The sequence below is a fragment of the Streptomyces sp. NBC_00510 genome (assembly GCA_036013505.1).
Taxonomy (GTDB): domain Bacteria; phylum Actinomycetota; class Actinomycetes; order Streptomycetales; family Streptomycetaceae; genus Actinacidiphila.
In genome coordinates this window covers 2,008,037-2,123,001 of sequence record CP107851.1, presented here as the reverse complement: position 1 = coordinate 2,123,001, position 114,965 = coordinate 2,008,037, and the positions used below count along the sequence as shown (strand labels likewise).

The 114,965-nt window shown below is 74.2% G+C and carries 98 protein-coding genes and 1 pseudogene (2 of these 99 running past the window's edge); 57 read left to right on the top strand and 42 right to left on the bottom strand.

Going from position 1 to position 114,965, the window contains the following annotated elements:
- Both OG937_09450 and ddaH read right to left on the bottom strand, forming a co-directional pair.
- Positions 1 to 814, bottom strand: the 5' portion of a protein-coding gene (locus tag OG937_09450; protein WUD71905.1) for an acyl-ACP desaturase. It extends 152 nt beyond the left edge of the window; only the first 814 of its 966 coding nucleotides appear in the window; the start codon lies at positions 812 to 814; the stop codon falls past the left edge of the window.
- 88 nt (positions 815 to 902) lie between these two features.
- Positions 903 to 1,679, bottom strand: a complete 777-nt coding sequence (gene ddaH, locus OG937_09445; protein ID WUD71904.1) for a N(G),N(G)-dimethylarginine dimethylaminohydrolase — start codon at positions 1,677 to 1,679, stop codon at positions 903 to 905.
- A 102-nt stretch (positions 1,680 to 1,781) separates the two neighbouring features.
- Here ddaH and OG937_09440 point away from each other — a divergent pair, with 102 nt between their 5' ends.
- The 5 genes from OG937_09440 (at position 1,782) to OG937_09420 (ending at position 7,891) form a co-directional block, all read left to right on the top strand.
- Positions 1,782 to 3,422: an ATP-binding cassette domain-containing protein gene (locus OG937_09440; protein ID WUD71903.1), complete on the top strand. Its 1,641-nt coding sequence runs from the start codon at positions 1,782 to 1,784 to the stop codon at positions 3,420 to 3,422.
- 112 nt (positions 3,423 to 3,534) lie between these two features.
- Positions 3,535 to 4,023 (top strand): glutathione peroxidase, encoded by a 489-nt coding sequence (locus tag OG937_09435; protein ID WUD71902.1) that lies wholly within the window; start codon positions 3,535 to 3,537, stop codon positions 4,021 to 4,023.
- A 23-nt stretch (positions 4,024 to 4,046) separates the two neighbouring features.
- Positions 4,047 to 4,733, top strand: a complete 687-nt coding sequence (locus OG937_09430) for a L,D-transpeptidase family protein (protein ID WUD78686.1) — start codon at positions 4,047 to 4,049, stop codon at positions 4,731 to 4,733.
- 111 nt (positions 4,734 to 4,844) lie between these two features.
- Positions 4,845 to 6,929 (top strand): FUSC family protein, encoded by a 2,085-nt coding sequence (locus OG937_09425; protein ID WUD78685.1) that lies wholly within the window; start codon positions 4,845 to 4,847, stop codon positions 6,927 to 6,929.
- Between the two features lie 44 nt (positions 6,930 to 6,973).
- Entirely contained in the window at positions 6,974 to 7,891 is a 918-nt protein-coding gene (locus OG937_09420) for a DMT family transporter (GenBank protein ID WUD71901.1), read from the top strand.
- Between the two features lie 42 nt (positions 7,892 to 7,933).
- Here OG937_09420 and OG937_09415 read toward each other — a convergent pair whose 3' ends face one another.
- The gene (locus OG937_09415) at positions 7,934 to 8,854 is read right to left on the bottom strand and encodes a LysR family transcriptional regulator (protein ID WUD71900.1); all 921 of its coding nucleotides are present in this window, start codon (positions 8,852 to 8,854) and stop codon (positions 7,934 to 7,936) included.
- A 73-nt stretch (positions 8,855 to 8,927) separates the two neighbouring features.
- Here OG937_09415 and OG937_09410 point away from each other — a divergent pair, with 73 nt between their 5' ends.
- A complete protein-coding gene (locus tag OG937_09410) occupies positions 8,928 to 9,878 on the top strand; it encodes an EamA family transporter (protein ID WUD71899.1) in 951 nt (316 codons plus the stop codon).
- Between the two features lie 71 nt (positions 9,879 to 9,949).
- Here the strand turns inward: OG937_09410 and OG937_09405 are convergent, their stop codons facing one another.
- The gene (locus tag OG937_09405) at positions 9,950 to 10,831 is read right to left on the bottom strand and encodes a hypothetical protein (protein ID WUD71898.1); all 882 of its coding nucleotides are present in this window, start codon (positions 10,829 to 10,831) and stop codon (positions 9,950 to 9,952) included.
- A gap of 169 nt (positions 10,832 to 11,000) precedes the next feature.
- On the opposite strand from OG937_09405, the gene OG937_09400 reads away from it, so the two are divergent.
- Positions 11,001 to 11,684: a pyridoxamine 5'-phosphate oxidase family protein gene (locus tag OG937_09400; GenBank protein WUD71897.1), complete on the top strand. Its 684-nt coding sequence runs from the start codon at positions 11,001 to 11,003 to the stop codon at positions 11,682 to 11,684.
- On the opposite strand, the gene OG937_09395 is transcribed toward OG937_09400, so the two are convergent.
- Positions 11,662 to 12,438 (bottom strand): enoyl-CoA hydratase-related protein, encoded by a 777-nt coding sequence (locus OG937_09395; protein ID WUD71896.1) that lies wholly within the window; start codon positions 12,436 to 12,438, stop codon positions 11,662 to 11,664. The two genes, OG937_09400 and OG937_09395, sit on opposite strands and share 23 nt — an antisense overlap.
- A 150-nt stretch (positions 12,439 to 12,588) precedes the next feature.
- On the opposite strand from OG937_09395, the gene OG937_09390 reads away from it, so the two are divergent.
- Together OG937_09390 and OG937_09385 are read left to right on the top strand one after the other, a co-directional pair.
- Positions 12,589 to 13,197, top strand: a complete 609-nt coding sequence (locus OG937_09390) for a DUF308 domain-containing protein (GenBank protein ID WUD78684.1) — start codon at positions 12,589 to 12,591, stop codon at positions 13,195 to 13,197.
- Positions 13,198 to 13,454: 257 nt separating this feature from the next.
- The gene (locus tag OG937_09385; GenBank protein WUD71895.1) at positions 13,455 to 13,901 is read left to right on the top strand and encodes an ATP-binding protein; all 447 of its coding nucleotides are present in this window, start codon (positions 13,455 to 13,457) and stop codon (positions 13,899 to 13,901) included.
- A 34-nt stretch (positions 13,902 to 13,935) separates the two neighbouring features.
- On the opposite strand, the gene idi is transcribed toward OG937_09385, so the two are convergent.
- From idi to galE, 3 genes are all read right to left on the bottom strand, one after another.
- Complete coding sequence (idi, locus tag OG937_09380; GenBank protein WUD71894.1) at positions 13,936 to 14,544, bottom strand: isopentenyl-diphosphate Delta-isomerase; 609 nt, start codon at positions 14,542 to 14,544, stop codon at positions 13,936 to 13,938.
- Positions 14,545 to 14,656: 112 nt separating this feature from the next.
- Positions 14,657 to 15,607, bottom strand: a complete 951-nt coding sequence (locus tag OG937_09375) for a cation diffusion facilitator family transporter (GenBank protein ID WUD71893.1) — start codon at positions 15,605 to 15,607, stop codon at positions 14,657 to 14,659.
- A 183-nt stretch (positions 15,608 to 15,790) separates the two neighbouring features.
- Positions 15,791 to 16,777 carry a UDP-glucose 4-epimerase GalE gene (gene galE / locus OG937_09370; GenBank protein WUD71892.1) on the bottom strand — a complete coding sequence of 329 codons (987 nt, stop codon included), beginning with the start codon at positions 16,775 to 16,777 and terminating at the stop codon, positions 15,791 to 15,793.
- 493 nt (positions 16,778 to 17,270) lie between these two features.
- Between galE and OG937_09365 the strand changes: the two genes are divergently transcribed.
- The 19 genes from OG937_09365 to OG937_09275 all read left to right on the top strand — a co-directional run bounded on the left by OG937_09365 (position 17,271) and on the right by OG937_09275 (position 38,600).
- Positions 17,271 to 19,052, top strand: coding sequence for a CDP-alcohol phosphatidyltransferase family protein (locus OG937_09365; GenBank protein WUD78683.1), 1,782 nt, complete (start codon positions 17,271 to 17,273; stop codon positions 19,050 to 19,052).
- A complete protein-coding gene (locus tag OG937_09360) occupies positions 19,049 to 19,798 on the top strand; it encodes a phosphocholine cytidylyltransferase family protein (protein WUD71891.1) in 750 nt (249 codons plus the stop codon). Before OG937_09365 ends, OG937_09360 begins: the two co-directional genes overlap by 4 nt.
- Positions 19,786 to 20,847, top strand: coding sequence for an iron-containing alcohol dehydrogenase family protein (locus tag OG937_09355; protein ID WUD71890.1), 1,062 nt, complete (start codon positions 19,786 to 19,788; stop codon positions 20,845 to 20,847). Before OG937_09360 ends, OG937_09355 begins: the two co-directional genes overlap by 13 nt.
- On the top strand, positions 20,825 to 21,610 hold the full coding sequence (locus OG937_09350; GenBank protein ID WUD71889.1) for a CDP-alcohol phosphatidyltransferase family protein: 786 nt from the start codon (positions 20,825 to 20,827) through the stop codon (positions 21,608 to 21,610). Before OG937_09355 ends, OG937_09350 begins: the two co-directional genes overlap by 23 nt.
- A gap of 53 nt (positions 21,611 to 21,663) precedes the next feature.
- A complete protein-coding gene (locus tag OG937_09345) occupies positions 21,664 to 22,509 on the top strand; it encodes a glycosyltransferase (protein WUD78682.1) in 846 nt (281 codons plus the stop codon).
- Between the two features lie 72 nt (positions 22,510 to 22,581).
- Positions 22,582 to 23,505, top strand: coding sequence for an ABC transporter permease (locus OG937_09340; protein WUD71888.1), 924 nt, complete (start codon positions 22,582 to 22,584; stop codon positions 23,503 to 23,505).
- Positions 23,498 to 24,289, top strand: coding sequence for an ABC transporter ATP-binding protein (locus OG937_09335; GenBank protein ID WUD71887.1), 792 nt, complete (start codon positions 23,498 to 23,500; stop codon positions 24,287 to 24,289). The genes OG937_09340 and OG937_09335 overlap by 8 nt, the downstream gene beginning before the upstream one ends.
- Before the next feature lie 572 nt (positions 24,290 to 24,861).
- Positions 24,862 to 25,791, top strand: a complete 930-nt coding sequence (hpnC, locus tag OG937_09330) for a squalene synthase HpnC (protein WUD71886.1) — start codon at positions 24,862 to 24,864, stop codon at positions 25,789 to 25,791.
- 26 nt (positions 25,792 to 25,817) lie between these two features.
- Positions 25,818 to 26,726, top strand: coding sequence for a presqualene diphosphate synthase HpnD (gene hpnD, locus OG937_09325; GenBank protein ID WUD78681.1), 909 nt, complete (start codon positions 25,818 to 25,820; stop codon positions 26,724 to 26,726).
- 186 nt (positions 26,727 to 26,912) lie between these two features.
- Complete coding sequence (gene hpnE / locus OG937_09320) at positions 26,913 to 28,358, top strand: hydroxysqualene dehydroxylase HpnE (GenBank protein WUD71885.1); 1,446 nt, start codon at positions 26,913 to 26,915, stop codon at positions 28,356 to 28,358.
- Positions 28,355 to 29,476, top strand: coding sequence for a polyprenyl synthetase family protein (locus OG937_09315; GenBank protein WUD71884.1), 1,122 nt, complete (start codon positions 28,355 to 28,357; stop codon positions 29,474 to 29,476). The genes hpnE and OG937_09315 overlap by 4 nt, the downstream gene beginning before the upstream one ends.
- Before the next feature lie 98 nt (positions 29,477 to 29,574).
- Entirely contained in the window at positions 29,575 to 31,602 is a 2,028-nt protein-coding gene (gene shc / locus OG937_09310) for a squalene--hopene cyclase (protein ID WUD71883.1), read from the top strand.
- Positions 31,602 to 32,204 (top strand): 1-hydroxy-2-methyl-2-butenyl 4-diphosphate reductase, encoded by a 603-nt coding sequence (locus OG937_09305; protein ID WUD71882.1) that lies wholly within the window; start codon positions 31,602 to 31,604, stop codon positions 32,202 to 32,204. Before shc ends, OG937_09305 begins: the two co-directional genes overlap by 1 nt.
- A 5-nt stretch (positions 32,205 to 32,209) precedes the next feature.
- Positions 32,210 to 33,238, top strand: coding sequence for an adenosyl-hopene transferase HpnH (hpnH, locus tag OG937_09300; GenBank protein WUD71881.1), 1,029 nt, complete (start codon positions 32,210 to 32,212; stop codon positions 33,236 to 33,238).
- 7 nt (positions 33,239 to 33,245) lie between these two features.
- Positions 33,246 to 34,412 (top strand): flavodoxin-dependent (E)-4-hydroxy-3-methylbut-2-enyl-diphosphate synthase, encoded by a 1,167-nt coding sequence (gene ispG / locus OG937_09295; protein WUD71880.1) that lies wholly within the window; start codon positions 33,246 to 33,248, stop codon positions 34,410 to 34,412.
- Positions 34,413 to 34,449: 37 nt separating this feature from the next.
- Positions 34,450 to 36,375 carry a 1-deoxy-D-xylulose-5-phosphate synthase gene (gene dxs / locus OG937_09290; protein ID WUD71879.1) on the top strand — a complete coding sequence of 642 codons (1,926 nt, stop codon included), beginning with the start codon at positions 34,450 to 34,452 and terminating at the stop codon, positions 36,373 to 36,375.
- A complete protein-coding gene (locus tag OG937_09285; GenBank protein WUD71878.1) occupies positions 36,356 to 37,759 on the top strand; it encodes an aspartate aminotransferase family protein in 1,404 nt (467 codons plus the stop codon). The genes dxs and OG937_09285 overlap by 20 nt, the downstream gene beginning before the upstream one ends.
- Before the next feature lie 83 nt (positions 37,760 to 37,842).
- Positions 37,843 to 38,460, top strand: a complete 618-nt coding sequence (locus OG937_09280; GenBank protein WUD71877.1) for an XRE family transcriptional regulator — start codon at positions 37,843 to 37,845, stop codon at positions 38,458 to 38,460.
- A gap of 14 nt (positions 38,461 to 38,474) precedes the next feature.
- Positions 38,475 to 38,600, top strand: a complete 126-nt coding sequence (locus tag OG937_09275; GenBank protein WUD71876.1) for a DUF6126 family protein — start codon at positions 38,475 to 38,477, stop codon at positions 38,598 to 38,600.
- A gap of 17 nt (positions 38,601 to 38,617) precedes the next feature.
- On the opposite strand, the gene OG937_09270 is transcribed toward OG937_09275, so the two are convergent.
- A complete protein-coding gene (locus OG937_09270) occupies positions 38,618 to 39,442 on the bottom strand; it encodes a tyrosine-protein phosphatase (protein WUD71875.1) in 825 nt (274 codons plus the stop codon).
- Between the two features lie 245 nt (positions 39,443 to 39,687).
- Between OG937_09270 and OG937_09265 the strand changes: the two genes are divergently transcribed.
- Positions 39,688 to 40,479: an SGNH/GDSL hydrolase family protein gene (locus OG937_09265; protein WUD71874.1), complete on the top strand. Its 792-nt coding sequence runs from the start codon at positions 39,688 to 39,690 to the stop codon at positions 40,477 to 40,479.
- A 37-nt stretch (positions 40,480 to 40,516) separates the two neighbouring features.
- On the opposite strand, the gene OG937_09260 is transcribed toward OG937_09265, so the two are convergent.
- On the bottom strand, positions 40,517 to 40,897 hold the full coding sequence (locus OG937_09260; protein ID WUD78680.1) for an ATP-binding protein: 381 nt from the start codon (positions 40,895 to 40,897) through the stop codon (positions 40,517 to 40,519).
- 214 nt (positions 40,898 to 41,111) lie between these two features.
- On the opposite strand from OG937_09260, the gene OG937_09255 reads away from it, so the two are divergent.
- Together OG937_09255 and OG937_09250 are read left to right on the top strand one after the other, a co-directional pair.
- Positions 41,112 to 42,011, top strand: coding sequence for a helix-turn-helix domain-containing protein (locus OG937_09255; protein ID WUD71873.1), 900 nt, complete (start codon positions 41,112 to 41,114; stop codon positions 42,009 to 42,011).
- Between the two features lie 52 nt (positions 42,012 to 42,063).
- A complete protein-coding gene (locus OG937_09250) occupies positions 42,064 to 42,870 on the top strand; it encodes an SAM-dependent methyltransferase (GenBank protein WUD71872.1) in 807 nt (268 codons plus the stop codon).
- A gap of 21 nt (positions 42,871 to 42,891) precedes the next feature.
- Here OG937_09250 and OG937_09245 read toward each other — a convergent pair whose 3' ends face one another.
- Genes OG937_09245 through OG937_09220 form a run of 6 tightly spaced genes read right to left on the bottom strand, consistent with a single transcriptional unit; the run spans position 42,892 to position 49,051 of the window.
- A complete protein-coding gene (locus OG937_09245) occupies positions 42,892 to 43,785 on the bottom strand; it encodes an STM4011 family radical SAM protein (protein ID WUD71871.1) in 894 nt (297 codons plus the stop codon).
- 11 nt (positions 43,786 to 43,796) lie between these two features.
- Positions 43,797 to 45,176: an STM4012 family radical SAM protein gene (locus OG937_09240; GenBank protein ID WUD71870.1), complete on the bottom strand. Its 1,380-nt coding sequence runs from the start codon at positions 45,174 to 45,176 to the stop codon at positions 43,797 to 43,799.
- Complete coding sequence (locus OG937_09235; protein ID WUD78679.1) at positions 45,173 to 45,982, bottom strand: STM4013/SEN3800 family hydrolase; 810 nt, start codon at positions 45,980 to 45,982, stop codon at positions 45,173 to 45,175. The genes OG937_09240 and OG937_09235 overlap by 4 nt, the downstream gene beginning before the upstream one ends.
- Position 45,983: 1 nt before the next feature.
- Complete coding sequence (locus OG937_09230) at positions 45,984 to 47,141, bottom strand: STM4014 family protein (protein WUD71869.1); 1,158 nt, start codon at positions 47,139 to 47,141, stop codon at positions 45,984 to 45,986.
- Positions 47,122 to 48,087 (bottom strand): STM4015 family protein, encoded by a 966-nt coding sequence (locus OG937_09225; GenBank protein WUD71868.1) that lies wholly within the window; start codon positions 48,085 to 48,087, stop codon positions 47,122 to 47,124. The genes OG937_09230 and OG937_09225 overlap by 20 nt, the downstream gene beginning before the upstream one ends.
- Positions 48,088 to 48,094: 7 nt before the next feature.
- On the bottom strand, positions 48,095 to 49,051 hold the full coding sequence (locus OG937_09220; GenBank protein WUD71867.1) for an STM4015 family protein: 957 nt from the start codon (positions 49,049 to 49,051) through the stop codon (positions 48,095 to 48,097).
- 205 nt (positions 49,052 to 49,256) lie between these two features.
- Between OG937_09220 and OG937_09215 the strand changes: the two genes are divergently transcribed.
- Positions 49,257 to 49,583, top strand: a complete 327-nt coding sequence (locus OG937_09215; GenBank protein WUD71866.1) for a hypothetical protein — start codon at positions 49,257 to 49,259, stop codon at positions 49,581 to 49,583.
- Positions 49,584 to 49,604: 21 nt separating this feature from the next.
- Positions 49,605 to 50,693 (top strand): hypothetical protein, encoded by a 1,089-nt coding sequence (locus OG937_09210; protein ID WUD71865.1) that lies wholly within the window; start codon positions 49,605 to 49,607, stop codon positions 50,691 to 50,693.
- On the opposite strand, the gene OG937_09205 is transcribed toward OG937_09210, so the two are convergent.
- The 5 genes from OG937_09205 to wecB form a co-directional block, all read right to left on the bottom strand.
- The gene (locus OG937_09205) at positions 50,669 to 51,592 is read right to left on the bottom strand and encodes a carbohydrate kinase family protein (protein WUD71864.1); all 924 of its coding nucleotides are present in this window, start codon (positions 51,590 to 51,592) and stop codon (positions 50,669 to 50,671) included. The genes OG937_09210 and OG937_09205 overlap by 25 nt on opposite strands.
- Before the next feature lie 256 nt (positions 51,593 to 51,848).
- Positions 51,849 to 54,011 (bottom strand): glycosyltransferase family 1 protein, encoded by a 2,163-nt coding sequence (locus OG937_09200; protein WUD71863.1) that lies wholly within the window; start codon positions 54,009 to 54,011, stop codon positions 51,849 to 51,851.
- Entirely contained in the window at positions 54,008 to 55,825 is a 1,818-nt protein-coding gene (locus OG937_09195; protein WUD71862.1) for a hypothetical protein, read from the bottom strand. Before OG937_09195 ends, OG937_09200 begins: the two co-directional genes overlap by 4 nt.
- Complete coding sequence (locus tag OG937_09190) at positions 55,825 to 56,466, bottom strand: methyltransferase domain-containing protein (GenBank protein ID WUD71861.1); 642 nt, start codon at positions 56,464 to 56,466, stop codon at positions 55,825 to 55,827. The genes OG937_09195 and OG937_09190 overlap by 1 nt, the downstream gene beginning before the upstream one ends.
- Positions 56,459 to 57,544 carry a UDP-N-acetylglucosamine 2-epimerase (non-hydrolyzing) gene (gene wecB / locus OG937_09185; protein ID WUD71860.1) on the bottom strand — a complete coding sequence of 362 codons (1,086 nt, stop codon included), beginning with the start codon at positions 57,542 to 57,544 and terminating at the stop codon, positions 56,459 to 56,461. The genes OG937_09190 and wecB overlap by 8 nt, the downstream gene beginning before the upstream one ends.
- Before the next feature lie 62 nt (positions 57,545 to 57,606).
- Between wecB and OG937_09180 the strand changes: the two genes are divergently transcribed.
- The 3 genes from OG937_09180 to OG937_09170 are packed head-to-tail and all read left to right on the top strand — an operon-like array spanning position 57,607 to position 61,466.
- Positions 57,607 to 59,037 (top strand): glycosyltransferase family 4 protein, encoded by a 1,431-nt coding sequence (locus OG937_09180; protein WUD71859.1) that lies wholly within the window; start codon positions 57,607 to 57,609, stop codon positions 59,035 to 59,037.
- 18 nt (positions 59,038 to 59,055) lie between these two features.
- A complete protein-coding gene (locus OG937_09175; protein WUD71858.1) occupies positions 59,056 to 60,315 on the top strand; it encodes a nucleotide sugar dehydrogenase in 1,260 nt (419 codons plus the stop codon).
- Positions 60,315 to 61,466, top strand: coding sequence for a glycosyltransferase (locus OG937_09170; protein ID WUD71857.1), 1,152 nt, complete (start codon positions 60,315 to 60,317; stop codon positions 61,464 to 61,466). The genes OG937_09175 and OG937_09170 overlap by 1 nt, the downstream gene beginning before the upstream one ends.
- A 319-nt stretch (positions 61,467 to 61,785) precedes the next feature.
- Here OG937_09170 and OG937_09165 read toward each other — a convergent pair whose 3' ends face one another.
- A complete protein-coding gene (locus OG937_09165; protein WUD71856.1) occupies positions 61,786 to 62,817 on the bottom strand; it encodes a saccharopine dehydrogenase NADP-binding domain-containing protein in 1,032 nt (343 codons plus the stop codon).
- Between the two features lie 228 nt (positions 62,818 to 63,045).
- Between OG937_09165 and OG937_09160 the strand changes: the two genes are divergently transcribed.
- Positions 63,046 to 63,957, top strand: a complete 912-nt coding sequence (locus OG937_09160) for an esterase family protein (protein WUD71855.1) — start codon at positions 63,046 to 63,048, stop codon at positions 63,955 to 63,957.
- Positions 63,958 to 64,277: 320 nt separating this feature from the next.
- On the opposite strand, the gene OG937_09155 is transcribed toward OG937_09160, so the two are convergent.
- On the bottom strand, positions 64,278 to 64,733 hold the full coding sequence (locus OG937_09155) for a hypothetical protein (GenBank protein WUD71854.1): 456 nt from the start codon (positions 64,731 to 64,733) through the stop codon (positions 64,278 to 64,280).
- Between the two features lie 49 nt (positions 64,734 to 64,782).
- Here OG937_09155 and OG937_09150 point away from each other — a divergent pair, with 49 nt between their 5' ends.
- On the top strand, positions 64,783 to 64,974 hold the full coding sequence (locus tag OG937_09150) for a hypothetical protein (GenBank protein WUD71853.1): 192 nt from the start codon (positions 64,783 to 64,785) through the stop codon (positions 64,972 to 64,974).
- Between the two features lie 297 nt (positions 64,975 to 65,271).
- Here the strand turns inward: OG937_09150 and OG937_09145 are convergent, their stop codons facing one another.
- From OG937_09145 to OG937_09135, 3 genes are read right to left on the bottom strand one after another with little or no spacing between them, the layout of a single operon-like run.
- Positions 65,272 to 66,339 (bottom strand): maleylacetate reductase, encoded by a 1,068-nt coding sequence (locus OG937_09145; GenBank protein ID WUD71852.1) that lies wholly within the window; start codon positions 66,337 to 66,339, stop codon positions 65,272 to 65,274.
- Positions 66,336 to 67,202: a 6-chlorohydroxyquinol-1,2-dioxygenase gene (locus OG937_09140; protein WUD71851.1), complete on the bottom strand. Its 867-nt coding sequence runs from the start codon at positions 67,200 to 67,202 to the stop codon at positions 66,336 to 66,338. The genes OG937_09145 and OG937_09140 overlap by 4 nt, the downstream gene beginning before the upstream one ends.
- A gap of 12 nt (positions 67,203 to 67,214) precedes the next feature.
- A complete protein-coding gene (locus OG937_09135; protein WUD71850.1) occupies positions 67,215 to 68,975 on the bottom strand; it encodes an FAD-dependent monooxygenase in 1,761 nt (586 codons plus the stop codon).
- Positions 68,976 to 69,041: 66 nt separating this feature from the next.
- Between OG937_09135 and OG937_09130 the strand changes: the two genes are divergently transcribed.
- The 3 genes from OG937_09130 to aroQ are packed head-to-tail and all read left to right on the top strand — an operon-like array spanning position 69,042 to position 71,499.
- Positions 69,042 to 70,187 carry a hypothetical protein gene (locus OG937_09130; protein ID WUD71849.1) on the top strand — a complete coding sequence of 382 codons (1,146 nt, stop codon included), beginning with the start codon at positions 69,042 to 69,044 and terminating at the stop codon, positions 70,185 to 70,187.
- A gap of 60 nt (positions 70,188 to 70,247) precedes the next feature.
- Entirely contained in the window at positions 70,248 to 71,009 is a 762-nt protein-coding gene (locus OG937_09125) for a pirin family protein (protein ID WUD71848.1), read from the top strand.
- A 22-nt stretch (positions 71,010 to 71,031) separates the two neighbouring features.
- On the top strand, positions 71,032 to 71,499 hold the full coding sequence (aroQ, locus tag OG937_09120) for a type II 3-dehydroquinate dehydratase (protein ID WUD71847.1): 468 nt from the start codon (positions 71,032 to 71,034) through the stop codon (positions 71,497 to 71,499).
- A 298-nt stretch (positions 71,500 to 71,797) separates the two neighbouring features.
- Here the strand turns inward: aroQ and grpE are convergent.
- Both grpE and dnaK read right to left on the bottom strand, forming a co-directional pair.
- Positions 71,798 to 72,205 (bottom strand): annotated as a pseudogene (grpE, locus tag OG937_09115) (nucleotide exchange factor GrpE).
- A gap of 29 nt (positions 72,206 to 72,234) precedes the next feature.
- A complete protein-coding gene (dnaK, locus tag OG937_09110; protein ID WUD71846.1) occupies positions 72,235 to 74,103 on the bottom strand; it encodes a molecular chaperone DnaK in 1,869 nt (622 codons plus the stop codon).
- Positions 74,104 to 74,245: 142 nt separating this feature from the next.
- On the opposite strand from dnaK, the gene OG937_09105 reads away from it, so the two are divergent.
- The 3 genes from OG937_09105 to OG937_09095 all read left to right on the top strand — a co-directional run bounded on the left by OG937_09105 (position 74,246) and on the right by OG937_09095 (position 76,249).
- Positions 74,246 to 75,091 carry an NUDIX hydrolase gene (locus OG937_09105; GenBank protein WUD71845.1) on the top strand — a complete coding sequence of 282 codons (846 nt, stop codon included), beginning with the start codon at positions 74,246 to 74,248 and terminating at the stop codon, positions 75,089 to 75,091.
- Positions 75,092 to 75,144: 53 nt separating this feature from the next.
- Positions 75,145 to 75,675, top strand: coding sequence for an O-acetyl-ADP-ribose deacetylase (locus tag OG937_09100; GenBank protein ID WUD71844.1), 531 nt, complete (start codon positions 75,145 to 75,147; stop codon positions 75,673 to 75,675).
- Positions 75,676 to 75,970: 295 nt separating this feature from the next.
- Positions 75,971 to 76,249: a hypothetical protein gene (locus OG937_09095; protein ID WUD71843.1), complete on the top strand. Its 279-nt coding sequence runs from the start codon at positions 75,971 to 75,973 to the stop codon at positions 76,247 to 76,249.
- A gap of 117 nt (positions 76,250 to 76,366) precedes the next feature.
- On the opposite strand, the gene OG937_09090 is transcribed toward OG937_09095, so the two are convergent.
- The 3 genes from OG937_09090 to OG937_09080 are packed head-to-tail and all read right to left on the bottom strand — an operon-like array spanning position 76,367 to position 80,048.
- Positions 76,367 to 77,902: an ATP-dependent DNA ligase gene (locus OG937_09090; GenBank protein WUD71842.1), complete on the bottom strand. Its 1,536-nt coding sequence runs from the start codon at positions 77,900 to 77,902 to the stop codon at positions 76,367 to 76,369.
- 47 nt (positions 77,903 to 77,949) lie between these two features.
- Positions 77,950 to 79,086 carry a site-2 protease family protein gene (locus OG937_09085; GenBank protein ID WUD71841.1) on the bottom strand — a complete coding sequence of 379 codons (1,137 nt, stop codon included), beginning with the start codon at positions 79,084 to 79,086 and terminating at the stop codon, positions 77,950 to 77,952.
- A gap of 17 nt (positions 79,087 to 79,103) precedes the next feature.
- Entirely contained in the window at positions 79,104 to 80,048 is a 945-nt protein-coding gene (locus OG937_09080) for an AraC family transcriptional regulator (GenBank protein ID WUD71840.1), read from the bottom strand.
- 267 nt (positions 80,049 to 80,315) lie between these two features.
- On the opposite strand from OG937_09080, the gene OG937_09075 reads away from it, so the two are divergent.
- The gene (locus OG937_09075) at positions 80,316 to 80,966 is read left to right on the top strand and encodes a DUF4360 domain-containing protein (GenBank protein WUD71839.1); all 651 of its coding nucleotides are present in this window, start codon (positions 80,316 to 80,318) and stop codon (positions 80,964 to 80,966) included.
- A 69-nt stretch (positions 80,967 to 81,035) separates the two neighbouring features.
- Here the strand turns inward: OG937_09075 and OG937_09070 are convergent, their stop codons facing one another.
- The gene (locus OG937_09070) at positions 81,036 to 81,920 is read right to left on the bottom strand and encodes an alpha/beta hydrolase (GenBank protein ID WUD71838.1); all 885 of its coding nucleotides are present in this window, start codon (positions 81,918 to 81,920) and stop codon (positions 81,036 to 81,038) included.
- 68 nt (positions 81,921 to 81,988) lie between these two features.
- Between OG937_09070 and OG937_09065 the strand changes: the two genes are divergently transcribed.
- The 5 genes from OG937_09065 to OG937_09045 all read left to right on the top strand — a co-directional run bounded on the left by OG937_09065 (position 81,989) and on the right by OG937_09045 (position 86,953).
- The gene (locus OG937_09065; GenBank protein WUD71837.1) at positions 81,989 to 82,618 is read left to right on the top strand and encodes a GNAT family N-acetyltransferase; all 630 of its coding nucleotides are present in this window, start codon (positions 81,989 to 81,991) and stop codon (positions 82,616 to 82,618) included.
- A gap of 39 nt (positions 82,619 to 82,657) precedes the next feature.
- On the top strand, positions 82,658 to 83,059 hold the full coding sequence (locus OG937_09060) for a hypothetical protein (GenBank protein ID WUD71836.1): 402 nt from the start codon (positions 82,658 to 82,660) through the stop codon (positions 83,057 to 83,059).
- A gap of 133 nt (positions 83,060 to 83,192) precedes the next feature.
- A complete protein-coding gene (locus tag OG937_09055; protein WUD71835.1) occupies positions 83,193 to 85,040 on the top strand; it encodes a DUF2264 domain-containing protein in 1,848 nt (615 codons plus the stop codon).
- Positions 85,041 to 85,047: 7 nt separating this feature from the next.
- Positions 85,048 to 85,476: a PPOX class F420-dependent oxidoreductase gene (locus OG937_09050; GenBank protein WUD71834.1), complete on the top strand. Its 429-nt coding sequence runs from the start codon at positions 85,048 to 85,050 to the stop codon at positions 85,474 to 85,476.
- A 310-nt stretch (positions 85,477 to 85,786) separates the two neighbouring features.
- Complete coding sequence (locus OG937_09045) at positions 85,787 to 86,953, top strand: MBL fold metallo-hydrolase (GenBank protein ID WUD71833.1); 1,167 nt, start codon at positions 85,787 to 85,789, stop codon at positions 86,951 to 86,953.
- A 73-nt stretch (positions 86,954 to 87,026) separates the two neighbouring features.
- On the opposite strand, the gene OG937_09040 is transcribed toward OG937_09045, so the two are convergent.
- The 3 genes from OG937_09040 to OG937_09030 form a co-directional block, all read right to left on the bottom strand.
- Entirely contained in the window at positions 87,027 to 88,193 is a 1,167-nt protein-coding gene (locus OG937_09040) for an MFS transporter (GenBank protein ID WUD71832.1), read from the bottom strand.
- Positions 88,190 to 91,150, bottom strand: a complete 2,961-nt coding sequence (locus OG937_09035) for a DUF4981 domain-containing protein (GenBank protein WUD71831.1) — start codon at positions 91,148 to 91,150, stop codon at positions 88,190 to 88,192. The genes OG937_09040 and OG937_09035 overlap by 4 nt, the downstream gene beginning before the upstream one ends.
- A gap of 313 nt (positions 91,151 to 91,463) precedes the next feature.
- Positions 91,464 to 91,685 (bottom strand): hypothetical protein, encoded by a 222-nt coding sequence (locus tag OG937_09030; protein ID WUD71830.1) that lies wholly within the window; start codon positions 91,683 to 91,685, stop codon positions 91,464 to 91,466.
- 278 nt (positions 91,686 to 91,963) lie between these two features.
- Between OG937_09030 and OG937_09025 the strand changes: the two genes are divergently transcribed.
- Complete coding sequence (locus tag OG937_09025; GenBank protein WUD71829.1) at positions 91,964 to 93,208, top strand: transposase; 1,245 nt, start codon at positions 91,964 to 91,966, stop codon at positions 93,206 to 93,208.
- Between the two features lie 188 nt (positions 93,209 to 93,396).
- Here the strand turns inward: OG937_09025 and OG937_09020 are convergent, their stop codons facing one another.
- A complete protein-coding gene (locus OG937_09020; GenBank protein WUD71828.1) occupies positions 93,397 to 95,277 on the bottom strand; it encodes a hypothetical protein in 1,881 nt (626 codons plus the stop codon).
- 163 nt (positions 95,278 to 95,440) lie between these two features.
- Positions 95,441 to 96,163, bottom strand: coding sequence for a transporter substrate-binding domain-containing protein (locus tag OG937_09015; GenBank protein ID WUD71827.1), 723 nt, complete (start codon positions 96,161 to 96,163; stop codon positions 95,441 to 95,443).
- Positions 96,164 to 96,336: 173 nt separating this feature from the next.
- Here OG937_09015 and OG937_09010 point away from each other — a divergent pair, with 173 nt between their 5' ends.
- From OG937_09010 to OG937_08990, 5 genes are read left to right on the top strand one after another with little or no spacing between them, the layout of a single operon-like run.
- Positions 96,337 to 97,191 carry a DUF4132 domain-containing protein gene (locus tag OG937_09010; protein WUD71826.1) on the top strand — a complete coding sequence of 285 codons (855 nt, stop codon included), beginning with the start codon at positions 96,337 to 96,339 and terminating at the stop codon, positions 97,189 to 97,191.
- Complete coding sequence (locus OG937_09005) at positions 97,188 to 102,167, top strand: hypothetical protein (GenBank protein WUD71825.1); 4,980 nt, start codon at positions 97,188 to 97,190, stop codon at positions 102,165 to 102,167. The genes OG937_09010 and OG937_09005 overlap by 4 nt, the downstream gene beginning before the upstream one ends.
- Complete coding sequence (locus OG937_09000) at positions 102,164 to 103,333, top strand: AAA family ATPase (protein ID WUD71824.1); 1,170 nt, start codon at positions 102,164 to 102,166, stop codon at positions 103,331 to 103,333. The genes OG937_09005 and OG937_09000 overlap by 4 nt, the downstream gene beginning before the upstream one ends.
- Positions 103,334 to 103,337: 4 nt before the next feature.
- Positions 103,338 to 107,114: a DUF5682 family protein gene (locus OG937_08995; GenBank protein WUD71823.1), complete on the top strand. Its 3,777-nt coding sequence runs from the start codon at positions 103,338 to 103,340 to the stop codon at positions 107,112 to 107,114.
- Positions 107,111 to 108,913, top strand: a complete 1,803-nt coding sequence (locus OG937_08990; GenBank protein ID WUD71822.1) for an SWIM zinc finger family protein — start codon at positions 107,111 to 107,113, stop codon at positions 108,911 to 108,913. The genes OG937_08995 and OG937_08990 overlap by 4 nt, the downstream gene beginning before the upstream one ends.
- Positions 108,914 to 108,917: 4 nt before the next feature.
- Here the strand turns inward: OG937_08990 and OG937_08985 are convergent, their stop codons facing one another.
- Genes OG937_08985 through OG937_08975 form a run of 3 tightly spaced genes read right to left on the bottom strand, consistent with a single transcriptional unit; the run spans position 108,918 to position 112,818 of the window.
- Positions 108,918 to 109,259: a ribosomal protein L7/L12 gene (locus OG937_08985; protein ID WUD71821.1), complete on the bottom strand. Its 342-nt coding sequence runs from the start codon at positions 109,257 to 109,259 to the stop codon at positions 108,918 to 108,920.
- 32 nt (positions 109,260 to 109,291) lie between these two features.
- On the bottom strand, positions 109,292 to 110,146 hold the full coding sequence (locus OG937_08980) for an ABC transporter permease (protein WUD71820.1): 855 nt from the start codon (positions 110,144 to 110,146) through the stop codon (positions 109,292 to 109,294).
- Complete coding sequence (locus tag OG937_08975; protein ID WUD71819.1) at positions 110,143 to 112,818, bottom strand: alpha/beta fold hydrolase; 2,676 nt, start codon at positions 112,816 to 112,818, stop codon at positions 110,143 to 110,145. Before OG937_08975 ends, OG937_08980 begins: the two co-directional genes overlap by 4 nt.
- A gap of 119 nt (positions 112,819 to 112,937) precedes the next feature.
- Between OG937_08975 and OG937_08970 the strand changes: the two genes are divergently transcribed.
- The gene (locus OG937_08970; protein ID WUD71818.1) at positions 112,938 to 113,903 is read left to right on the top strand and encodes an aldo/keto reductase; all 966 of its coding nucleotides are present in this window, start codon (positions 112,938 to 112,940) and stop codon (positions 113,901 to 113,903) included.
- Here OG937_08970 and OG937_08965 read toward each other — a convergent pair.
- Positions 113,900 to 114,841 (bottom strand): transketolase, encoded by a 942-nt coding sequence (locus OG937_08965; protein ID WUD71817.1) that lies wholly within the window; start codon positions 114,839 to 114,841, stop codon positions 113,900 to 113,902. The genes OG937_08970 and OG937_08965 overlap by 4 nt on opposite strands.
- Before the next feature lie 29 nt (positions 114,842 to 114,870).
- A protein-coding gene (locus tag OG937_08960) for a transketolase (protein WUD71816.1) crosses the window boundary here: on the bottom strand, positions 114,871 to 114,965 show its end. Its footprint extends 607 nt past the window's final position; only the last 95 of its 702 coding nucleotides appear in the window; its start codon lies off the right edge, out of view — the gene reads right to left on this strand; its stop codon occupies positions 114,871 to 114,873.

Here is a 114,965-nt window from a genome sequence, read left to right as displayed (position 1 = left end):
GCCGCAGTACGGGCTGGAGCACGTCGTCGTGGTGGATGCGGAGGTTGTAGATGCCGCCGATGGCGATCCGCGCCGCGGAGCGTTCGAAGCCGGGCATCCCGTGCCCCGGCATCCGGAAGCCGACGACCACGTCACGGATCGCCTGCATCGCCTGGTCGGGCGCCAGTTGCAGTGCTGCCGCCAGCAGGCTGCGGTAGAAGACCATGTGCAGGTTCTCGTCGGTCGCGATGCGCGCCAGCATGCGCTCGCACAGCGGGTCGCCCGACTCGCGGCCCGTGTTGCGGTGCGAGATGCGGGTGGCCAGTTCCTGGAACGCCACGTACGCCACCGAGTGCAGCATGCTGTGCGCGTTGTCGGACTCGAAGCCCTCCGACATGTGGTGCATGCGCAGCCGCTCCAGCTCCACCGGGTCCACGGCACGGGTGGTCAGCAGGTAGTCCCGCATCACTATGGCGTGCCGGCCCTCCTCCGCGGTCCAGCGGTGGACCCAGGTGCCCCAGGCGCCGTCACGGCCGAACATCGTGGCGATCTCGTGGTGGTAGCTGGGGAGGTTGTCCTCCGTGAGTAGATTGACCACCAGCGATATCCGGCCGATCTCGGTGACCTTGGACTGCTCGGGCGCCCAGGCCTCGCCGCCCATCACCCCGTCGAAGTCACGGCCTTGGCTCCACGGCACGTACTCGTGGGGCATCCACTCCTTGGCCGCCTTCAGGTGGCGGTTGAGCTCGGTCTCGACGACCTCCTCCAGGGCATACAGCAGCCTGGTGTCGCTCCATGCTTCCGTTCCGGTGTTCTGGGGCGGGGCAATGGTCACGCTGGGCTCCTGCCGGCTCGCTGAGAGTGCTTACGGAATCGTAAGTTACGAAACCGTAGGTTAGGTACACTGAAAAGGCAACCCGCCGTCAGGCGTACAACTCCCTCAGGCGGACGGACATACAGGTCACACAGCCCTCGAGTTTCTCGAACTCGCTGATGTCCACCGATACAGTTGCATATCCGAGATCATCCAGCACCTCGGCGGTCCTCGGCGCGCTCGCCGCCATCAGCAGCCGCCCGCCGCCGAGCAGCACCACATGCGCCCCCGGCTCCTCCGGTACCGGAAGGAAGCGCTGGAAGATTGACGGGTCGTCAACCAGCGGCGGATACCCGATCACCGTGCCGTCGGGCAGCGCCGTCACCGCCGACTTCAGATGGAGCACCTTGGTGACGGGCACCGCGACCACACGTGCCCCGAGCGGCTCGAACGCGGCCCGCAGCTGCCGGACGCCGTCGGCGTTGGTGCGGCCGCCCCGGCCCACGTACACGGTGTCCCCGACCTTCAGGATGTCGCCGCCCTCCAGGGTGCCCGGCTCACGGACCCGGTTGACCGACAGCCCCAACGCGGTGACCGCCTCCTCGGCCCCGGCCGTCTCCGGGCGCCGGGACGTGGCACCGGGCCGGGAGAGCAGCGCGACGTTGCGGAAGACGACCATGGTGTCCTCCACGAAGACGCCGTCCGGGCAGTCGTCGGCCGGCGGCACCTCGACCGTCTCCCAGCCGTGCGCGTGCAGGGCCGCCACGTACCCCTCCCATTGCCGCGAGGCGAGCGCGGCGTCGACGGGCGAGCGTTCGATGTGGGTCACCAGCCCCTCGGCGAGGCGCGGACCCGGACGGCGGACGAGGGCTTTCTTGCTCGGCACGGCAGGTTCCCTCCCTGGATCGGGGACGGCCGGCGGCCGTCCCGGGCGCCCGCGCACGGGCCGCGGGGCGCGGGCCGGCGGGGCGATAGCATCGGCAGCCTGATGAGTGCCACTCTTGTCGTCAAGGATCTCGCCGCCGGCCACGGGGACCGCGTCCTCTTCGCCGGCCTCGACCTCGTCGTCGCCCCCGGCGACGTCATCGGCCTGGTCGGTGCCAACGGTGCCGGGAAGTCGACGCTGCTGCGCCTTCTCGCGGGCCTCAGCGCGCCCGAACAGGGGCAGCTGCGGCTCAGCCCGCCCACCGCGACCGTCGGCCACCTCCCGCAGGAGCCCGAACGCCGCCCGGACGAGACCGTACGGGCCTTCCTGGCCCGGCGCACCGGGGTCGCCGCCGCCCAGGCCGAGCTCGACGCCGCCACGCAGGCCCTGGTCGACGGGGCGCCCGGCGCGGACGACGCCTACAACGACGGCCTGGAGCGCTGGCTCGCCCTCGGCGGCGCGGACCTCGAGGAGCGCGCCGAGGAGGTCACCGACTCGCTCGGCCTGACCGTCGGCCTCGACCTCCCGATGACCGCCCTGTCCGGCGGCCAGGCCGCCCGCGCCGGCCTGGCGTCCCTGCTGCTGAGCCGCTACGACGTCTTCCTGCTCGACGAGCCCACCAACGACCTCGACCTCGACGGCCTGGAGCGGCTGGAGGCCTTCGTCAGGGGCCTGAAGGCGGGCACCGTCCTCGTCAGCCACGACCGCGAGTTCCTCACCCGCACCGTGACCAGGGTCGTCGAACTCGACCTCGCCCAGCAGCAGGTCAACACCTACGGCGGTGGCTACGCCGCCTACCTGGAGGAGCGGGAGACCGCCCGCCGGCACGCCCGCGAGGAGTTCGAGGAGTACGCCGACACCAAGGCCGCCCTGGAGTCCCGCGCCCGGATGCAGCGCAACTGGATGGAGCACGGCGTCCGCAACGCCCGCCGCAAGGCGAGCGACAACGACAAGATCGGTCGCAAGCTGCGCTCCGAGTCCACCGAGAAGCAGGCCGCCAAGGCCCGGCAGACCCAGCGCATGATCGAACGCCTCGACGTCGTCGATGAGCCCCGCAAGGAGTGGGAGCTGCGCATGGAGATCGCCGCCGCGCCCCGCGCGGGCGCGGTCGTCGCCACGCTGCGCGGCGCCGAGGTCCACCGCGGCTCCGGGTTCACCCTGGGGCCCGTCGACCTGCAGATCGACTGGGCCGACCGGGTCGCCATCACCGGCGCCAACGGCTCGGGCAAGTCCACCCTCCTGGCCGCGCTCCTCGGCCGCGTCCGGCTGGACGCCGGCGCCGCCCACCTCGGACCCGGGGTGGTCGTCGGCGAGGTCGACCAGGCACGCAGGCTCTTCCTCGGCGGCGAGTCGCTGCTCGACGCCTTCTGCGCGGAGGTCCCCGACGCGGCCCCCGCCGACGTCCGCACCCTGCTGGCCAAGTTCGGCCTCAAGGCCGCCCACGTGCTGCGCCCCGCCGCCACCCTCTCCCCGGGCGAGCGCACCCGGGCCGCCCTCGCCCTCCTGCAGGGCCGCGGCGTCAACCTCCTCGTCCTCGACGAGCCCACCAACCACCTCGACCTGCCCGCCATCGAGCAGCTCGAGTCCGCCCTCGACTCCTACGACGGCACCCTGCTGCTGGTCACCCACGACCGCCGCATGTTGGAGGCCGTCCACACCACCCGCCGCATCCGGGTCGACTCCGGGCGCGTCACCGAGCACTGACGTCACGCCGCGGTCGTGCCGCGGGCCACCTCCCATGGGAAGATCGGCACCGTGACCGGGGTTGAATGGACGACCTGTGGTCCGTCCGCGCCCCAAACGAGGAGATCCGAACGTGAGCATCTACGACATCCCGCTGCGCACCCTCACCGGTGAGCCCGCCTCCCTCGCCGACCACCGGGGCAAGGCCCTGCTGATCGTCAACGTGGCCTCCAAGTGCGGTCTGACCCCGCAGTACGAAGGCCTGGAGCGGCTGCAGAAGCGGTATGCCGACCGTGGGTTCACCGTGCTGGGCTTCCCCAGCAACCAGTTCGCGGGCCAGGAGCCGGGCACGGCCGAGGAGATCGCGACCTTCTGCTCCGCGACCTACGGCGTGAGCTTCCCGCTCTACGAGAAGGCCGACGTCAACGGTGAGCAGCGGCACCCGCTGTACGCCGCGCTGACCGGGACCGCCGACGCCGAGGGCCAGGCGGGCGACGTCCAGTGGAACTTCGAGAAGTTCCTCGTCGGCGGCGACGGCCAGGTCGTCGGCCGCTTCCGCCCCCGCACCGAGCCCGAGGCCGACGAGATCGTCGCCGCCATCGAGGCGCAGCTCCCCGCTTGAGCCTGCGCGCGGCACTGACGCGCATCGCCGTGCCGGCCGTCGTGGCCGGCACGGCGGCCGCGGTCCCCTGGGCGCCGACCGCGCTGCCGGACCGCATGGCGGACACCGGCGGCGGCACCCAGCTGATCACCGCGGTCGCCGCCTCCCCGGAGTCCACCACCGGGACGCTGACCTGGTGGGACCGCCGCGACGGCCGCTGGGTCGCCGCGGGCTCCGCGGCCGCCCGCTTCGGCGGCGGCGGCCTCGTCGAGGGCGGGACCCGCGTGCAGGACACCTCGACCACCCCGACCGGGCTGTACGACCTCCCGTTCGCGTTCGGCACCAAGGCGCCGCCCCCCGGCACGACGACGCGGTACCTGCCGGTCACCGAGGACTCCTGGTGGTGCCAGGACAACGCCTCGGACTCCTACAACCGCTGGGTCGAACCGCTGCCCGAGGACTGCGCCCCCGGGGAGTCCGAGCACCTCGCCGACTTCGGGCGGCAGTACGCGCACGCCCTCGTCATCGGCTTCAACTACCGCCACCCGGTCCGCGAACGCGGCGCCGGGATCTTCCTCCACGTGAACGGCCGCGCCGCCACGGCGGGTTGCGTCTCGGTCCCGGCCGGCGCCATGCGCCGCATCCTGGCCTGGGCCGACCCCGGCCGTGACCCCCACATCGCGATCGGCACGGAGCCGGGCCGCGGCGGGACCGCGGTCACGCGGTACTAGGCCGGTGCCGGGTCTCCCGCGGCCGATAGGCTGAGGTGGGGGAGACGAAGGCCCGGAACCCCGCTGGCCTGCGTCTTTTCCCGACGCCGAGATCGTTCTCGTCCCGTGAGGATGCCCGTGCTGCCCCGTGGCCCCGGCCGCCGACCGCTCGCCCTGCCGACCTGGCTGGCCCATCCGCTGCGCTGGCAGCGAGGGCCGGTGCCCTGGCCGGCCGTGCTGCGCGGGGCGCTGGCGGCCGGGCCCCTGCTCGCGCTGGGGATCGCGCTGGGACGCGTCGAGATCGGGGTGCTGGCCGGGCTCGGGGCCCTGTTCGCGGGCTTCAACGACCTTCCCGGCACCCGCAGGACGGGCGTCGTCCACATCGGGCTGCCCGCGCTCGTCGCCGCGCTCGGCGTGCTGGTGGGTGCCGCGACGCAGGACGCCCTGAGCGGGTGGTGGGGGCTGCCGGTGCTCTTCGCGGTGGGCGCGGTGTCGGGCGCGGTCAGCGTGATCGGCCCGGTCTGCTCGCGGGCCGGGATGCAGGGGCTGGCCGCCATGGTGATCGGGATGGGCCTGCCGTTGCCCGGCGGGCCCTGGCACAAGGCGCTGTGGTTCCTCGCCGGGGCGGGCTGCCTGCTCCTGCTGCGGCTCGTGCTGCGGCCGCCGCGCCCGTCCGGCGGGGCGCTGGAGGGCGAGCGCGCCTCGCTGGCCCGGATCTTCGACGCCCTCGCCGACGCTCTCGACGCCGTCGGCGGACCCGGGGCGGAGGCGGCGCGGCGGAGGCTCAGCGCCGCCCTGGACCGCGGTGACGAGGCGGTCCGGCTGCGCCGGCTCAGCCGGCGGCTGCTGCGTACCCGCGTACGCCGCGACGAACTGCTGCTCGCCGAGCGCTTCGGCGTGGCCACCGAGCTGACCGACGCCGCCGCGGCCCTGCTCTGGGAGGCCCGTCCCCTGCCGCCCGGGACCGGCGACGGCCCGCGGCGGCTCGCGGGGGCCCTGCGGACCGGAACGCCGCCCGGCCCCCTCCCGGCGCCCGGGCCGGCCACCCCCGCCCGCGCCGCCTTCGACGCGATGATGCTGCACGCCGCCGTCGTCTTCGCCCGCACGGTCCCGGACACGGACCGGCCCGAGGAGGCCGCGCCGCTCCCCGCCCGCCGCCCGGCGCCGCTGCTGCGCCGCCGCGTCCTCGGTCCCGTGGGCCGTGAGTACGGACTGAAGGTCGCGGTGTGCGTCACCGCCAGCGCGGCCGTGGCCCTGGCCCTGCGGGCGGACCACTGGTACTGGCTGCCGCTCACGGCGGCGTTCCTGGTGAAGCCGGACATCGGCCCGCTGTTCTCCCGGGTCGTCAACCGCTGCTTCGGTACGGCGCTCGGCGTGCTGGTCTTCGCCGCGGTGGCCGCGGTCCTCGGGGGCGGGATCTGGTGGACCGCGGTCTGCGCCTCCGTGGCGGGCGCGCTGCTGCCGTTCGCGGCCCGCCACTTCGCGCTGCAGACCTCCGCCGTCACGATCATGGTGCTGGCGTTCGTCTGGGCCGGCGGCGACACCCAGGCCGCCCTGTCCCGCCTGCTGGACACCGCGATCGCCTGCGCGATCGTCGTCGTCGTGGGCCACCTCCCGCGGCTCGCCGACCCCACCGCACGGGTCGGCCACCTGCTGGCCGTCGCACAGCGGCGCACCGGGGACTACCTCGACCACGTCCTGACCGCGCCCGCCGGCGAGCGGCCCGAGGAACGCAGGGTGCTGCGCCGGGCGGCCTACAGCGCCCTGGGCGAGGCCCGCGTCGCCGCCGAGACCCTCGCCGCCGAGCTGCCCTCACGGCACGGCGGGAACGGCGACTGGTTCCGGGTGGTCGCCGCCTCCGAGCGGATCGTGGACGCGGCCACCGCCTGCGTCGTCCGGATGGAGCAAGGGGCCCCGCGTCCGTCGGCCCGCGAGGGGGCGCAGGTGGCCGCCGCGCTCACGGCGGTCGCCGACACCCTGGACGGCCGGGCCCCCGCCGCGGGCCCTCCGGAGCTCCCCGCGGCCCCCGAGTGCGAGACGCTCGCCGACGTCGTCGCCGAGCTGCACTTCATCCGCGCCATCGTGGCGGGCCTGCCCGTGCCCGTGCGGGGCAGGCGCACCACACGGCCCCCCGTTGAGACCGCAGCGGCCGCCTCGACCGCCGCGGCCGCAGGCCGGGAGTCACCGGCGGGCAATCGTCGCGATCAAGACGGGTGAGGGGCTAAGGTCGGGCCAGTCGGCGACACCGGGAGGTTGACGAGGTGGCCGTATTCCTGCTCGGGGTGGGGGCCGCTTGCTGTCTGGGGCTGGGCTTCGTACTCCAGCAGCTGGCCGCCCAGCGTGCCCCCCTGTCCGACTTCCTCTCCTTCAGGCTGCTGCTGGACCTCATGCGCATGCCGCAGTGGCTGCTCGGCGTCTTCCTGATGATCTGCGGCATGCTGCTCAGCGCCCTCGCGCTCACCAAGGGCGAGGTCTCGCTCGTCGAACCGCTGACCGCGACCAACCTGCTCTTCGCGATGGCGCTCTCGCGCCGCCTCACCGGCCAGAGACTCGGGTGGCACGGCTGGTCGGGCGTGGCGCTGCTGGCGCTCGGGGTGACGGCGTTCATCGTGGCCGGCCGGCCCTCGGGCGGCGGACCGCCCGCAGCGGCGCTGCGGCACTGGCTCGTGGTCGGCGTCGTCGTCGGCCTGGCGCTGCTCCTGGTGGGCTGCGCGCGGCGGCTGCGCCCGTCACCCGAGGCCACGGTGCTGGCGCTCGCCGCGGGCCTGCTCTACGGCCTCCAGGACGCCCTGACCCGGATCTCCGGCCAGGTGGCCGAGGACGAGGGCGTCGGCGCGCTCCTCGTGCACTGGCAGCCGTACGCCGTCGTCGCGATGGGCCTGACGGGGCTGATGCTCGTGCAGAGCGCCTTCGAGACGGCCCCGCTGCGCATGTCGCTGCCCGCGCTGACCGCCGCCCAGCCGCTCGCCGGGATCGCCTGCGGCGTCGGCTTCCTGGGCGACCGCGTGCGCGTCACGCCGGGAGCGCTGGCCTGGGAGGCGGCGGGACTCGCCGCGATCGCCGTGGGTGTCGTGCTGCTGGGCCGGCATCCGGCGATGCCCTGCGCGCACGGCACGTCCCGGAAGGACGCGGCCGGCGTCGGCGGATCCGGCGAGGAACCCGTCAGGATCGTCCACTGACCACGTGACCACTGACCATGTGACTGCGGTCGCCCGGCGCGCTCACCCCGTGAGCAGCCGGGCGACCGTCGCGATCGGCGGCCACGACCACTGACCGGCGCGTGCCACCAGGAAGTGCCGGCGCGTGCCGACCAGCGGGTCCAGCGGACGGGTCACCACGTCGTCGCGCTGCCGCTCCACCCCCGACTCGGCGAGCAGCGCCACACCGAGCCCCGCCCCGGTCAGCAGGTTCACCAGGTGCAGGCTGTCGACCCGGTGGACGATCCGCGGGGTGAAGCCGGCCATCGCGCACACCCGCTGCACCAGCTCGTCGTCGTCGCTGCCGCGCGAGTTGGTGATCCACCCGGCCCCGGACAGCCGGCTCAGCCCGGACAGCGGCACCGGCCCGCCCGGCCCCGGGTCGCCGGTGTGCCCGGACGGCAGCAGGAGCACCATCGGCTGGGTGGCGAACTGCCGGGCGCTGAGGCCGTCCGGCACCGGGCGCGGCACCAGGCTGTAGTCGTAGACGATGCCGAGATCGACGTCCCCGGACAGCAGCAGCGCGAGGGTCTGCTCCGGCTCGTGCTCGTACAGCTGCACCTCGACGCGCGGGTGCTCCGAGCGGAGCCGGCCGAGCGCGGGCACGACCGTGGGCTCCACGGCGCTGACGAAGCTCGCCAGCCGCACCCGGCCGGCCGGGCCGGACGCCCCGCGCAGCTCGGCCCGGGCCTCCTCGACCGCCGCGAGGATCCCCACGGCGTGCCCGACCAGGCGCTCGCCCGCCGGGGTGAGCCGCACACGGCGGCCGACCGGGGTGAGCAGCCGGGTGCCGACCTCCTGCTCCAGGACGGCGAGGTGCTTGGAGACCGCGGAGGTGCCGTAGCCGGTGCGCTCGGCGACGGCGGCCATCGTGCCCAGGCGGCTCAGCTCGACCAGCAGGCGCAGCCGGCCGAGGTCGGGGAGCTGTTCGGACGCATCGATCATCCACCGATCGTAAACAATGCGTCCGCCAATGACGCGTGGACAGAAACAACGGGCGGCGTGTCCAATGGGACCCGTGTCCGAGCCGCATACCTTTACGACCCGCCGCATACCTGGCGCCGTGCTGATCCTGGCCGCGATGACGGTGCTGCACACCGGAAGCGCCCTGACGACGGAACTCTTCGACGAGATCGGCCCGGCCGGCACGACGTGGCTGCGCGTCGGCTTCGCCGCGCTGCTGCTGCTCGCCTTCACCGGCCGGTCGCTGTGGCCCGCGCTGCGCGCCGCCCCGCGCCGGGACCTGATGGCCGTCGTCCTGCTCGGCGCGGTCAGCGGCGGCATGATGCTGCTCTTCTCGGAGGCCGCCGACCGCATCCCCCTGGGCACCGCGACCGCGCTGGAGTTCCTCGGACCGCTCGCCGTCGCCGTCGCCTCCCTGCGGCAGCGCCGCGAACTCGCCTGGCTGCTGCTCGCGGCGGCGGGCGTCCTGTGCCTCACCTCCCCGTGGCAGAGTGGCGCCGACCTGGCGGGCGTCCTGTTCGGGGTCGCCTCCGGCGCGTGCTGGGCGCTGTACGTGATCGGCACCCAGCACGTCGGCAGCCGCTTCTCCGCGCAGCACGGCCTCGCCGTCTCCCTCGGCGTCGCCACGGTGTTCACCGCGCCGTTCGGCGCCCCGGGCGTGGTGGCGGGCGCCACGTGGTCGGTGCTCGCGGCGGTGGCGGGCATCGCCGTCCTGATGCCGCTGGTGCCCTTCCTGCTCGAGATGAAGGCCCTGCAGCGGATCGGCAAGACCGCCTACGGCACCCTCGCGGGCATGGAACCCGCGGTCAGCCTCCTCGCCGCGATGGTGCTGGTCTCCCAGGTCCCGACCGCCCTCCAGGCGGCGGGTACGGCCCTGGTCGTGGTCGCCGGCATCGGCGCCGCCCGCGGCGAGAAGCGCGCGGCGGGCCGCTCCGGCCGCGAGGTCACCCGCAGCGAACCCCCCACCCCCACCCACGCCTCGCCCGCCCCGGCCCCCACCCCCTGACGGCGACGGACGGCCGGACGAGGTGGGGGTTGTGGGAACCGCACCGCAAGCGGGGCGCGGGGGACGTCCCCTCAGTCCTTGCCGAAGTGCTGCAGCGGGAAGCCGCCGTTGCTCAGGACGCGGTGGGTCAGGGCGCCGGCGAGGGAGGTGAGGCGGTCGACGGCGGCGGCGCCGAGGTGCTCGTAGGGCGCGCGGTCGAGGCGGTCGGTCACGCCCTCGATCTCGCGGCGCAGTTCGACGCCGCGGTCCGTGAGGTCGCCCGCCGCGTCGAGGAGGCCGCGCTCCCGGAGCCGGTCCTGGGCCGCGGCCCAGTCCTGCGCGGACCAGCCGCGGCTGCGCTGCACGAAGCGCGGGGTGAAGCTCTTGCCGGTGGCGGTGTGGGTCACGAGGGCCTCCAGCCCGTCGAGGCCCGCGGCGGCGAGGGCCGCGAGGTGACCGTCGCCGCGGTGCTCGCGCAGCAGGGTGGCGGCGTGCCAGAGCGCGAGGTGGGGCCGGTCCGGCACCGGCAGGTCCGCGTTGGCGGCGTAGAGGGGTCTGGCCCCGCGCGTGCAGGCCTCGGCGGCGCGCAGCGCCAGGTGCGCGGCGTCGGCGAGGTCGGCGGAGGCGATGACCTCCGGTCCCAGCAGCCGCGTCAGTACGGCGTCGGCCACCCGCAGCCGGGTCCCGACGATCGCGTCCGGGGTCGCGATGTCCCAGGCGCGCGGGATGACCGGGGCGATGATCGCGTGGTTGAAGTTGTAGAACGTGGCGGTGACCGTCCCCGCCGCGACCGCGCCCAGCGGGGCGGCCCGCCCGGCGAAGTAGGCCATGGCGCCCCGCTCCAGGCCGAGCGCCGCGAGTTCGTCGTCGTACTCGGACGAGAAGTACACGACCGAGTGCAGGGGGTTGAGGGCGTTGTGGCAGTGCCGGCCCGCGCGCGGTTCCAGCGCGGGGGCGGGGACGGTGGCGGTCATGCGCAGCAGGTTACCGACCGGTCGGCATGCCGCCGAGACCGGGAGCACCGAAACACCGATTCCGTCGCCCGAACGGCCATCGCCACGGATTCCGTGGAAAGTGTGGCGCGGAGCTGCTCATATGACTAGTCTCGGCGCCCTGTAGCCGCGAACCCTTCGGAGGCCGCCCGTGCCAGCCGCCGACCGCACGCTTCCCGTCACCGGGCGCACCCGTCACCGCCGCCTGCGGGAGCAGGGCAGTGTCTCCCGCGACGACCTGGACGCCGTGCTGGGCGCGGGGTTCGTGTGCCACCTCGCCGTCGTCGTCGACGGCACGCCGCTGGCGGTGCCCACCGCCTACGGGTACGACGCCGCCGCCGGCACCCTCTACCTGCACGGCTCCGTGGCGAGCCGCAGCCTGCGCCCGGCCCCGGGCGCGCCGGTCTGCGTCACGGTGACGCACGTGGACGGCCTGGTCCTGGCCCGGTCCGTCTTCGAGCACGGCGTCAACTACCGCAGCGCGATGGTCCTCGGTACGCTCCGCACCGTCGCCGAGCCCGAGGAGAAGCTGCACGGCCTGCGGGTGCTCACCGAGCAGTGCGCCCCGGGGCAGTGGGACCACGCCCGCCGGCCGGACCGCCGGGAGCTCGCCGCGACGACGCTGCTGGCGCTGGCCACCGACGAGGCCTCGGTGAAGCTCCGCACCGGCCCGCCCGAGGACGGCGACGGGCCGGACGCCGCGCTGCCCGTGTGGGCGGGCGTCCTGCCGCTCACCACCGCGTGGGGCACCCCCGTCCCCGACCCGGCGCTGCGCGACGGCGTGCCGCTGCCGCCGCACCTGGCGGCCCTGACTACCGTCCCACCGTCCATGTGAAGCGGGGCTCGCGGCCCTCCAGGAAGGCGGCCACGCCCTCCGCCGTGTCGTCGCTGCCCTCCGCCTGACGGGCCCAGTGCCCGACCCGCGCGGGGTCGGGTCCGGGCGCGGTGAGCTCCTTGGCCGCCGCCTGCGTCAGCAGCGACCGCGAGGCCAGCACCCCGGCGAACTCCTCGACCCGCTTGTCCAGCTCGTCCTCAGCCAGCACCTCGTCCACCAGCCCGGTCCGCAGCGCCCGCTCGTGGCCGATCAGCTCCGCGGAGAACAGCAGGTGCTTCGCCGTCGACGGCCCGACGAGCCCCGTCAGCCGCCGCGTGGAGGACGCGGGGTAGACGATGCCCAGCCGCGCCGGGGTGACCCCGAAGCGCGAGCCCTCCGCGGCGAACCGCAGGTCGCAGGCGGCCGCGAGCTGGCAGCCGCCGCCCACGCAGAAGCCGCGGATCACGGCCAGGGTCGGCTTGGGGAACGCCGCGAGAGCCTCCTCCGCCTCCACGGCCGCGGTCTGCGCCGTGCCGGAACCGCTCGCCGGATCGCGCAGGTCGGAGATGTCCGCGCCGGCGCAGAAGGTGCCGCCGGCCCCGGTGAGCACCAGGACGCGCACGGCCGGGTCCGCGGCGAGGCCGTCGAGCAGGCCGGGCAGCTCCCGCCACATCGCCACGGTCATCGCGTTGCGCTTGGCCGGATTGCTGATCGTCACGGTGGCGGTGGCGCCCGCCGTGTCCACCCTCAGGCCGGGCCCGGACGGCTCGGACATGCCCGCATCCCTCATCTCGTCGTCGTCCCGGCGGCCGGAGATCGCGGAGGCCGCCGGACGGGGATCCTATCCCGGTCCGTGCCACGGCAAATCGGGTATATGAGCAGTAGCTCCCGACTGGCTCCCGACGCGCGCGAGGAGGCGACGGCCATGGCCCCGTTCAAGGGACGCAAGAAGCATCCGGAGCCCCCGGAGGCCGGGATCAAGCGCAGCTTCGGCTGGGTCGCCGCCCTCGGGGCGGTCCTCGTCGTGGGCGGCCTGGTCGGGCTGTTCTACGTGGGCTTCGCGACCATCACCTCGATGCTGCTCTTCGGCTGGCTGCTGCTGGTCGGCGGCGTCGTCGGCCTGGTCCAGGCGGTGCAGAACCGCGACACCAACTTCTTCTGGCTCGCCCTGGTCGTGGCGGCCCTCTACATCGCCGCCGGGGTCGTCGTGATCCGCAACCCCGAGCAGACGGCGGCCGCCCTCACCATGTTCGCGGCCCTGCTCTTCCTGACCGGCGGGATCTTCCGCCTCTTCGGGGGCATGGTGGTGCGCGGGCCGCACATGGTGTGGACACTCATCCAGGGCGCGATCGGCATCCTGCTGGCGATCCTGGTCCTGGCGAACTGGCCGGAGAGCAGCCTCTACGTCATCGGCGCCTTCTTCTCCCTGGCGCTGCTCTTCGACGGACTGGGGCTGCTCGGCGCCGGCCTCGGGGGCCGCCGGATCGTCGGAATGGTCGCCGATGCCCGGGACGCCCCGCTGACGCGTCAGTGAACCGGAAGCACCGGATCAGTAAGGGCTCACGGGCCCGACACGTCCGATCGCCTTGAGTCGGAGGTGGTCGAAAGGTGCGGATTTACGGTCAGCGGCTCGGGGTGGACCCGTCGGCTGCCGACACTCGATCCGTGAGGCGGACCTCGCCGCCGCCGTCAGCGGCCCGCGGGGGCCGCGGGGTGCATCGCGCGAATGCGAGGGTGAAGACCGCCATGGACGTACGCGGGAGCGTTCCGCCCCCCGATCCGGTGCCCCCGATGGCGCCGGATGTCCCGCGCCCGTACGAGGGCGTGTGGCGCTTCACCGCCCCCGCGCTGGACTCCTCGGTGCCGCAGGCCCGGCACGCGGTACGGGACCTGGTCGTCCGCCAGGGCGTGCCGGTCAGCGAGGAACTGCTGCACGGCCTGCTGCTGATCGTCTCCGAGCTGGTCACCAACGCGGTGCGGCACGCCGCACTGCTGTCGCCCGAGATCGCCGTGGAGTTCGCCGTCGGCGTGGACTGGGTACGGGTGGCCGTCGAGGACAACCACCCGTACCGGCCCAAGGCCCTGCAGGTCGACGACGCCGACACCGGCGGGCGCGGCCTGCTGCTGGTCAAGACGGTCACCGCCGAGGCGGGCGGGATGTGCGACGTCCAGCAGACGACGACCGGCGGCAAGGTCATCTGGGCCGCGCTCCCGCTGCCGCCCGGCCTGGTGCGCTGACCGCACGGACCGGGGCCGGCCGCAGCGGCCCGGGCTACCAGCCCGCGTCGCCCGTCAGCTCGCGCACCGCCGGCAGCGCGGCATCGAGCACGGTCGGGAACCAGGCAGAGAACGGCCCGGCGGCGCGGAGCGCGGCGAGCTCGGCTGGCGACACGAACGCGGTCTCGCCGATCTCCTCCGGATCCGGATCCAGGGGCGCGGTCACCAGGCCGACGAAGAGGTGGTTGTACTCCTGCTCGACCAGCCCCGACGCCGGGTCCGGGTGGTTGTAGCGGACCGTGCCGGCCTCCCGCATCAGCGCGGGCGCCACACCGAGCTCCTCACCCGTGCGGCGCGCGGCGGCGACGAAGGGCGGTTCGCCCGGATAGGGGTGACCGCAGCAGGTGTTCGACCACACGCCGGGGGAGTGGTACTTCCCCGCCGCCCGGCGCTGCAGCAGCAGCCTTCCCTCGCCGTCGAAGAGGAAGACCGAGAACGCACGGTGGAGCCGCCCCGGCGGCAGGTGGGCCGACAGCTTCTCCGCAGTGCCGATCGTCACACCGGTCTCGTCGACCAGCTCGAGGAGGATCGGCGCCGGGGCACCGTTGGAGGAGGGGTCCGCGGCGGGTGTGCGGGGCCGGTCGGCGGCGGGGCTCGTGGGCATGGCCATCCTTTGCTTCGACGACAAGACCTCAGTTTGCCTCACGCGGGGACACGCGAGGCGGTTGCAGCGCGCTCAGGCTTCGTGACACTGCGTCGCACGGCGCGGCGTGCCGTCAGTGGCACAACCGCGCCTCGTGCTCGGCGTGTCCGACCGGCTCCAGCTGGAAGGTGCAGTGCTCCACGTCGAAGTGGGTGCCGAGGCAGCCCTGCAGGTCGTGCAGCATCTTCTCGTGACCGACCGCGTCCAGGACGTCCCGGCTCACCACGACGTGCGCGGAGAGCACCGGCATCCCCGAGGTGATCGTCCACACGTGCAGGTCGTGCAGCCCGGCCACTCCGGGCAGCGCCAGGATGTGCGCCCGTACGTCGGCCATGTCCACGTCCTTGGGCGCGGCCTCCAGCAGGACGTCGATGGCCTCGCGCAGCAGCTTCCACGTCCGCGGGACGATCATCAGCCCGATCAGGATCGAGGCGACCGGGTCCGCCTGCTGCCAGCCGGTGGCCAGGATCACCAGCGCCGCCACGACGACGGCCAGCGAGCCCAGCGCGTCCGCCATGACCTCCAGGAAGGCACCCCGGACGTTCAGGCTCTCGCGCTGCCCGCGCATCAGCAGCAGCAGCGACACCGAGTTCGCCACCAGGCCGATCGCACCGAAGACGACGGTGAGCCCGCCCTCCACCTCGGTGGGCGTGATGAGCCGGCGGACCGCCTCGTAGAAGATGAAGGCGCCCACGCCGAACAGCAGCACCGCGTTGGCCACCGCCGACAGGATCTCGGCGCGCGCCAGCCCGAAGGTGCGGCGTTCGCTCGGCGGGCGGTTGGCGAAGTGGATGGCCACCAGTGCCATCGCGAGGCCCGCCGCGTCGGTCGCCATGTGCCCGGCGTCGGCGAGCAGGGCGAGCGATCCGGTGAGCGCGCTGCCCGTGACCTCGGCCACCAGGATCAGCAGCGTGATGCCGAGCGCCATGCGCAGCCGCCCGCGGTACGCGGCGGCCGCCGTGCCCGTCGGTACGGAACCCGGCCCGTGCGAGTGGCCGTGGCCGTGCGCGTGCCCTGCGCCCATCGCCCGACGCTCCCGTCCGCCGCCCCCACGCGACGGCGTGCCCGCGCGCGGAGACCGGCGAGCCCAGTGAACAACGGTCACCTTCCGTGGGCAACTCGCCGACGGTGGCCGCCGTCAGGTGCTGTCAGCCGCGGTGACCTGCGGCGATGGGGAGCGTGACGGCCGTGAGGGGAGCGCCCGTGGTCAGGCGCCGCGCGCCTGCGGGTGGTTCAGGCACCAGCCCTCCCACGCGGACTCCACCATCTCGCGGACGCCGCGGCTCGCCGTCCAGCCCAGTTCCCGGCGGATCAGCGCGGACGAGGCGACCACGCTCGCCGGGTCGCCCGCGCGCCGCGGCATGATCACCGGCGCGACGTCCTTGCGGCCGGTGACCTCGAGGACGATGTCGATCAGCTCCCGGACGGAGACGCCCTCACCGCGTCCGATGTTCACCGTCAGGTCCGTGCCGCCGTCGCGCTCGCCGACCCAGCGGGCGGCCGCGAGATGGGCGTCGGCGAGGTCCTCGACGTGGATGTAGTCGCGCACGCACGTGCCGTCGGGGGTGGGGTAGTCGTCGCCGAAGATCTGCGGGGCCTCGCCGCGGGTCAGCTTGTCGAAGACCATCGGGACGATGTTGAACACCCCGGTGTCGGCCAGCCGGGGCTCGGCCGCCCCCGCGACGTTGAAGTAGCGCAGGCAGGCGGTGGAGATCCCGTGCGCCCGCCCGGCCGCGCGGACCAGCCACTCGCCGGCCAGCTTGGTCTCGCCGTAGGGGCTCAGCGGCAGGCACGGCGTGGACTCGGTCACCAGCGGCACGTCGGGCAGGCCGTACACGGCGGCGGAGGAGGAGAAGACGAAACGGCCGATCCCCGCGTCCGCCACCGCCTCCAGCAGCGTCCCGAGGCCGCCGAGGTTCTCCCGGTAGTAGCGCAGCGGCTGCTCCACCGACTCGCCGACCTGCTTCCTGGCGGCCAGGTGCACGACGCCCATGACGCCGTGCTCCGCGATCGCGCGGTCCAGCACGGCGCGGTCCAGGACGGAGCCGGTCACCACGGGGACGTCCGCGGGCACCCGGGCCGGCACACCGGCCGAGCCGTCGTCGAGCACGACCACGCGCTCGCCCGCGCCGCTCATCGCCCGCACCACGTGAGATCCGATGAAGCCGGCCCCGCCGGTGATCAACCAAGTCATGGCGCCACCCTAGTGGTTCGGCGCGGGAGCGGGTGGGCGTGGACCTGCCGCCTCGGGGTCACCACGGCGGGGGCCGGACCCACGGGGCACGGCGCTCCCTCGGTGGGTGAGTTCCGCACGCCGGTAGAAACCGGGTCGAGGAACGCCGACGGGCACCGGACCGGCACCGGGACCCGACGACGTCCCGGTCCCCCACCGCGAGCCCTCGGGCCGTTCGAGGACCACCCGGCACCCCTCCCGGAGCGGGCGGGTGCTTCCCGGCACCCACCGTGACCCCCGTTCCACGGGGCGTACCGGGCGGTTGTCGACGCCCGTGCGATCGACCATGATGATCACGCCCAGCGGCCCACCGCAGGGGAAACGGCCGGTGAACGGAGCCTTCCGGGAATCCGATAGCCTCTGCCGACACGGCCCCGCGGCGCGTCGCACCCCATGGCGGCGGCGTCCCCGGCAGGCGCCGAGTACACACGCACGTCCAGGGAGATGAGTCCTTCTGTCGACCGCCATCCTCACCGGTACGCCGGTCGCGATGTCGCCGATCGAGGGCGACCTGCGGAACCTCGGCTTCGAGGTCGTCACCGCGGAGGACGCCGCCTCGCTCGCGGCGAGCCTGCGCGCCGCCCCGGCGGCCGACCGCGTCGCCGTGGTCGACCCGTGCTTCGTCGGGCACCTGCACGCGCTGCGCCTGGGGCTGATCGATCCGCGTTTCGACGCCTCCGCCGTGCCGGGCGCCGTCTCGGTGCGGCCCGCCGCCCGCCCGGCCCTGGCACGAGCCCTCGCGGAGACCGGGGACAAGGTCGCGGGCGAGGGGGAGACCCTCGCCGACCGGCTCGCCGGGCGCATGGAGAAGGACGGCGTCCGCGTGCACCGTCCTGAGCTCGGCGTACTGATCGCGACCGTACCGGCCGACGCCGCGGGGCGCGTGAGCGCCGAGGCGGCCGTCGCCGCCGTGGACGACGAGGCGGTGCGGCTGCGCAGCGCCGTCAAGTCCCGTGACGGCTTCTTCACCACGTTCTTCATCAGCCCCTACTCCCGCCACATCGCGCGCTGGTGCGCCCGCCGCGGGCTCACCCCGAACCAGGTGACCACCGCCTCGCTGCTGGTGGCCCTGGTCGCGGCCGGCTGCGCGGCCACCGGCACCCGGCCGGGTTTCGTCGCCGCGGGCGTGCTGCTGCTGACGTCCTTCGTCCTGGACTGCGCCGACGGCCAGCTGGCCCGCTACTCGCTGCAGTACTCCACGCTCGGCGCCTGGCTGGACGCGACCTTTGACCGCGCCAAGGAGTACGCGTACTACGCGGGCCTGGCGGTCGGCGCGGCCCGCGGCGGTGACGACGTGTGGGCGCTGGCGCTCGGCGCCATATTGCTGCAGACCTGCCGCCACCTCGTGGACTTCGCCTTCGCCGAGTCCGCTCAGGACGCCGCGACCGGCACCGGCGCGGCGGCGCTGTCCCGGAAGCTCGACCGCGTCGGCTGGACGGTGTGGCTGCGCCGCATGATCGTGCTGCCCATCGGCGAACGCTGGGCGCTGATCGCGGTGCTCACCGCGGCGACCACGCCGCGCATCACCTTCACCGTGCTCCTCGTCGCCTCCGGACTGGCCGCCTGCTACACGACGGCGGGCCGCGTGCTGCGCTCGGTGCGCGGCGCGGCACCCTGCGGCGACGCCGCGGCCCGGGCGCTGGCCGACCTCGCCGACACCGGCCCGCTCGGTGAGGGCCTCGCGCGTCTCTTCCGGGGCCGCGGCATCCCCGCGGCCGCCCTGCTGGGCGCGGCAGTGATGATCGCCACGTCGCTGCTCGCCCCGGTCGGCAGCCCGTGGCCGCCGGTCGCCGCCGGCTGCTACGCCGTGACGTCGGCCCTCGCGGTCTCCCGGCCGCTCAAGGGAGCCCTCGACTGGATCGTGCCGCCGGTCTTCCGCGCGGCCGAATACGGAACCATCCTGGTGCTCGCGGCGGTCTCCGATGTGAACGGAGCATTGCCCGCGGCTTTCGGGCTGGTGGCCGCGGTCGCCTACCATCACTACGACACGGTCTACCGCATCCGCGGCGGGACCGGTGCGCCCCCGCGGGGCCTGGTCCGCGCGACCGGCGGTCACGAAGGCCGGGCACTGCTGGTCACGGCGGCGGCCGCGGCCCTCGCTCACAACGTGGGTTTCACGGTCGCGCTGACGGTCCTCGCCGTCGCGCTGGCGGTGGTGGTGCTCACCGAGAGCATCGGCTTCTGGGTGTCATCACAAGCACCCGCTGTACACGACGAAACTGGAGGACCTGCATGATCGGCCTCGTGCTGGCGGCCGGCGCCGGACGGCGACTGCGCCCCTACACCGACACCCTGCCGAAGGCCCTGGTGCCCGTGGACCCGGCGGGTGAGGGGACCACGACCGTGCTGGACCTCACGCTGGGCAACTTCGCCGAGGTCGGCCTGACCGAGGCCGCCATCGTCGTGGGCTACCGCAAGGAGGCCGTCTACGAGCGGCAGGCCGAGCTGGAGGCCAAGTACGGCCTGAAGCTCCACCTCGTCGAGAACGACAAGGCCGAGGAGTGGAACAACGCCTACTCCCTGTGGTGCGCCCGTGACGTCATCAAGGAAGGCGTCATCCTCGCCAACGGCGACACCGTGCACCCGGTCTCCGTCGAGAAGACGCTGCTCGCCGCCCGTGGCAACGGGCAGCGCATCGTCCTCGCCCTCGACACGGTGAAGCAGCTCGCCGACGAGGAGATGAAGGTCATCACGGCCGAGGGCAAGGGCGTCCAGCGGATCACCAAGTTGATGGACCCGGCGTCCGCCACCGGTGAGTACATCGGCGTCACCCTCATCGAGGGCGAGGCCGCCGCCGACCTCGCCGACGCGCTGAAGGCCACCTACGAGCGCGACCCGCAGCTGTACTACGAGGACGGCTACCAGGAGCTGGTCAACCGCGGCTTCCAGGTCGACGTCGCCCCCATCGGCGAGGTCTCCTGGGTCGAGATCGACAACCACGACGACCTGAACCGTGCCCGGGAGATCGCGTGCCGGTACTGACGAGGCTCATCCCCTCGCCGGTCGTCGTCGACATCCGTGCCGGGGCCCTGGACGACCTGGCGACCGTACTCGCCGACCAGCGCATCTCCAGTTCCGGCAGGCTGGCCATCGCCATAAGCAGCGGTTCGGGGGCCGTCCTGCGGGAGCGGCTCGCCCCGGCACTGCCGGGCGCCGACTGGTACGCGGTCGAAGGCGGTTCCATCGACGGCGCGGTGAAGCTCGCCGACGCCATGCGCGGCAACCGCTACGACGCGGTGGTCGGGCTCGGCGGCGGCAAGATCATCGACGCCGCCAAGTACGCCGCCGCACGCGTCGGCCTGCCGCTGGTGGCGGTGGCGACCAACCTCTCGCACGACGGCATCTGCTCGCCGGTGTCCACCCTGGACAACGACAACGGCCGCGGTTCCTACGGCGTGCCGACCCCGATCGGGCTCGTCATCGACCTGGACGTGATCCGCGAGGCCCCGGTCCGCTACGTGCGCTCCGGCATCGGCGACGCCCTGTCCAACATCTCGGCGATCGCGGACTGGGAGCTGTCCCACCGCGAGACCGGTGAGCCGATCGACGGGCTGGCCGCCGCCATGGCGCGGGCCGCCGGCGAGTCGGTGCTGCGGCACCCCGGCGGCACGGGTGAGGACGAGTTCCTGACCGTGCTGTCCGAGGCGCTGGTGCTCACCGGCATCGCGATGTCGATCAGCGGCGACAGCCGTCCCGCCTCCGGGGCGTGCCACGAGATCAGCCACGCGATCGACCTGCTGTACCCCAAGCGGGCCGCCGCCCACGGCGAGCAGGTCGGCATCGGTGCCGCCTTCGCGATGTTCCTGCGCGGCGCCAAGGACGAGGCCGGCCTCTTCGCGGAGGTGCTGCACCGCCACGGGCTGCCCACCACGCCGGGTGAAATCGGTTTCACCGAGGCCGAGTTCGTCACGGCCGTCGAATACGCTCCGCAGACCCGCCCCGGGCGTTACACGATCCTGGAGCACCTGGAGCTCTCCACCGACCAGATCAGGGACGCATACGCCGACTATGCCAAAACCATCGGTAGCTGAGCTGCGGCCGGTCGTTCACCCCTCGGGGCTGAAGGACCGGCGCAGCGGTGAGCACTGGGCCGGGCGCATCTACATGCGGGAGATCTCGCTGCGCTGGACCCGGCACCTCGTCAACAGCCGGGTGACCCCCAACCAGCTCACGTACCTCATGATCGTCGCGGGCATCGCGGCCGGCGCGGCGCTGCTCGTGCCCGGCCTGCCCGGCGCCGTCGCCGGCGCGCTGCTGATCCAGCTGTACCTGCTGCTGGACTGCGTCGACGGCGAGGTCGCGCGCTGGCGCAAGCAGACCTCGATCACCGGCGTCTACCTCGACCGGGTGGGGCACTACCTGTCCGAGGCGGCGCTGCTGGTCGGCTTCGGGCTGCGCGCGGCCGACCTCTTCCACCGCGACGGCGCCACCACCCAGTGGGGCTGGGCGTTCCTCGGGACGCTGGCCGCGCTCGGCGCGATCCTGATCAAGGCCGAGACGGACCTGGTGGACGTGGCCCGCTCCCGCAGCGGTCTGTCCGCCGTCCAGGACGAGGCCTCCGTGCCCCGGTCCTCCGGACTGGCGCTGGCCCGCAAGGCCGCGGCCGCGCTGAAGTTCCACCGGCTGGTGGGCGGTGTCGAGGCCTCGCTGCTGATCCTGGCCGCCGGTGTCGCGGACTTCGTCCACGGCGACCTGCTCTTCACCCGCATCGCCGTCTGCCTCCTGGCCGCCATCGCCGTGCTGCAGACGCTGCTGCACCTGGTGTCGATCCTCGCGTCGAGCAGGCTGAGGTGAGCGCCGTGGGGACGTCCGCCGGAACGATCCGCCTCGGCGCGGTGATCATCACCATGGGCAACCGCCCCGAGGAACTGCGCGACCTGCTGGACTCGGTCGCCAAGCAGCGCGGCCCGGCGATCGAGGTCGCCGTGGTCGGCAACGGTTCACCGCTGCCCGAGCTGCCCGCCGGGGTGCGGGCCGTCGAGCTGCCCGAGAACCTGGGCATCCCCGGCGGCCGCAACGTCGGCATCGAGGCCTTCGGCCCCGGTGGCGGCGAGGTGGACGTCCTGCTCTTCCTGGACGACGACGGACTGCTGCCGAACGAGGACACCGCGGAGCTGGTCCGTGAGGCCTTCGCCGCGGACCCGAGGCTCGGCATCGTCAGCTTCCGGATCGCCGACCCGGAGTCCGGGACCACCCAGCGCCGCCACGTCCCCCGGCTGCGGGCCTCCGACCCCCTGCGCTCCTCGCGCGTCACCACCTTCCTCGGCGGCGCCAACGCGGTGCGCACGGAGGTCTTCCAGGAGGTCGGCGGCCTGCCCGACGAGTTCTTCTACGCCCACGAGGAGACCGACCTCGCCTGGCGGGCCCTTGACGCGGGCTGGATGATCGACTACCGCGCGGACATGGTGCTGTTCCACCCGCTGACCGCTCCGAGCCGGCACGCGGTCTACCACCGGATGGTGGCCCGCAACCGCGTGTGGCTGGCCCGCCGCAACCTGCCGTGGGCCCTGGTCCCCGTCTACCTCGGCGTGTGGATGCTGCTGACACTGCTGCGCAGACCCTCGGGCCCCGCGCTGAGAGCGTGGTTCGGCGGTTTCAAGGAGGGCTGGACGACCCCGAGCGGCCCGCGCCGGCCCATGCGGTGGCGGACCGTGTGGCGCCTCGCCCGACTGGGCCGGCCCCCCATCATCTGACAAGCTCGGAAATGAGTGACCCCGCGCGACGGGCCCGGCCCGTGGCGCGCCAAGAGGACGAAAGTGTCAACTGTGAGCGAGACAACGCACGGCGGTGTGGTCGCCGTGGGCCCGGTGCCCCCGGCGGGCGGCGGCCTCACGCCGTCCCAGCTGGCGGCCAAGTACGGCCTGTCCGTCAGCGGCGCCCGGCCGGGTCTCGCCGAGTACGTACGGCAGCTGTGGAGCCGCCGTCACTTCATCTCGGCGTTCGCCCGGGCCCGCGTGTCGGCCCAGTACACCCAGGCCCGGCTGGGCCAGCTGTGGCAGGTGCTGACGCCGCTGCTCAACGCGGCCGTCTACTACTTCATCTTCGGCCTGCTGCTGGGCACCGACCGCGGTGTCGACAACTTCATCGCCTTCCTGGTCACCGGCGTCTTCATCTTCACCTTCACCCAGTCCTCGGTGCTGGCGGGGGTGCGCGCCGTCTCGGGCAACCTCGGGCTGATCCGCGCGCTGCACTTCCCGCGGGCGAGCCTGCCGATCGCCTTCACCCTGGTACAGCTGCAGCAGCTGCTGATGTCGATGTTCGTGCTGCTGGCGATCGTGCTGATGACCGGCGAGGTGCCCGGGCCGTCGTGGGTCCTCGTCGTGCCCGCGCTCGTCCTGCAGTGCGTCTTCAACGCGGGCCTGGCGCTGGTGATGGCGCGGCTCGGCAGCAAGATGACCGACCTCGCGCAGTTGATGCCGTTCATCCTGCGGACCTGGATGTACGCCTCCGGTGTCATGTACAGCATCAGCCACTTCGCGGCGGGCGCGCCGACCGCGGTCAAGATCGCCCTGGACGTCAACCCGGCGGCCGTCTACATCGACCTCATGCGCTTCGCGCTGATCGACAGCTTCACCTCCGCGCAGCTGCCGCCGCACGTGTGGGCGCTGGCGCTGGGCTGGGCCGTGGTCATGGGAATCGGGGGCTTCGTCTACTTCTGGAAGGCCGAGGAGAGGTACGGCCGTGGCTGAGCACAACGAGACCGCCGAGGGCGGCGAGCGCGTCCCCACCGTGATCGTGGACGACCTGCACATCGTGTACCGGGTGCACGGCGCCGGCAGCAGCAAGGCCAGTGCCGTCGGCGCCCTGTCCCGTCTGGTCACCCGCAAGGGAGACCCGAACGTCCGCAAGGTGCACGCCGTGCGCGGCGTCAGCTTCACCGCCTACCGGGGCGAGGCGATCGGGCTGATCGGCTCCAACGGCTCGGGCAAGTCCACCATGCTGCGCGCCATCGCCGGCCTGCTGCCCGCGGAGAGCGGCAAGGTGTACACCGAGGGCCAGCCCTCGCTGCTCGGCGTGAACGCCGCCCTGATGAACGACCTGACCGGCGAGCGCAACGTCATCCTCGGCGGCCTCGCGATGGGGATGTCGCAGGACGAGGTGCGGCAGCGCTACGACTCGATCGTCGAGTTCTCCGGCATCAACGAGAAGGGCGACTTCATCTCCCTTCCGATGCGCACCTACTCCTCCGGCATGGCGGCCCGGCTGCGCTTCTCGATCGCCGCGGCCAAGAGCCACGACGTCCTGATGATCGACGAGGCGCTCGCCACCGGTGACCGCTCGTTCCAGAAGCGCTCCGAGGCGCGGATCCGCGAGCTGCGCAAGGAGGCCGGCACGGTCTTCCTGGTCAGCCACAACAACAAGTCGATCCGCGACACCTGCGACCGCGTGCTGTGGCTGGAGAAGGGCGAGCTGCGCATGGACGGCCCCACGGACGTCGTGCTGAAGGCGTACGAGGAGTTCACCGCGAAGTGACCCCGCAGGCCGGCCCGCGCCCCCGACCGGAGGCGCGGGCCGGCGCACGTCCCGGGCGGTCCGCCGAACTCTCCCGTCCCCGCGTGGTGTTCGACCGCGCTCGGCCACGGCCGCGACGGCGGCCGTCCACCCGGCGCGGATCCCTTCGTCCGGGACGCCGGCGGGTCCCCGTACGGATACGCCAAGTGAGTGGGCGCGCGCCCGGCGCATCCGCGGCGCGCGGACCACGGGGCGAATGAGGCCGATGATTTTCCCGGGATTTTGCGAGACACCGGGGACAGGAACCCACGGTTTGTGCGTTGCTGCTTTCGGATCGACATCGGTCCGCCCCCCGGCGCACGCCGGAGCGGGTCCGCGCCGTAAGCTGTAGCGGTACTCAATCGCCGGATCTCGGGCGATACGTCCGGAGAGTCGGTTCGAGTGCCGGGACAGCCAGGAGCAGGAATTATAGGAGCGGCGTGTCCGAAATTGGGTGTAATGGGCTATCGGTGTAGAACGGGGGATGTGACGGCAATGGCTCTGTGGACCCCTGGGGAGAAAACACCCACCGCCCGCACGCCGGGACGTCCACGGTGACCGGTCTCAAGCCCGAAGCGCGGGCTGGCACGGCGCCGGATCCCCATTCACGTGCCGTCCTCGACAAGGCGGCCCGCGAGAACTTCCCCGTCGCACCCTTCTTCGTCCCCCGTTCCTGGCGTGCCGACCTGATGGCCGTCTACGGCTTCGCCCGGCTCGTCGACGACATCGGCGACGGGGACCTGGCCGACGGCGGCCGCACGGACGCGGTACGGCTGGGGCTGCCCGCGGAGGCGGCCGAGGACCGCCTCGCCATGCTCGATGCCTTCGAGGCGGACCTGCGCCGGGTCTTCGACGTCGGCCCCGACGACGTCCGCCACCCGCTGCTCCGCGCCCTGCAGCCCACCGTCCGGCGCCACGGCCTCACGCCCGCGCCCTTCCTCGGCCTCGTCGAGGCCAACCGCCAGGACCAGGTCGTCCGCCGCTACGCCACCTACGAGGACCTCCTCGCCTACTGCGAACTGTCGGCGAACCCGGTCGGCCGGCTCGTGCTCGGCATCACCGGCACCGCCACACCCGAGCGGATCCGCCGCTCGGACGCGATCTGCACCGCACTGCAGATCATCGAGCACCTCCAGGACGTGGCCGAGGACCTCGGCCGCGACCGCATCTACCTGCCCGCCGAGGACATGAAGCGCTTCGGCGTCACCGAAACCGATCTCACCGCCGCGAACGCAGGCGCACAGGTGCGCGCACTGGTTGCGTACGAAGCGGAACGCGCCCGAGACCTCCTGAATGAAGGCACCCCCTTGGTGGGTAGCGTCCACGGCAGGCTCAGGCTGTTGCTCGCCGGGTTCGCCGGAGGAGGCCGCGCCGCCCTGCGGGCGATCGCGGACGCGGGGTACGACGTGCTGCCGGGTCCGCCCAAGGCGGGCACGTTCAGCCTGCTGCGCGAGGTGGGGTCGACATTGCGAAGAGAGGGGTGAGCCGGACCGTGAACGGCTCCGATCGCATGTCCGGCCCGGTACTCGCGGCCTACCGCTACTGCGAGGTCGTCACCGGCCACGAGGCCCGGAACTTCGCCTACGGCATCCGGCTGCTGCCCACCCCCAAGCGACAGGCCATGTCCGCCCTGTACGCCTTCTCCCGGCGGGTGGACGACATCGGCGACGGCGACCTCGACCTCCCCGAGAAGCAGCAGCGGCTCGACGGGACCCGGGCCCTGCTCACCCGGGTCAGGGAGGGCGCCGTCACCGAGGACGACACCGACCCGGTGGCCGTCGCGCTCGCCGACGCCGCCCGCCGCTTCCCGCTCCCGCTCGGCGGGCTCGACGAGCTGATCGACGGCGTGCAGATGGACCTGCGCGGCGACACCTACGAGACCTGGGACGACCTCGCCTCCTACTGCCGGTGCGTCGCCGGCGCCATCGGCCGGCTCTCGCTCGGCGTCTTCGGCACCGTGCCCGGCGTGCCCGGCCGGGAGCGCGCCGCGGAGTACGCGGACACCCTCGGGCTCGCCCTGCAACTCACCAACATCCTGCGGGACCTGCGCGAGGACGCCTCCAACGGGCGCACCTACCTGCCCGCCGAGGACCTCGCGAAGTTCGGCTGTTCCGGCGGGTTCCTCACCGACACCCCGCCGCCGGGGTCCGACTTCGCGGGCCTGGTCGAGTTCGAGGTGAAGCGGGCCCGCGCCCTGTTCGCCGAGGGGTACCGGCTGCTGCCCATGCTGGACCGCCGCAGCGGCGCCTGCGTCTCCGCCATGGCCGGCATCTACCGCCGCCTCCTGGAGCGCATCGCCGCCGACCCCGAGGCCGTCCTCCGGGGCCGGGTCTCGCTGCCCGGTCACCAGAAGGCGTACGTCGCGGCGCGCGGCCTCGCCGGTCTCGACGCCCGACGTGCCGCCAGGAGGCGCGTGTGACGCCCGCCCCACCGGCCGCGGGCCCCTTCCCCCGCACCGGCAAAAGCACCGCAACCGGCACGGGAGCGGCAGCCTCGCGGAAAACCGCCGTTTTCCGCCGCCGCGAGGCAACCGCCGCCGTGCCGGAGGCGTCACTGTCGGCAATGGTGCGCCGCGCCGCGCGCGGCGGCACCCGGGGGAGGACGCATGGCTGAGCGCACGGCCGTCGTGATCGGCGGCGGGCTCGCGGGCACGACGGCGGCGCTGGCACTGGCCGACGCCGGGCTCCGCGTCACCCTGCTCGAGGCCCGGCCCCGGCTCGGCGGGCTCGCCTTCTCCTTCCGGCGCGGCGCCCTGACCGTCGACAACGGCCAGCACGTCTTCCTGCGGTGCTGCGACGCCTACCTGCGGTTCCTGGAACGCATCGACGCGGCCGACCTCGTCACCCTCCAGGACCGGCTCGACGTGCCGGTGCTCGACGTGGCCACCCCCCGGCCCCGGCTCGGCCGGCTGCGGCGCGCCGGGCTGCCCGTACCGCTGCACCTGGCCGCCAGCCTGGCCACCTACCCGCACCTGTCCCTGGCCGAGCGGGCGTCCGTCGGGCGGGCCGCGCTCGCGCTGCGCTCGCTCGACCCCACCGACCCGGCGCTGGACGCCGTCGACTTCGGCAGCTGGCTGCGCGAGCACGGCCAGTCGGCCCGCACCGTCGAGGCGCTGTGGGACCTGGTCGGCGTCGCGACGCTCAACGCCACGGCCGACGAGGCGTCACTGGGCCTGGCCGCCATGGTCTTCAAGACCGGGCTGCTCTCCGCGCCGGGCGCGGCGGACATCGGCTGGGCCGCCCGCCCGCTCGGCGAGCTGCACGACGACCGCGCCCGCACCGCCCTGGACAAGGCGGGCGTGCGCACCCTGCTGCGCACCCGCGCCACCTCGCTCACCCGCACGGACGCGCCCGAGCCGGTACGGTCCGCCGACGGCGGCCCCGGAAACGGCGGACCGGTCTGGGAGGTCGAGGCCGAGTCCGGACCCGGGCGTGCCGAGCGCTTCACGGCCGACGCCGTCGTGCTGGCCGTGCCCCAGCAGGAAGCCCACGGGCTGCTGCCCGCCGGCGCCCTGGCGGACCAGGACGCGCTGCTGCGCATCGGCACCGCGCCGATCCTCAACGTGCACGTCGTGTACGACCGCAAGGTCCTGCGGCAGCCCTTCCTCGCCGCCCTCGGCAGCCCCGTGCAGTGGGTCTTCGACCGTACGGAGCACTCCGGCCTGACCGGCGAAGGCCAGTACGTCGCCCTGTCCCAGTCGGCGGCCCAGGAGGAGATCGACCTCCCCGTGGCCGAGCTGCGGGCGCGCTACCTGCCGGAGCTGGAGCGGTTGCTCCCGGCCGCGCGTGAGGCCGCCGTACTGGACTTCTTCGTCACCAGGGAACGGACCGCGACCTTCGCCCCCGCCCCCGGTGTCGGCGCCCTCCGCCCGGGTCCCCGTACCCGCGCGCAGGGCGTCTGGCTCGCCGGCGCGTGGACCGCCACCGGCTGGCCCGCGACGATGGAAAGCGCGGTCCGCAGCGGTTTGCAAGCCTCCCGAGCAGCTTTGACCGCACTCCGCCATCCCTTCGACCCACGTACCTTCGCAATCGAAGGCCTGGAGCCGGTATGAGCATGACCAGTGCAATCAGAGGAGAGAATGTGACCGCTGGCAACGAGCAGATGACCGCGGGCGTCGACAGAGAGACCGTGACCGTGCTGCTGGAGCGCGGCCGCGAGCTGTCCACGCCGGTGCTGCGCGCCGCCGTGGACCGCCTCGCACCCCCGATGGACACCGTCGCCGCCTACCACTTCGGATGGATCGACGCCGCGGGCAACCCGTCCCACGGCGACAGCGGCAAGGCCGTACGCCCCGCACTCGCACTGCTGTCGGCAGAGGCGGCGGGCGCCGCCCCCGAGGTGGGCATCCCCGGCGCGGTCGCCGTGGAGCTGGTGCACAACTTCTCCCTGCTGCACGACGACCTGATGGACGGTGACGAGCAGCGCCGCCACCGCGACACGGTGTGGAAGGTGCACGGCCCCGCCCAGGCCATCCTGGTCGGCGACGCGCTCTTCGCCCTCGCCAACGAGATCCTGCTGGAGCAGGGCACCGCCGAGGCCGGCCGGGCCACCCGCCGGATCACCACCGCCACCCGCAAGCTGATCGACGGTCAGGCCCAGGACATCTCCTTCGAGCACCGCGAGCGGGTCACCGTCGAGGAGTGCCTGGAGATGGAGGGCAACAAGACCGGCGCCCTGCTGGCCTGCGCCTGCTCCATCGGCGCGGTGCTGGGCGGCGCCTCCGAGGCCGACGCGGACGCCCTGGAGGAGTACGGCTACCACCTCGGCCTGGCCTTCCAGGCCGTCGACGACCTGCTGGGCATCTGGGGCGACCCGGCCGCCACCGGCAAGCAGACCTGGAGCGACCTGCGCCAGCGCAAGAAGTCCCTGCCGGTGGTCGCGGCGCTGGCCGCGGGCGGCTCGGCCTCGCAGCGCCTGGCCGAACTCCTGGCCGCGGATGCGAAGGCCGCGGATTCATCGGACCGTAATGACATCGAGTCCTTCGACGAGGAAGAGTTCGCGACGAGGGCGGCGTTGATCGAGGAGGCCGGTGGCCGGGAGTGGACCTCCCGGGAAGCCCGCCGGCAGTACGCCACCGCGATCGCCGCACTCGACAAAATGGACATGCCGGGAGAAGTTCGCCGTAAGCTCGTGGGCCTGGCGGATTTCGTGGTGGTTCGCGAGAAGTAAGGACACAACTGGAGCGCAGTACGTCGCCGGCCGGGCGCGCGTGACGGCCGACGGCAGCCCCAACACCGCAGACGGAACGACTGTGCAAAGGGGAAGCCATGACAGCGACGACCGACGGCGGTCCCGGGGGCGAGGCGGCCCGCGGGACACCCTCGGCCAGAACCAAGACCTCGGGCGCGATTCCGGGGCCGGCGTCAGTTCCCTGGCCCGGCGGCAGCACCGGAACGACCGAGGAGCTCGCGGCCGAGGCCGCGCGCCGGGCCACCGGCCACCTGCTGGCGCGTCAGCATCCCGACGGCTGGTGGAAGGGCGACCTCGAGACCAACGTGACGATGGACGCCGAGGACCTGCTGCTCCGTCAGTTCCTCGGCATCCAGGACGAACGGGTCATCGAGGCCGCCGCCCGCTGGATCAGGTCCCAGCAGCGCGACGACGGCGCCTGGGCCACCTTCCACGGTGGGCCGCGCGACCTCTCGGCCACCGTCGAGGCCTACGTCGCGCTGCGGCTCGCCGGTGACGCCCCCGAGGACCCGTGGATGGCCGCCGCCTCGGCCTTCGTCCGCGAGCAGGGCGGCATCGCGCGGTCACGGGTCTTCACCCGGATCTGGCTCGCGCTGTTCGGCTGGTGGCGCTGGGACGACCTCCCGGAGCTGCCGCCCGAGCTCATCTACCTGCCCAAGTGGGTCCCGCTCAACATCTACTCCTTCGCCAGTTGGGCCCGGCAGACCATCGTGCCGCTGACGATCGTCGGCGCCCACCGGCCCGTACGGCCGGCCCCGTTCACCCTCGACGAGCTGCACACCGACCCCGCGCGGCCCAATCCGCCGGTCCCGCGGGCACCGCTGTCCAGCTGGGACGGGTTCTTCCAGCGGGTCGACCGGGCCCTGCACGCCTACCGCAAGGTCACCGTCCGTCCGCTGCGCCGTGCCGCGATGCGCTCGGCGGCACGCTGGATCATCGAACGCCAGGAGAACGACGGCTGCTTCGGCGGTATCCAGCCGCCCGCCGTGTACTCCGTCATCGCGCTCCACCTGCTCGGCTACGACCTCGACCACCCCGTGCTGCGGGCCGGACTCAAGGCGCTGGACGACTTCGCGGTCTGGCCGGACAAGGACACGCGGATGATCGAGGCGTGCCAGTCCCCGGTCTGGGACACCTGTCTGGCGACCATCGCGCTGGCCGACGCCGGCGTCCCCGCCGACGACCCGGCGCTGGTCAAGGCGGTGGACTGGATGCTGGGGGAGCAGATCACCAAGCGCGGCGACTGGGCCGTGCAGCGGCCCGGCCTGCCCTCCGGTGGCTGGGCGTTCGAGTTCCAGAACGACACCTACCCCGACATCGACGACACCGCCGAGGTGGTCCTCGCCCTGATCAGGGTCGACCACCCGGACCCGGAGCGGGTGAAGGCCTCGGTCGACCTCGGGGTGCGCTGGAACGTCGGGATGCAGTCGAAGAACGGCGCCTGGGGCGCCTTCGACGCCGACAACACCAGCGCCTTCCCCAACCGCCTGCCCTTCTGCGACTTCGGCGAGGTCATCGACCCGCCGTCGGCCGACGTCACGGCCCACGTGGTCGAGATGCTGGCCGCCCTCGGCCTGGAGCACGACCCGCACACCCGGCGCGGCATCGACTGGCTGCTCGCCGAACAGGAGCGCAACGGCGCCTGGTTCGGCCGCTGGGGCGTCAACTACATCTACGGCACCGGGTCGGTGGTCCCGGCCCTCGTCGCGGCCGGTCTCCCGGCGGGCCACCCCGCGATCCGGCGGGCGGTGGGCTGGCTGGAGTCCGTCCAGAACGAGGACGGGGGCTGGGGCGAGGACCTGCGCTCCTACTCCTCCGACGAGTGGGTCGGCCGCGGCGAGTCCACCGCCTCCCAGACGGCCTGGGCCCTGCTGGCCCTGCTGTCGGCCGGCGAACGCGACGGCGAGGCCGTACGGCGCGGAGTGCTCTGGCTGGCCCGGACCCAGAAGGAGGACGGCTCCTGGGACGAGCCGTACTTCACCGGCACCGGCTTCCCCCGGGACTTCTCCATCAACTACCACCTCTACCGGATGGTCTTCCCGCTCACCGCCCTCGGGCGCTACGTGCACGGCGAGCCGTTCGGCGGGCTACGGAAGGGGGCCTGATGGGGCCGGCCGGCCCACCTCTGCTCATCGTCTGCGCGCTACGGGTGGAACGGTTCGCCCTGCGCGGCGGCGACCGTAGCCACGCCGCGGGCCCGGTCGCCTTCGTGCGCACGGGCATGGGGCCCCAGGCCGCGGAACGCGCCGTCACCGCCGCGCTGCGCGACCCCGCCCTGGACGGGGCGGCGGTCCTCACCACCGGCTTCTGTGCCGGGCTGGCCCCCGGGATGCGGCCGGGCGACGTGGTCGTCGCCGACGAACCGCGTGACGGGGAATCACTCGCCGCCGCCCTCAAGGCGGCGGGACACACCGTGCACGTCGGCCGGCTCGCCGAGTCGGACCACGTCGTACGGGGCCCGGAGCGGGCGGCGCTCCGGGCCACCGGTGCCGTCGCCGTCGACATGGAGTCGGCGGCGATGATGCGGGCCGCGCTCGCCCGGGGTCCACGCCCGGTCGCCGCGGCCCGCGTGGTCGTCGACACGCCCGAGTTCGAGCTCGTGCGCGTCGGCACGCTCCGCACGGGGATCACCGCTTTCCGCGTGCTGAGGGACCTGCTTCCTGCCTTTCTCGATTGGCACCGCTCTACCGCGCTCCCCTGGAGGTGAGCTAGATGGCCATGCCACTCCGACAGTCCATCAGGGTCGGCACCTATCTCTTCGAACAGAAAATGCTCCGCAGGCGCGAGAAGTTCCCGCTCATCGTCGAACTCGAGCCACTCTTCGCGTGCAACCTGAAATGCGAGGGCTGCGGAAAGATCCAGCACCCGGCAGGTGTGCTGAAGCAGCGCATGCCGGTGGCGCAGGCCGTCGGCGCCGTCCTCGAATCGGGCGCGCCGATGGTGTCGATCGCCGGCGGCGAACCGCTGATGCACCCTCAGATCGACGAGATCGTGCGGCAACTGGTGGCGAAGCGGAAGTACGTCTTCCTCTGCACCAACGCCATGCTGCTGCGCAAGAAGATGGACAAGTTCACCCCCTCGCCCTACTTCGCCTTCGCCGTGCACATCGACGGACTGCGCGAGCGGCACGACGAGTCGGTCGCCAAGGAAGGCGTCTTCGACGAGGCGGTGGAGGCGATCAAGGAGGCCAAGCGGCGCGGATTCCGGGTCACCACCAATTCGACCTTCTTCAACACCGACACCCCGCAGACCATCATCGAGGTGCTCAACTTCCTCAATGACGACCTGCAGGTCGACGAGATGATGATCTCGCCGGCCTACGCCTACGAGAAGGCTCCCGACCAGGAGCACTTCCTGGGCGTGGAACAGACCCGGGAACTGTTCAAGAAGGCCTTCTCGGGCGGCAACCGGAAGAAGTGGCGGCTCAACCACAGCCCCCTCTTCCTGGACTTCCTCGAAGGCAAGGTCGACTTCCCCTGCACCGCCTGGGCGATCCCCAACTACTCCCTGTTCGGCTGGCAGCGCCCCTGCTACCTGATGAGCGACGGTTACGTCACCACGTACAAGGAGCTCGTCGAGGACACCGACTGGAGCAAGTACGGCCGCGGCAAGGACCCGCGCTGCGCCAACTGCATGGCGCACTGCGGCTACGAGCCGACCGCCGTCCTGGCCACGATGACCTCCCTCAAGGAGTCCATCAGGGCCACCCGGGAGACCATCGCCGGCAACCGCGGGAAGTGACGTCGCGATGACAGCTGTCGAGCCCGTCCAGCTCGGCCTGCCCACCGTGCCGGCCCGGCCGCTCGCGGAGCGCCGCCGTTCGCGGCGCATCCAGGTCGGGTCGGTGGCGGTGGGCGGCGACGCCCCCGTCTCCGTCCAGTCCATGACGACCACGCTCACCGCCGACGTCAACGCGACCCTGCAGCAGATCGCCGAACTGACCGCGGCGGGCTGCCAGATCGTCCGGGTCGCCTGCCCTTCGCAGGACGACGCGGACGCGCTGCCGCAGATCGCGAGGAAGTCGCAGATCCCGGTGATCGCGGACATCCACTTCCAGCCGAAGTACGTGTTCGCGGCGATCGACGCGGGCTGTGCGGCGGTGCGGGTGAACCCGGGCAACATCCGGCAGTTCGACGACAAGGTGAAGGAGATCGCCAAGGCGGCCTCCGAGGCGGGCACCCCGATCCGGATCGGGGTGAACGCCGGGTCGCTGGACAGGCGCCTGCTGGAGAAGTACGGCAAGGCCACCCCGGAGGCGCTGGTGGAGTCGGCGCTGTGGGAGTGCTCGCTGTTCGAGGAGCACGGTTTCCGGGACATCAAGATCTCGGTGAAGCACAACGACCCGGTGGTGATGGTCAACGCGTACCGGCTGCTGGCGGCGCAGTGCGACTATCCGCTGCACCTGGGGGTGACCGAGGCGGGTCCGGCGTTCCAGGGCACGATCAAGTCGGCGGTGGCGTTCGGCGCGCTGCTGAGCGAGGGCATCGGTGACACGATCCGGGTGTCGCTGTCGGCTCCTCCGGCGGAGGAGGTCAAGGTCGGCATCCAGATCCTGGAGTCGCTGAACCTGCGGCAGCGGCGGCTGGAGATCGTCTCGTGCCCGTCGTGCGGTCGTGCGCAGGTGGACGTGTACAAGCTGGCGGACCAGGTGACGGCGGGCCTTGAGGGCATGGAGGTGCCGCTGCGGGTCGCGGTGATGGGCTGTGTCGTCAACGGTCCGGGTGAGGCGCGCGAGGCGGACCTGGGGGTGGCCTCGGGCAACGGCAAGGGGCAGATCTTCGTCAAGGGCGAGGTCATCAAGACCGTGCCGGAGTCGAAGATCGTGGAGACCCTCATCGAGGAGGCCATGAAGCTCGCCGAGCGCATGCAGGCCGACGGAGTGCCGTCAGGAGAGCCCCAGATCAGTGTGAGCTAAAGCGAAACAATCCCCAGTAGGGGAGCGAGGTGGGAAAGTGTCGCTGCTCGAGAACATCCGTGGTCCACGCGACCTGAAGGCCCTTCCGCCGGAGCGGCTGGGCGAACTCGCCGTGGAGATCCGTGAATTCCTGGTGCAGGCGGTGGCCAGGACCGGGGGGCACCTGGGACCCAATCTGGGCGTGGTCGAACTGACGGTCGCCCTGCACCGGGTCTTCGACTCGCCGGCCGACCGCATCCTGTGGGACACGGGTCACCAGTCCTACGTCCACAAGATCCTGACCGGCCGTCAGGACTTCTCCAAACTGCGCGGCAAGGGGGGCCTGTCCGGCTACCCCTCGCGCGCCGAGTCCGAGCACGACGTCATCGAGAACAGCCACGCCTCCACGGTGCTCGGCTGGGCCGACGGCCTGGCCAAGGCCAACCAGGTGCTCGGCCGGCAGGACCACGTCGTGGCCGTCATCGGGGACGGCGCGCTGACCGGCGGCATGGCCTGGGAGGCGCTGAACAACATCGCCGCCGCCAAGGACCGTCCGCTGATCATCGTCGTCAACGACAACGAGCGCTCCTACGCCCCCACCATCGGCGGCCTCGCCAACCACCTGGCCACCCTGCGCACCACCGACGGCTACGAGCGCTTCCTGGCCTGGGGCAAGCAGGTGCTCCAGCAGACCCCCGTCGTCGGGAAGCCGCTGTACGAGTCCCTGCACGGAGCCAAGAAGGGCTTCAAGGACGCCTTCGCCCCGCAGGGCATGTTCGAGGACCTGGGGCTGAAGTACCTCGGCCCGATCGACGGCCACGACGTGACCGCGGTCGAGTCCGCGCTGCGCCGGGCCCGGCGCTTCCACGGCCCCGTCCTCGTCCACTGCCTCACCGAGAAGGGCCGCGGCTACGCCTTCGCCGAGTGCGACGAGGCGGACCGCTTCCACGCGGTGGGCGCCATGGACCCGCTCACCTGCGAACCGCTCACCCCGTCGAGCGGCCCGAAGTGGACCTCGGTCTTCGGCAACGAGATGGTCCGGATCGGCGCCGAGCGCCCGGACGTCGTGGCGATCACGGCGGCCATGCTGCAGCCGGTCGGGCTGGAGAAGTTCGCCAAGGCCTTCCCGCGCCGCGTCTACGACGTCGGGATCGCCGAGCAGCACGCGGCGGTCTCGGCGGCGGGTCTGGCGACCGGCGGCCTGCACCCGGTGGTCGCCGTGTACGCGACCTTCCTCAACCGCGCCTTCGACCAAGTCCTGATGGACGTCGCGCTGCACAAGTGCGGTGTCACCTTCGTGCTGGACCGGGCGGGCGTCACCGGCGACGACGGCGCCTCGCACAACGGCATGTGGGACATGTCGATCCTCCAGGTCGTCCCGGGCCTGCGGATCGCCGCGCCGCGCGACGCCGACCAACTGCGCGCCCAGCTCCGCGAGGCGATCGACGTCGACGACGCGCCCACCGTCGTCCGCTTCCCCAAGGAGACCGTCGGCGAGGCCCTGCCGGCCATCGACCGGGTCGGCGGCATGGACGTCCTGCACCGCGGCGACCGGCCGGACGTGCTGATGGTGTCCGTCGGCGCCCTGGGCTCGGTCTCCCTGGCCGCGGCCGCCCTGCTGCGCGAACGCGGCGTCGGCGTCACGGTCGTCGACCCCCGCTGGGTCAAGCCGCTCGACGCGGAGCTGCCCGCGCTCGCCGCCCGGCACCGCATGGTGGCCGTCATCGAGGACAACGGCCGTGCCGGGGGCGTGGGTTCCGCGGTGGCGCAGGCCCTGCGGGACGCGGAGACCGACGTGCCGGTCCGGGACTTCGGCATCCCGCAGCAGTTCCTGGCGCACGCCAAGCGCGGCGAGGTGCTGGCCGACATCGGGCTCACCCCCGCCGAGATCGCCGGCCGGATCGGGGCCACCCTGGCCCGTCTCGCGGTGAACGAGCAGCACCCGAACGAGAGGCACGTGAGCGATGACACCGCCCGAACCTGAGCCCAAGGGGTTCGACCTGGCGACGCTGCTGGCCGAGCGCGGAGCCGAGCGCTACGACCTGCACGCCAGGTACCTCAACCACCAGTTGCCGCGCATGTTGCACACCATCGGCTTCGACAAGGTCTACGAGCGGGCCGAGGGCGCGTACTTCTGGGACGACGAGGGCCGGGACTACCTCGACATGCTCGCTGGCTTCGGGGTGATGGGCCTGGGCCGCCACCACCCTGTGGTCCGCAAGGCACTGCACGACGTCCTGGACGCCGGGCTGGCCGACCTCACCCGCTTCGACTGCCAGCCGCTGCCGGGACTGCTCGCGGAGAAGCTGCTGTCGTACGCGCCGGGTCTCGACCGGGTGTTCTTCGGCAACAGCGGCACCGAGGCCGTCGAGACGGCCCTGAAGTTCGCCCGTTACGCCACCGGCAGGCCCCGCGTGCTCTACTGCGACCACGCGTTCCACGGGCTGACCACCGGCTCGCTGTCCGTCAACGGCGAGGGCGGCTTCCGCGAGGGCTTCGACCCCCTGCTCCCCGACACCGCCGTGCCCCTGGGCGACCTGGCGGCCCTGGAGCGGGAGCTGGCCAAGGGCGACGTGGCCGCGCTGATCGTCGAGCCGATCCAGGGCAAGGGCGTGCACGCCGCGCCGCCCGGTTACCTGCGGGCGGCGCAGGAGCTGCTGCACCGGCAGAAGGCGCTGCTCGTCGCCGACGAGGTGCAGACCGGCATCGGCCGCACCGGCGACTTCTTCGCGTACCGGCACGAGGAGGGCGTCGAGCCGGACCTGGTGTGCGTGGCCAAGGCGCTGTCGGGCGGCTACGTGCCGGTGGGCGCCACCCTCGGCAAGGACTGGATCTTCAAGAAGGTCTACTCGTCCATGGACCGGGTGCTGGCGCACTCCGCCAGCTTCGGCTCCAACGCCCAGGCCATGGCCGCGGGGCTGGCCACCCTGGCGGTGATGGAGGACGAGAAGGTCGTCGCCAACGCGCGGGTCACCGGGGACCTGCTCCGCGACCGCCTGGCCGCCCTCGTCGACCGCTACGAGCTGCTGCACGAGGTCCGCGGCCGGGGCCTGATGATCGGCATCGAGTTCGGCCGGCCGAAGTCGCTGGGGCTGCGCAGCCGCTGGACGATGCTGCAGGCGGCCCGCAAGGGCCTGTTCGCGCAGATGGTGGTCGTGCCGCTGCTGCAGCGGCACCGTATCCTGACCCAGGTCTCGGGGGACCACCTGGAAGTGATCAAGCTGATCCCGCCGCTGGTCATCGGGGAGCGCGAGGTGGACCGTTTCGTGGACGCCTTCACCGCCGTGATGGACGACGCACACGGCGGCGGTGGCCTGATGTGGGAGTTCGGCAGGACACTGGTGAAGCAGGCGGTCGCAGGCCGCTGACCTGGGCCGGCGTCCGGCCCACGGCGCTTTGCCCCTGAGACAAATTTTTTGCCTCAGGGGCGAACCGTGTCTATACCTGAGGTATGACCTCACCATCCGCGGACGAGGCGCCCCTGCCGGACGTCGCCCCTCAGCTGCGCGCGCTGCGCCGCAGGGGCGGGCTGACGCTGGAGGCGGCCGCCGCCCGCGCCGGGCTCTCGCCCGCGCACCTGTCCCGGCTGGAGACCGGGCAGCGGCAGCCTTCGCTCCCCATGCTGCTGACCCTCGCCCGCACCTACGGCACCACGGTGTCCGACCTGCTCGGCGAGACCTCCCCCGAGCGTGATCCGGTCGTCCGCGGCGGTTCCGTGCCGCCCGCGGAGGCCGGCGGCTGGACGTACTGGCCGGCCGGGAACCCCGGGCGGGCCATGCAGGCGCTGCGGCTGCACGTGCCGCCCGGCCCCCAGGAGGGGCTGGTCCGCGTCCACGCCGGCGAGGAGTGGCTGTACGTCCTGGGGGGCGAGCTGCGGCTCACCCTCGGGGACGCCGTGCACCGGCTGGTGCCCGGCGACAGCGCCCACTTCGACTCGCTCACCCCGCACCGCATCGCGGCGGCCTCGCCGAACGGTGTCGATCTGCTGTTCGTCCACACGCTGCTGCGGAGTTCCGTCGTAGAGCTGTGCCTGGGCGACGGCCGTTCCCCGCGCCCCCACGGCGCATGACGAGAGGACTGACCGTGTCCGGCAACTCCGGGGGCAAGGCCCCCATGGGCTTCAAGGTGCGCACCTTCATCTACCTGGTGGGGGTCCACATCATCGCCGCGTTCTTCTTCCTGATCTTCCACCTGGCCGGGGCCAAGTAGGGCGCCGCCGCCTCGTGTCAGGCCGGCTGCGCGCCGTCCAGGAAGAGCGCGCGCAGCCGCTCGCGACGCCCGGGAGTGAGGCCGATCCCCTCCTCCAGGTAACGGTCCACCGAGCCCCAGTGCTCCTCGATGGTGTCGAAGGCGGTCTCCAGGTACTCCTTGCGCGCGTCGAAGAGCGGGCCGAGCAGCTCCATGACCTCGGGGGTGGTCGCCGGTTCTGCGTCGTCGCCGCGCTTGATGCGGTAGCGGCGGTGGGCCTCGTTGCTCTTGAGGTAGTCCTCCACGATCGCGTCGCGCTCGACCCCGAGGGCGAGCAGGATGACGGCGACCGAGGTCCCGGCCCGGTCCTTGCCCGCGGCGCAGTGCAGCAGCGCCGGCACCGACTCGTCCTCGGCGAGCAGTTCCAGCATGCGGGCGTGCTCGGCGGTGCGGTCCAGCACGATGCGGCGGTAGGCCTGCACCATGCGCGCGGCGGCGCGGCCCTCGCCGAGGATCTCGCGCAGCGCCGCGATGTCGCCGTCGCGGACCGTCGTCCAGAACTCGGCGCCCGAGGCCGGGTCGCTCAGCGGCATGTTGACGTTGCGCACGCCGGGCAGCTCGACGTCCGGGCCCTCCAGCTTCATGTCGGAGGCGTTGCGGAAGTCGAAGACCGTGTGCAGCCCGAGGGAGGAGAGGAAGGCGGCGTCATCGGCGGTGGCGTGCGCCAGGTGGCCGCTGCGGAAGAGCCGTCCGTACCGCACCCGGCGGCCGTCGGTCGTCGGGAGGCCGCCCACGTCGCGGAAGTTGCGCACCCCGGTCAGCTCGGGTTCCGACGGGGCGGTCTGCGGCGTCTGCTCGGTCACCGGGGCTCCTTCGCTCAGGGGCCGGACGGTGCGGATCACCGGCGGCCGGACCACTCCCGACCTTACGACACCCCGGGCGCGGCCCGTACCGCCCGGTATGTGATCGCGGGAGGGGGCTGTGCGCGGCGGGGGCGAGGCCGCCGTATTCCGCTTCCGGCGGATCCGGCCGGGTGGGATACATCACCCCCCGTCAACCCTTGGTTACGGTGGCGTAGGTCACTTGAGGAGGTGAAGTATGTGCTGACGTGCCAGACGATTCGAAGAGAAACAACAGTGCCGCCATCGGGTCGTACACCGCCCTGGGGGACAGCTTCACGGAAGGTGTGGGCGATCCGGGTCCCGACGGGACGTTCATCGGCTGGGCCGACCGGCTGGCGGTCCTCCTGTCCGACCGTCGCCCGGAGCACGACTTCCGGTACGCCAACCTCGCGGTGCGCGGCCGCCTGCTCGACCAGATCGTCGAGGAGCAGGTGCCGCGGGCCGTGGAGCTCGCGCCCGACCTCGTGACCTTCTGCGCGGGCGGCAACGACATCCTCCGCCCCGGCAGCGACCCGGACGACGTCGCGGAGCGCTACGAGGCGGCGGTCGCCCGCCTCACCGCCTCCGTCGGCACCGTCGTGCTGTGCACAGGTTTCGACACCCGCGGCATCCCCGTACTGCGCCATCTGCGCGGCAAGATCGCCACCTACACGGCCCATGTGCGCGCCATCGCCGACCGGTACGACTCCCCGGTGCTGGACCTGTGGTCGCTCCGTTCCGTCCAGGACCGCCGGGCCTGGGACTCCGACCGCCTCCACCTGTCGCCCGAGGGGCACACCAGGGTCGCGCTGCGCGCCGCGCAGGTGCTGGGCCTCGAGGTTCCGGCCGACCCCGACCAGGCGTGGCCGCCGGAGCCGTTCCGCGCGCCCGCCGAGATCCGGCGGGACAACATCCAGTGGGCGCGCGAGTACCTCGTGCCCTGGATCGGCCGGCGACTGCGCGGGGAGTCCTCCGGCGACAACGTGGAGCCCAAGCGCCCGGACCTGCTGCCGCTGTAGCCGGCGGGCCCTTGGGGTACCGCGCGCGGGTGCGGCGTCAGAAGGACGAGGCCCCGGAGGCGAGTTCGGCCCACACGACACGGCCGCCACCGTCGTCGGTGGGCCGGACGCCCCATGCCTGCGAGAGCGCGCCCACCAGCAACAGCCCGCGGCCGCCCTCCTCGTCGACGCCCGCCGCCCGCGGCCGGGGCGCAGTCGGCGCGTGCCCCTGGTCGCTGACTTCGAGGCGGAGCCGGGTGCCGTCGTAGCGCAGCCCGCAGGTGATGAACTCACTGCCGGTGTGCATGACGGCGTTGGTGAAGAGCTCGGAGACGATCATCTCGGCGTCGTCGCGGAGTCCCTCGTCCGCCTCCCACTCCCGCAACCGTGCCCGCACGCGGTGGCGTGCGTCGGCGACCGAGGACCCGTGAGCGGGCAAACGGAAGAGGTCCTGGCAGCGACGGGCGTCGAGGTCGCCACGGCGCTCTAACCGCAGAGCGTCTGGTGAGGAGGCCACGTCGCTAACTATGCGGTGCTGTTCTCACTGTTGGCAAGATGCGATCTGTAATTTACAGAACGGCCGATGCGCACTGTCGGTTTTCGTTGACGGCATGACACACTGCTTGTGGCAGAGGGGAGTTGGGGAAGTGGTCGTGACGGACGCGCGGTCAGCCGGTGCCCCCACCGTCCTCCGTGTGGTGCTCGGAAAACGGCTCCAGGACCTGCGTGAGAAGGCCGGACTCTCCTTCGAGGACGCGGGCCGGGCGCTCGACGTCACCCACGCCACCGTCCGCCGCATGGAGAAGGCCGAGGTCGGCCTGAAGATCCCCTACGTTGAGAAGCTCCTGCGCACCTACGGGGTCACCGACCCGGAAGAGGTCGAGGGGTTCCTGGCGCTGGCCCGCGAGGCCAACCAGCCGGGCTGGTGGCACCGCTACCGCGACGTCCTGCCGGACTGGTTCAGCGCCTTCGTGAGCCTGGAGGGCGAGGCCGGTGTCATCCGCGCCTACGAGCCGCACTACGTCCCCGGACTGCTGCAGACCGAGGACTACGCGCGCGAGGTGCTGCGGGCGGGGAACCCGGGCGCCGGCGACGCGGAGATCGAGCGCGGGGTCGCGCTGCGCATGGAGCGCCAGGCCCTGCTCACCCGCGAGGACGCGCCGCTGGTCTGGATCGTCATCGACGAGACGGTGCTGCGAAGACCCATCGGCCGTCCGGCGGTCATGCGCGCACAGATCGCCAAGCTGATCGACTCCTGCGCCCTGCCCAACGTACGACTCCAGATCATGCCGTTCACGGCCGGACCGCACCCCGCCATGTACGGGCCGTTCCACATCTTCCGGTTCCAGACGCACGAGCTCCCGGACGTCGTCTACTCGGAAAGCCTGGTCGGGGGCGTCTACTTCGACGACCGCGACGACGTCTCGGCGTTCCTGGAGGCACTGGACCGGATGTGCGCACAGGCCGCGCCCACCCAGAGCACCGAGCGGATCCTCGGTGGCATCCACAGGGAGACGGGACCATGGAGCGGACCCACGACGGCGACGAGATGACCGCACCGACCTCGGCCCGCAAGGGTCACCGGAATCCGAACGGAGCAGGGCGTTGACCGACAAGGGCTTCCCCGCGGAGGAGATCGACACCAGCCGGCCGCACCCGGCCCGGATGTACGACTACTACCTCGGCGGCAAGGACAACTACGAGGCCGACCGCGAGGCGGCCGAGATGGTGATCCGCATGACCCCCGACGCGCGCCCCAGCGCCCGCGCCAACCGGGACTTCATGCAGCGCGCGGTGCGCTACGCGGCGGGGCAGGGCGTCCGGCAGTTCGTCGACATCGGCACCGGCATCCCCACCTCGCCCAACACCCACGAGGTCGCCCGCTCCGTCGTCCCCGAGGCCCGGGTCGCCTACGTCGACAACGACCCCATCGTCGCGGCCCATGCCGGCGCGCGGCTCACCAACACCGGCAACGCCGGCTTCTTCCTCGGCGACGTCCGCGAGCCCGAGACCATCCTGGAGCACGCCACCATCCGGGAGCTGATCGACTTCGACGAGCCCGTCGCCCTGATGCTCGTCGCGCTGCTGCACTTCGTCCGCGAGGAGGAGGACCCGGCGGGGATCGTGCGCACCCTCACCAAGAACCTCCCGGCCGGCAGCTTCCTGATCCTCAGCCACGGCACGACCGACTTCCACCGGGACGTCGACGCCGACGCCGGTGAGGCGTACAAGAACGCCACCTCCACCCTCAACCTGCGCAGCAAGCCGCAGATCGAGCCCTTCTTCGAGGGGTTCTCCCTGGTCGAGCCGGGCCTGGTGCAGGTGCCGCGGTGGCGCCCGGACTCCCCGTCCGCGCAGGAGGGCGAGCACGCCCGCGCAGCCTTCTGGGGAGGCGTCGGCCGCAAGGGCTGACGCGGGGGCGTCGGCCGCCCGCTACGGGAGCAGGGGCGGCAGGAGCAGCGGGAGCGGAGTCCGCCCCGGCGGCGGCGCGGCGGGGATCCGCTCCAGGACCCCGCCCGCGAACACGTCGTACAACGGCAGCGTCTCCAGGTGGACGTAGCCGATGTGGCAGTCGCAGACGGCCAGCGGGCACGCACGCGGGCGCAGCGCCGCGCGGTAGGAGCCGTCGTAGAGGTTGCCCAGTTCCTCGGGGACGAAGTGGCAGCGGCGCACCGTGCCCTCGCCGTCCACCGAGATGACCGACTCGCCCGTGCGGCACGGCAGGCCCGCGCTGCGGTGCGGATGCCGGCTGTACGGGAAGAGCGGGTCCAGCGCGGTCCACCGCGCCGCCTCGGCGTCGGTGTACGTGTGGCCCTCGGCTGCGTTGACCCACAGGTAGACGTGGTCCGGGAGGTCGGCCCGCAGCCGGTCGGCCTGTTCCAGGTGCTCCGGCAGTCCGACGACGCCCACGCTGTGGCGCACGCCGCGGTCCGCGAGCTCGCGGCACTTGGCCAGGAAGCGGTCGTAGGGCGTCTGGCCCGGGTGGAAGGTGCACCACAGGGCGAGCGTGTCCAGGTCGGCCTCGTCCATCCACTCCGTGCGGCAGCTCAGATTGGTCTGGATCGCCACCCTGCGGACGTGCGGAAGTCGGCTCAGCTCCGCCAGCGTACGCCGGTACCAGGAGCGCACCAGGCCCTCGCCCCACGGGGTGAACAGCAGGGAGAGCCGGTCGCCGGTCCGCCCGGCCGCCCAGCCCGCGAAGCGCTCCAGCGCGGCGCGGTCGGCGGTCAGCTGGGCGCGGCTGTCACGGCGCTTGGCGAAGGGGCAGTACGGGCAGTCGTAGTCGCACGAGGCCAGCGGGCCACGGTAGAGGATCGTCAGGTCCATGGCAGAAGCGCTCACTTGGGCTCGTAGGCGGCCATGCGCCGGCGGACGGCGGCGGAGAACAGCTCGGGTCCGGCCGCGTCGGAGTGGGCCAGCCCCTCGGGCGACAGCCGCAGCACCTCCGGCCCCGCTGAGGCGTCGAGCCAGCCCCGGTCCGCGAAGCGCTCCAGTTCCGCGGCGAAGTCCTCCCCGGGAGCCGTGCCGAACCGGGCCCGGTACTCCGCGACCGGCAGGCCCTCGGCCTGCAGCAGGGACTGCAGCAGATGACGGCGGCGGGCCTCCTCGGCGTCCATCGCCCAGCCGAAGTCGGCGTGGGCGAACTCCCCCGTGGTGCGCGCCGTGTAGTCGTCGATGATGCCGCGGATGTGGTGCATGTCGACGGCGTAGTCGAAGGAGTAGTGCAGCGAGGAGGTGTACGAACGGGCGCCGCAGCCCAGGCCCACCATGCCGTCGGTCTGGCAGGCGTAGTCCCCGCCGCCCGTGGTGGGCGCCCCCGTACGGCGGAACATGCGCATCGACACCTGCTCGTAGCCGTGCGCCAGCAGATGGTCGCGGCCGTGGCGGTACAGCCGCAGCCGCTGTTCGTCCCACGCCGCTTCGCCCCGCGCGGCGTCGGCCGCGTGCCGGCCGAGGCCGGTGAGCGGGCGGACGTACAGGGGGTACAGGTACAGCTCCTCGGGCCGCCAGGCGAGCGCAGCGTCGAGGGACCGCGTCCAGGAACCCTCGGTCTGGCCGTCGATGCCGTAGATCAGGTCGATGTTGAGGACGGGTATGCCCGCCTCCCGGATCCTGCCCAGCGCCGCCTCGACGTCGGACCGGCGCTGGGGACGGACGGCGGCGCGTGCCTCGGCGTCGACGAAGCTCTGCACCCCCAGGCTCAGCCGGGTCGTGCCGCGCTCCGCCAGCACCGACAGCCGGTCGGCGGTCGCGGTGGCCGGCGAGGCCTCCACGGAGAGCGGTATCGCCCGCAGGCCCGCCCCCAGGCCGTGTTCGGCGAGATCGCAGAGCCGCTCCAGCTCGGCAGCCTCCAGGTACGTGGGGGTGCCGCCGCCGAAGGCGGCGTTGGCGAACCGCGCGCCCTCGCCCAGCGCCTCCCGCACCGCCGCGGCCTGGCGCTCCAGCGCGTCCAGGTAGGCGGTCGCCAGGCCGTCGGGTGCCCCGATCCTGGTGAAGAGGTTGCAGAAGCCGCAGCGGACCTCGCAGAACGGGATGTGGAAGTAGAGGGACAGCGCGTCCTTCGGCTCGTCCGCCCACAGGTCGCGCAGCCGGGCGTGCTCGCGGGGCAGCGCGCGGTAGGCCGTCTTGTGCGGGTACGCGTACACGTAGTGCCGGTACGGGCGCACGGCGGCCGTGGCCGAGGGCGTGGCGGAGAGCGTCACCTCGGTGCGGGTCATCGGGCGGCCCCGTCGAGGAGGAAGTGGGCGTAGGGCACCGTCCACACGACCTCGTGGCCGATGCGGTGGCCGGTGTGGCCGTCCTCGCCGTACGCCGTGCCGTGGTCGGAGCAGACGACGGCCAGGCACGGACGGCGGCTGGAGACGGCGGCGAAGAGCCTGCCGATGTGGCGGTCGACGTACTCCAGGGCGGCGGCGTGGGTGGCGCGCGAGTCGCCCGCCTCCCGGGTGGCGCCCGGCAGGTGGAACCAGTTGGGCTGGTGCAGCGCCGACACGTTCACGAACAGGAAGAGCCGCTGCTGCGGCGGCAGGGCGGCGACGACCTCCTCGGCGCGGGCCACCTGGGCCTCGAAGGAGGTCGGGGAGGGCACGCCGAACTCCGGCTCCCAGTGGCTCTCCTGGAAGAGGCCGGGCAGCACCGAGCCCAGCGGCGCCTGCTTGTTGAAGAAGCCGACGCCGCCGATGCACACCGTGCGGTAGCCGGCCTCGGCCAGGCCCGACACCAGGTCGGGGGTGTCGTACACGAAGGTGCCGTCCGCGGTGCTCTCGCTGCCGGCGAAGCGCGCCGCGAACAGCCGCGGGTGGGGACCGGGCGTGGTGGGCGTGGGCAGGAAGCCCGCGAAGATCGCCTGGTGGGAGGCGTAGGTGAAGCTGCCTGGCGCGTGCCGGCGTTCCCAGCTGCCACCGGGCAGATGGCGGGCCAGATGGGGGATGCGGCCGTCCGCGGTCAGCTCCTCGGCCACGTCGTGGCGGAGGGTGTCCAGCGTGACCAGCAGGATGTCGTGGCTTCCCACGATCTGGTTCATGTCAAGCGGTGGCGTCATGGTTGTGCTCCTCGCGTCGCGCGCCGTGCATCGCGGCCGGTACGGCGGCGACCTGGGCGGCGTAGGTGTCCAAGCCCTCGGCGCCGCTGCCGGGGAGGCCGGTGAGCCGGGGCAGCAGATCCCCGAAGGCGTTGACCTCGCCGACGGCGAAGCGGCGCCAGCCCGTCGCGGGCAGGACGTCCACGCCGACGCAGAGCGTGCCGGGGAAGCACGCCGCCGCCCGTTCGGCGGTCGTCAGCACCTCCCCGAAGTCGCCGCCCGCGGCGCGGATCGCCGCGCGGGCCGTGTCCAGGTCGCCGCGGGCGCCGCCGAGGTGCAGGTTCGTCATGGGGTGCGGGCTGGTGCGGACGACGGCGTGCGTGGCGCGGCCCGCGACCACCACCACCCGCAGGTCGGCCGCCCGCCCGTGCTGGGACGCCTTGGGCAGCCAGCGCTCGACGTGCAGCCCGTCCGGGGCCAGCGCGTCCACGAGGGCGGCGACCTCCCGCTCCGTGCGGTACTCGCGTACCCGCAGCGAGTTGAACAGGCGTCCGTCGGCGGTGGTCTCCACCGAGGTCGTGGCCTTGACCCGGCCGGGGCCCGCCATCGCCAGCGCCACCACCCCGGAGGCGGAGGAGCCGTGCGCGGGCTTGAGGAACGCCCGGGAGATCCGGGCGGACCGCAGGCGCTCCCTGAGCTCGGCCCAGCCGCGCACCGGCGGTCCGTCGGGAGCGGGCGGCACCGGGACCCCCGCGGCGGCCAGCCGGGTGTGGCAGCGGCGCTTGTCGAACAGCACGGCGACCTCCTCGGCGTCCGCCGACGGCACCGCACCGGCCCGGCGGGCGGCCTCCGTCACCTCGTGCACGGCGGCGGTGAAACGGCGGTACCACAACGCGGTGCCCTCGACCCTGGCCGGGTCGTCGGCGCCTCGCAGCATGCGGTCGACCTCGGCGTCCTCGCCGGGCGAGTCGACGCGCACGAACTCGCCGGGCGCGAAGGCGTACCGGCCGCGCAGCACGTCGCGCCATGCCAGCACACGGGGCGCGGGATGACCCGCGGCACGCACCGCGTCGGCGAAGAGGGTCGTCCTGCGGTTGCCGGGGTTGCCGACGACGGCGATGCGGAGCGCACCGCCGGTACCGCTACTCGGAGACGGCGACATAGCGCCACTCCTCGTTCCGCCAGTGATGCGGCTCGCAGTGCTCCGACAGGTCGACCTCGGTGCCCGCGGAGCCCACGACGGCGCTCAGCCGCTCGGCCACGGCCCCGCTCAGGAAGTGGTGGTGCAGGTCGAGCCGCTTGAGATGGGTGAGCGGCTGGCCGCCCAGCAGCGCCTCGGCGCCGGTGTCGGTGAGGGTGCCCATGGACAGGCTCAGCGTCTCCAGCTGCGCGACGACGGGAGCGGAGGCCACGGCCGCCGCGATCTCGTCCTGCAACTCGCTGTCCTGCAGGCCGAGGTGGCGCAGCGCGGGGAAGCGGCCACCGGCCAGGACCGGCGCGAGGTCGGCGACCGTGGCGTCGCCTCCGTACTGCTCCACGCCGAGCCACAGCTCCAGCCGCTCCAGCGAGGGCAGTTCGCAGGCGCCGACCGCCCGCACCACCGCGCCGGGCAGCCCGCCGGACTCCAGGCGCAGCACGCGCAGCGCCTCGTGACGGACGGGACGCAGCGACAGCGGCTCCTCGCCCAGCCCCTGCGAGTCGCCGCCGCGGACCCCGAACTCCTCCAGCAGCGGGAAGCGTTCGAGGACGGGCGTGACGTCGGTCAGCTGCAGCCAGGAGACCTCGCACTCCTCGCCGGTCACGTCGGCGAGGAACAGGGCGCGCAGCGCGGGGAAACGCTCCGCGTCCGCGAGCACCAGTTCGAGGACGGGACGCAGCTCGGAGTACTCGTCGTCCCACCAGGGGCCGAGGACCAGCGCGCGCACCCGCGTGGTGTCGACCGCCGCGGTGAAGTGGCCCCACAGCTCGGGGAAGGGGATCTCGCCGGCCTCGAAGCAGTCCAGCCGCCAGGCCACGGCGTCGGGCCCGGGCAGCTCGGCCGTGCCGGCCTCCGGCAGCGTGTGCACGCGCAGCCCGTGGAAGGTCTCCAGGTGACGTGTGACGGTCATGACGGCCTCACTCCGCGACGGCGGTGTAGCGGTGGACCTCGCCGTCCCACTCGTCCTCGTCACCGGGTTCCGAGAGGTCGACCTCGACGCCCGAGGGCTCGAGGGCGGCCCGCACGCGCTCGGCGACCGGCTCGGTGACGAAGTTGTGGTGCAGGTCCAGCCAGTTCAGGTGGGTGAGCGGCTGGCCGGCGAGCAGGGCGGTCACACCGTCGTCGGTGAGCACGCCCAGGGACAGGTCGAGCGAGGAGAGCTGGGCCACGACGGGGGCCGCGGCGACGGCGGCCGCGATCTCGTCCTGGATCTCGCTGTTGCGCAGGCCGAGGTGGCGCAGCGCGGGGAAGCGGCCGCCGGCCAGGACCGGCGCGAGGTCGGCGACCGTGGCGTCGCCTCCGTACTCCGCCACGCCCAGCCACAGCTCCAGGTGCTCCAGCGCCGGGAGTTCGCTCGCGGCGACACCGCGGACCGCCTCGCCGGGCAGGCCGCCCGCCTCGAAGCGGAGCGTGCGCAGCCGCTGGTGGCGGGTCGCCGGGAAGCGCAGTCCGGTGCCGCCGCGGACGCCGAACTCCTCCAGCCGCGGATAGGCCTCGAGCACCGGCGTCACGTCGGACTGCTCGATCCAGGAGATCTCGGCCTCCTCCATCTCCAAGTCGCCGATGAACACGGCCTCCAGCGTGGTCAGCCGTTCACGCGCGTCCACGAGCAGCCGCACGAGGACGCCGGAGTCGTTGTCGTAGGGCTCGCCCCACTGACCCAGGACCAGGGCCCGTACCCCGGCGGGTTCGACCGTCTCCAGGAAGCGGTCCCACAACTGCGCGAAGGTCTCCTTCGCGTCGTCCTCCCAGGGGTTGACGGCCAGCCGCCACGCCACCGCGCCCGCCGCCGGGAGCTCCTGCCGCGCGCCGGGCGCGGGGAAGTCGAAGGCCGGCAGGCCGTTCAGTTCCTGCAGATGTTCGACGTGGGACATCGGTGGTCTCCCGAGGTGGACGGACGCGGTGCCTTGAGTGGTGGTGCCTTGAGTGGTGGTGCCTTGCTCGCGAAGAGTTCTACCAAGCCGCTCCGACAGTGCCTGCTGCGGGCTGTGTACAAGCCGTCGGGGGGGCGTTGTCACACCCCCCGCGTAGCGTCGTGGACATCGGGTCGGCGGGTGCCGACGGCGGAGGGAGACACGCATGTACCGGCAGGGGGACGTCCTGATCGTGCCCGTCGCGGAAGCGGCCGTGCCGCCGGGCACGGACCGGATGCCGCGGCAGGCGAGGGACGCGCGGGGCAGGCTCGTGCTGGCCCTCGGCGAGGTGACCGGGCACGCCCACGCGGTGGTCGGGCCGGGGACGCTGGTGCGCGAGACCGGGCCGTTCGGGGCGGCGTACCTCCATCTCCCGGACGGCGGGCGGGTGGTCCACGAGGAGCACGCCGCGATACCGCTGCCGAAGGGGTGGTACCGGGTGGTGCGGCAGCGCGAGTACGCGCCCGGCGCGGTACGCGTCGTGGCGGACTGACCAGGACGGGGGAGCGGAGCGATGACGACGGTGGCGAGCACGGGCACGGGCACGAGCACGAGTTCAGGCACGGGTGCGGCGACGGAGCCGGCGGCGGACACGACGGCGCTGTGGCGCGAGGTCGTCGCGGCGACCGGACCCGCGGACCGGGCGGCGGCGGAGGAGGGGGTGCGCCTGGCCTACCGGCTGGCGGGGCTGCCGGAGCCGGAACGGATCGTGTGGGCGGCCTCGCCCCTGGAGGCGGTGGTCCTGGCCGTGCGCCTGACGGCGGACGGCACGGCGGGCGGCAGCGTCCGCGACGCCGTGCGGACACGGCCGTGGGCGGCCGCGCGGGAGCGGGTCGCCGACCGGCTCGGACCGGCCGGGTGGGCGGACCACTGGGCCGTCACGGGCGCGCAGTTGTGGGACACGACGGTACTGCTGACCGAGCGGATACGGACCGCCGTGGTGGACGCCGGACCGGGTGTGCCCGGCGGCGGGCAGGCCGTGCGGCTCGCGTTGCTCGACGCCGTGCTCGGGCAGCACGACGCGGCGTGGTTGGCCGCCTTCGACGGACAGGAGGGCACGCGGGAGCTGGCCGGGATCGCCGCGGTCGCCCGGAGCGCCGGCTGGTGGTGGCCGTACGAGCGGACGGCCGTCGTCGCCGAACGCCCCCTGGAGTTGCACCGGGACGAGGCGGGCCGGCTCGACCGCGGCGACGGCCCCGCGCTGGCCTACGCGGACGGCTTCGCGCTGCACGCCTGGCGGGGCATGCCGGTCCCCGCCGAGTTCCTCGACGGGCTCGCCGGGCTGACCCCGCGCCGTATACGCGAGGAGGAGAACGCCGAGCTGCGCCGGGTGATGCTGGAGCACTACGGCTACGAGCGCTACCTGGAGGAGTCCGGGGCCGAGCCCGTGCAGCGGGACGCCGCCGGCGTGCTGTGGCGGATCGAGCTGGAGGGGGACGAGCCGCTGGTGATGGTCGAGGTCGTCAACTCCACGCCGGAGCCGGACGGCACCCACCGCACCTACTGGCTGCGGGTGCCGCCGCGGACCCGGACCGCCCGCGAGGGCGTCGCCTGGACCTTCGGACTGGAGGAGGCCGACTACGTGCCGGAGAGGGAGACCTGAGCGGACTCCAGCGTCGCGGCGTCGATGAGGGCGAGGTTGCCGCCCGCCGTGCAGGTGTGGGCACCTGCCGTCGCGCCGAGCCGGGCGCAGGACTCGAAGTCCAGTCCGCGCATGCGCCCGTGGAGGAAGCCGCAGAGGAAGGCGTCGCCCGCCCCGTTGGAGTCCACCACCGGGCCGGGCGGGGTGACGGCCGGGATGTGCCGGGGCATGCTGCCCCCGTCGCGCGCGAGCAGATAGGCGCCGCCCGCGCCCGCGGTGGCGATCACGGCCTGGGCGCGGCCGTCGCGCAGGATCCCGCGCATGATGTCCGCGATGCGCTCGCCCGCTCCCGCCGCGCTGAGGAAGACCAGGTCGGAGCGGCGGGCGAACTCCCGCTGGTGCTCGGCCAGTCCGTCCCAGTCGTGCAGGTCGGTCGAGACGGGCAGGCCGAGTTCCTCGATGTCGTCGTAGAGGAAGCGCGTGAAGTGCGAGATCGACAGGTGCACGTGCCGGGCGCGGCGCAGGTGCGGCAGGTAGAACTCGCGCGGCATCCGCAGGTCCGCCGGGTCGCGCCCGTCGTAGAAGGACATCCGGCGGCCCGTGGCGTCCACGAGGTTGACGGCCCGCCGGGTCCCGGCGGGGGAGATCAGCGGCTCGAAGTCGACGTCGCCCTTGGCCAGGCGCTCCCTGAGCATGGTGCCGATCCAGTCGTCGCCGACGAAGTCGAGGAACTTCACGGTCATGCCGAGCGCGCGGCAGCCCAGCGCCACGTTGCCGCCGGTCTGGCCGGGCCACTCCCGGACCGGCTCCACCCCGAGGGAGTCCACGAGCGGTACGGGCAGGCTGTCCACCCGCACGACCGTGTCCACCCCGGAACCGCCCACGACGAGCACGTCGTACGGCGACTCTTCCGTGGTCATGTGCACCTCCAGTCACCACCCCGGCGCCATGTTACGGCCGTGCGGTGTCCTCCGGCGTCCGGTCACGGATGTGCCCGGCCACCCAGGCGGCCCGCTCCTGCCGCATCCTGGTGAAGCGCAGCCCCCACTCCAGGGTCGGCCGGCCGTGGAAGGCGAAGGCCGCCGGCGTCAAAGTCGGTGGCAGGCCAGACGGTGGCGTGGCTGCCCGCCGGCAGGCAGGCAGCCGGCCCGGCACCCGCGCCCGCCCCCGCGGGCGTCACGGCGCCGAGCCGGTGACCAGCTCCGTCCACGCCGCGCGGACCGTGTCGAGCCCGAAGGACGCGCGCAGCCAGTCGCGGGCCTGCTCGCCCGCCTCCTGCCAGCCGTCGGCCGCGAGCGCCGCGATCGCGTCCGCCATGGCCGAGGGGGAGTCGTGGATCCAGCGGCGCTCGTAGATCGCGTCGGCGCCCGGCCAGGGCAGCAGGGCGGGTACCGCGCCGGAGGCCATACCCTCGGCGGGCGCGAGGTGGAAGCTCTCGTCGTCGCTGGTGGAGAGCACGAAGCCGATGCGCCGCAGCCAGCTCGCCACGTCGGGGCCGAAGTCGTCGAAGACCACGGCGTCCTCCAGCGGACCGGACTGCACACGGCGCAGCACGGCGTCGTAGTGCGCCCGCTCCTCGGGCTTGTTCCAGATCCACCAGTAGTCCCAGGGCATCTTGGACTTCACCGACAGCCGCCACCGCGGGTCCCTGGCCCGCAGCGCCTCGAGCACGTCCAGGCCCAGGTCGAGCCGCTTGCGCGAGGGCGCGATGCCGATCATGCCGAGGCGGTAGCGGGCGTCGGGGACCTTGGGGCGGTCCAGCTGCCGGTCGTCGACCCAGTTGGGGACGGTGACGAGCTTCTCCTGCGGCCAGCCGGTGCGTTCCCGCGTGAGCCGGTTGTAGTGCGGGCTGACGCACACGACGCGGTCGACGGCGTCGATGTCGACCTGCGCGGGGTATCCGGCGTACAGCTCGAAGCGGTGGAGGCGCACCAGCAGGCGGGAGCCGCGCCGCTTGTGGCGGCTGTACCAGACGGCCGCCGGCCCGCACCACTCCACGACCACGACGTCGGCCCAGGCGGCGAGTTCGCGGCCGGCGGCCGCGTCGTGCCGGGCCAGTGCCTCCCAGGCGTCGACCCGCACCTCGACCCCGGGCAGGGCCTGGAGGTGGTCCAGCAGACGCGTGAAGAACTTCAGGTCGTGCCCGGCCACGACGACCCGCAGCGGCCGTCCGCGTCCGGCGAGCGCGACCGGTGCCGCCGGCAGAGCCCGTTCGACCAGGCCGCGCAGCCGTTCGGCGGCCCGGTCAAGTGAGAAGTGCGCGGCGGCCTCGCGGCAGCGCCGGGCGGCCGTGCGGTAGGCCTCGGGGGAACGGGCGGCGGTGGCGACCGCCTCCGCCGCGTCGTCGAGGGTGCCGCGGCCGGGGACGAACAGCGGGTAGTCGGCGCCGAGCAGCGCCTCGTGCGCGGGGGTGCGGTTGAGCACGACGGGCAGCCCAAGCGTCCCGAACTCCAGCACCTTCGTGGACAGTTCCAGGCTCGCGTCCAGTTCCGGATGACGCCAGCCCAGCCCCAGGTCGCATCCCGCGGCGATCCGCATGGCCTCCTGGCGGGGGGTGCCGCCGTGGTGCACCACGCCGGTCGCGCTCCGCAGCGCACGCTCCATGGCCGCGTGGAAGCCGGGGTGCCGCGGGTCGTCGTGGACCTTGTCGCCGACGGTGTGCAGCTCGGCCCGGATCCCGCGGGTGGCCAGCGCGCCCGGCAGTTCCGTCATCTCCAGGGTGTTCCAGCGCGGCGCGAACTTGCCCGTGTACACCATGCGGACGGGGTCGCGCGCCGCGTCGTGCCCCGGCACCGCGAAGTCCGGGACGGGCACGCTCGGCGGGTACAGCACGCATTTGCCGCACGCGGCCGGCACCCAGGCCTCGATGAAGCAGCGCAACTCCTCGGTCTGGCACAGCAGGTAGCGGGAGGCCTCGGCGATCCTGGTCAGTTCGTCGACCGCCTCGTCCGACATCTGCGCAGCCGACTGCGGGATGTCCGTGAGGTACGCCCAGATCCGCCCGTCGAAGGCGCCGTCGGCGACGACCTGCGCCACCAGCCGGCGACCGCGCAGCACCAGCAGGTCGCACGGCTCCCGCTCGTCCTGCTCGCGCAGCACCCGCGAGGCCTGGACGGGGGACAGGACGTGCCCGGTCGGTACGACCGACACCCCCGGCAGCTGCGCCAGCGGATCGACCAGCCGTCCGGTGCGCACCGGCGCCTTCAGCACCAGCCGGGTCCCGCAGCCGGCCCGCGCCAGCGCCTGCACCGTCGACTGGGCCCACACCGCGGAACCGTCGATGAGGTTGAGGTCCACGTCCCCGTAGACCATCGCCCTGACCGTGCGCGTGCCCGTCATCGGACCTCCTCCGGGCGGATCGTGAACAGCCGTGCCGCCCCGGGGGACGGCCAGAGCGTCCTGCGCAGCAGGGCCGGGCGGAAGCCGTTGACGTGCGGCACGAAGCCCGGGGTGTCCGCGCTGAAGCCCACCGCGTCGGCCCCGGAGCACTCCTGGGCGCACATCAGGTCCAGCAGGTGGACCGCCGGCCGTTCCTCGGCGAGGTCCGACCAGTCCGCGACCCAGGGCGCGCCCGGCCCGTCCGCCGTGGCCCGTACGGTGACCCCGCCCGCGGTGAGTTCCGCGTAGGCCGTCCCGGGAACGGGCACCAGCACCTCGGCGGGGCGGAGCCGCTGCGTCATCACCTGCGCGACCAGGCGTGACACCTCGGCTCCGTCACGCGGGTCGGCCAGCACGGCCACCCGCCGGGCGTCCAGCGGGTCCGCCGCCCCGGCGATCCGGGCGAGCTCCGACAGCCGGACCCGGGTAGCCCGGGAGGTGAAGATCTCCCGCAGGTCTGCGCGGTCCACCGACGCCGGGTCCAGCCGGGCCGGCTGCACCCCGGTGTCCCCGTCGAGCACGGCGTCCCAGGGGAACGGGGCCAGCCCCGGCGCGGCGGAGGCGGGGGCGTCCCGCCACAGCACGGCGGTACGGCCGAGCGCGTGGACGGTGGCGAGGAGTTCGGCCAGCCGGCGGTCCAGGTCGGGGGCGGTGCCGGTGCCGGTGTGCGCCCACGGCCCGGCGAGGCAGGCGCTGAGCTGTACGACGAGCACGTCCGGGTCGGTGCGTTCGGCGACCTGCCGTGCGTCGTGCGGCAGCACGCGGTTGACGACGGCGTCGTGGGCGAAGTCGGCGGCGGTCGTGGCGTCCAGGACGCCGGCGATGACCAGCCGGTCGCGGGGGCCGGCCGTGAACGCCCGGTGGGCCAGGTGCAGGTGTCCGTCGGCCGCCGGACCGCCCCCACCCGGTGCCGGGGAGGCGGCGGCCGGCGCGCCCGGCCGGGCGGCCGCCGGGCGACCGCCCTTGCCGCGGCCGCGCCACATCCCGTACAGCTCGCGCGGCAGCCGCGTCGAGCCGCGCAAGGGGGAGCGCGCGGCCGAGACCAGTGCCTGGCCGACCCGCAGCGAGGTCGAGCCCTGCAGCATGGCGACCCGGGTCTCCAGCACCCCGATCCGCTCCCGGGCGCGTCGCAGCTCGGCCGCGAGCCGGTCGCGTTCGTGGGTCACGGCCGCCGTCCGCTCGCCGTCCGTGCCGTCCTGCAGCGCCTCCAGCGCGCGCTGGTCCTCCTCGTGCTGCCGCTCCAGCTCCAGCACCCGCGCCCGCTCGGCACGCGAGACGAACTCCGCCAGCACGTACTCGCCGGCCACCCGCAGCGCGGTGCTCTCCCCGCCGGGCACGGGCCGCCCGGCCGGGTCCAGGAGCGGCAGCAGCGCCTCGGTGCAGGTGAACACCGCGCCGCCGTGCAGGTGCAGGTAGTCCAGGCCGGCCGCCCGCAGCACCTGGCAGCGGTGCGCCACCAGGGCGTCGAGCAGCCGGTGGTACGGCAGTTCGGCACCGGCGTGGCCGAACACGATCAGGCCCTTGCCGCCAGGGCGCATGCGCCGCAGCGCCGCGAGGCACGCGTCCTCGTCGCCGTGCCGGGTGGGGTCGGGGCCGTAACTGAGCAGGGCCAGCCGTCCCTCGCCGACCGGGTCCTGGCCACCGGCCTGCGGGGGGCACAGCCGGACGCCGCCCGGCAGGTGCAGGTACGGCTCGAGCGGGATGCCGCCGCCGGTCGCGTCGACGACCTCGGTCACCCCGTCCAGGTGCGGGTGGAGCAGATCGAGCAGGCGCATCAGGAGGTCCTCGTGAAGACGTGGAAACCGACCCTGTTCTCCCGGAAACCGTACGGCGTGAAGCCGCCGTACCGCAGTCCGAGCGGTTCGACGGCGGCGCGGTACTCGGCCGCAGGGCGGTGCAGGATGTAGTCGCCGCGCGCCACGCGCCCGGGCGCGTCCTCGTCGGTGACGACCAGCCGGCCGGTCAGCCGGACGAGGGAGGCGAGGTTGACCAGCGCGGCCCGCCAGGCGGTGTCGCCGAGCACGTGGAAGAGCACGTCCACGGCGAGCACCACGTCGTACAGCCACGGGCTGCGCCACGCCGACAGCTCCGCCACCGCGTAGCGGGGGCCGCCGCCGAGCGCGCGGCCGTGGTCCACCGCCGAGGGGCTGGCGTCGATCGCGTCGACGAGGTGGCCGCAGCGGGCCAGGGCCCGGGCGAAGTGGCCCTTGCCGCAGCCCGCGTCGAGTACGAGCAGCGGGTCGTTGGCGCGTTCGGAGTCGCCGGTGATGCGCAGCACCCCCGCGAAGCGCAGCGCGTAGAAGATCTCGTTGCCCGGCCGGTCGAGGCCGATGTGGCCGCCGGAGGCGAGGTCGTCGTGCTCGCGGTGGCGGTTGTCCCAGTACGCGAGGGGGTCGTCCAGGCGCGGCTCAGACATGGTGGTCCAGCCACTCGGTGATGACGCGGGCGATGCGGGGCCCCGAGCGGCCGTCCCACAGCGGGGGGCCCTCGGGGGCGCGGGCTTCGCCGTCCAGCGCCTTGAGCAGGGCCGGGACCAGCCCGTCGGGGGCCACCAGGCGGTTGGTGCCGTGGGTGACCGTCACGGGCCGCTCGGTGTTCGGCCGCAGCGTCAGGCAGGGCACGCCCAGGACGGTGGTCTCCTCCTGCACCCCGCCCGAGTCGGTGACCACCGCGGCGGCGCCCCGCAGCAGCCCCATGAACTCCAGGTAGCCGAGCGGCTCCAGGATCCGGATGCCGGGCGTGTCGCCGAGCCCCGCCGCCTCCAGCGCGGCCCGCCCGCGCGGGTGCAGCGGGACCGCCAGCTCCAGGTGCTCCGCCGCCTCGCGCAGAGCCGCCACGGCGGCGGCCGCGGAGGCCGGGTCGTCGACGTTGGCGGGACGGTGCAGCGTGACGACGCCGTAGCGCCCGGGCAGCCCGTGGGCGGCGCGGGCGGCCTCCGGGTCGAACCGCGGCAGGTGGGCCATCAGGGTGTCGATCATCGGGTTGCCGACGAAGTGCACCCGGGCGGTGTCCACGCCCTCGTCCGCCAGATGCCCCACCGCCTCCGGGCTGGTGACGAAGAGCAGGTCGGCGAGCTGGTCGGTCAGCCGCCGGTTCACCTCCTCCGGCATCGTCATGTCGAAGCTGCGCAGGCCCGCCTCGACGTGCGCCACGGGCAGCCCCAGTTTGGCGGCGACCAGGGCGGCGGCGAGCGTGGAGTTGACGTCCCCGTAGACCGTGACCAGGGCGGGCGCCCGGGCCGACAGCTCGTCCTCCAGGGCGGTCAGCAGGGCGGCGGTCTGCCGGGCGTGGCTGCCGGAGCCGACGCCGAGGTCCACGTCCGGCTCGGGCAGGCCGAGCTCCCGGAAGAAGACGTGCGACATGCGCTCGTCGTAGTGCTGTCCGGTGTGCACCACCGACTGCGGCTGCCCGGCCTCGCGCAGCGCGGCGACGACCGGGGCGGCCTTGACGAAGTTGGGCCGGGCGCCGACCACGTGGACTACCGAGCCGAGCACGGTGCCTCCCGTTCACTTGCCGTGCTTAGGGTGGGATTGTGCGTCGTCGTACTCTTCGTGCCTTGATTCTCGCCGCCTCCGTGGCAGTCCGTCATCTGCGGGACGACCCGGTGCGCGCGGCGTCCCTTGCCCTGAGGGTCGCCCCGGGGCCGGCCCGGCGGCCCGCCCGGTGGGCGCTGGCCCGGCTGCCCGAGCGCGATCCGCACCGCGTACGCGGCGGTGCCACCGCGTACGGGCCGCGGGGGGTGCCCGCCCCGGCGGGCGTGCCGGGGACGGCGGTGCCGGGGCGGGTGCTGCACCTGGTCACCAACTCCCTGCCGTACCGCAACGCCGGCTACACCGTCAGGACGCACGCCATCGCGCGCGCCCAGCGGCAGGCGGGCCTGGACCCGCAGGTCGTCACACGGCTGGGCTTCCCCGTGGCGCAGGGCGTCTGGGACGGACGGCCGGCGCAGGTCGTGGACGGGGTGCCGTACCACCGCCTGCTGCCGGCGCGGATGCCGGGGACGTCCGCGGCCGCCCTCGCCCGCAACGCCGAGCTCGCCGCCCGGCTCGTCGAACGGCTCCGCCCCGCGGTCCTGCACGCGGCCACCGATCACCCGAACGGCCGAGTGGCGCTCGCACTGCGCGAATCGTTCGGCCTGCCGGTCGTCTACGAGGTGCGCGGCTTCCTGGAGGAGACCTGGCTGACGCAGGGACCCGGGCGTGACCGTGACAGCGCGTCGTACCGGGAGCGGCGCGCCCTGGAGACGCACTGCATGAAGGCCGCCGACCTGGTGCTCACCCTCGGCGAGGCCATGAAGGCGGAGATCGTCTCCCGGGGGGTCCCCGAGGAACGGGTGCGGGTCGTGCCCAACGCCGTGGACGACGTCTTCCTGCAGCCGCTGCCCGACCCCGGTGACCTGCGCACCCGTCTCGGCATCGGCCCGGACGAGATGGTCGTGGGAACGGTCTCCACGCTCACGCCCCACGAGGGCATCGGCACCCTGCTGCGCGCCGGGGCCGTACTGCGCCGCCGGGGGGTGCCGCTGCGCCTGCTGATCGTGGGGGACGGCCCGCAGCGGCCCGCGCTGGAGCGGCAGGCGGCCGGGCTCGGCCTCGGCGGGAGCGCCCTGTTCACGGGCCGTGTGCCGTACGCCGAGGTGCGCGCCCACCATGCCGTGCTGGACGTCTTCGCGGTGCCCCGGACGGGAGAGCGGGTGTGCCATCTCGTGACCCCTCTCAAGCCGGTGGAGGCGATGGCGAGCGGTCTTCCCCTCGCAGCAAGTGATGTCACGGCGATGGGGGAGCTGGTCGAAGACCAGGTGAACGGACGGCTAATTCCGTCAGGAGACGTAAATGCCTGGGCAGATGCGCTCGAAATATTGCTCTATAGTCCAAATCAACGGCGGATGATGGGCGACGCCGCCCGCGCACGAGTGGCCCGCGACCGTACGTGGGCCCACATCGCGGCGCGGACGCGCGACGCCTACCGCGGTCTGGGGGCCGTATAGCGCTCTGGATGGTGCGGCATGACGGTGGAGCTCGCAGTCGTAGGCCTCGGATACGTCGGGCTGCCCCTCGCCAGGGAGGCGGCGGCGGTGGGACTGAGCGTCGTGGGACACGATCTGGACCCCGCGGTGGTGGACGCCCTCAACTCCGGCCGCTCGCACGTGGACGACGTCCGCGACGACGACCTGCGCCGCATGCTGGCCTCCGGGTTCACCGCGACCACCGGCCAGGAGTGCCTGGGGGAGGCCCAGGCCATCGTCATCTGCGTCCCCACCCCGCTGTCCGAGGACGGCGGGCCCGACCTGACCGCGGTCACCGGAGCCGCCGAGGCGGTCGCCGCGCGGCTGCGCCCCGGCGTCCTGGTCGTGCTGGAGTCGACGACCTACCCCGGTACCACCGACGAGGTCGTCCGGCCCCTGCTCGAGGCGGGCTCGGGGCTGCGCGCCGGGGTGGACTTCGCCCTCGCCTTCTCGCCAGAGCGGATCGACCCGGGCAACCGGACCCACGGCTTCCGTGACACCCCGAAGATCGTCGGCGGGCACACCCCCGGGTGCGCGGCGCGCGCCGTCGCGTTCTACGGCAAGCTCGTCGACACCGTCGTGCGGGCCAAGGGCACCCGCGAGGCCGAGATGGCCAAGCTGCTGGAGAACACCTACCGCCACGTCAACATCGCGCTCGTCAACGAACTGGCCATCCTCTGCCGCGAACTGGGCGTGGACATCTGGAACGTCATCGACTGCGCCGCCACCAAGCCCTTCGGCTTCCAGGCCTTCCGGCCCGGCGCGGGCGTGGGCGGCCACTGCATCCCGATCGACCCCAACTACCTGTCGTACAAGGTCCGCACGCTCGGCTACGAGTTCCGCTTCGTCGAACTCGCCCGGGAGATCAACCACCGGATGCCTGAGTACGTGGTGCGCCGGGCGCAGGACCTGCTCAACACGGCCGGGAAGGCGCTGCACGGCTCACGGGTGCTGCTGCTCGGCGTCACCTACAAGCCCGACATCGCCGACCGGCGCGAGAGCCCCGCCGTCCCCGTGGCGCGGCTGCTGCGCCGGCTCGGCACGGGGATCTCCTTCCACGACCCGTTCGTGGAGGCCTGGGAGGTCGACGGCGAGCCCGTCCCCCGGGCCGGCGACCTGGCCGCCGCCCTGCCAGAGCACGACCTGACGGTCCTCCTGCAGGACCACAGCGCCTACGACCTCCAGGTGGTGGCGGACCGGGCCCGCCTGCTGTTCGACACGCGCGGACGCATCTTCCGGCCGGACGTCGAGGTGCTGTGATGCACGTACTGGTCGTCACCGTCGTGCACCACCCCGAGGACGCGCGCATCCTGCACCGTCAGATAGCCGCCCTCATGGCCCACGGCCACACCGTCACCTACGCCGCGCCCTTCACCGCGCGGGCGACCCCGCCCCGCCCCGGGGTCGAGGGCGTCGACCTGCCCCGGGCCACCGGACGGGACCGGCGTGCGGCCGTCCGTGCGGCCCGGCGCCTGCTGGTGCGGCGCGGGTCCACCGTCGACGCCGTCCTGCTCCACGACCCCGAACTGCTGCTCGCCCTGCCGCGCGCGCTGCGGCACTGGCACCGCACCGGCACCCGGCGGCCGGCCGTGGTGTGGGACGTGCACGAGGACACCGCGGCCGCCCTCACCATGAAGGGCTGGGTGCCGCGGCCACTGCGCCCGCCGCTGCGTCTCGTGGTCCGCGCGGCCGAACTCGCCGCCGAGCGGCATCTGCACCTGCTGCTCGCCGAGGACGCCTACCAGCGGCGCTTCCGCCGCGCGCACCCCGTGGTGCCGAACCTGGTCACCGTTCCCACGGACCCCCCGCCGGCGCCGGGCGACGACCGCGTGGTCTACCTCGGGCAGCTGTCCCGGGCCCGCGGCGCCGAGGAACTGGTCGCCATGGCACGGCTGCTGGCCCCGGACGTCCATGTGGAGCTCATCGGCGCCGCCGACGGCGACGTCCGCGCACTGCTGGCGGCGGCCGACCGCGACGGCGCGCTGCGCTGGCACGGTTTCCTGCCCAACGACGCGGCCCTGGGCCGGCTGCGCGGCGCCCTCGCCGGGGTGTCGCTGCTGCGCGACGAGGCGAACTACCGCCACTCGCGGCCCACCAAGGTCGTCGAGTACATGGCCTACGGCATCCCCGTCGTGAGCACCCCCAACCCCCTCGCCGCCGAGCTGGTCCGCGGGCACGACTGCGGCCTCCTCGTCCCCTTCGGGGATCCCGCGGCTGCCGCGGACGCGGTCCGACGGCTGCGCGACGACCCGGAACTGCGCCGCGCGATGGGCGCCCGCGGCCACGCTGCCGCCCGCGGCGGGCTGCACTGGCCCGACTGCGCCGGGCACTTCGTCACGAGCCTGGAGGGCTGGGCGGTGGCGGCGGCCACCGCCGCCACGGCGCGCGCCTCGGCGGCGAATCCGTCGTAGCGGGAGACTCGGCCGGCGCGGGTGGCCCGGTCGCGGACCGGTGGGGCGGCTCCGGCGGCAGGGTCGCGGGCTGCGGTTCCGAGTCACCGCAGGGCCGTCGGAGGCCGAGCGTCGCCCGGACCTTGCCGCTGTGCCTGGCGCGGGTGCGTGCGCCCGGTCGCGGGAGTGGGCGCGTGGTGGCGCCCTTCCGCCGTGGCCTTCAGGGACCGGCCGACCGCGGCGCGGGTCGGCCTCGGCGACCGCGTCCCGCGGCGGCGGGTCCGTCGTAGCGGGAGCTTCGGCCGGCGCGGGCCTGGGCGGTGCGCCTGTCGTAGGTGGATCAGCTGACGTGGGGTCCGCCCCGGTGTACTCCGTCCAGTTCCAGGACGAAGTCGGCGCCGAGGGCCGAGGAGGGGGTCTGGGTGCCGTGCGGGAGCCGCGGCAGCCGGGTCACGATGCGCAGCACCGAATCGACGATCAGGGCGTAGCCGTTGGGGGCCGACAGTGCCGCCTGGGCCTCACCGCCGTGCGCGTCGCGGGCGCGGGCCCACACCTGGGAACGGGTGCGCGCCCGCGCGCGCTCGCCGGGGCCCGTCAGGAAACGGTCGACCCCCGCGCGGGCCAGCCGCCGTACCGGTCCGACCCCGAGCACGCGTGCCACCAGCGGGGCGCCCGGCAGCCAGGTGTACGTCGAGATGTTGGGGATGCCGGTCGAATGGTAGGCCGTGCTGACGTCGCCCCAGGCGATGCCGGCGACCTGGCGCCGGCCGGTGCGGAAGGACGCGGTCACCCGGGGGTGCCCGAGCGGGACGTCGCGGATCACCCCGTCGACGCGGGCGCGGCCGCCGGCGCCCTTGTCGAGCGCCTCGAGCGCGGAGCGCGCCGTGCCGGGGCTCGCGCCCCCGCCGGCCACGAAGGCGATGTCCAGGTGGGTGGCGGTGGGCAGCGCGGCGGCGACGGTCGCGGCGAGGCAGTCGGTGGGGACGACGTCGAACCCCGCCCCGGGCAGCAGGACCACGCCCGCCGCGCGGGCCCGGGCGCTCATCGCGTGCAGCGCCTCGAGGACGTCGATCTCGCCGGTGATGTCGAGGTAGTGCGTGCCGGTGTCCAGGCACGCCTCGGCCATCGGCAGCGCCGTCGCGGAGAAGGGCCCGGCGCAGTGGGCCACGGCGTCCACGTCCGCGAGCGCCGCGCGCAACGCCGCCGCGTCGCCGAGGCCGACCACCCGGTGGTCCAGGCCCAGTTCGGCCGCGAGCGGGGCCAGCGCGGGGGCCGACCGGCCCGCGAGCACCGGGCGTTCCCCGCGGGCCACGGCCTCCCGTGCGACGAGGCGGCCGGTGTAGCCCGTGGCTCCGTACAGCAACCAGGTCATGCGTGTGTGCTCCCTCGTCGGTTCCGGCCCCCGGGGTGAGGTCTCCGGGCACCGAACCTACCGGTCGGTCACCGGACTTCGCCCCCGGCGCATCGCGGGCCTGCGGCGCGTCGCGGGGAACCGAGGCGGCCGTTGAACCACTTCCGGCCGCCGTCCGTTACCCCGGGTAAAGGGAGTGTGCCCGGTCCGTGCGCGCCCCCGCCGCGCACTCCTGTGAGGAGCCACCCCATGACCCCCAGCACCGCACGCGCGCCCGGAGGGACCGCCGCCGAGGTGGCCGCCGCGACCCGCGTCGACGCACGCACCTGGGACCTGACGGTCGCCTCGGCGGCGCTCGGCCGCCCGGCGGCGGTGCGGATCGTCCTGCCCACGGACTTCGCGCGTGCGCCCGGGCGCACCTGGCCGGTGCTGTACCTGCTGCACGGGCCGCACGAGGACCACACCGCCTGGAGCCGGCAGGCGGGCGTCGAGCGGCTCACCGAGGGCGGCGGCCTCATCCTCGCCATGCCGGACTGCGGCCCCGCGGGCCTGTCCAGCCACTGGCTCGATGGCTCCGACTACGAGACCTTCCAGCTGGGCGAAATCGACGGGCTGCTGCGCCGCGACTACCGGGCCTCCGGCGTACGGGCCGTGGCGGGCGTCTCGACCGGCGGCCACGGCGCCATGGCCCACGCCGCCCGCCACCCGGGGGCGTTCCGCGCCGCCGCCTCCTTCAGCGGCGTCCTGGACACCACCTTCGCCGGGGTGCCCACCGCCCTCGACGCCCTCCTGCTCCGCGAGAGCCTCTGCCCCGGGTCCCTGTGGGGCGACCCCGTGGACCGGTGGGACACCTGGCGGTCCTTCAACCCCACGGCGCGCGCGGGAGGGCTGCGCGGCACCGCGCTGTACGTGTCCTGCGGAAGCGGCGCCGCCGCCCCGGCCGTAGGCGGCGGCACCGAGCTGCTCCCGGAGGTGCTGGAGAGCACCCTGTGGCCCGCCACGCATGTCTTCGCCACCGCGCTGGAACTCCGTGACATCCCGGTGACGACGCACTACTACGAGGGCGGCCGACACGAATGGGCTTACTGGCGACAGGAGTTCGCGACGGCGTGGCCGCTGCTCGCCCACGCGCTCGGGCTGCCGGGACCTCCCGTCGCGTGACGATGAGACGATGAGAGGGTCAGAGGGTGAGAGGAAGGCCCCTAACGAGGGGGGCGCGCTCACTCGTTCCAGTGGCGCTGCCCGCTCCGGACGTACCACCGGCGCACGAGCCGCGTTGCAAGGGGACATGGACAGCAGCTCATCCTCGACCCGTGGATGCCTCCTCCAGGGCCACCCGGACCACCACCGGACCTTCGCCGAACTCACCGGCGCCTATTGGATGGATCCGCCGATCTACACGGAACTCCTCGCCGACTGGCGGGCCCACGGGCGCGCCGTCCCCGGCTCCGCGGGGCCGGACGTACCGCGCGTGGCCTCCTTCAGCGGCGGCAGTCTGCCGCAACTGCTGCCTGGAACAGGGCCAGTTCCACCACGGTAGGGGTGTGCAGGGTGCCCGTTCCGTCGGGGGGCACCAGCCACCGCAGGGCCCCCGCGGCCCGGTACGGGGGCGGGACGGCGATCCAGGCGCCCCTGCCGGCGTAGCGGATTCCGGTGCCCACCCATCTGCTGACGGGGTCCGGCGGGAGGAAGAAGCCGACCCGGCGGGAGGCCGTGTCGGCGAGGGTGGGCCCGGGCTCCGTGCGGGGGAGGCGCAGCAGGGCGTCGAGGGCCAGCAGGCCGAGGTCCTCGGGCACGCTGAGCACGTCCCAGAAGCGCCCGGCGGGCAGCAGGACGGTCCCGCTCTCGCCGTGTTCCCATTCCCGTTTGCACGCCCGCGGATCCGCCGCGGCGGCGGCCAGCCACTCCATTGCCTGTTTCGGTGCCGCATTTCTCATACGCTCAACCTTGGTAGATATTTCTAACCGGCGGAAGGGGTGGCGGGGGATGGCGTTTTGGAGCGCGAAACGCCTGTTTTCCGTACGCCTGTACGGCGTTGTGGCGCGGGCCCGCCGTGCCCTGCTCGGCGGGCCGCGGGACGGTGCCGCACTCGAACGGCTGGTGAGGACGGCGGAGCGGCTGGACTACGGCGGCGGGCCGCCCGCGGCGCCGGACCGGGAGACGCGGCGCCGGGGCTGAGGGATTCCCGCGCACCGGCGGAACGCGGGTTCCGCCGGGAATTCCGGGACTGCTGCCGGGGAATGCGCTCGGGCGCACGACCGAAAAGCGCAAAGGTGTTCGCGTGTGCAGGGGGAATGCCCCCGCCGGAATCCGCAGGGCCCGTTCGCGGACGTTCCCGTCGGACACCGTTGGGGTGCCGGTGCGGGCCCCGACGGGGCGCAGGCTCGGGCCGGTCGTGGAAGACCGCCGCCCCGCGCCCGGCCGCCCCGCGCCCGGCCGCCCCGCGACCGCACCCGCGCTCCCGGAGCCGGGCGGTCAGCCCGTCGGCGCCGCCCCCTGGTACGCCGCCGTCAGCAGCGCGCGCAGCTCGTCCGCGTCCGCCGGGCGCGGGTTGGCGTACGAGGCCGCGCCCACCAGTTCCACGACGCGGCCGATGCCGTCGGCCGGCAGACCGACCTCGGCCAGCGAGCGCGGTGCGCCGAGCCGCCCGCCCAGCTCCCACAGTGCGCGTGCCGGGTCCTCGGTCCCCAGCGCCCGGCTGAGCGCGGCCGTCGCGGCCGGGGCGGCCTGGGCGTTGAAGGCGAGGACGTACGGCAGCAGCACTGTGTGCGTCGCGGAGTGCGGCAGGTCGAAGGCGCCGCCGAGCACATGGGCCAGCTTGTGGTGCAGGCCCATCGTGGTGGCCCCGAGGCACGCCCCGCACAGCCAGGCCCCGTACAGGGCGTGACCGCGCGCGTCGAGGCCGCCCGGGTCGGCGACCACACGGGGCAGCGCGTCCGCCAGGGCGCGCACCCCTTCCTCGGCCATCAGCGACACGATCGGGGTGGCGTCGGGGGCGTACAGCGCCTCGACGGCGTGGGCGAGGGCGTTGACGCCGCTGGTGCCGGACAGCGCCGGCGGCATCGACAGGGTGAGCTCCGGGTCGTAGACGACGCTGCGCGGCAGGACGCGGCGGTCGCGGCCGGTGCGCTTGACGCCGTCCTCCGTCAGGCCCCAGACCGGGGTCATCTCGGAGCCCGAGTACGTCGTCGGCACGGCCAGCAGCGGCAGCCCGGTGCGCAGCGCGACCGCCTTGCCCAGGCCGACCGCGGAACCGCCGCCGACCGCGACCAGCCCGTCGGCGTCCAGGCCCCGCGCCACCGCGACGGCCTCGTCGGCCACCTTCACCGGCACGTGCATCACCGCGCCCGGGTGGACGCCCACGCAGACCGCCCCGAGCGACGCGGCGACGGAGCGCGCGGTGTCCTCACCGTGCCGGCCCGACAGCACCAGCACGCGGCGCAGGCCGAGCCGGCCGGTCTCCTCCGCCACGGCCGTGGTGGCGGCCCCGGCGCGGAAGACGACCCGCATCGGCAGCGCCTCGTGGACGAACTCCAGGCTCATGACCGCTGCAGCACGATGTCGAAGGTCGCCAGCCGGAAGGGGTTGGGAACCCCGTACCCGGCCGCCCGCTCCGGGTCGTCCACCTCGGCGAACTCCTGGACCAGGCTCTTCTTCACGGCGAAGACCGCGTCCGAGTCCAGGTAGGGGCTGTCCTGGACGAACACGTGCGTGGTGACCGGCTGGTGGCCGGCGGCGGCCGCGATGAAGTGGATGTGCGCGGGCCGGTACGGATGGCGCTCCGTGGCGTTCAGCAGACCGCCGACCGGGCCGTCGGTCGGGATCGGGTAGTGCGCGGGCACGACGGTGCGGAATCGGAAGCGGCCCTCCCCGTCGGCCTCGAACAGCCCGCGCCCGTTGCCCTGGGGCTGTTCGCCCGGCTGCTGGACGTCGTAGAAGCCCTGGTCGTCGGCCTGCCAGACATCCACCGTGGCGCCCGGCAGAGGTGTGCCGTCCACGGAGACCACGCGCCCGGTAACCACGCAGGGCTCACCCGAGCCGATCATGTCGATCGCGTCGCCGAACTCCCGCGCGGGGGAGTCGACCATGTGGAACGGGCCCAGCACGGTGGAGTCGGTGGCCCCCTCCCCGGCCGACTTCCGCTGGTTGATCGTCTCGACCAGCATCGACACCCCGAGCACGTCGGACAGGAGGATGAACTCCTGCCGTGTGTCGGTGCACGCCTGGCCGGTGCGGGTGAGGAAGCCGATCGCCGCCTCCCACTCCTCCATCGTCGGCTCGACGTCCCGGACGAAGTCGTGGAGGTGCCGGGTCAGACTGCCCAGGACCTCCCGCAGCCGCGGGTCGGGCGTCCGCGCGAAGCTCTCCACGACGGCCGGCGTCGCGCTCTGTTCGGTGAAGTCCATGCTCTCTCCTCGTCAGTCCCGTCCCAGGATGCGCCGCAGCGCGGAGCCGAGCACGGCCCGCGCCTCGGCGTCGTCGGCGGCCGCGTCGGCGCGCCGGAAGGCCACGTACAGGTCCGGCCGGACCAGCAGCGCGCCCGTGTCACCGATGCCGCGCACCCGCGCCCAGTCGCCGTACGGGTCCTCGTACTCCCGGCCGGGGCCGATCACCGCGGTCGCGATGTCCAGCCCCAGCTCGGCGCCCGCCGCGCGGGCCGCCGCCACCCAGGCCTCGCCGCCGATGCCGGTCAGCAGCGCGAACCGGCCCCCGCCGCCGAGGTCGAGGGTGGACAGCGTGCGGGTGCCCGCCGTCAGCCACGCGTGCGGCAGCTTGGCGCCGGGGCGGCTGCTCGGCTGGTGGTACAGCTCGGGATCGCGGTCGAAGCCCGGGTCGGCGGTGCCGTCCGGGACGACCGCGGCCGAGGCGTAGCGCTGGTTGAGCTCCACGCCGTGCGCGTTGAACTCGTACCGCTTGAAGTCGATCGCCTCGCGCAGATGTGCGCGCCGCTTCTCGCCGGCCGGGGTCGCGTCCTTGCGGGACTCCATGTTGGCGATCAGCTGCTCGGGGCTCTGCGGGGCGAGCAGGTCCAGCGCGTCGAAGACCGGGGCGGTCTCGCCGATCGACTTGTTGGCGCGGGTGACGATCTGCTTGCCGACGGGCGCCCGCTCGGCGGTGTAGGTGTCCAGCAGCGAGGGCGCGGCGGTGCCGTCCAGGACCAGCTTCAGCTTCCAGGCCAGGTTGTACGCGTCCTGGATGGAGGTGTTGGAGCCGAGCCCGTTGGACGGCGGGTGCCGGTGGGTGGCGTCGCCGGCGCAGAAGACCCGGCCGTGGGAGTACGTCTCGGCGTACATCTCGTTGACCGTCCACGCCGACGACGAGCGGATGGTCACCGGGATGTCGTCGTCGCCGACGAGCTGCCGGACCACCGACAGGGCGTACTCCTCGGTGAGGTCCGGGGGCGCGCCCTCGACGTCGTAGCCCCACACGATCAGCCACTCGTTCCACGGCCGCACGCAGCGCACCAGGCCCGCGCCGATGCCGCCCACGGTCGCGCCGGGGGTGAGCACCCAGTACAGGGTGCTGGGGCGGTGGGCGACGTACCGGGACAGGTCGGCCTCGAAGACGATGTTGACGCTGCCCGCCACGCCCATCTTGCCGCCCATGGGCAGCCCGGCGTCCTCGGCGACCTTGCTGCGTCCGCCGTCGGCGCCGATCAGGTACTTGGCGCGGATGGCGTACTCGTCGCCGCGCAGCCGGTCCTCCACCACGGCGGTCACGCCGTCGGCGTCCTGCTCGAAGGACTTGTAGACGGTGCCGTAGCGCAGCCGGGTGCCGCGTGCCACGGCCGCCTCGACCAGCACCGGCTCCATCCAGTTCTGCGGCATGTCGCACATGCGGCTCGGGCTGGCCAGGTCGTGCGCGGCCTGCACCAGCGGGTCGTTGCCCCATGAGCGCAGGCGCCCCAGTTCCTCGCCCGCGAGGCTGGTGCAGAAGACGGTGTTCCCCATCAGATGCTGGGGAGTGGCCTTGGCGACGACCTCCTGCTCGACGCCGAGGTCGCGCAGCACCTCCATGGTGCGCTGGTTGGTGATGTGGGCCCGAGGGGTGTCGGCCAGCCTGTCGTAGCGCGTGACGACGATGTTCGGCACCCCGTACGTGCTGAGCGCGAGCGCGGCGCTCGCCCCGGCCGGCCCACTGCCCACGATCAGCACGTCGGTCTCGACGGTCTCCATCAACGCGGCTCCTTGACGGATAATTGAAATGGCAACGAACCGATCGTGGATCAGAGGGAGACCGCCGGCGTGTCTCAATCCGATACATCCCCTGAAGAGCTGCTGCTCGGCGCGTACCTGCGCGAGCGGCCGAACGGCCGGGCGGTCGTCGCGGCCGACGGCAGGACGCGGATCGTGAGCGCCGAGGCCGCGCGGCGGCTGTCCGACGAGTCACTCGCGCTGCTGGAGCGCCGGGCGGGCGGCATGGTCCGCGACGGCCGGACCGAGGGGTACGAGCTGCCCCTGCCGGACGGCGGCTGGCGGGCCCGGCTCGACCCCGTCCTGGACTCCGGCGAGGTCATCGGCGCCGTCGCCGTCCTGTCCGCGGCGGCGGAGGGCTCCGGCGGGCCGCCGGCGGTCCCCGAGCCGAGGCTGCCGGGGCTCGTGGGCGCGTCACTGCCCTGGCGCGCCGCGGTGGCCCGCGCGGTGCGGCTCGGGGGCGAGCAGGGACCGCTGCTGGTGACGGGGGAGCCCGGCACCGGCAAGACGACGCTGGCCCGCGCCGTCCGGGCCGGCGACGTGGAGCTGGACGCGGCGCAGGTGACCGGTGCGGCCGCCCGTGACTGGGTGCGGCGGCTCGCCGTGCGCCCCGACCCGGGCCGGGTCCTCGTCCGCCACGTCGAGGCGCTGGACGCCGGTGCCGCGGCCGCGCTGGTGGCGCTCCTCGAACAGCGCCCCTTCCTGCGGCTGACCGCCACCCACACCCCCGGGGACCGGTCGGACCCGTGCCTGGACCGCCTGCTGGGCCGGCTGGCGGCGCGCTCGCTGTCCGTACCGCCGCTGCGCGAGCGCCCCGAGGACCTCCCGGTGCTGCTCGCCGCCCTCAGCCCGCGACCGGCTCCCGGCCACCCCCCGCTGACCTGGACCGTCGAGGCCCGGCGCACCCTGGAGCGGCACACCTGGCCGGGCAACGTCGCCGAGCTGGCGACGGTCGTCAGGACCCTCGCGGACGAGCGCCGGCTGAGCGGTCCGGTGCGCCCGGAGGAGCTGCCGGACGCCGTGCGCGGCGGCGCCGGCGGCCGCCGTCTGGGCAGCCTGGAGCGGGCCGAGCGGGACGCGATCCTGGAGGCGCTGCGCACCCACGGCGGCAACAAGGCGCGGGCGGCGAAGGCGCTGGGCATCGCGCGGGCCACGGTCTACCGCAAGCTGCGGAGCTACGGCATCCAAGGAATATAGTTCGAGATTCAACATGTTAGGTTGGGCGACAGAGACACACCCCGCAGAAGGAGATCCCCGATGGCCACCCAGCTGGATGTCCGCCGCGCCGGCCAGCGGTTCCACACCCGCGCTGGCTGGCTCGACTCGCACCACTGCTTCTCCTTCAGCCACCACTACGACCCGAAGAACACCCACTTCGGTCTGCTGCTGGTCTCCAACGACGACGTCGTCGCCCCCGGCACCGGCTTCGACACCCACCCGCACCGGGACATGGAGATCGTCACCTGGGTGCTCGACGGCGGCCTGGTCCACCAGGACTCCGAGGGCCACAACGGCGTCATCTACCCGGGCCTCGCCCAGCGGATGAGCGCGGGCACCGGCATCCTGCACAGCGAGAAGAACGACAGCTGGAAGCTGACCGGCGCGCCCGAGCACAAGGACCCCGTGCACTTCGTGCAGATGTGGGTCTTCCCCGACGAGCAGGGCATCAAGCCGGGGTACGAGCAGCTCGACATCAACGACGAACTCGCCCGCGGTGGCTGGGTCACCGTCGCCTCCGGCATGGACCGCGACCGCGAGGAGCGGGCCATCTCCATCGCCCAGAAGCACGCCGCGCTGCAGGCCGCGCGCATGACGCCGCAGCAGACCCTGGCCCTGCCCACCGCCCCCCTGGTGCACCTGTACGTCGCCAAGGGCGAGGTCGCCGTCGAGGGCGCCGGGCTGCTCGCCAAGGGCGACGCCGTGCGCGTCACCGGGGCCGAGGGCCAGCGGCTCACCGCCGGCGCCGAGGGCGCCGAGGTGCTGGTCTGGGAGATGGACGCCGCCGTCAGCTTCGGGTGATCACGTGGTAGACCTTGGGGCCATGACCCGCACCCTCGCGAGCGCGCCGATCATGGTCCTCAACGGTCCCAACCTCAACCTGCTCGGCCGGCGGCAGCCCGAGATCTACGGCTCCGAGAGCCTCGCCGACGTCGAGGCCCTGTGCGCCGCGACGGCGGCGCGGCTCGGGGGGACCGCCGACTGCCGGCAGAGCAACCACGAGGGGCAGCTGATCGACTGGATCCACGAGGCCCGCGAGCACCACGCGGGCATCGTGATCAACCCCGGCGCCTACTCCCACACCTCGGTGGCGATCCTGGACGCCCTCAACGCCTGCGACGGCCTGCCCGTGATGGAGGTCCACATCTCCAACATCCACCAGCGCGAGGCGTTCCGGCACCACAGCTACGTCTCGGCGCGGGCCGACGCCGTGATCGCGGGCTGCGGCGTCCAGGGCTACGCCTTCGCCGTCGAGCGGATCGCCGCGCTCCTGGACGCCGGCGCCCGCTGAACCACCGCCGAGCAGCGGCCGGACCGCCCCCGGACCGCCGCGCTCAGGCCTCGCCCGGCTGCCAGTCCGGCCACTCGCCGGGGTGGTCGGCCCAGTGCACCTGATCCGGGTCCGACACGTCGATGTCCGGGAAGGTCCCGCGCACCCGCAGCTCGAACTCCTCCCGCTCCAACTGCTCCCAGCCCACACCCCGGATGTGCACCCTGCGGTAACGGTGGTCGGCCCCGAGCGGGGCCACGTCGACCTTGTGGGTTGTCTCCATGCCTCCAGGGTGCACCCGGGCCGGTGCCCCCGCAGGTCCGGTGACCACCACCTCCGCGGGGCGCAGCAGGTGCGCGCCGACCCGGTAGCCGGACCGTACGACGGTGCCGCAGACGAGGCGGTCCGCGCCGTAGGCGCCCGACGAGCCGACCGCCTCGTGACGCACCGGGTCGAAGGGATCCCCGGGCTCGCCGAACGACCGCAGGCCGAGCTCCGCCAGCCGCACCTCCAGCACCTCGACCACGGCGCGGAAGCCACCGGTCACCTCGCCCAGCTCCCGCGCCCGGTCGACGGCGTCCAGCACCGGCAGCAGTCCGTGCAGCACGTTCGCGACGGCGATCTCCCGCACCGCCAGCCGGTCCCGGTGCACGCGCTTGCGGTAGTTGTCGTACTCGGCCTTGAGCCGTTGCAGGTCCGCCGTGCGTTCGACGAGCCGCGCGCGCAGCCCGCCGCCCGGAGGCGGACCGGCCCGGTTCACCCCGTGCCTCCCTCCCGCTTGTCGTCGTCGACGATCTCGGCGTCCACCACGTCCTCGTCGCCCTCCGGCGGCGCCGCGTGCGGGGCCCCGCCCTCGCCCGCCGCGGACCGTTCCGCCTGGGCCTGGGCGTACATCGCCGTGCCGATCTTCTGCGCCGAGGCGGTCAGCCGCTCGGTCGCCCGGCGGATGCCGGCGGAGTCCTCGCCCTTCAGTTGCTCCTTCAGGTCCGCCACCGCCGACTCGACCTCCGACTTCAGGTCGCCCGGGACCTTGTCGGGGTTGTCCCGCAGCAGCTTCTCGGTGGAGTAGACCAGGCTCTCCGCGTTGTTGCGGGTCTCGGCCTCCTCACGGCGCTTGTGGTCCTCCTCCGCGTACTGCTCGGCCTCGCGCATCATGCGGTCGATGTCGCTCTTCGGCAGCCCGGAGCCGCCGGTCACGGTCATCTTCTGTTCCTTGCCGGTGCCGAGGTCCTTCGCCGTCACGTGCATGATGCCGTTGGCGTCGATGTCGAAGGAGACCTCGATCTGCGGGATGCCGCGCGGGGCCGGCGGCAGACCGGTCAGCTCGAACACCCCGAGCTTCTTGTTGTACGCCGCGATCTCGCGCTCGCCCTGGTAGACCTGGATCTGCACCGACGGCTGGTTGTCCTCGGCCGTCGTGAAGATCTCCGAGCGCCTCGTGGGGATGGTCGTGTTGCGCTCGATCAGCTTGGTCATGATGCCGCCCTTGGTCTCGATGCCGAGGGACAGCGGGGTGACGTCCAGCAGCAGGACGTCCTTGACCTCGCCCTTGAGCACCCCGGCCTGGAGGCTGGCGCCGATCGCCACGACCTCGTCCGGGTTGACGCCCTTGTGCGGCTCCTTGCCGGTCAGCGACTTCACCAGCTCCGTCACCGCCGGCATCCGGGTCGAACCGCCCACCAGGATCACGTGGTCGACGTCGGCGACGTTGATCCGCGCGTCCTTGACCGCCTGGTGGAAGGGACCCTTGCAGCGCTCCAGCAGGTCCGCGGTCAGCTGCTGGAACTGGGCGCGGGTGAGCTTCTCGTCCAGGTGCAGCGGGCCCTCGGCGGAGGCCGTGATGTAGGGCAGGTTGATCGTCGTCTCGGTGGACGAGGACAGCTCGATCTTCGCCCGCTCGGCCGCCTCGCGCAGCCGCTGCAGCGCCATCTTGTCCTTGGCCAGGTCCAGCCCGTACGCGTTCTTGAAGCGCTCCACGAGGTGGTCGACGACCCGCTGGTCCCAGTCGTCGCCGCCCAGCTCCGTGTCGCCGTTGGTGGCCTTGACCTCCACCACGCCCTCGCCGATGTCCAGCAGGGAGACGTCGAAGGTGCCGCCGCCCAGGTCGAAGACGAGGATCGTCTGGTCGTTCTCCTTGTCCAGGCCGTACGCCAGGGCCGCGGCCGTGGGCTCGTTGATGATCCGCAGCACGTTCAGGCCGGCGATCTCCCCGGCCTCCTTGGTCGCGGTGCGCTGGACGTCGTCGAAGTACGCGGGCACCGTGATCACCGCGTCCGTGACGTCCTCGCCCAGGTACGCCTCCGCGTCCCGCTTCAGCTTCTGCAGCACCCGGGCCGAGATCTCCTGGGCCGTGTAGCGCTTGCCGTCGATGGTGCCGGAATCGGGGAACCGCCAGTCGGGGTCGCCCATGTGCCGCTTGGCCGAGCGGGCGGTCCGCTCCACGTTGGTCACGGCCTGGCGCTTGGCGATCTCGCCGACGAGGACCTCGCCGCCCTTGCTGAAGGCCACCACCGAAGGTGTGGTCCGTGCCCCTTCCGTGTTGGTGATGACGGTGGGCTCACCGCCCTCCAGAGCGCAGACCACCGAATTGGTGGTGCCGAGGTCAATACCGACCGGACGTGTCATGTCAGCTCGCCTCCTCCCCTCCAGGGTGCGACGAGCGGGGGCCGACCACCAGACGGCCGCCGCAACCCGCGCCGGGGAGCGCAGGGCAATGTCCCGGAATAATCGCGGGGCCCGGACAGCGGGCGCTGCTAGCGTCGGCGGGATGTCCTCACTGCATGCGGGAGTGATCCTCTTCCACGACCAACGCCTCGCCGTACACAGCGACTTGAGCCTGCCGCAGGCCCCCGTCCCGCCTCGCGGCGACCCCGCGGAGACCGCCCGCGCGGCGGCCCGCGACGGCCTCGGCGTCGACGTCAGGACGGACCTGCGGCCCTGCCTGGAGGTCCGCGCGACCGGCGGCACCCATCTGTACTACCGGGCCGCCGTGCCACTGCCGTCCGGCCCCCCGCCCACCCGGCTGCTCAGCAGGTCCGAGGCCTTGCACCTGCCGCTCGCGCCCTGGACGGTGTGGGAGGCCATCCTGCGGTCCTGGGACGGCCCGCCCTGGTGGCGGGGCCGCCTCGTACTGGAGGACCCGCTCGGCCGGCCGCCCAAGCGGACCCGGGCCGGCGCGGTGATCGTCCGCGACGGGCGCATGCTGCTGATCCGCTACCGCCACCGGCGCGGCGACTACTACGAGATCCCCGGCGGCGGGGTCGAGCCGGGGGAGACCCCCGAGGCGGCCGTCCTGCGCGAACTCGCGGAGGAGACCGGGCTGAGCGGCACCGTCGGGCAGGAGATCGCCCGGGTGAACCGGGTGCACCGCGGCTCGCACCCCGGGCACTACTTCCTCGTCGAGGCGCACGGCGAGATCGGCCCCCGCTCCTCCCTCGACCTGGAGGAGGCCGCCGCCCCCGTCTGGGTCCCCGTCGACGACCTGCGGCACCTGCCGCTGTGGCCCAAACGGCTGGGCTGGCGCATCGCGCACTGGCACCGCGAGGGCTGGCCGAAGCCCGCCGCGGAGTTCTGCGACTCACTGCTCGACCTGCGGGTGCCCTGCGACTGGTGACCCGGCGGGAACGGCCGGGCGCCCGGGCACCTCGCGGTGGCAGGATCACGGGTATGGCACGCATCACCCTCGTCCGGGGCGACATCACGCAGCAGTCCGTCGACGCCGTCGTCAACGCCGCCAACTCCTCGCTGCTCGGGGGCGGCGGCGTCGACGGCGCCATCCACCGCCGCGGCGGCCCGGAGATCCTCGAGGAGTGCCGTGCGCTGCGCGCCTCGCGGTACGGGCGCGGCCTGCCGACCGGACAGGCCGTCGCCACCACGGCCGGTCGGCTCCCGGCCCGCTGGGTGATCCACACCGTCGGCCCCGTCCACAGCACCGGCGAGGACCGCTCCGAGCTGCTCGCCTCCTGCCACCGCGAGGCGCTGCGGATCGCCGACGAGGTCGGCGCGAAGACGGTCGCCTTCCCCGCGATCTCCACCGGCGTCTACCGCTGGCCCGTCGAGGACGCCGCGCGCATCGCCGTCGCCACCGTCCAGGACACGGACACCGAGGTCGAGGAGGTCCGCTTCGTCCTCTTCGACGACGCGGCCTACGCCGCGTTCGCGGCGCGACTTCCCGGGGGAGGGCCCGGTGAGCGGTGACCTCGGCTTCCGGGAGCTTGGCGCGGAGCGGTGCCCGGCCCGATGTGCGGGTTAACCGGGGCGGAACTCTTGGTCATCGATTCCTTTGGGAAAGGTCCGGGACCGGAAGCCCTGCCTAGCATGAGGTGACCACGCACCGTACGACCTGGGGGCGGCCTGGAATGCCGTTGTCCGGCCCCGGGCCGCGGCTCTCGCGTCCGGGCGTACTCGCCGGGATCCTGGGCGCGGACCGGTCACAGGCCCGCATGGGTCCGGCCCGACCGGGGCTGCGGGCACACGAGATCCTGGAGAACACGTGCAGTTCGAGCTGACCGGACGGACCGGCTTCGGCAGCGGCGGCGACCTCGGCACCGCCCAGGCGACCCCCGACCGTACCCGGGAGGACCTGCCGGAGCCCGACCGGGAGCCGGGCCACGCCGAGGAGGCCCTCGAAGCGTCCGCCTCGGACGGCGAGCGGACCCCGCTGCCCCGGCTGAGCCGCGCCCAGCGGGAGGCGGTGGACGCAGCCCTCGACGAACTGGTGGAGCGGCTCGCCCTGGTGGCCACCCTGTGCGAAGCGAGGCGGACGGTGTGAGCCCCGCCGATCACGGCACCGGCCGCGTCGGACGGCGCGGCTTCCCGCGGCGCCACCGCCTGACGGCACGGGCGATCCCGGCCCCCCGCGATCACCCCGACCGCGCCGGGCCCCCGCTCAGGGCCGCAGGGCCAGCACCGTGTCGACGGTGTCCGCCTCGGCGGCCGTCTTGTCCTCGCGGTAGCGCAGGACGCGGGCGAAGCGGAGCGTGACGCCCGCTGGGTAGCGGGTGGAGCGCTGCAGGCCGTCGAAGGCGATCTCCACGACGAGTTCCGGGCGGACCCGGACCACCCACCCGTCGTCGCTCACGGCCAGTTCCCGCAGGCGCTCGGTCTGCCAGGCGAGCATGGCGTCGGTCAGGCCCTTGAAGGTCTTGCCCAGCATCGCGAAGGTGCCGTCGGGGCGGCGGGCGCCGAGGTGGAGGTTGGACAGCTTGCCGGTGCGGCGGCCGTGGCCCCACTCGGCGGCGAGGACCACCAGGTCGAGGGTGTGCACCGGCTTGACCTTGAGCCAGGCCGCCCCGCGCCGCCCGGCGCTGTACGGGGCGTCGAGCGCCTTGGCCACGATTCCCTCGTGGCCCCGCTCCAGCACCTGCTCCGCGAAGTCGCGGGCCGCCTGCCGGGTGGCCGGGTCGCCCGGGTCGGCGGCCACCAGTCGGCGCACCCTGCGCGGCGCGGGGGCGACCCGGGCCAGTTCCTCGTGGCGCTCGGCGGTGGACAGGTCCAGCAGGTCGCGGCCGTCGACCGACAGCAGGTCGAAGAAGACCGGTGCCAGGGGCAGCGACTCCCGGGCGGCCTCGACGTCCAGCCGCGAGCCCACCCGGGAGGAGGTCTCCTGGAAGGCGCGGGGGCGGCCGTCCTCGCCGAAGGAGATGACCTCGCCGTCGAGCACGGCCTCCGCCACGGCCAACTCCCGCGCGGCGGACACGACTTCCGGCAGCCGGCCGGTGATCTCGTCCAGCGTGCGGGTGTACACGCGCACGTCCTCGCCCTTGCGGTGCACCTGGACGCGGATGCCGTCCAGCTTCTCCTCCAGCGCGCACGGGCCCAGCCGGTCCAGGGCCTCGTCCACGTCCTTCGCGGTCTGCGCGAGCATCGGCTGCACCGGCCGCCCGACCTCCAGCCGGAACGCCGAGAGCGCCTCCGGCCCCCCGGCCAGCAGCGCCCGCGCGACGGCGCCCAGGGAACCGCCCAGCATCACCGCGCGCCGCACGTCCCCCGGGGGCGCCTCCGCCGCCACGGCGAGTGCCTCGACCGCGAGCGCGTCGAGCGCCCCTTGCCGCAGCTCCCCGCCGATCAGCCCCAGCAGGAACGCCTGTTCCTCCTCCGTGGCCGCGCCCATGAGCTCCGCCACCAGCCGCTTGCGTTCGGCCGCCGCCCCCTTGCCGGTGACCGCGGCGATCCGGTCGAGCGTCCCGTGGACCTTGTGCACCGTCAGCCGGGGCGCCGGTGCGGGCTCCCGCCGCTCCCGCAGGGTGCTCCAGCCCACCCCGGTGCGCCGCTGGGGCAGCCGCCCCGCCAGGTACGTGATCACCACGGGCGCCTCGTCGGGCTCCGCGGTACGCAGCAGCCGGGCCAGCGCCGCCACCTTCTCCGACCGGGCGGACGTGGCCGCCACCTCCCGGGACGTCCGGGCGAGCTCCGCGAGCAGCATGGCTCCATCCTGGACCGCCCGCGCCGGGCGCGCAGCCGTCGGGCGGGTCAGACGGGGGGCCGTCCGCCCGTCATGCGGCGGTGCTGGACGAGCCGGGTGACGTCGGTGCCGGTGACGATGCCGATGGGGCGGCCGCTGTCGACGACGACGATCCGGACGCCGCCGGCGCCGGGCTGGAGGCGGTCGAGCGCGTCGTTGACGAGTTCCTCCGGCGTGCCGGTGGTGGTCCGGGACAGCGGGACGGCGACGTCGCGGACCCGTACGTCGGCGCGGCGGTCCGCCGGGACCGACGTGAGCCGGCGCAGCTGCACCACCCCGCTGAGGCGGCCGTCGAAGTCGACCAGGGGCAGGGTGGAATGGCGGGCGGCCACGGCGACCTCGTCGATGAAGCGGTCCACCGGCAGCCAGTCGGGGCCGGTCACGACGGGGGCCGACATGGCGTCCGAGAGTCGTACGCCGCGCAGGGCGGCGCTGATGACCGCGCGCTGGCGCTCGGCGCCCGCGGTGAGGGCCATGAAGAGCCCGACCAGGGCGAGCCACAGGCCGCTGGGCATGCCGCGGGCGAAGGCGAGCCACCCGGCCACGACGAAGAGGAAGCCGAGGACCTGCCCACCGCGCCCGGCGACCCGGTCGGCGCGGTCGCGGTCCCCCGTCCGCCACCACAGCAGCGCCTGCAGCACGCGGCCGCCGTCCAGGGGCGCGGCGGGCAGCAGGTTGAAGACGCCGAGCAGCAGATTCGCCCAGCCCAGCCAGATCAGCAGCGCCCCCGGCACCGAGCGGTGGGCCGCCGCGTCCACGCCGATGCCCGCGCCGAGCGCGGCGCCGCCGATGACCAGGCTCGCCAGCGGGCCGCTGACCGCCACCAGGAAGGCCGCGCCCGCGGAGCCGGGCCGCCCCATGCGCGTCATGCCGCCCATGGCCCACAAGGTGACGTCCTCGACCGACAGGTGCTCGCGCCGGGCCGTCGCCGCGTGGGCGACCTCGTGCGCGAGCAGGCTCGCCATCAGCAGGACCGCGCCCACGGCCGCCGCGACGGTGTAGGCGGTCGCCGACAGGCCCGGGACCCAGGCGGGCAGGGTCTCGCGGCCGAGCCTGTAGGCGAGCAGCACGATGAGGACGGGGACGCTCCAGTGCATCCGGAGCGGAACCCCGAAGACGCGTCCCACAACGACCGAACCGTTCATGACTCCTCTCTCCAGTGTCACTCCGCCCGGGCCGCGCCGACGCGGTGCTCCTGGGGGCTCACCCCCCGCACCCGCTTGAAGGCGGCGCTCAGCGCGAAGGGGCTGCCGTAGCCGACCCGGCGGGCGACCGCCCCGAGCGTGGCGTCCGGTTCGAGCAGCAGATCGGCGGCGAGCGCCAGCCGCCACCCGGTCAGGTATGCCATCGGCGGCTCGCCCACCAGCTCGCCGAAGCGCCGGGCCAGCGCGGCCCGCGACACGCCCGCCTCGGCGGCGAGCCCCGCCACCGTCCACGGGTGGGCCGGGTTGTTCTGCAGCAGCCGCAGCGCCCGGCCCACCACGGGGTCGGCGAATGCCCGGTACCACGCGGGGGCCGCCTCGCCGCGCCGGGCGAACCACGCCCGCAGCACGGAGATCAGCAGTAGGTCCAGCAACCGGTCCAGCACCGCCTCCTGCCCCGGATCGTCCTTGACGATCTCCTCGGCCAGCAGCGGCGGCAGCGGGCTCTCCCACTCCCGTGCCGGCAGCACCAGGAGCGGGGGCAGCGCGTCCAGCAACCGCCGGCCGACGGCGCCGTCCACCTCGTAGGTGCCGACCAGCATGACGTCGGAGCCGTCGGCCCGGTTGCCCCAGGTCCGCACCCCCAGCGCCATCGCGTCGGCCAGGTCGTGGCCGTCCGCGGTGCGGCACACCGCACCGGGGAGGATCCAGGCGTGCGGCGGGGTCGAGGGGAGGTCGGCGACCGCGTACGGCACGGGGCCGCGCGCCACGGCCACGTCCCCGGGCCGCAGCCGCACCGGCGCGCCCTCCTCGGGCACGACCCACGCCCCGCCGCGTGCGACCGTCATCACGCACAGCGGCGCCCGGTCCTCGATCCGCACCGACCACGGCGGTTCCATGACCATGCGCAGCAGGAAGGCACCCCGCGCACGGGGTCCGTCGAGCAGGCCCGAGAGTGCGTCCATGTCCTCCAGCGTAGACGTCTGCGTATGGGAACGAGCCATTCGCCCATGGTCCGTCTCAGCCGGGAGATCGACCGACGTCACGCCGGGTGACTGTCCGGATCTCATGCGTCACTTCCGCGCCAGGGGCGACGGCGGTCGGCCATTCCTGTGGGAAACCTGTGGGGATTCTGTACGCGAACGGTGACGCATGGTGTCGTGTACGCGACACCGGAACGGGGTGCACGACCCGGTGTCGCGACCCCTCAACGACCTGAAGGGATTCCCCCCATGACGTTACGTGCGTTGGCCATGAGCGGTGTGGCGGCCGCCTCGCTGCTCGGCCCGCAGGCCTGGGAGCCGGGCGGCGCCACCCTGCCGCCGCCGGACCGGATCGTCATCGACGTCGCCACCGTCAACGGTTCGGGCTGTCCGGCCGGCACCGCCGCCGTGGCCGTCTCGCCGGACAACGAGGCCTTCACCGTCACGTACAGCGCCTACATCGCCCAGGTGGGCGTCGGCTCCAAGCCGACCGACTTCCGCAAGAACTGCCAGCTCAACCTGAACGTGCACGTGCCGCAGGGCTTCACCTACGCGATCGCCGCCGCCGACTACCGCGGCTTCGCGCACCTGGAGCGCGGCGCCTCCGGCGTGGAGAAGGCCAGTTACTACTTCCAGGGCTCGCCCGAGACCAACGCCATCAGCCACACCTTCCGCGGCGCGCTGGACGACAACTGGCAGACCACGGACAGCGTCGACGTCGCCGCGCTGGTCTGGGCGCCCTGCGGCGAACTGCGCAACTTCAACATCAACACCGAACTGCGGGTCAGCGCCGGCAGTTCGGACCCGTCGCGGACCACGAGCTTCATGACGATGGACTCCACGGACGGAAGCATCAGGACCACCTACCACCTGGCGTGGAAGGAGTGCCCCGGCACGTAGTCCACGGCGCCCCGCGGGTCGGGCCCCGGACCGGTCCGGGGCCCGACCCGCGTCGCCCGGCGGCCGCGCTTACGGGGCGGTGATGGCGTCGGCGACCCGTTCGGGCTCGTCGACCTGCACGTAGTGCCCGGCGCGCATCAGCAGGCGCAGTTCGCTGTGCGGGAAGATCACGGAGAACTGCCGGGCGACGCGGGTGTTGAGCCACCGGTCCCGGGTGCCGAAGACCACCCGGACCGGCGGCTGGAACTCGCGCATCTCCGGGATGCGCCGCCGGCGGCTCAGTACCGCGTGCAGCAGTTCGTCGTTGAGCCCCCAGTACGCCGGGCGCGCGGCGGGGTACTGCGCGTAGAGCCGCTCGACGTACGCCTCGCGCACCTCCGGGTCGCTGATGAAGCGACCCACCTGCCAGGCGTAGAGCCTGCGGTCCAGGCCGGGCCGGCGCCTGGCGACGGCCCGGGCCGCCGAGCGCAGCAACGGGGTGGAGTACAGGGCGATCGCCGGAGGGCGGCGCAGCGCGGGGGTCCAGTGGTAGTAGGTGTTGAGCAGCACCAGCCGGGCCACGCGGTCGGGATGCTCCAGCGCCCAGTCGATCGCGGGCGGGCCCGAGGCGTCGTGCGCCACCAGCACCAGGCGCCGGGCGGTGCGGCCCGCCGCGAGGGCGTCGGCCACCGCGGCGAGGTCGTCCACCTGCTGGGCGACGGTGTAGGCGTGGCCGCACGGCTTGTCGGAGCGTCCCCACCCGAGGAAGTCGAACCGCACCACCGGCAGCCTGCCCTCCAGGTGGGGGAGGAGGCGGTCGTACAGCCGGCTGCTGTCGGGGAAGCCGTGCATCAGGACCGCGGGCGCGCCGGGGCCCGGGGTGATCTCGGCGTGCAGCCGGTAGGGGCCGTGCGACACGGCCAGCGCCTCGGTGGCCGGGGCCATGGCGACCTCCCTCGGCCTGTGGGCCCCCATGTGGTTCAGCCTAACGCGGTACGTCGCAGGGGTTGTGGGAGCGCTCCCATGGCCGTCATCATGCCCGCATGACCCCACGCGCCGTGATCCGCCCGTACCGCCCGGAGGACCGGGCCGCCGTCTACGACATCTGCGTGCGCACCGGCCACGAGGGCGGCGACGCGCGGCACCTCTACACCGACCACGACCTGCTCCCGGACAACTTCGCGGGGCCCTACGCTCACCTCGAGCCCGAACTCGCCTTCGTCGTCGACGACGGCACGCGCGCCGTCGGCTACATCGTCGGCACCGCGGACACCGCCGCCTTCGTGCGGCGCTTCCGCGCCGAGTGGCTGCCCCGGCTCGAACACCGCCACCCCAAGCCGTCCGGGCCGCCGGTCACCCCGGACGAGGAGATGGCGGACCTGCTGCACCGCCCGGAGCGCATGATCGTGCCGGAACTCGCCGGGTACCCCGCGCACTTGCACATCGACCTGCTGCCCGCGTACCAGCGGCGCGGCTACGGGCGGGAACTGATGGGGCGTCTCCTGGCCGCGCTGGCCGCCCGGGGCGTCGGCGCCGTCCACCTCGGCATGGTGACCGCCAACACCGCGGCCCGCGCCTTCTACGACCGGATGGGCTTCCGCGAGCTCCCCGTCCTGGACCCCGGCCCCCTGACGTACCTGGGACGCGGGACGTCGGCGACGGCCGGGGGCTGAGAGGATCGCGGTGTGCCGCCGGTGGGAGAGGAGCGTCGCATGGAGGTGCCCGGCCCCGAGGCCGACTGGGAGCCCGCGCCGCAGTACCGGGGCGGGAAGCGCAACCCCGCCCTGCAGATCGGGCTGTGGGACTGGGTCGCCTGTGACTTCCGATGTCTCGCGAGGTTGGATCCGCCTCTGGAGGCGTTCGCCGCGCGGCTGAGGCTGTCCGTCGAACGCAGCTGGCAGGACCTCGGCGACGTGGGCGTCGCCCTCTTCCGCATCGGCAGAACGGACTACGCGCTGCACGAGTTCGACGGGGGCCCGCACGGCACCTACGCCTGGGTCCACCATTCCGTGGACGACCACGAGCAGGCACTGGACGTCCTGTTGCGTGCCCTCGGCGTGGGGCGTGCCGTGATCCGTCCCGGCACGGTCTCCACGGATCCGGAGGGGGCCTGACGGCTCCGGGAGGACCGACGCGGTCTGGAAAGCGCTTGTGGCGCGACGGTAGAGTCGCCCGCCGGCCGCCGCCGAGAGGCCTGCGTCCGGCGCCGAAGCCGTTCCCCGACCCCGGAAAGGCCGTACGCGAACCGTGACCCGGAAAGCGCCAGCGCACCCCTTCCAACTGCCGCCCGAGGATCGGGAGCTGAGCCCGTACACGGGGTGGACCCGCGCCCACTGGGAGGCGGTCGCCGACGGGCTGCTCGCCGCCGTCGCCCCGCACGCCACGCCCGGCGGGGCGCTCTACCACCTCCCCGGCGACCGCAACAGCGCCTCGGGCGCCCGCTCGGACGGCCTGGAGGGGTACGCGCGGACGTTCCTGCTCGCCGCGATCCGTGTGGCGGGCGCAAACGGTGACGATCCGTCAGGACTGCTGCAGCGGTACGCCGACGGCCTGGCCGCCGGCACCGCGCGGCCCGGCGGGGACGGGCCGGAGGACTGGCCCGTCGTGGCCGACCGTACGCAGCCGCTGGTCGAGGCCGCGTCCATCGCCATCGGGCTCCGGCTGACCCGCCGCTGGCTGTGGGACCGGCTCGACGGGCCCGTGCGCGAACGCGCCGGCGCCTGGCTGGCCCGGGCGGCCGCCGCGCAGGCGTGGCCCAACAACTGGGAGATGTTCCCGGCCACCGTCGGCGGTTTCCTCGGCGACCGGGACGCCGTGGCGCGCGGACTGCGGCGGATCGACCGCTGGTACGTCGGCGACGGCTGGTACACCGACGGGGACCTTCGCGCTTTCGACCACTACAACGGGTGGGCGCTGCACCTCTACCCCGTGCTGGAGGCCTGGTTCTCCGGCGACGCCGACCTGCTGGACCGCTACGGCGAGCGGCTGCGGATCCATCTCGCCGACCAGTCCCGCCTGTTCGGCGCCGACGGCTCGCCCCTCCACCAGGGCCGCTCGCTGACCTACCGCGTCGCCGCGGCCGCGCCGCTGTGGCTCGGCGCCCTCACCGGACACACCCCGCTCGCCCCCGGCACCACGCGGCGCCTGGCCTCCGGCGCCCTGCGCCACTTCCTGGACCGCGGCGCGGCGGGCCCCGACGGGCTGCTGTCCCTGGGCTGGCACGGTCCCTCCGCGGGTGTCCTGCAGGACTACTCCGGGCCCGGCTCCCCGTACTGGGCGAGCAAGGGCTTCCTCGGCCTGCTGCTGCCGCCCGGACACGCGGTGTGGACGGCGCCCGAGGAGCCCGCCCCCGTCGAACGCGGCGACGCCCTGACCGCGCTGCCCGCGCCCAACTGGCTGATCCAGTCGACGGCCGCCGACGGCCTCGTACGCCTGCACAACCACGGCAGCGAGGACACCCGTTACGCGGCCCACTACGCGCGGTTCGCCTACTCCACCGCCACCGCTCCGCTGACCGGGGACACGCCCCCCGACAACCACTTCGGCCTCCCGGACGCCGACGGCGGTGTCACCGCGCGCACCGGGCTCACCCCGCTCGGCGCCGGCGAGGGATGGGCGGCCTCACGCTCCCGCGCCGGTGACCGGGTCCGCGTCGTGAGTCTCGTGATGGCCAGGGGTACCGCCGAGATCCGCGCCCACCTGGTCAGCGGGGCGCCGCCCGGCTCGCCGGTACGGCAGACCGGCTGGCCCGCGGGCGAGGGCCTGACCTCGGAGCTGCTGCCGCTGCACGGCCTCCGCGCCGCCCCCGGCCTGCCGCCCGCCCCGACCGCGTGCACCAGACGCGCGGTCACCCCCGTCCTCACCGGCGAGACCACCGAAGGCGGCGGCAGTCGCGGCGACCTCTTCCTCTGCGCGGCCCGGCTCACCGGCGCCGCCGACGCGGAGCCGCTGTCCGCCCTCGCCGGGGCGGAGGTCGGTATGTCGCCGTCGGGGGTCCACGAGGTGACCGTCACCTGGGCCGACGGAGCCACGCACCGGGCGCGGCTGACCACGGCCGACGTGGTCGTGGAATCCTCGCCCCCGGACGCTCGTTGAGGCTGCCATGAGCGACAAAGACCTCCTCCGCCTGCTCGCCGACACCAAGGGGGGCGTGCTCGTCACCATCAAGCGCGACGGCCGCCCCCAGATGTCCAACGTCATCCACCACTACGACCCGGACACGGGGGTGCTGCGGGTCTCCCTCACCGACGACCGCGCCAAGACCCGCAACCTGCGCCGCGACCCCCGCGCGAGCTACCACGTCACCACGGCCGACCGCTGGGCCTGGACGGTCGCGGAGGGCACCGCGGAACTCACCCCCGTCGCGGCGGACCGGGACGACGCGACCGTCGAGGAGCTCGTCGACCTCTACCGGGCCCTGCAGGGCGAGCACCCGGACTGGGACGACTACCGCCGCGCCATGGTCGAGGACAAGCGCCTTGTGCTGAAGCTCCACGTCGAGCGCGCGTACGGCCAGCCCCGCGGCGCGTAGTGGTCGCTCCGGCGTGGTCCCGCCGCCCGCTCCCGGTGGGGCGGGCGGCATCCGGCCCGCGACGGTGGCAGCATCGAGACTGCGAGACACTGCGCGACACCGCGGGGGACGATCTTCCGTACCGGGGAACCGCCTGGTCACGGTCGTCCCGACGGTCATGGGCGGGAGCCGGTGGGCCGCCGGCGGCCGATTCCACAAAGGGGCGCGGAACCGGAATGACCGGTGTAGGAGTTGTCGCTGTACATACTGGTTCTGCCGGGGCCCGGACGGCTCACGGCACGTTCGTGACCGCCGACCAACGGGAGGTGCCGTGTCCGGCTCCAGTCCGAAGCGTTCCCTGCTCTCCAGCCTCATCCCCGCCTTCGGAGACAACCCCTACGGGGAGAGGATGGAGCGCATCCGGCGGTCGCCGAACTTCGCCGACGGGGTGTTCACCAACCCCCTGGGCGCACGTACGGCGCCCTCCGGATCGATGCTGCGGTTCGCCCGGACGTACTTCCGCAAGGAGGAGCGGGTCCGCAGGGCCCCCGCCGGGGACATCCCGCTGCACGCCACGACCCTCGCCGACCTGGCCGCACCGCCCGCCTCGGGCCTGCGGCTCACCTGGATGGGCCACTCCACCGTGCTCGCCGAGATCGACGGGCGCCGCGTCCTGTTCGACCCCGTCTGGGGCCGGAGGTGCTCCCCCTTCTCCTTCATCGGCCCCAAGCGCCTCCACGAGCCGCCGGTACCGCTGAAGGAGCTGGGCGAGGCCGACGCGATCGTCATCTCCCACGACCACTACGACCACCTCGACATGCCCACGATTAAGGCGCTCGCCGGGACCGGCACCCGCTTCGTCGTGCCGCTGGGCGTCGGCGCCCACCTGGAGCGCTGGGGCGTCCCCGTGGACCGCATGACCGAGCTGGACTGGCACGAGTCGACGCAGGTCGCCGGGCTCACCCTCACGGCGACCCCGGCTCGGCACTTCTGCGGCCGGGCGATCCGCAACACCCAGCACACCCTGTGGGCGTCCTGGGTCGTCGCCGGGCCCGAGCACCGCGTCTACCACAGCGGCGACACGGGATACTTCCCCGGTTTCACGGAGATCGGCGAGGCCTATGGACCGTTCGACGCCACCATGGTGCAGATCGGCGCGTACAGCGACTTCTGGCCTGACATCCACATGACCCCCGAGGAGGGCGTCCGCGCCCACCAGGACCTGCGCGGCGAGCTCATGCTCCCCATCCACTGGGGCACGTTCAACCTGGCCCCGCACCCCTGGGAGGAGCCCGCCGAGGGCACCGTCGCCGCGGCGCGCGCCGTGGGGGCCCGGGTCGCCGTGCCGCGCCCCGGCGAGCCCTTCGAGCCCGCGGCCGGGGTGCCGCTCGACCCCTGGTGGCGGGCGATCGCGCACGGGGCCGCCGCCCGCACCTGGCCCGCGCTCACCGACGACGCGCTGCCGGCCGCCCCGCAGCCGGACAGCGCCCCGGCGTGAGCGGGTCGTCAGCCGGTCGTGAGCGACCAGGGGGCGGGGCGCCTGCCGCATCCGCCCCCTCCCGCACGGGCCGTCAGCCGTCGCCCGCGGCCCGCGTGAGCCAGGCCGTCGCCGCCAGGCTCGCCGCCGACAGCAGGAGCAGCAGCAGGGGGACGGCGCCGATGCCGGAGGCCTCGATGCCCTTGCCGAGCGCAGGCGGGGCGGCCACACCGCCGATCATCGACGCGGCGATGACCCACGCCCCCGCGCGCCGCGCCCCGGGCACGGCCCGGGCCAGCCACGGCAGCCCCGTCGGGAAGACCGGGGCGATGAACAGGCCGACGCCCGCGTAGGCGTACGGCGCGAGCGTGGGCACGGCCGCCAGCGCCAGACAGCCCGTCATCCCGGCGCAGCACACCAGCAGGATCCGCGGCGCCGGGTAGCGCAGGGCCAGCGGGACGACGAGGAACCGGCCCGCGGTCATCATCAGCCAGTACACCGCCGTCGCGGACGCGGCGTACGTCACCGGGTGGCCGAGCGACTGCAGATGGGTCGGCTCCCAGCCGCCGACCCCCGCCTCCACCCCCACATGGAGGACGTACAGCACCACGAACGCCAGCAGCACCGGCGTGACCAGCCGCCCCCGCGCCCCAGGCCGGGCGGCGGGCGCGGGCCCTGGAGGCTGTGTCCGCACCCCGCGCGTGCACAGCGCGAGGGCGCCCGCGAGGACGGCGCATCCGGCGAACACGGACGCGTAGCGGTCCGGGCCCAGCGCGGCGATCAGGGCGGGCCCGGCGATCGCGCCGATTCCGAAGTGGGCGTTGAGGACGTTGAGCATCGCCGCGCCGCGGTCCCCGAAACCCACCGCGAACAGCTGGTTGAGGCCGTAGTCGATGCCGCCGAAGCCGAGCCCCGTCAGCAGCGCCGCGCCCAGCGCGAACGGCCAGTCCGGCGCGAGCGCGAAGGCCCCGCTGCCCGCCGCCATCAGCGCGTACGCCACCGTCAGCAGCCTGCGGTCGCCGATCCGGCCGCGGACCGCGTCGAAGACGAGCACCCCCGCGACACCGCCGACGAAGTGCGCGCTCAGCCCCAGCCCGGCCATTGACGGGGACAGCCCGTACTCCTGCCGCAGGGCGGGCAGCGCGGGACCGTACAGCGCCTGGAGGGCGCCGATGAGCACGAACCCGGCGCAGGACGCCACCACCGCGGGCCGGCTGAAGAGCCGCGCGGCGGGCGTGGTCTCCCGCAGGACGGCGGTCACCGGCCGTCCGCGAGGGTGGTGAAGGTGAAGCCGAACGAGGCCTCGGCGGCCTCCAGCCGGTAGCGGGGCAGCACGCCGGGCCCGCAGGACTGGCTGCCGATGCCGTGCAGGGCGTGGTCGAGGTTGACCCACAGGATGTTCCCCGGCACCAGGTCGCAGGTGTGCGCGGCGGCGTCCAGTTCCTCGCCGGTCCAGCGCCGGGCGGTGAACCAGAAGGGCGGGCCGCCCTCGATCGCCACCCCCGTCCCGTCCTCCCGGCGCAGCCGCACCCGGCGCACGTCGGCGCGCGCCCCGTTCTCCTGCGGGCGGACGTACGGGGTCTGCAGCGCGTCGACCGTCGCCGTGTGGAGCCCGATCCGGGACGCGGCCCGTGTGTCGGGGTAGGCCTCGCCGGGGCCGCCGCCGTACCACTCGGCCCGGGTCAGCGTGCCGCACAGTCCGAGGCGGACGCCGAGCCGGGGCAGCGGCAGCGTCCACCGCCCCTCGGGGGTGACGTCCACCGTCAGGTGCAGCCGGTCGCCGTCGGCGGTCCACCGGTAGACCGTGCGCAGCCCGAAGGAACCGGCGGCGGGGGCGACCCGCGTGGTGACGGTGAGCGCGTCGTCCGCGGCCTCGACGCCGTCCACCCGGTGCCGCATCCGGTGCAGTCCGGCCTCCCGCCACAGCAGGCCGAAGCGCGGGTCGGACTGCCAGGGGGCGCCGAGGTCGTTGTCCGTCGGGGCCCGCCACACGTCCAGCCGGGGGCCGGCGAGGGCGAAGCCGTCGAGCAACCGCAGTTCGCCGGTGGCCGCGTCGAAGGTGCCCGGGCCCAGCAGCACCACACCGCCCTCGGCGTGCCGGGGGCGGTGCGGGCGCTCGGGCTCGGGGGCCGTCCGCCGGCCGCCCGGGCGTTCCGCGGCGGGCCACTGGCCCCACGCCACCTCGTGACCGGCCGGCGCCCACGGGGTGTCCCGCGCCAGGACCGCCCGCACCAGCCAGAACGCCTCCCCGGACGCTTCCGCCGCCGCGGGCTCCGGCAGCTTCAGCTCCGTCGTGCCGCCCGCGGCCAGCGGCGGCACCTCCAGGTCACCCTCGGCGACGGCCACCCCGTCGGCCTCGTACGACCAGGTGAAGCGCAGGTGCGAAAGATCCGCGACGTCATGGCGGTTGGTGATGCGGACCGTGCCCCCGAGCGGGTCGCCCTCGATCCGCACCGGCTCGATCACCTTCTTGTACTCGACCAGACCGGGCGAGGGCGTCCGGTCCGGGAAGAGCAGCCCGTCGCAGACGAAGTTGCCGTCGTGCAGCTCCTCGCCGAAGTCGCCACCGTAGGCGAACCAGCGCCTCCCGTCGGGGGTGCGGCGTGCGATGCCGTGGTCGATCCACTCCCAGACGAAACCGCCCTGCAGCCGCTCGTGGGTCTCGAACAGCCGCTGGTACTCGCCCAGTCCGCCCGGTCCGTTGCCCATGGCGTGCGCGTACTCGCACAGCAGGAAGGGCATCGCGCGCCGTCTGGCGTCGAGCGCGGGATCGTCCAGTGGCGCCTCCTCGCGCCTGCCGATCCGCTCGACCTCGGCGTGCCCGGCGTACATACGGGAGTACAGGTCCGTGTCGGCGCAGGTCGGATCGCCCTCGTAGTGGACGGGCCGGTCCGGGTCCCGGTGGCGGATCCACCGCGCCATGGCGGTCAGGCCGCGGCCGGTGCCGCACTCGTTGCCCAGCGACCAGACGAGCACGCTGGGGTGGTTCTTGTCGCGCTCGACCATGCGGGCGGCACGGTCCAGCAGCGCCGGGGTCCAGCGGTCGTCGTCGACGGGGTTGCCCTCCCAGCCGGTCCCGGCGAAGCCGTGGGTCTCCAGGTCGCACTCGTCGACGACCCACAGGCCCAGTTCGTCGCACAGGTCGAGGAAGGCGGGGTGCGGCGGGTAGTGACTGGTGCGCACGGCGTTGATGTTGTGACGCTTCATCAGCAGCAGGTCCTCGCGCATGGTGGAGATCTCCAGCGCGCGGCCGTGCTCGGGGTGGAACTCGTGGCGGTTGACCCCGCGGAACAGGATCCGGCGGCCGTTGACCTTCAGCACCCCGTCCTCGACCGCGACCGTACGGAAGCCGACGCGGAACGGGACGCGCTCGCCCGCGCCGGTGAGCACGGCCTCGTACAGCCGCGGGACCTCGGCGCTCCACGGCTCGGCGGGCACGCTGACCGGCTCGCCCGCCGCGACGTCGACACCCAGCTCCGGCACGGTGACCCGGCCGCCGGACGGGGCGTCCACGCGCAGGGTGCCCTCGCCGGTGGTGCGGTCCCAGCCGGCGTGCACGAAGAAGTCGGCGACGCAGCCGGCGGGCCGGTGCAGCAGCGTGACGTCCCGGAAGACGCCGGGCAGCCACCACATGTCCTGGTCCTCCAGGTAACTGGCCGAGGACCACTGGTGGACGCGGACCGCGAGCACGTTCCCCTTCGGCCGCAGCAGGTGCCCGACGGGGTACTCGGCGGGCAGCCTGCTCCCCTTGAAGACCCCCACCTCACGGCCGTTCAGCCAGATCCGGGCACAGGACTCGATGCCCTCGAAGCGCAGCACGGTCTCGCCGCCGGCGGGCCAGTCGTCCGGCAGCGCGAAGGTGTGCCGGTGGTCGCCGGTCGGGTTCTCGGTGGGGACCCGGGGCGGGTCGACGGGGAAGGGGTAGCGGACGTTGGTGTAGGCGGGCGCGCCGTGGCCGCCCAGCACCCAGTGGCCGGGGACGGCGAGGATGTCCCAGCGCGAGGCGTCGAAGTCCGGCCGGGCGAAGGAGGTGTCCTCGGCCCCGGCGGTCGGCGAGAGCCGGAACCACCACATGCCGCTCAGGCTCAGCCGGGCCGCGTCGGAGGCGGGCACCCAGGCCCGGGGCGGCAGGGCGCCGTGGCCGGGGGAGAAGTCCTCGTAGTAGGGGAGTTCCGGCCGCGCGGCCGGGGAGCCGGAGGGGTGCGCGGGCATGGTCATACGACTCCTCGGTCGGCCCTCGATGCCGGTCTGCCGTTCGCTGCGGTGTGCCGCCGGTGCGCGCGGGCGCGGTCGGCGCGGCGCTCCCCGGACGTAGGTCGCGGAAGGGCGTGCGGTGGGGACGGCGACCCGCCGCCCGCGGTGCTCGCGCGGGCGTTCCCGGGCCCGCGCGGCCCGGCGCGGGCGGCCGCGCGGAGGTCACCCGACGTCCGCTCCACCCCCGGGTCCCCCTCCCGTGCCGCCGCCGACGGGAACACACGCTAGGCGCCGGGCGGGAGCCGGACAAGCGCTTCACGCACACCGCCGCCGGACGTCACGGCGCCGGGGACGGGCCGCCCGCGATCCGGCGGGCGAGCGCCGCGACGTCCACCGGGCGCGAGGTGTCCACCCGGTGCACGCTGCCCAGGCCCAGCGGCTCGGCCATCTCGGTCCAGAACCGCCACTCCTCCTCGGGGAAGCGCGCGCCCTCGGTGTGCACCGGGTGCCGCGCGGGCGCCCGCTCCCGGAACCTGCGGCGCGCGGTGTCGGGCGGCACGGCGCACCACACCTCGTGCACCTCGGACGCGCCCGCCGCGGCCCCGGGGCAGCGGCTCGACTCCCGCCCGCCGCCCGCCGCCGCCCGCCGCCGGGCGCAGCGCGGCCAGCGCGTCGGCCAGGGTGTAATTAACCTGGTTTACCCCGGAATGGCCGAGCGTTCAGGCCGGGGAGGAATGAGTTTTGGGTCGGAGCCGCGAAGCGGCTGAGAGTTGGCTCCGTGTCTGTTCTGACCTGCACTCTCTTTCGTTGTCAGTGGCGGCTGTTAGGTTCCGGAGTGTGACGACGACAGCGGTGACGGAGCAGGGGTCCGGGCGTGCCCGGTACACCTATCGGTTGCGGGTGTCGTCGTCGGCGGGTGCCGGTCTGGAGGCGGAGTGGGCGCGTTGCCGTTGGGTGTGGAACGAGTGCGTGGCGGTGTCCCGCAAGGTCCACAGCCTGAACAGGACCGCCGAGCAGAAGATCACGTGCGGCCCGGCGCAGCTCGACAAGTTGCTGACCGAGGCCCGGCGGTCGATGGCGTGGCTGCGGGAGGGCAGCTCGGTGCCGCAGCAGCAGGTCATCCGGGATTTCGCGACGTCCCGTGCCAAAGCCTTGAAGGACATCACGGCGCGTCTGCCGATGCGGCAGCGGGCCGGGATGCCCCGCATCAAGCGCAAGCGCGAGGCCGCCCCGTCGCTGAACTACACCAGGCGGGGTTTTAGGCTCAAGGACGGACGCCTGCACCTGGCCGGCGGCATCGTGGTGACCGTGGTGTGGTCCCGCGACCTGCCGTCCGCACCATCCTCGGTACGGGTGTACCGGGACAGCCTCGGCCACTGGTACGCCTCGTTCGTCGTGGCCACTGCCCCAGAGCCGCTGCCCGCCACCGGCGCAGTGATTGGTATCGACTGGGGCGTCGTTGCGACCGCGACCACGACCAGCGACGCCCACGACCTGCCCCACGCCCAGCACGGCAGGACTGCCGCGCAGCGTCTCGCGCGGTACCAGAAGATGATGGCCCGCCGGCGCACCCCGGGGAACAAGCCCGCCACCGGCGGCTACCGCAAGGCCCGCCGGGCCGCTGCGAAGGTGTCCAAGAAGATCGCCCGCCGGCGGCAGGACACTGCCCGCAAGTGGGCCAAGCGCGTGGTGCGCGACCATGACGCGATTGCGGTGGAGGACTTCCGGCCGAAGTTCCTCGCGAAGACCACAATGGCGCGCAAGGCGGCGGACGCCGCGATTGGCGCCACGAAGGCGGCGCTGATCGAGATGGGCCGCAAGCACGGGCGGGACGTCCGCTTGGTGCATCCCGCGCACACCACGATGGACTGCGGGTCGTGCGGAGCGAGAACCAAGCACGCACTTCCTCTTTCGGAACGTACCTACACCTGCACCGCGTGCGGAGCCGTGTCTCCCAGGGACAAGAACTCCGCTCGCGTGATGCTGGTCCGGGCTGGTCTCAACCCGGCTGGTGCTGATCGTGTAAGCGCTGGAGGACCGCCGGTCCCCAGCCCACGTGAGCCAGGAATCCCCGTCCATTAGGACGGGGAGGATGTCAAGGAGTCCTTGCTGAACAGCGGCAGCTCCAGTTCGCGGGCGAAGACCGTCTTCCCCGGTCCGGGCAGTCCGTTGACCAACACAGCTAACATGCCGCGACTTTAACGACGCCGCGGGCGGCGGTGGAGTACGCCGCCCGCGCGCCACCCGGTGCCTCATGGGCGGGCGGTGGCTTACGGGCGGGCGCCGGCCGGCTCCTCCGTGACGTCGATGCCCGTGAACCGGGCCCAGTTGCGTCCGATCTCGCCCCAGCCCGCCACCGGCCCGCCGCCCAGACGGCCGGTGAACAGCGGGCGCAGGTCCGTGTCGCGTTCGGCCCAGGCCGCCGAGAACTGGCTGCGGGTGACCCGGAGACTGGTGTTGAGCTGGACGACGGCCGCCCGCGCACAGTCCTCGCGCCACTCGTCGTCCGTCCAGGCGGCGGAGCCGACGGGGGGCCGCGCCGCCAGCGCCAGGCTGAGGAAGCAGGCGGCGTTGTAGTTGACGAGGTATCCGGCGGCGGCCCGGTTCGAACCGCGGTGCCGGGGCGCGGAACCGGCGATTCCCGCCCGGCTGTGGGCGTCCCCGCCCGTGTGGTCCGCGCCCGTGTGGTGGTCGGCGTAGAGCAGGCGGCGCAGCCCCCAGTCGGGCCCGCCCCACAGCCGGCCCCACCGCGCCCAGCCCCCGGTGACCTCGCTCGCCACGTCGCGGAACGCCGTCCGCAACTCCCGCGGACCGGGGGAGACGTTCTCGCGCAGCACCTCGGCGGCGCTGGCGATCCGCACCGCCCCGCGGAAGGAGCGGCGGCGGGTGCGCAGGGCGGGACGGGGCCGTTCCATGGCCCACCACTGCCGCCAGTAGCGGCGTTCGCCGAGGTTGCGGCGGCCGGGGAGCCAGGTGCGGGCGTACCGGCGCAGGATGGCACGCCGCGACAGCCGCCTGAGCAGCAGCCGCAGGTGCTCCCGCGAACGGGGTTCGCGGCGCCTCGCCCGCTCGTCCCTGTGCGCCGGGTAGCGGCTCTCCTCGGCGCGGGCGATGGAGAGCCGGTAGGCCGTCTCCATGTGCTCGGGCCACAGCTGGACGCAGTACTTGTAGATCTCCACGGCCTGCCGGATGTAGTCACCGGGCTCGGCGACGCCGGGGAACTGGCTCATCAGCTCCAGGACGCCCGCCTGGTGCAACCGGACGGTGAGGTTCCCCGGCACCAGCGCCGCGGCCTCCTCGAAGTGCTTCAAGGCCCGCTCGTGCCCGGCCCGTTCCCCGGCCACGTCCCGGCGCTTGTCCGCGGCCAGCGCGTCTTCCTGCGCCTTGGTGCCCATGCGGTAGCAGCGGTACGCGTCGGGGTCGTCGCCCCAGCTCTCCCAGCGGGGGATGCGGTCCTGAGAGCGCGGGTCGGCGAGGATCTTGACGGTGCAGTAGCAGGCGACACGTTCGTACAGCTCCCGGTCGGCGTCGCGCCGGCCGCCGTCCGCCGCGCCGGGCTCCGGCGCGCGGCCCTCCATGATGGTCGCGGCCACCACCGTGTTCTTCGGCATGTACGGGATCCGCACCGAGAAGCGGGTCGGCTGGTCGCCCGTCGACAGGCGGTGCAGCATCACGTGGTACGCCCGGGGACGGAAGAACGCGAGCCGCTTCATGACGTCCACCCAGCCGTGCGGGGAGGAGGCGGTCTCCGGCGCCGGATCGGGCCCGATGGTCGTGCCGCTGCCGGGGGTCAGGACGTTCGGGCCGAGCGCGTCGGCGGCCATGTGCTCCGTGATGTACGCGGCCAGTTCGGCGGTCGCCGCGGACTCGTGGCCGTGGTCGGGGCCTCCCGGCCCGCCGCCGTTGCCGCGGTGGCAGTTGCCGTGGCCGCCGAGCAGACCGCGGTCCTCGCACACCACCACGGGCAGCAGCCGGTTGCCGCGGTGGCGGCGCAGCAGCCCCGACCCCAGCCGTACCAGGCCGATGAACACGGCGACCGCGAAGATGCCGAGCACCCACACGGCGGTGCCCCCGGACTGCTCCCAGAACCCCTGGGGCCACGGGCCGCCGTCCCCGGCGGCGGCCGCGGGCGCGGCGAAGACCGTCCCCATGGCACATCCCCCCGTTGCATCCCCCTTGTGTGCTCTTGTGATGATCCCCGTTACCGGAGATCGCCAAGCCCGTGCAGGGGTGGCGAATCGTCACACCGTCGACTCGCGTGCCGTCGCGGGTGTCGTGCGACGCACGGGGACGGATCGCGCCGAAGGGGTCCCGTCAGGCGGGCGGGGCGACCAGCGCGCCGGACTGCCCGGCCCGGAGCAGGGCCCGGGCGACGAACCCGTCCGCCTTCAGCTCCTCGACGACCTCGCGGAGGAAGGCGACGGACTCCGGCAGCCGGTCCACCGTCGTGCCGACGGCCTGCAGGATCTGCATGAACGCGCCCTCGACGAGGCGGAGGTCGGGGTGCCGCGCGACGTACCCGGCCATCGGCTGCCCGATCCCGGCCGCGACCTCCAGGCCCTCGGCGCGGAAGACGTCCACCCCCTCGTCCCCGCGGACGACGGTGGCGTGGCGCAGCGTGCGCGACAGGAAGAGGTCGTAGGCGGAACCGCGCTTCACGCCGATCCGGACACCCGCGCGGTCCACCTCGTCCACCGCGCCGACCTGCGAGCCGCGGGGCACGGCGAACACCCCCTCGATCACCACGTACGGCGCGGTGAAGGCGACCTCCGCCTCCCGGGCGGGCTCGACCGCGAGGAAGCAGATGTCGGCCCGACCCGACGCCATGGCCTCGAACGACTTGCGTGCCGCGTCGAAGCAGACCGGTTCCACCGGCACGTCCAGCCGGGCGCCCACCTCGCGCGCGATGTCGACGGTGACGCCGCCGGGGGACTGCGCGGTGCCGTGCGCCAGCACCGGGTTGCCCAGGTTGATCGACGCCCGCAGAACGCCCGTCGGCGCCAGGTCCCTCACGACGGCGGCAGTCACGGTGCTCATGGTGCGGAGTCTAGGCCCGGCCTCGCCGGCGGCCCGGCACGGCCCCCGCCGACGTCTGCCTCCGCCTCGTTCCGGTTGCGGCCCGGCCTCTTGTCAACAGGGTGACGGGGGCGTTGTCAGTGGCCTCGCCTAGTGTTCCGGTCACTTGATCACGGCGTTGCAGGGAGGCACGCATGGGGTGGGTCACGGCGGGCGACTACGAAGTCGCCCTCCACGAAGGGAAGGTCGTGTGCCGCAACGCGACCGGCCGCCGGCTGAAGTCGGTGCCGGCCAAGCTGGCGGACGACCCGGCGGTGACGGGACTGCGGCAGCTCGCCGAATGGCTGGAACGGCACGAACGCCGGTGCCTGGCCGACGTCGAGCGCTGGATGGTGCGTTCGCTGCCGGTGCCCCTCGCCGTGATCGGCCGCGTGTGGCCCGACCCGGCATGGCGGGCGGCCCTGCGCGACCTCGTCGTCACCGGGGAGGACGGTCAGGTCGCCGGCTTCCTGCGGGACGCCGACGCCGAGCGCGGCCTCGGCCTGGTCGACCTCGACGGCGACACCGTGCGCATCGCCCCGGACATGGTCCGCCTCCCGCATCCCGTGCTCCTCGACGACCTGGAGGAGCTGCGGGAGTTCGCCGTCGAGCTGGGCGTGGAGCAGAATGCGCAGCAGCTCTTCCGCGAGGTGTGGCAGCGGCCCGCCGGGCTCGACCCCGAGGGCACGCTCGTCGAGGAGTACGCGGGCGGCACCTTCAAGGAGCTGCGCTTCCTGCACGGCCGCGCCACCTCCCTCGGCTACCGCGTGCGCGGCGGGCACTCCGTCTGCCCCGTACTGGAGGACGGCCGCGCCGTCGAGGCCCGCATCTGGATCGGCGACTACGACGGCTGGAGCGAGACCGAGACCGGGTCCCTGTCCTGGACCGACACCGCCGGGAAGACCCTGACCTTCTCCCAGGTCGGCGCCGTCGCCTGGTCGGAGGGCATGCGCATGGCGGCCGCGCTCTACGCGGGACGCGACATCGAGGACGAGGAGCAGGCGGCATGACCACGTACGACCCCACCACCACGACCGCGCTGCTCGACGCGGGCGCCGTGCTGCCACCCGGCACCAGCACGCGCGAGGACGCCGACATCCTCACCGTCCGCACCTACACCCACCCCGTGCTGGACGACCGGCGCGTCGTCCGCCTTGTGCCCGGTACCCTCGGTGAGGCCGAGGACCTGGCCCTGGACTTCCTCGGTCTGAGCCGTGAGGACGAGGCCCCCGAGGTCGGCCAGGTCCGCCGGGAGACCCTCGGGTTCCCCGCCTGGGCCCTGGTCAACGACCCGGCCAACGGCCACCACGCGCTCGCCCTGGTCAAGGACGTCGAGCGGCTCGCCCGGATGGCCAAGTCCCGTGCCGGCGCGGCCAAGGACGGCTTCGACGCGCTCGCCGAGCGTCTGGGCCGCGCGGTACCGCACTTCCTGCCCACCTTCCACGAGCAGGCGGCGCGCGTCTTCCTCCAGCACGAGAACACCACGTACGCCGCCGCCTTCTTCGGCAAGGCCCGTGCCGCCGAGCGCGTCCACGGCCTCGCCGTCGACGAGGACCGCCAGCGCGCCGTCTTCCTGGAGTTCGCCTTCGCCGGCGCCCTCACCGTCAAGGCCCTCAAGGAGCACGTCAAGGACCTCGCACGGCGGCTGGACCCAGCCGAGGCCTGGCGGCAGTTCCGGCAACTGACGGTGGAGCGCTGCGCCGCCGGGATGCCCCCGTACGCGTCCCTGCCCCAGGACGCCCGCAGCCTGATCAAGGCAGCGGGCCTCAACCGGGTCACCGAGGAGTGCGCCCTCGTCGCGGACCTCGTCGCCTCGCCTGCCGTCGTCCGTGCCCCCGGCTCCTTCTGGACCGCCTACCGCGCCACCCTCGCCGTCCTCGCCGAGCGCGAACCGGCCGTCCGGGCACGGCTGCTGGAGATCATGCCGGCCGGACTAGGCCGCGACGCCGAGGGCGACGAGTTCTGGCTCGCCCTGCTCGTCGAGACCGGTGCCGACACCCTGCTCACCGGCGAGGCGGGGGAGGCCTCGCGGGCCGTCGACGCGGCCGACTGGCTCAGCCGCTGGGCGAGCCACCGCAAGCACGGCTCCGGCGCCCCCGAACGCTCCGCGGCCACCCTCGACCTCGTCAGCCGCATGGCGCCCCGGCTGCGGGCCGACAACAGGCCCGTCGACCTCTTCACCGGCCGCTGGCACCACGGGGCCGAACTCGACCTGCTCGACCTGTGCGCCGCCGAGCGCGTGCCGCTGACCGTCCCCGCCGAGGACGTGACCGTGCACCTGCCGCTCCACCGCTGGCTGGAGACCGCCGACCCGGCCCGCCGCGACCTCGTCGCCACCGGTGCCGACCCGCGCTTGCGCCGCCTGCTGCACAAGGCCGTCGGCAGCCTCGGCGAGGACCGCGGACTGGCCGGCGTGCTGGAGGCCCTGGCCGGCCACCCGGTGCTCGGCGACGTCCTGCGCGCATGGCTGGAGGAGGCCGCCGCGCAGTTCACCCGTGCCGCGGGCCTGCCCGCCGCCCGCAGCGCGATCAGCCGGCTGCGCCCGTTCCGTTCCGTCGCGGCCCGGGTCAACCCGCAGGCCGTGGCCCGGGTCGCCGCGCAGGAGATCGCGCCGCTGCTCGGCCGCACGCTGCGCGAGGGCATCCTCGACGAACTGGGGTGGCCCGCCCTCGACGAGGGCCTGCGCCTGCTCGACGCCGCGGTCGCCAAGAACAAGGACCACACCCTGGCCGTCGCCGAGGCCTGGCCCGCGCTGATCCTCGCCCGCGGGGACAAGGCCGTCGTCGTCGGGCCCGACAAGGTGCTGCTCGACCACGACCTGCGCATCCCCGTCGAACTCGACCGCTGGAACCGCCCCCACTTCCGCTGGGCCGACGGCGAACTCCTCGTCATGTGGCGGCAGGACGACAAGCAGCTCGGCTACTGGTCCGCCCGGCCCGCCGAGGTGTTCACCCTCGGCGGCGAACAGCTCCCGCACTGGTGGCACGGCCACGTCGCCGCCCCGTCGATCCCGCTGCCCGGCGGCGGCCGCGCCACCGGAGGCCGCACCCTGCACGCCGGAGACACCGTGCTGCCGGCCGGCCGCCCCGTACTCGGCGACGGCACCGCGCTCTGGCGCCAGGGCAAGCAGGGCCGCCACGAGGTGTGGATGGAGTACGACCCGGCCTCCGGCATCCACGGGCGCGCCTCGCTGCCCGCCTTCCTCCGCTCCGGCATCCTCGACGGCGCACGGCTCAGCCAGGAGGACTGCGAGGTCCTGCCGCTGCAACCCGGGCTCGAGCGGAGCCCCTTCGGCACCGACGGCACCGTCCTCGGCCGCTGGGTCCGCGTCGAAGGCGAGGGCGGCGGGTCCCGCACCGTCGCCGGCACCCCGGACGGCCGCACCGTCGCCCTCCCCACCCGCAAGCAGGGGTGGGCACGCCGCGTACCGCTCGGCGCGCTGCGGCTCCCCGGCGGGGCCGAGCCCGTCGTCGCGCTCACCCACCAGAAGGTGTCGCTGTACGCGGCGGGCGACGTCACCTGCGACGACGAACTGGGCAGCGTGGCGTTCACCGAGCAGGGCGGCGAGTTCGCCGCCGGCACCCGCTACGTACCGCCGCTCGCGTACTGGCACGCCCTGCGCCCCCGTGACGAAGGGGCCTCGGCGGTGCTCCGCGCCCTCACCGACGAGCAGGCCGCCGAAACGCTGCGCGTCGCCGCCCACGCCCTGGCGGAGCACCAGGCCGAGGTGAACAGGACGAAGAAGTACACCGGTCCGTCCGCGGAGACCGTCGCGAGGTCCGCCGTCGCCGCCGCCCTGCCGGCCCTCACGGACGAGCGGCTGCTCATCGGCGTCACCGCCCTCGTCCGGGGCACGCTGCGGCACGCCGAGTCCGTCGCCTCCTTCGTCGTCCCGCCCACCGACAAGCCGCGGCAGTCGCTCCGGCGCACCCAGGACATGTTCGCCGACCACAAGCCGCTGCACGGCGACGACGGCACCCTGCGCACCGCCCTGGACGGCATCGCGGGCCGGCACGGCCACTGGTGGAGCGGCACCCCCCAGTGGAGCGCCCTGCAGCAGATCCGGGCGGTCAACCACGTCCTGTCCGGCAAGGAGGCCGAGGGCAAGCCGCTGCCGGACCGGGCGGAACTGGGTGACCCGGGCGACGGCTGGCACAGCGACGAACACACCGTCCCCGGCATGGGCCTGGGGTGGCTGCCCGCCCTGTCCGTGCTGCGGCCGCTCGCCTACCGGGCGGCGTCGCCCGCCGTCACGCAGGCCGCACGCGAAGCCCTCCTGCTGCTCTTCGACGCGATCACCGAGGGCCCGCTGGCGGTGCCAGGGAGCGGACTTCGCGAGATCGTCCTCGTGGAGAAGCACGGGAAGCAGCGGCGCGCGGGCCAGGTCCTGCGCAAGGACGGCCGCACCGTCGTGATCCTCGGCTGCCAGAGCGTCGACGGCGACCGCGACCGCGTCCACTGGCTCGCCCTCGACCACGACCCCACCGGGGTGTTCGGCGCCGTCGCCCACTTCACCCTGGAGGACGAGACGGACCGTAGGCCGGTCTTCCCCGCCGAGCGGCTCACCGCCGTCACCCGCCTCATCCGCGACAAGGGCCCCGCGCCCTGGCGCCCCGGTGCCCCCGCCGCGCTCGCGGCGGCGACCGGCGGCGGCCTCGGCCCCGTCCAGGCGACCCTGCTGCTCGCCGGGCGGCCGCAGGACCCGGACGCCGAAGCCCTCGCCCGCATCGACCTGAAGGCACGCCAGAAGAGCCTCGGCGAGGGCCTGCTCAGCTCCCTCTCCGAGGACGACCACGCGGCCGTCCTCGGGGCCCTGCTGCCCGACGACCCCGCCGACCTGTGGGGCAGCGGCCCCGACACCGCCGCCGCCGGCCGGGTGTGGGGGCAGCGCCTCGGCGCCGTCGTCCGCCTGCCGGAGGACGTCGCCGCCGAACTCGCCGGAGTCACCACCGCGTCCGCCGAGGCCGTGCTCAACCCCGCGCTGACGCCCTGGCTGAGCCGCACCACCGTGCAACGCCCCGACAAGGACGGCAACCTCGTCCCCGCCGACCCCGCGGCCCTGCCCGGACGGCACGACATCACCGGTGCCGTCGCCGTGCTCGCCGGGCTCGCCTACGGGCTGCCGTACGGACATCCGCTGCGCGCCGCCCTCCCCGAGGGCCTGGCGGCGCTGCGGCGGCGGATCGCCGACCCGGGCCTGCTGGTCGACCTCGACATCGCCTGGACGGAGAAGGGCGGCCCCACCGCCGTCCAGATCCGCACGGCGTACGGGCTGCCCACCGCCGGCGGCGCCGACGCCCACGGCCTGACCCACGCGGGCGACGCGCTCGTGCTCCGACCCTGGTACGGCGACACCGAGACGGTCCTCGTCCGCCCGGCCGGGCTGACCGGGTCCGAGGACCCCGTCCTCGGCCTCGTCGAGGGCCTCGTCGGCATCCGGGGCGGCGGCATCCAGGCGCTGCGCGCCGTGCTCGGCGGCGAACTCGCCCGCGCCGTCGCGGCGGGCGGTGAACCCGGCGCACCCGCCGGTCACGCCCAGGACCCCATGGTCTCCGTGCCCGCCCTGGTCACCGAGGTCGCCGCGGCCCACGGCCTGGGCGAGGACGCCGCCGCGCTCTACCTCCAGCTGCTCGCCCTGCCCGACCCCACGGACCGCAACTGCGCCCGCTGGACGGACTGGAAGCCCGCCCGCACGAAGAAGGCCCGCGCCGAACTGGCCGCGACCGGCCTCGTCGTCGAGGCCAAGCGCCCCCGAGCCGGCCGCACCCTCTTCCTGCCCTGCGGCTGGCGCGACCTCAAGGCGCCCGCCCTTCCCGTGGAGACCTGGAAGGAAGGCCTCTACCCGGTCCGCGACCACGCCCGCGTCGTGCCGCTGCTGCCCGTGCCCGAACTGTTCGCCCGCGCCTGGGAACGCGTCCGCGCCGGCGACGCCCCCGGCTTCGAAGAACTCACCACCCGTGCCACCCGGAAGGGCCGCCGCCGATGACCACCACCGCCCCCGCACCCGTCGCGCGGCAGATCACCCCGCCCGAGGACCGGTACGCCAGCGAACTCGCCTTCCTCGCCGCCCACGACGGCGGACCACGTCCGCCCGCCTGGCGGCTCACCCCGCGTGCCGTCGTCACCTTCGTGATGGGCAGCGACGGCCAGGCCCTGCGCCTGCCCGACGAGGCCGAGGTCCCCGAGGGCGTACCGCGCCGCCTCGTCGTCGAGGGGAAGTTCGTCGGCGACCGCGCCCTGGTGGAGCGGTGCGTCGTCACCCTCGCCGGGGAACGCGGCCTGCTCCTCGTCGGCGAGCCCGGCACCGCCAAGTCGATGCTCTCCGAGCTGCTGTCGGCCGCGATCTGCGGCACCAGCGGGCTCGTCGTCCAGGGCACCGCCGGCACCACCGAGGACCAGCTCAAGTACGGCTGGAACTACGCCCTGCTGCTCGCCCAGGGCCCCAGCCGGCAAGCGCTCGTCCCCTCACCCGTGCTCACCGCCATGTCGCGCGGCGCCATCGCCCGCGTCGAAGAGGTGACCCGCTGCCTGCCCGAGGTGCAGGACTCCCTGGTCTCCCTGCTTTCCGAACGCCGCATCGCCGTCCCCGAACTCGCGGGCGGCGACGACGCCCTGGCGCACGCGGCGCCCGGCTTCAACCTGATCGCCACCGCCAACCTCCGCGACAAGGGCGTCTCCGAGATGTCCGCCGCCCTCAAGCGGCGCTTCAACTTCGAGACCGTCGGACCCATCGGCGACCTCGACGCCGAGACGGCGCTGGTGCGCAGCCAGTCCCGCGCCGCCGTCGAACGGGCAGGCGCCCCCTACGAGGTCGACGACGCCGTCCTGGAAGCCCTCGTCACCGCCTTCCGCGACCTGCGCGAGGGCCGCTCCGCCGAAGGCTGGGAGGTCGAACGGCCCTCCACGGTCATGAGCACCGCGGAGGCCGTCGCGGTCGCCGGCGCGCTGGGCCTGGCCGCGGCGTACTTCCCCGGCGACCGGGACGTGCTCGGCCTGCTGCCCGGCCACCTCCTCGGCGTCGTGCGCAAGGACGACCCGGCCGACGCCGCCCGGCTGCTCGGCTACTGGGACGGCCCCGTGCGGCGCCGCGCCGAACAGGGCTCCCCGACCTGGCGCACCCTGTGGGAGCTGCGCGCCGTCCTGGAAGGCTGAGCCCGTGTTGCTCACCCCGGACGAGGCCGTCACGGTCCTCACCGACCCGGCGGCGCCCTACCTCGTCGGCGTACGGCACCACGCCCCGTCGCTGGCGGCCGCGCTGCCCGCCCTGCTCGACGGGGCCAAGCCCGACGTGCTGCTCGTCGAACTCCCCGGCGAGATGCAGGAGTGGCTGCCCTGGCTCGCCCACGAGGACACCCGGGCTCCCGTCGCCCTCGCCGCCGCCCCTGGCGACGGGGGCGGCGGTCCCGCCTTCTACCCCTTCGCCGACTTCTCGCCCGAACTCGCCGCCGTCCGCTGGGCGGCGCGGAGCGGCGTCCCCGTCGTCGCCTGCGACCTGCCGCTCGCCGACCGCGCCTGGGACGCCGGACGCACGACGGCCGCGCCGGGCGACTCCGGCCCCGGGCTGCAGGGGGCCCTGCGCGCCCGGCTCACCGGTCGCCCCGGCGACGACCTGTGGGACCGCCTCGTCGAGGCCTCCGCGCCGGGCTCACCACCCGAAGCGCTGCGCCGCGCCGCCCTCCTGACGGGATGGGCCCTGCGCCGGGACGCCGCCGAGGGCGCGGGCGTCCCCGTACTCGACCTGCGCCGCGAGCAGTGGATGCGGGCCCGCATCGCCGAGGCCACCGCGGACGGCCGCCGCGCGGCCGTCGTCGTCGGCGCCTTCCACGCACCCGCCCTGGTCCCGGCCGACGCGTGGCCGGAGGGCACCGCCCCGGTGGAAAGCCCGGACGCACCGCCGGCACCCGAGGGCGGCACGATCTGGACGACCTCCCTGATCCCGTACGCGTACCCGCTGCTGGACGAACGCTCCGGCTACCCGGCGGGCATCCGCGACCCCGAGTGGCAGCACATGGTGCTGGAGGCGGCCGGCGACCCCGCCGCCCTCGACGAGGCGCTCACCCGCGCCGCCGTCCGCATCTGCGCCGAACTGCGCGCCCAGGGCCACCCGTCGGGCCCGGCCGACGCGCGCGAGATCAGCCGGCTCGCCGGTGACCTCTCCCGGCTGCGCGGGCTGCCCGCGGCCGGCCGCGGGGAACTCGTGGAGGCGGTGCAGACCGTGCTGGCCCAGGGCGAGCCGTACGGCCGCGGACGGGCCGTGGCGCGCGCGATGGAACGGGTGCTGGTCGGCACCCGCGGCGGACGCCCCGCACCGGACGCGCCCCGCAGCGGCCTGGCCCCCGCAGTCGAGGCGGAACTGGCCGCACTGGGCCTGCCCGCACCCGGCCCGGACTCCGGCGCCCCGGCCGAGGCGCGGGACCTGCGCCTGGATCCGCTCCGCTCCGATCTCGACCGCCGCCGCGAACTCCTGCTGCGCAGACTGTCGGTGTGCGGCGTGCCCTACGCCGAGCCGAAGGACGTCACGGGAGCGGCCGGCACCGAGGGCCTCACCACCCGCTGGGAGGTCCGCTGGACACCCGCCACCGCGGCCATGCTCACCGCGGCCGGGGTCCGTGGCGTCACCGCCGCCCAGGCCGCCGAAGGGGTGCTGCGCGAACGCCGCCGCCAGGAGACGGACGAGGGCGGCCCCACCGCGGCGCAGACCCTCGCCGGGCTGGCCCGGGCCGCGGAGTGCGGGCTGCCCGGGCTCGCCGGGGAACGCCTCGCCGAGACCGCCGACGTGCTCCCCGCCGCCGGCACCCTCCCCGAACTCCTCGCGGGACTCGCCCTGCTGGACCGCGTCCGGGCCGGCCACATCGCCGGCCTCGGCGCCGACGAGGCCCGCACCGCCCGCACCACCGCCGTCGCCGAGCTGCTCACCGCGGCGGCGGTCCGTCAGGTCGACGGCCTGACCGGGTCCGAGGACCCCGCCGACGCACACGCGCTCCTCGAACTCGCCCACCGCGCGGACCTCCTGGGCGGCGTGCGGCTCACCGACGCCCTCGCGCGGCTCGCCGCGGACGGCTCCCCGCTGATGCGCGGGGCGGCGGGTGCCGTCCGGGTCCTCCTCGGCCACGAGGCGCCCGAGACCCTCGGCGCCCGCGTCGCCTCCTGGGTCGACGCCGCGGGCGACCCCGACTCCCGTGCCGCCCTCACCGCCCGGCTGACCGGGCTGCTGACGGCGGCCGGCCCGCTGCTCGAGGCGGCAGCCCCCGCTTTGGAACCCCTGCTCGACCGCGTCCGCGACCTGCCCGACCAGGCCTTTTTGTCACGGCTCCCGGCCCTGCGCGGCGGCTTCGACACCCTCAGCCCGGCCGCCCGTGACCGTCTCCTGGCGGCCGTCGAGGAACGCCTGGACGCCGACGGCATCGCCGACACCGCGGGCGTCGACCCCGTCGCCCTCGCCACCTGGACCCGCGCCGACCTCGCCGCCCGCGCGACCCTGGACCGGCTCGGCCTGCTCTCGCACGAGACGCCCGAGGCAGCAGCAACGGCCGCCACGGCAGCGGCAGTCCCCGCGGAGCCGGCCGCCACGCACGAGCAGGCCGCCGATGCGGCTGTCCGCGAGGCCGGGCCCGCCGCCACGGCGTCGCGGGGCGTACCGCACGGTGCCACCACCCCCGACGCGGCCGTTCGCGGCGACGCGGCCACCCGCGAGGGTGGACCCGCAGACGCGGCAGCCGACGGTGTGGGCCCCGCCGACGCGGCGTCGCCGGGCACGCCGCAGGCCGCCACCACCCCCGGCGCACCGGGCGAAGCCCCCGCCGCCGCGGCCCGCACCCTCGCGCCCGCCGATCGGTGGCGCCTCGTGCTGGGCCGGCGAGGCGACCGGCTGCCGCCTTCCGCCGGGGCCCTGGCCACCGCGCTGGACGAGCTGTACGGCAACGGCCGGGGCGAGGGCAGCCTCGGCGACCTCGGCGGGCACGGCAGGGCCGGCGGCGACCGGGGTGGCCGCGAGGCGCCCTACCCCGGGGTGCGCGAGTGGTCCGAGGAACTGGCGGCCCTGTTCGGGCCCGGCATCCGCGAGGAGGTGCTGGCGGCCGCCGCCGCGTCCGGCCGCAAGGACGTGGTGGCCGAACTCGACCCCGACAGCGTGCGCCCCTCCGTCGACCTGCTGCGTACCGTCCTGCGGCACGCGGGCGGGCTGCCGGAGGCCCGGCTGGCCGCGCTGCGCCCCCTCGTACGGCGCCTGGTCGAGGCCCTCACCCGGCAACTCGCCACACGGCTGCGCCCGGCGCTGCACGGCACCGCGCTCCCGCGCCCCAGCCGGCGCCCCGGGGGCGGCCTCGACCTGGCCCGTACGCTGCGCGCCAACCTGGCCACCGCACGCCGCGGTCCCGACGGCACCGTCCAGGTGATCCCGGAGCGGCCGGTGTTCCGCGCCCGGGCCCAGCGGGCCGCGGACTGGCGGCTGATCCTGGTGACCGACGTGTCGGGGTCCATGGAGGCCTCCACGATCTGGGCCGCGCTCACCGCGTCCGTCCTGGCCGGGGTGCCCACCCTGTCCACGCACTTCCTGGCGTTCTCCACCGAGGTCATCGACCTCACCGACCACGTGGCGGATCCGCTCTCCCTCCTCCTGGAGGTGAGCGTCGGCGGCGGCACCCACATCGCCGCCGGGCTCCGGCACGCCCGCGAACTGGTGACCGTGCCCTCGCGCACCCTCGTCGTGGTCGTCAGCGACTTCGAGGAGGGGTATCCGCTCGGCGGCCTCCTGGCCGAGGTCCGCGCCCTGGTCGGGGCAGGCTGCCACGTCCTGGGCTGCGCCAGCCTGGACGACGCCGGGCGCCCCCGTTACTCCACGGGCGTCGCCGGGCAGCTCGTCGCCGCGGGCATGCCCGTCGCCGCCCTCAGCCCCCTCGAACTCGCCCGCTGGGTAGGGGAGAAGATCACATGAGCCAGCAACTCCCCCCGGTCGCACCGGCCGTGACCGCGGAACTCGTCGGGGCGCTTTCGCCCCGGCTGCGCAAGCGCCTCGACGCCGGTGTCGCCAAGCTCGCGGCCCGCCCGGTCGTCGTCGACGGCGACACCGTGCGGATCGCCGTGGACGACGACACCGACCTCGAACTGCACGCTCCCGGCGGCACGGTGACCCGGGCGGAGGACGTGCGCTGCGGCTGCCTGCTCGCGCCCGACTGCCTGCACCGCGCCGCCGCCGCCTCGGCCGCACCCGTCGCCGAGGCTCCCGGGCCGGCAGCCGAGGGAGCCCCGCCGCGAGCCGCCGGGGGAACGGCGCCCGAAGCCTCGCCCGGAGCCGAGCCCGAGACCGCCACCCCGCAGCAACACGCCGCCGCCGACGCCCTGCGCGCCGCGGGCGCCGCCGTCCTCGACGCGGGCATCGACGGCTCCGGCGCTGTCGTCCAGGCCGAACTGCTGCGGGCCGCACACTCCGCCCGGCTGAGCGGGCTGCCCCGCGCCGCCGCCGCGGCGGTCTCCGTCGTCACCCGGCTGCGCGCCGCCCGCGCCGCCGACCCCGGGCACCGCCTCGCCGACCTGGCCGCCGCGCTCCGCGAACTCCTCGGCACCGCGCACCGGGTCCCGTACGCCACCGGCCCCGAACTGGCCGCCGTGCGCGGCACCGCGCGACAGCCGTACACCCCGGATGGCTCGCTGCGGCTGTACGGCCTGTTCTCCGAGCCCGTCCTCACCGCGAGCGGCTACGCGGGCGCCGTCACCTGGACGGCGGACGCCGACGGCCGCCTCTACACCGTCTCCGACGTCGCGCCCGGCGGCCCCGGCCGCGCCACGGGCGCCGCCGACCGGGCCGTGCGCATCGGCGACACCGCCCTCAGCCACCGCGAACTGTCCCGCGCGGGCCTCGCCGTGTCCGGTGCCACGGTCTCGCCCACCGGCAGACTCGGCGCGGGAGCCGCCGTCCGCGCCGTACGGGCCCCCGGCGCCGCCTGGACGGCCGAACCCCTGGACCGCCTGTGGCGGGTGCCCGTCGCCGAACAGGCCGTGCGCGCCCTCAGCACCGGCGACGGCCTGCTCTTCCTCGACGTCACCCTCATCGGCACCGTCCGCGAGGCCGGCGGCGACTGCCTGCTCGCCGAATGCGACGGCCTGACGCTCCGGCTCGCCGCCGCGCACGACCATCCCGCGCTGCCCCATCGCGACAACCTGCGGCTGCTCGCGGGCGCGCCGGGCATCTCTCTGCGCGTCATCGCCCGGCTCGACCCGGCCCCGCACCCGCGCGCGCTGCTGCTGGCCACCAGCCATCCGGCCGACCTCGAGGCCCGCGTGGACACCGGCCTCGACCGCCTGCAGCGCGCCGACCTCCCCGCCGCCGAACCCCTGGCCCCACTCCCGCTCCCGCCGTCCGCGGCGCCCGACGAGGCCCCCGTCCACCTCCTGCTCCGTCGCGTCCACCAGGCCGCCTCCGGCGGCCGCCGCGTCCTCGCCCTCCCCACGAGTTCCGCCCCCGACGCCCGGCGCCTGCGCCGCGCCGCCCTCCCGACCGCCGCGGACCTCCTCGAAGACCTCCACCGCGCCGCGGCCGACCGCGGCCGCGACTCCTTCGGCCGCCTCCTGCCCGCCGACACCGACCGCTTCGCCCTCGCCTGGCTCGCCGCCGCCGTCTACGCCGACGAACTCTCCCGCGCCCTGTGCGCCGCCGCCTGGGGCGCCGATCCGTCAGCCGATCCCTCCACCGACGCGCCGGTGTCGTCCGGAAGGGTGGCGGGCGGCCCGGTGTAGCGGTTCAGCCGCGGAGGAAGCGGTGTGCCGGCGGGCAGCCTGACGCCGACCAGGCGGGAGGTGTGCACGGCTGCTCGTCGCCTGGCCCGGAGCCGGGGCCGAAGACGCACCCGCTCCAGGTGCAGCGCACCCGGGCACCGGCGCCCGCCGCCTCGAGCAGCCGCGCGGCGTCCTCGGCCGCCTCCAGCCAGGTCTGCTCCACGACCACGAGCGGCACGGTGTCCAGCAGTTGCCTGCTCCGCCATGCGCTCAGCCCCGTCACGGACCGGAGTGCCCGGACGACGTCCGGCTTCCGGTCCGCGTCCCCGGCCCCGGTCAGCAGCACGCTGTACCCCGGCTCCTCCACGGTCCCCCTCCGCGCCTCCGCGTCCGCGCCCCTCAGGACACGATGTCCTTCCCCCGGAAGCCGCGGAAGGCCAGCGCGAAGAACACCACCGCGAAGGACAGCGACACCGAGGTGCCCTTGAGCATGCCCGACCATTCCAGGCGGGGCTGGAGCGCGTCGATCCAGGCGTACTGCCAGTGCGTCGGCAGGACGTCCCGCAGCGAGCCCAGGGCCGTGATCGCGTCCAGGATGTTGGAGAGGATCGCGACGCCCACGGCCCCGCCGACCGCCCCCAGGGGCGCGTCGGTGAGCGTGGAGAGCCAGAAGGCGAAGCCCGCGACGGCGAGTTGGCCGACGAAGACGTAGAGGGCGGCGATCGCGAGCCGGCCCGTGGCGGTGCCCGGGGGCAGCGAGCCGGCCGTGGTGAGCTCCAGGTCGCCCCAGCCGTAGGCGAGCGTGCCGACGCCGAGCGCCACCGTCGGCAGCGCCAGCACGGCGGCGGCGCTGAAGACCAGGGACACCAGCGCCTTGGAGCCGAGCAGCCGGGCCCGGGGCACCGGGGCAGCCAGCAGGTAGCGCAGGGAGGACCAGTTGGCCTCCGAGGCGATCGTGTCGCCGAAGAAGAGGGCGACCGGGATCGTCAGCAGGAAGCCGGAGGAGACGAAGAGGACCGCCAGCGAGAAGTTGACGCCGGAGGCGGTGGCCACGTCCATCATCGTCGGGCCGGAGTCCCGCCCCCGCGGGGTGCCGCCGATCGCGAAGGCCGCCCACACGATCACGGGCAGCCCGAGGACGACGGCGAACGCGACGAGCGTGCGGCGCCGCAGCAGCTGCCGCACCGCCTCCACCCGCAGCGGGAGGGTGCGGCCCGGACGGTACCCCGCGGCCAGTTCCAGGGTCTCGGTCACGCGGGACCTCCGATCAGGGTCAGGAACGCGTCCTCCAGGCGGCGGTGCGGGCCGACGCGCTCCACCGGGACGTCGAGCCGCAGGAGTTCGGACAGCAGCTCCGGCACGGTCATGGTGCCCGGCCGGACCAGCAGCCCGTCGTCCGCGGACTCGGCCGTCTCGACACCGGGCAGCGCCGACAGCTTCGCGGCGACCGCCTCGCGCTCCTCGTCGCCCATGCCCGGCGCGCCGACGAAGAGCGTCTGCCCGCTCCCGGCGATCTCGCCGACCGGACCGGCCGCGACGAGCCGCCCCTTGTCCATGACGACCAGGTGCGTGCAGCTCTGCTCGACCTCCGACAGCAGGTGGCTGGAGACGAGGACGGTACGGCCGGCCGCCGCGTAGCGCCGCACCACGTCGCGCATCTCGCGGATCTGCGGCGGGTCGAGCCCGTTGGTCGGCTCGTCGAGGATGAGCAGGTCGGGCAGGCCCAGCATGGCCTGCGCGATGGCGAGCCGCTGCCGCATGCCCTGCGAGTAGGTGCGCACCGCGCGCTCCAGGGCCTCGCCGAGGCCGGCGATCTCCAGGGCCTCCTCGACGTGGGCGTCGGCCGCCGGCCGGCCCGTGGCCCGCCAGTACAGCTCCAGGTTGGCCCGCCCCGTCAGGTGCGGCAGGAAGCCCGCGCCCTCCACGAAGGCCCCGACCCGGGACAGCACGGGCGCGCCCGGCCGGATCGCGTGGCCGAACACGCGGATGGTTCCGGCGTCGGGCCGGATGAGGCCCATCATCATGCGCATCGTCGTCGTCTTGCCCGCGCCGTTGGGGCCGAGCAGCCCCAGCACCTGGCCGCGCTCCACCCGGAAGGACAACTCCCGCACGGCGTAGCGGTCCGCCGCGCCGTGGTAGCGCTTGGACAGCCCGGAGATCTCCAGCGGGACGTCCGTCAGGGCCGGGTCGGGCGCCTGCCGCACCGCGCCCGCCCGGCGGCGGCCGGTCAGCAGCAGCGCCGCCGCCAGCGCGAGCGCGGCGACCGGCAGCAGCCACACCCAGGCGGGCAGCGTGCCCTGGGCGGTGGTCAGTTCCGGGTCCGTGGGCACCGTCAGCGCGGCGCCTCCGGGCAGGGACACCCGGTACGTGGCGGCCGCGACGGGGGAGGCGTAGCCGAGGTCGGTGGTGGACAGCACCAGCCGCAGCCGGTGTCCTGCGGCGAACTCGTGGTCCACGGCGGGCAGCCGCACCTGCACCGTGCCCGCGCCGGCGACCCGCAGCGGCGCGACCAGTTGGTGCGGCAGGGTCTCGTTGCCGCCCGGGCCCACGTCGTACAGCTTCGCGAAGAGCACCGCACCGGCGGGCGCGTCCGTGTCGACGGTGACCCGCGTCGTCGCCGAGCCCGTCAGCCGCAGCGACGAGGTCAGCGGCGCCGAGTCGAACGCGGCGCGCTGACCGGGGAAGTCCAGCGACAGCGAGAGCCCCTGGCCGAGGTCGGAGAGCTGGGAGAGGGCGCCCACACCGGGCACCGCCGAGATCGCGGGCGGGCTGCCGCCGGCGGGGTTGGCCACCGTCTGCGCGCGGCCGCCGAGCGGGACCGTCCGGGTCCGCGTGCCCTCCAGCCCCGGGTACGCGTCGGCGTCCGCGCCGCGCCGCACGGCCCTGCCGTCGGTGGTGTCGACGCCGCCGGTCCGGGTGACCCGGAACGCGGGCCCGGTGTCGGTGCCCTCGTCCTTCTTCAGCCAGCGGTCGAACCAGGCCGTGGTGCGCGCCTCGATCCGCGAGGTCTCCTGGTCGCCCCCGTCGTGCCCGCCGGAGAACCAGTCGACGGCCACGGGCGCGCCGTTCGCGGCGACGGCACGCGCGATGGCGTCGCCCTGGTCGAGCGGGAAGAGGGAGTCGTTCTGGCCCTGCACCACCAGGGTCGGCACCTTGATGCGCCCGGCCACCGAGGAGGGGCTGGAGCGCGTCAGCAGCCGCAACGTCGCGGCGTCCGGGCGTCCGGCGACGGCCGACCGGTCGTACATCGCGCACAGTTCGGCGGTGAAGCCGCAGGCGGCGCCGCGCGAGCCGGTGGAGAAGAAGATCCCCGCCCACAGCTTCTTGAACACGCCCTGCGGGAACAGCGCTTCGCCCAGGTCCCACCAGGTGATCGCGGGCGCGATGGCGTCCACCCGCCGGTCGTACCCGGCGGCCAGCAGGGAGATGGCTCCGCCGTACGAGGCCCCCGCGACGCCGACCCGCGGGTCGTCACGGCCGTCGCGCAGCACCTCGGGCCGCCGGCCCAACCAGTCGATGAGCCGTGAGACGTCGGCGACCTCGGCGTCGGGGGAGTTGAGCCCGATCCGCCCGCCCGAGGCGCCGAATCCCCGCGCGGACCAGGTCAGTACGGCGTAGCCGCTGCGGGCGAGGGACTCGGCTTCGGCCCGCACGTCGTCCTTGGTGCCGCCGAAACCGTGCGCGAGCAGCACCGCCGGGCGCTGCGCCGACCCGCCGGAGGTGAAGTAGGAGGTGTCGATCCGCACCTTCGAGGCGCTGCCCGGGGCTTCGGGCAGCGAGAAGACCCGGTCCTGGCGGCGCACGGGCGCGGGGGCGTCGGCCGTCGCGAGGGTGACGGCGCCGCCTCCGGCGAGCAGGGCGAGGGCGGCGGCGCCGGCCGCCAGCCGCCGCCGGGTGCGCCAGGTCCTGGGCAGGGCGAATCGCATGCGTGATCCTCGGACGGGGACGACGAGTGTGACGCTCCCACTATGCATTCCGGTGATCACCCGCGACGTCCGCCTCAGGCACCGGATCGGCGTACTCCACCGGGAGTACGGTGGCGACCGTGCCCCTCGAACGACTCGTCACCGCCCCCCTGCCCCGGCTGGGTCTCGGCCTCGCCGCCGTCGGCCGTCCCGCCTACATCGACCTCGGCCGCGCCGCCGACCTGCCCGCCGACCGCACCGTCGAGGCGATGCGGGACCGCGCCCACGCGGTCCTCGACACCGCCTACGCGCTCGGCATCCGCTACTTCGACGCCGCCCGCTCCTACGGCCGGGCGGAGGAGTTCCTGGCCGGCTGGCTGGACGCCCACCCCGAGGCCACCGACGTCGTGATCGGCAGCAAGTGGGGCTACACCTACACCGCCGGCTGGCGGGCCGACGCCGAGGTGCACGAGGTCAAGGACCACGGCACCGCCACCTACGACCGGCAGATCGCCGAGACCCGCGCCCTGCTCGGCGACCGCCTCGACCTCTACCAGATCCACTCCGTCACCCCGGACAGCCCGGCCCTCGCCGACCGCGACCTCCACGAACGCCTCGCCCGCCTGGCAGCCGACGGGGTGGCCGTCGGCCTGTCCACCAGCGGTCCGCTGCAGGCCGAGGCGATCCGCGCGGCGCTGAAGGTGACGGTGGACGGGCGGCGCCTGTTCTCCGTCGTGCAGGCCACCTACAACCTGCTGGAGCCCTCCGCCGGGCCCGCCCTGGCCGAGGCGCACGACGCGGGACTGACCGTGATCGTCAAGGAGGCGATGGCCAACGGCCGCCTGGCCACGGCCGATCCCGACTCCCCCCTCGCCGAGGTGGCCGCCCGGACCGGTGCCACGCCCGACGCCGTCACCCTCGCCGCGGTCCTGCGCCGCCCCTGGGCCGGTGTCGTGCTCTCCGGCGCCGCGACGACCGGCCAGGTCACCGCCAACGCCCGGGCCGCCTCCGTCGGCCTCGACGCGGAGCACCTGGCCCGGCTCGCCGCCCTGGCCGAACCGGCCCCGGCGTACTGGCGGCACCGCGCGGAGCTGCCCTGGAGCTAGCGGACGCCCGAGCCCGCGAGGCCCGCCGGGTGGCGGGAGCCCGCCAGGAAGCCCCCGATGCGTGCCCGCAGCCCGGCGGCGTCCAGGCCGTGCGCCGCCACGTGTTCCTGCCAGGTGCCGTAGCGGCGCAACTCCGCGCGGGCGGTGCCCAGCGCCAGGACGCGGTGGGGCAGGTCGAGCAGGGCCTCCGCGGCGAAGGACGCCGAGGTGCCCGCCAGGTACGGCTCGACCAGCACCACGTCCGCCGCGTCCGTGCCCGCGACGGCCGCCCGCAGCCCGGCCGCGTCGAAGGGACGCACCGTGGAGGCGTACAGCACGGTCACGTCCAGGTCCGCGACCGCCGCCAGCGTGGCGTCCAGGAGCGGGCCCACGGCGACGACCACGCCCGCCCGGCCCTCGCGCAGCACCCGGAACCCGCCCGGCGAGACCGGCCGCGCGGTGCGGTTGGACTGCTCGCTGAGCCGCACGTAGACCCGGTTGTCGTCGTCGGCCGCCGCGTGCCGGACCAGGGCCTCGGCCTCGTCGGGGTGGCCGGGCACGTGCACGGTCCAGCCGTCGAGGGTGTCCAGCAGGGCGACGTCACCGGGGGCCTGGTGGGTGCGGCCGCCCGCGGCGATGTCGTACGAGGCGCCCGCGCTGACCAGCACCGCGCCCGCGCCCTGATGCCCCAGGTCCAGCTTGACCTGCTCGAAGGGGCGTTCCACCAGGAAGCTGCCGAAGGTGTGGACGACCGGCCGCAGCCCGGTCAGCGCCAGCCCGCCCGCGACGCTGACCAGCAACTGCTCGCGGATGCCGACGTCGATCACCCGGTCGGGGTGGGCGCGGGCGGCGTCGGTGAAGCGGTCCCCGGAGATGACCGCCAGCACGACGGCCAGCCGGGGGTCGTCGTCCAGCAGGCGTCCGGCGACGGTGGTGAAGCGTTCACGCATGGTGTCCACGGGAAGGTCTCCTCGGCTCGGGGCGGCGGTCAGCGCTTGGACTCGACACGGGCGACGACGGCGTGCGGCCGTCCGGGGTGCGGCATGGTGAACGCCTCGTACAGGGCTTCGTGGTCACGGCCGT

What these genes read in the sequence shown, in the direction of transcription:
- OG937_09440 (WUD71903.1), top strand. Translation starts at nt 1,782, where the DNA reads ATGAGTGCCACTCTTGTCGTCAAGGATCTCGCCGCCGGCCACGGGGAC.
- OG937_09425 (WUD78685.1), top strand. Translation starts at nt 4,845, where the DNA reads ATGCCCGTGCTGCCCCGTGGCCCCGGCCGCCGACCGCTCGCCCTGCCG.
- OG937_09415 (WUD71900.1), bottom strand. Translation starts at nt 8,854, where the DNA reads ATGATCGATGCGTCCGAACAGCTCCCCGACCTCGGCCGGCTGCGCCTG.
- OG937_09405 (WUD71898.1), bottom strand. Translation starts at nt 10,831, where the DNA reads ATGACCGCCACCGTCCCCGCCCCCGCGCTGGAACCGCGCGCGGGCCGG.
- OG937_09395 (WUD71896.1), bottom strand. Translation starts at nt 12,438, where the DNA reads ATGTCCGAGCCGTCCGGGCCCGGCCTGAGGGTGGACACGGCGGGCGCC.
- OG937_09390 (WUD78684.1), top strand. Translation starts at nt 12,589, where the DNA reads ATGGCCCCGTTCAAGGGACGCAAGAAGCATCCGGAGCCCCCGGAGGCC.
- OG937_09385 (WUD71895.1), top strand. Translation starts at nt 13,455, where the DNA reads ATGGCGCCGGATGTCCCGCGCCCGTACGAGGGCGTGTGGCGCTTCACC.
- idi (WUD71894.1), bottom strand. Translation starts at nt 14,544, where the DNA reads ATGCCCACGAGCCCCGCCGCCGACCGGCCCCGCACACCCGCCGCGGAC.
- OG937_09375 (WUD71893.1), bottom strand. Translation starts at nt 15,607, where the DNA reads ATGGGCGCAGGGCACGCGCACGGCCACGGCCACTCGCACGGGCCGGGT.
- galE (WUD71892.1), bottom strand. Translation starts at nt 16,777, where the DNA reads ATGACTTGGTTGATCACCGGCGGGGCCGGCTTCATCGGATCTCACGTG.
- OG937_09360 (WUD71891.1), top strand. Translation starts at nt 19,049, where the DNA reads ATGATCGGCCTCGTGCTGGCGGCCGGCGCCGGACGGCGACTGCGCCCC.
- OG937_09350 (WUD71889.1), top strand. Translation starts at nt 20,825, where the DNA reads ATGCCAAAACCATCGGTAGCTGAGCTGCGGCCGGTCGTTCACCCCTCG.
- OG937_09345 (WUD78682.1), top strand. Translation starts at nt 21,664, where the DNA reads ATGGGCAACCGCCCCGAGGAACTGCGCGACCTGCTGGACTCGGTCGCC.
- hpnD (WUD78681.1), top strand. Translation starts at nt 25,818, where the DNA reads ATGTCCGGCCCGGTACTCGCGGCCTACCGCTACTGCGAGGTCGTCACC.
- hpnE (WUD71885.1), top strand. Translation starts at nt 26,913, where the DNA reads ATGGCTGAGCGCACGGCCGTCGTGATCGGCGGCGGGCTCGCGGGCACG.
- OG937_09315 (WUD71884.1), top strand. Translation starts at nt 28,355, where the DNA reads ATGAGCATGACCAGTGCAATCAGAGGAGAGAATGTGACCGCTGGCAAC.
- shc (WUD71883.1), top strand. Translation starts at nt 29,575, where the DNA reads ATGACAGCGACGACCGACGGCGGTCCCGGGGGCGAGGCGGCCCGCGGG.
- OG937_09305 (WUD71882.1), top strand. Translation starts at nt 31,602, where the DNA reads ATGGGGCCGGCCGGCCCACCTCTGCTCATCGTCTGCGCGCTACGGGTG.
- hpnH (WUD71881.1), top strand. Translation starts at nt 32,210, where the DNA reads ATGGCCATGCCACTCCGACAGTCCATCAGGGTCGGCACCTATCTCTTC.
- ispG (WUD71880.1), top strand. Translation starts at nt 33,246, where the DNA reads ATGACAGCTGTCGAGCCCGTCCAGCTCGGCCTGCCCACCGTGCCGGCC.
- OG937_09285 (WUD71878.1), top strand. Translation starts at nt 36,356, where the DNA reads ATGACACCGCCCGAACCTGAGCCCAAGGGGTTCGACCTGGCGACGCTG.
- OG937_09280 (WUD71877.1), top strand. Translation starts at nt 37,843, where the DNA reads ATGACCTCACCATCCGCGGACGAGGCGCCCCTGCCGGACGTCGCCCCT.
- OG937_09245 (WUD71871.1), bottom strand. Translation starts at nt 43,785, where the DNA reads ATGGACCTGACGATCCTCTACCGTGGCCCGCTGGCCTCGTGCGACTAC.
- OG937_09240 (WUD71870.1), bottom strand. Translation starts at nt 45,176, where the DNA reads ATGACCCGCACCGAGGTGACGCTCTCCGCCACGCCCTCGGCCACGGCC.
- OG937_09235 (WUD78679.1), bottom strand. Translation starts at nt 45,982, where the DNA reads ATGAACCAGATCGTGGGAAGCCACGACATCCTGCTGGTCACGCTGGAC.
- OG937_09230 (WUD71869.1), bottom strand. Translation starts at nt 47,141, where the DNA reads ATGTCGCCGTCTCCGAGTAGCGGTACCGGCGGTGCGCTCCGCATCGCC.
- OG937_09225 (WUD71868.1), bottom strand. Translation starts at nt 48,087, where the DNA reads ATGACCGTCACACGTCACCTGGAGACCTTCCACGGGCTGCGCGTGCAC.
- OG937_09220 (WUD71867.1), bottom strand. Translation starts at nt 49,051, where the DNA reads ATGTCCCACGTCGAACATCTGCAGGAACTGAACGGCCTGCCGGCCTTC.
- OG937_09215 (WUD71866.1), top strand. Translation starts at nt 49,257, where the DNA reads ATGTACCGGCAGGGGGACGTCCTGATCGTGCCCGTCGCGGAAGCGGCC.
- OG937_09210 (WUD71865.1), top strand. Translation starts at nt 49,605, where the DNA reads ATGACGACGGTGGCGAGCACGGGCACGGGCACGAGCACGAGTTCAGGC.
- OG937_09205 (WUD71864.1), bottom strand. Translation starts at nt 51,592, where the DNA reads ATGACCACGGAAGAGTCGCCGTACGACGTGCTCGTCGTGGGCGGTTCC.
- OG937_09200 (WUD71863.1), bottom strand. Translation starts at nt 54,011, where the DNA reads ATGACGGGCACGCGCACGGTCAGGGCGATGGTCTACGGGGACGTGGAC.
- OG937_09195 (WUD71862.1), bottom strand. Translation starts at nt 55,825, where the DNA reads ATGCGCCTGCTCGATCTGCTCCACCCGCACCTGGACGGGGTGACCGAG.
- OG937_09190 (WUD71861.1), bottom strand. Translation starts at nt 56,466, where the DNA reads ATGTCTGAGCCGCGCCTGGACGACCCCCTCGCGTACTGGGACAACCGC.
- OG937_09175 (WUD71858.1), top strand. Translation starts at nt 59,056, where the DNA reads ATGACGGTGGAGCTCGCAGTCGTAGGCCTCGGATACGTCGGGCTGCCC.
- OG937_09170 (WUD71857.1), top strand. Translation starts at nt 60,315, where the DNA reads ATGCACGTACTGGTCGTCACCGTCGTGCACCACCCCGAGGACGCGCGC.
- OG937_09165 (WUD71856.1), bottom strand. Translation starts at nt 62,817, where the DNA reads ATGACCTGGTTGCTGTACGGAGCCACGGGCTACACCGGCCGCCTCGTC.
- OG937_09160 (WUD71855.1), top strand. Translation starts at nt 63,046, where the DNA reads ATGACCCCCAGCACCGCACGCGCGCCCGGAGGGACCGCCGCCGAGGTG.
- OG937_09155 (WUD71854.1), bottom strand. Translation starts at nt 64,733, where the DNA reads ATGAGAAATGCGGCACCGAAACAGGCAATGGAGTGGCTGGCCGCCGCC.
- OG937_09150 (WUD71853.1), top strand. Translation starts at nt 64,783, where the DNA reads ATGGCGTTTTGGAGCGCGAAACGCCTGTTTTCCGTACGCCTGTACGGC.
- OG937_09145 (WUD71852.1), bottom strand. Translation starts at nt 66,339, where the DNA reads ATGAGCCTGGAGTTCGTCCACGAGGCGCTGCCGATGCGGGTCGTCTTC.
- OG937_09140 (WUD71851.1), bottom strand. Translation starts at nt 67,202, where the DNA reads ATGGACTTCACCGAACAGAGCGCGACGCCGGCCGTCGTGGAGAGCTTC.
- OG937_09125 (WUD71848.1), top strand. Translation starts at nt 70,248, where the DNA reads ATGGCCACCCAGCTGGATGTCCGCCGCGCCGGCCAGCGGTTCCACACC.
- aroQ (WUD71847.1), top strand. Translation starts at nt 71,032, where the DNA reads ATGACCCGCACCCTCGCGAGCGCGCCGATCATGGTCCTCAACGGTCCC.
- dnaK (WUD71846.1), bottom strand. Translation starts at nt 74,103, where the DNA reads ATGACACGTCCGGTCGGTATTGACCTCGGCACCACCAATTCGGTGGTC.
- OG937_09105 (WUD71845.1), top strand. Translation starts at nt 74,246, where the DNA reads ATGTCCTCACTGCATGCGGGAGTGATCCTCTTCCACGACCAACGCCTC.
- OG937_09100 (WUD71844.1), top strand. Translation starts at nt 75,145, where the DNA reads ATGGCACGCATCACCCTCGTCCGGGGCGACATCACGCAGCAGTCCGTC.
- OG937_09090 (WUD71842.1), bottom strand. Translation starts at nt 77,902, where the DNA reads ATGCTGCTCGCGGAGCTCGCCCGGACGTCCCGGGAGGTGGCGGCCACG.
- OG937_09085 (WUD71841.1), bottom strand. Translation starts at nt 79,086, where the DNA reads ATGAACGGTTCGGTCGTTGTGGGACGCGTCTTCGGGGTTCCGCTCCGG.
- OG937_09080 (WUD71840.1), bottom strand. Translation starts at nt 80,048, where the DNA reads ATGGACGCACTCTCGGGCCTGCTCGACGGACCCCGTGCGCGGGGTGCC.
- OG937_09075 (WUD71839.1), top strand. Translation starts at nt 80,316, where the DNA reads ATGACGTTACGTGCGTTGGCCATGAGCGGTGTGGCGGCCGCCTCGCTG.
- OG937_09070 (WUD71838.1), bottom strand. Translation starts at nt 81,920, where the DNA reads ATGGGGGCCCACAGGCCGAGGGAGGTCGCCATGGCCCCGGCCACCGAG.
- OG937_09065 (WUD71837.1), top strand. Translation starts at nt 81,989, where the DNA reads ATGACCCCACGCGCCGTGATCCGCCCGTACCGCCCGGAGGACCGGGCC.
- OG937_09060 (WUD71836.1), top strand. Translation starts at nt 82,658, where the DNA reads ATGGAGGTGCCCGGCCCCGAGGCCGACTGGGAGCCCGCGCCGCAGTAC.
- OG937_09050 (WUD71834.1), top strand. Translation starts at nt 85,048, where the DNA reads ATGAGCGACAAAGACCTCCTCCGCCTGCTCGCCGACACCAAGGGGGGC.
- OG937_09035 (WUD71831.1), bottom strand. Translation starts at nt 91,150, where the DNA reads ATGACCATGCCCGCGCACCCCTCCGGCTCCCCGGCCGCGCGGCCGGAA.
- OG937_09020 (WUD71828.1), bottom strand. Translation starts at nt 95,277, where the DNA reads ATGGGGACGGTCTTCGCCGCGCCCGCGGCCGCCGCCGGGGACGGCGGC.
- OG937_09015 (WUD71827.1), bottom strand. Translation starts at nt 96,163, where the DNA reads ATGAGCACCGTGACTGCCGCCGTCGTGAGGGACCTGGCGCCGACGGGC.
- OG937_09010 (WUD71826.1), top strand. Translation starts at nt 96,337, where the DNA reads ATGGGGTGGGTCACGGCGGGCGACTACGAAGTCGCCCTCCACGAAGGG.
- OG937_09005 (WUD71825.1), top strand. Translation starts at nt 97,188, where the DNA reads ATGACCACGTACGACCCCACCACCACGACCGCGCTGCTCGACGCGGGC.
- OG937_09000 (WUD71824.1), top strand. Translation starts at nt 102,164, where the DNA reads ATGACCACCACCGCCCCCGCACCCGTCGCGCGGCAGATCACCCCGCCC.
- OG937_08990 (WUD71822.1), top strand. Translation starts at nt 107,111, where the DNA reads ATGAGCCAGCAACTCCCCCCGGTCGCACCGGCCGTGACCGCGGAACTC.
- OG937_08975 (WUD71819.1), bottom strand. Translation starts at nt 112,818, where the DNA reads ATGCGATTCGCCCTGCCCAGGACCTGGCGCACCCGGCGGCGGCTGGCG.